Origin of the sequence: Pseudomonas sp. IT-P171 (assembly GCF_949767765.1) — a bacterium.
Classification (GTDB): Bacteria; Pseudomonadota; Gammaproteobacteria; order Pseudomonadales; family Pseudomonadaceae; genus Aquipseudomonas; species Aquipseudomonas fluorescens_B.
In genome coordinates, this window is the sequence record NZ_CATKQN010000008.1 from 1 (window position 1) to 114,674 (window position 114,674).

Sequence of the window (114,674 nt, forward strand, 5' to 3'; positions counted from 1 at the left end):
CTGCTAGCTCCCACAAGGGTTTGTGTTGACCGCATTTTTCGTGAGCAAAAAAAACCGGCCAAAGCCGGTTTTTTTTCATTTCAACGCTCTCAGAACTTGGCGTTCTGCAGGTCATCCAGATAACGCTCGGCATCCAGTGCCGCCATGCAGCCAGCACCCGCCGAGGTGATCGCCTGACGGTAAACGTGGTCAGCCACGTCACCGGCCGCGAAGATCCCTTCGACGTTGGTCGCCGTCGCATTGCCTTCACGACCGCCGTGCACCACCAGGTAGCCATCTTTCAACGTCAGCTGACCTTCGAACAGCGAGGTGTTCGGGGTGTGGCCGATGGCGATGAACACGCCGTCGACTTTCAGCTCGTCGAAGCTGCCGTCGTTGTTTTTCAGGCGAGCACCGGTCACGCCCATGTTGTCGCCCAGGACTTCGTCCAGGTTCGAGTTCAGCTTCAGGATGATCTTGCCTTCGGCAACGCGGGCATTGAGCTTGTCGATCAGGATCTTCTCGGCGCGGAAGGTTTCGCGACGGTGGATCAGGGTCACGGTGCTGGCGATGTTGGCCAGGTACAGCGCCTCTTCGACAGCGGTGTTACCGCCACCGACCACAGCCACTGGCTTGTTGCGATAGAAGAAACCGTCGCAGGTCGCGCAGGCCGAAACGCCTTTGCCCATGAACGCTTCTTCCGATGGCAGGCCCAGGTAGCGAGCGCTGGCGCCGGTGGCGATGATCAGGGCATCGCAGGTGTACGTCGCGCTGTCGCCGGTCAGGGTGTAAGGCTTGGCAGCGAAGTCCACGGCATTGATGTGATCGAAAACGATCTCGGTTTCAAAGCGCTCGGCGTGCTCTTTCATGCGTTCCATCAGCGCCGGGCCGGTCAGGCCGTGGACGTCGCCCGGCCAGTTGTCGACTTCGGTGGTGGTGGTCAGTTGACCGCCGGCTTGCATGCCGGTAATCAGCAGAGGCTTGAGGTTGGCACGGGCGGCATAGACCGCGGCGCTGTAACCGGCAGGGCCGGAACCGAGAATAATCACTCGCGAATGACGGACTTCAGACATGACCTGCTCCTGTTGACCGGCCCGGAACACCTGGCGCGGAACGCCGGGTTGCCGGCGGGAATAAAAAAGGACTGTTGAAAGCACTTGGGGAAGGCTTGAACTCGACAGTCCTGTAAAAAGATTGGGTGCAGCGTATCGAGGGGGCGAAGATTAAGGAAATACGGTTTAACAATCCAGCTCATAGGCGGTCTCTATCCGGTTGCCGTCTATATATAGGCGCCTTTGTTACAGTTGATGTCGATGCTGCGACCGCGCTTTCGCCCGTCAGGCAAAGCCGGTAAGGTCGGCGCGTTTCCCCTCTGCTCGGAGCACGATATGCCCGCCCCTGTTCTGTCCGGCCCGCAATACCTGCGCGAAGGCCTCAAGCTGGTCCTGAGTCCCAGCCTGCGTTTATTCGTGTTGTTGCCGCTGGCAATCAATCTGGTGCTGTTCGTCGGATTGATCTATCTGGCCGGCCATCAATTCAGCCTGTGGGTCGATACGCTGATGCCGTCCCTGCCCGACTGGCTGAGTTTTCTCAGTTACGTGCTCTGGCCGATCTTTGTCGTGCTGGTGGTGTTGATGGTGTTCTTCACCTTCACCATGCTGGCCAACGTTATCGCCGCGCCGTTCAATGGTTTCCTGGCGGAAAAAGTCGAAGTGGTGGTACGCGGCACCGACGACTTCCCCTCTTTCAGCTGGGGCGAACTGATCGCCATGATCCCACGCACCCTGGCTCGGGAAATGCGCAAACTCGGCTACTTCCTGCCGCGGGCGCTCGGGCTGTTCATCCTCTCGTTCATCCCCGTGGTGAACATCATCGCCGCGCCGTTGTGGCTGCTGTTCGGGGTGTGGATGATGGCGATCCAGTACATCGACTACCCGGCGGACAACCACAAGCTGGGCTGGAACGAGATGCTCGCCTGGCTGCGCGAGAAGCGCTGGCAGAGCATGAGTTTTGGCGGCAGTGTTTACCTGGTGCTGCTGATTCCGGTGGTCAACATTCTGATGATGCCGGCGGCGGTGGCGGGGGCGACGTTGTTCTGGGTGCGTGAACGCGGCGCGGAGAATCTGGTGACGCAACGCTGAGCCTGTCACAAATCCATCATCAAAACGCCACAACGACGACATGGCCTCAGCCGACACTGAGGTCATGACGACAGCTCTGCATATCACTCTGATCACCGAAACCTTCCCTCCCGAAATCAATGGCGTGGCCAATACCCTTGGCCGCTTGTGCGACGGTTTGCGCGCGCGCGGGCATCAGGTTGAACTGGTGCGGCCACGGCAGGGTTGCGATCAGCAGTTGGGCAGCGACGATGGGTTGCTGCTGTGCCGGGGCTGGCCGCTGCCGGGGTATCCGGGTTTGCAATGGGGTCAGTCATCGATGCACAAGCTGCTGCGACGCTGGAAGCGTCAGCGCCCGGACGTGCTGTACATCGCCACGGAAGGACCGCTGGGCCTGTCGGCGCTGCGCGCGGCACGGCGCCTGGGGATTTCGGTAGTCAGCGGCTTCCACACTAATTTCCAGCAATACTCCAACCAGTACGGGCTCGGCTTGCTCACCCGCCTGCTGACCCACTACCTGCGCTGGTTTCACAATCGTTCGACGCTGACCCTGGTGCCAAGTATCAGCCAGCGGATGGAACTGGAGCGCCGGCATTTCGAGCGCCTGGCGTTGCTGTCTCGCGGAGTCGACAGCCAGTTGTTTCACCCGACCAAACGCCTGCCATCGCTGCGCGAACAGTGGGGTCTGGGCGAGAAGGATATTGCGCTGATTCACGTAGGGCGTCTGGCGCCGGAAAAAAACCTTGGCTTGCTTAAACGCTGCTTCGACACGCTGGCAGCGACTTATCCACAGCGAAACATGAAACTGATCATCGTCGGCGACGGCCCGCAACGAGCGTCGCTGGAGCAGGAACTGCCCGAAGCGATTTTCTGCGGCTCACAACGCGGCGAAGCCCTGGCCAGCCACTATGCGTCCGGGGATGTTTTTCTGTTTCCGAGCATGACCGAAACCTTCGGCAATGTGGTGCTTGAGGCGTTGGCCTCGGGGCTGGGCGTGGTGGCTTACGATCAAGCGGCGGCGGCGCAGCATATCCGCCACGGCTACAACGGCGTGCTGGCGATGCCGGGGGATGAAGAGGCGTTCAGCGATGCGGCGGCGTGGTTGCTGGAGGAACGCGAAACCTTGCGTTGCATAAGGCTCAATGCGCGCCAGCATGCGAGTCGCCAGGGTTGGGCGGCGATTATCGAGCAGTTTGAAGGGCAGTTGCGGGGGGCTTGTGGGGGGGAGCACGTGGTGCCGAATGCACCGACCTTGCCCTGAGCCTAGGGAGTCATCGCCAGCAGGCTGGCTCCCACAGGGGGTCTGCGGTGTACACAGAACATGTGGGAGCCAGCCTGCTGGCGATGGGGCCTTGCCAGTCGCCGCTTAAACCAAGGTCATCAACGCCTCACGGCTGAACGGCAGGATGTCTTCCTCACGCCCGTCACGCACTTTCTGCGCCCAGTCCGGGTCCACCAGCAGCGCACGCCCTACCGCCACCAGATCAAACTCATCGTTGTTCAAACGCTCCAGCAGTTTCTCCAGGCTGGCCGGCTGCGCGATCTTGTCGGTGTTGACCATGAACTGCAGGAACTCGCCATCCAGGCCGACGCTGCCCACGGTGATGGTCGGCTTGCCGGTCAGTTTGCGCGTCCAGCCCGCCAGGTTCAGTTCAGAACCGTCGAACTCCGGCTCCCAGAAACGGCGCGTCGAGCAGTGGAAAATGTCCACACCCGCGTCGGACAACGGCTTGAGAAATTCACCCAACGCTTCCGGGGTTTGCACCAGACGCGCGGTGTAATCCTGCTGCTTCCACTGGGAGAAACGGAAAATGATCGGGAAACCTTCGCCGACCGCAGCACGCACGGCTTGAATCAGCTCGATGGCGAAGCGCGAACGGTTGGCCAGGCTGCCGCCGTATTCGTCAGTACGCTGGTTGCTGCCTTCCCAGAAGAACTGGTCCACCAGGTAGCCGTGTGCACCGTGGATTTCCACACCGTCCATGCCGATGCTTTGCGCGTCTTTGGCGGCTTGGGCGAACGCGGCGATCACGTCCTGGATGTCCTGTCTGGTCATGCCGTGAACCACAACCTGGCCGTCCTTCAGTTTTTCCGACGGACCGTAACCCGGCACACTCGCGTCCGGCTCGGTGCCGATGCGACGCACGCTACCGACATGCCACAGCTGCGGAACGATCTTGCCGCCTTCGGCGTGCACCGCGTCGACGACTTTCTTCCAGCCGGCCAGCGCGGCCTCACCGTAGAAGTGCGGCACGTTCGGGTAGCCATTGGAGGCCTTGTGGCCGACCGTGGTGCCTTCGGTGATGATCAAGCCAACGCCGGCAGCGGCGCGGCGACGGTAGTACTCGATCACTTTGGAATTGGGCACGCCGCCCGGCGAGAACGAGCGGGTCATCGGGGCCATGACAACGCGGGTCGGCAGTTCAAGGGTGCCGAGGTGGAACGGTTTGAACAGGGCTTTGACGGGCATGGGGCGCTCCACAAAAACGATATCGACGGGATGGAATTTTATGACGGCGATAATATGTGCAGTGGCGAGCGATGCACAGCACTATTGATCTGGGTGATTAAGGGTCAAAAGGCAGAAGCAAAAAGATCGCAGCCTACGGCAGTTCCTACAGAGGAATGCGAACACCTGTAGGAGCTGCCAAAGGTTGCGATCTTTTGATCTTGATTCGCGAAAATCAGCTCAGGGCTTTTTCGATGGCCTGGATGACAGAAGGATCATCCGGCGCCGTACGTGGCGAGAACCGCGCCAGGACACGACCATCCTTGCCCAGCAGGAATTTTTCGAAGTTCCAGGTAATGTCGCCTGGAAACTCGGCGCCTTCACCCGCCAGCAGGCGGTACAGCTGATGACGATCATGGCCGTTGACTTCCAGCTTGCTGGACAACGGAAAGGTCACGCCATAGTTGAGGCTGCAGAATTCCTGGATTTCTTGCTCAGTGCCCGGTTCCTGCCCGGCAAACTGGTTGCACGGCAGGCCCAGCACGCTGAAGCCTTTACCTTTGTATTGCTGGTAAAGGTTTTCCAGTGCCGCGTACTGTGGTGTCAAGCCACATTTGGAGGCGACGTTGACTACCAGCACGACGTTCCCCTTGAAGGGCGCCAGCGGTAGCTCCTGTCCATCCAGGGCTGTCAATTTAAGGTCGTGAAAAGCACTCATGACGAACTCCAGATTCCCGTGTTCTACTCGAAACAGCCACTTGGCGATATCACCAGGGACAGCCGCGGACTAAAAAGGCGCCCTCGGGCGCCTCTCCAGTTCTCTGAGCTTAGCGCAGAAAATCAGTGGTGATGGCCACCTTCGCCATGGACGTGACCATGAGCGATTTCTTCCTGGCTGGCGTCACGGATGTCGATGATCTTGACCTGGAAATTCAGGCGCTGACCGGCCAACGGGTGGTTGCCGTCGACGGTGACATCGTCGCCGTCCAGATCACGAATGGTGACGATCTGCATCTGGCCGTCCGGAGCGGAAGCATGGAACTGCATGCCCACTTCCAGTTCGTCGACGCCTTCGAACATGCTGCGGCTCAGGGTGCTGACCAGTTCGGCAGCGTATTCGCCGTAAGCGTCTTCAGGCTCAACGGCTACGGTCAGCTCGTCGCCGACTGCTTTGCCTTCCAGAGCCTTTTCCAGGCCCGGGATGATGTTGCCTGCACCTTGCAGGTAGACCAGCGGCGCGCCGCCGGCGGAGCTGTCGATGACCTCACCAGCGTCGTTGGTCAGGGTATAGTCGATGGAGACAGCCTTATTGGCGGCGATCAGCATGGGGCGAGACCTTTTGCATAAGAATTTAGAAAGGCCAAGTTTAGCGAAGCAATCGTCCGAAAGCGAACACAACCCGGACAGACGGATCGCAGCGAAAGGCTCGACGGTCACCGGTTTTCATCAGGACGAGGACGGGCATTGGGTGGTCGAACTGTCTTGTGGCCATACCCAGCACCTGCGCCACCAGCCACCCTGGCAATCGCGCGCATGGGTCCTGGACCCTGCGCAACGTATTGAAAAAATAGGCCAGCCCTTTGAATGTGGTTGGTGCGCACAGGGCTCGGTTAGCGATAACCTTGGCGACTGAAATTCGGTAGATCGTCAGCTATAGATGATCACCTTTGTCATGCTCCTCCAGAGAATCCGCATGCAAACTTTTTTTATCGCGCCCACCGATTTTGGTGTGGGTCTGACCTCCATCAGCCTCGGGCTGGTACGTACGCTTGAGCGCGCCGGCCTCAAAGTCGGCTTTTTCAAACCGATCGCCCAGCCCCATCCGGGCGACACCGGGCCTGAACGCTCCACCGAACTGGTGGCGCGCACCCACGGTTTGAAACCGCCTCAGCCATTGGGCCTGGCCCACGTCGAGCGCATGCTCGGCGACGGTCAGCTCGATGAACTGCTCGAAGAAATCATCACGCTCTATCAGCAAGCCGCCATCGGCAAAGACGTGTTGATCGTCGAAGGCATGGTCCCGACCCGCAGCGCCAGTTACGCCGCGCGGGTCAATCTGCATTTGGCCAAGAGCCTGGATGCCGACGTGATCCTGGTCTCGGCGCCGGAAAACGAAGTGCTGACCGAACTCTCCGGCCGCGTGGAATTGCAGGCGCAATTGTTCGGCGGTCCGAAAGACCCGAAAGTCCTCGGCGTGATCCTCAACAAGGTCAAGACCGACGAAAGCATGGACGCCTTCGCCTCGCGCCTGAAGGAGCATTCGCCCTTGCTGCGCAGCGGTGATTTCCGTCTGCTTGGCTGCATCCCGTTCCAGCCGGAACTGAACGCCCCGCGTACCCGCGACGTCGCCGACCTGATGGGCGCGCAAATTCTCAATGCCGGCGATTATGAAACCCGGCGCATGACCAAGATCATCATCTGCGCCCGCACCATGCGCAACACCGTGGAGCTGCTCAAGCCCGGCGTACTCGTGGTAACGCCAGGCGATCGCGACGACATCATCCTCGCCGTCAGCCTCGCGGCCATGAACGGCGTGCCGCTGGCCGGCCTGCTGCTGACCAGCGACACCCTGCCCGACCCGCGCATCATGGACCTGTGCCGTGGCGCGTTGCAGGCCGGTTTGCCGGTGTTGTCGGTGAGCACCGGTTCCTACGAGACCGCCAACCTGTTGAACGGTCTGAACAAGGAAATCCCGATCGACGACCGCGAGCGTGCGGAGATCATCACCGACTTCGTCGCCAGCCACCTGGATGCCAACTGGCTGCACCAGCGTTGCGGCACGCCAAGGGAGATGCGCCTGTCGCCTGCAGTGTTCCGCTACCAGTTGATCCAGCGCGCCCAGGCCGCCAACAAACGCATCGTGTTGCCCGAAGGCAGCGAACCGCTGACCGTGCAAGCGGCCGCGATCTGTCAGGCGCGCGGCATTGCCCGTTGCGTGCTGCTGGCGAAACCGGAAGATGTCGAAGCCGTCGCTCGAGCGCACGATATCGAGCTGCCGCCAGGGCTGGAAATTCTCGACCCGGACCTGATTCGCGAACGCTATGTCGAACCAATGGTTGCCCTGCGCAAAAGCAAAAGCCTCAATGCGCCGATGGCCGAGCAACAACTGGAAGACACCGTGGTGATCGGCACGATGATGCTCGCGCTGGATGAAGTCGACGGCCTCGTGTCCGGCGTCATCCACTCCACCGCCAACACCATTCGCCCTGCCCTGCAGCTGATCAAGACCGCGCCGGGCTGCACCCTGGTGTCGTCGGTGTTCTTCATGCTGTTTCCCGAAGAGGTGCTGGTCTATGGCGACTGCGTGATGAACCCGCATCCGAGCGCCAGCGAGCTGGCCGAGATTGCCCTGCAAAGCGCCGACTCGGCTGCCGCGTTTGGCATCACCCCGCGCGTGGCAATGATCAGTTACTCCAGCGGTGAATCCGCCAGCGGTGAGGAAGTCGAGAAAGTGCGTGAAGCGACATTGCTCGCCCATGAACAACAGCACTCGCTGCTGATCGACGGCCCGTTGCAATACGACGCCGCGGCCAACGAAACCGTCGCCCGGCAACTGGCGCCGAACAGTCAGGTGGCCGGGCGTGCCACGGTGTTCGTGTTCCCCGATCTGAACACCGGCAACACAACGCACAAAGCCGTGCAGCGCAGCGCCGATTGCGTCAGCCTCGGGCCGATGCTGCAAGGCCTGCGCAAACCGGTGAACGACCTGCCGCGCGGCGCGCAAGTCGATGACATCGTGTACACCATCGCGTTGACCGCGATTCAAGCTGCCAACCGACCTCTGGATCTTTAAATGCTGGATTTCCTGCCTGCCGCCGTGCGCGGCGTGATTGCATCGTTGTTGCTGGCGTTGAATACGATTTTGCTCTGCTCGTTTCTGTTCTGCGTGGCGATCTTCAAAATCTTGCCCTTTGCCCTCACCCAGCGTTTCACGCTCTGGTTGATGAGCCATACCCATGAAGCCTGGATCAGTAACAACAAAGCCTGGATGAACCTGGTCTGCCGTACGCGCTGGCACCTTAGTGGCCTTGAAGGTCTGGACTATCAGCACTCGTACCTGATCACCAGCAACCATCAGAGCTGGGTCGACATCATGGTGCTGCAGTACGTGCTCAACCGTCGCATCCAGCCGCTGAAGTTTTTTCTCAAGCAAGAGCTGATCTGGGTGCCGGTGATTGGTCTGGCGTGGTGGACGCTGGGCTTTCCGTTCATGAAACGCTACTCCAAGGCTTACCTGGAAAAGCACCCTGAAAAGAAAGGCAAAGACCTGGAAACCACCCGCAAGACCTGCGCGAAGTTTCGCAACAACCCGGTGGGGATTTTCAATTTCGTTGAAGGCACGCGCTTCACCGAAGGCAAGCATGCCCAGCAGAAATCACCGTTCAAGTATCTGCTCAAGCCCAAGGCCGGTGGCATTGCGTTTGTGCTGGATGCGATGGGTGAGCAGCTGGAGTCGATCGTCAACGTGACCATTCACTATCCGGGCGGGCGGCCTGGGTATTGGGATTTGCTCTGTGGCAACGTGAAAGATGTGGTGGTGCATTTTCAGGAGCTGAAGATTCCGCCGCAGTTTATCGGCAAGAACTATGACCAGGATGGGGAGTATCGCTTGCAGTTTCAGGGGTGGATCAATCAGCTTTGGTTAGACAAGGATGCGTTGCTGGAGCAGATGCATCGCAAATACCCCGATAAACACTGACCTACTGTGGGAGCCAGCCTGCTGGCGATAGCGGGTTCACATTCAGCAGATTTATTGCCTGAATCACCGCAATCGCTAGCAGCTCCCACAGTTGACCGAGTTGAGCCGAATAAAAAAACCCGCCGATGATCACTCATCGGCGGGTTTTTTATTGCGCGGCTGACGCTTAGATCGCGCCACGCTGACGCAGCAGATCCAGCACTTGCTTGACGCTTTCTTCCAGCGACAACGACTGGGTGTCGACCACGAGGTCGGCGTCCAGCGGCACGTCGTACGGGAAGGAATCGCCCGGGATGTTATCCCCGGCCGCCGCGTACAGGCCCTGTGGATCACGCTCGGCACAGACTGTCGGCGAGGCCTGGACGTAGACCGTCAGCAGACGCTCCTTGCCGATCAGGTCCTTGGCCTGCTCGCGACCTTCGGCGCTCGGTGCAACGAAAGCGGCCAGCGTCAGCAAACCGGCTTCGTTGAACTGACGCGCAACGTGCGCGGCACGGCGCCAGTTCTCGGTACGCCCGGCGCGATCCTGTGGCAGACCTTTGTTCAGGTCATGACGCAGGTTCTGGCCATCGAGCACGAATACCGCACGGCCCATGTCGAACAGTTTGCGTTCAACCGCGTAGGCCAAGGTGCTTTTGCCTGCGCCCGACAAACCGCTGAACAACACGGTGGCCGGCTGCTGCCCGAAACGCTGAGCGCGCTCTTCGGTGGCGACGTGTGCCAGTTTGCCGTGGTGCGTGCTGCTGCCATGCGCCAACGGCTGAGCGATGATCATGCCGGCCGCGACGGTGCCGTTGGTCAGACGATCGATGACGATGAATGAACCGGTGGTGCGATTGCTCGCATAACCGTCCAGCGCGATGGCTGCGTCGAGGCTGATCTTGACCCGACCGATCTCGTTCAGTTGCAGCGCACTGGCCGGACCTTCTTCCAGGGTGTTCACGTCCACACGGTTGACGATGCTGGTGATCGAACCCGGCACGTAACTCGTGGCGCGCTTGATGTCGTATTTCTTGCCCGGCAGCATCGGCTCTTCGGCCATCCACACCAGCATGGCGTCGAAGGCGTCGGTCACTTGCGGCAGGTTGTCGGCGTGCACCAGCAAGTCGCCGCGGGAGATGTCGATCTCGTCTTCCATGGTCAGCGTGACAGCCTGGCCTGGACCGGCGTGTTCCAGCTCACCTTCGAAGGTGACGATGGATTTCACGCGGCTGCTCTTGCCCGACGGCAGCACAACGACTTCGTCGCCCTTGTGCACGATGCCGCTGGCCAGGGTGCCGGCGAACCCACGGAAGTTCAGGTTCGGACGGTTGACGTACTGCACCGGGAAACGCAGGTCGGTGTAGTTGCGGTCACTGGCGATCTCGACGGTTTCCAGAATTTCCATCAGCGACTGGCCGGTGTACCACGGCGAGCGCTCGGACTTGTTCACCACGTTGTCGCCCTTCAGCGCCGACATCGGCACGAAGGCCATGGTGGTCGGCTTGAACGCGATGCCTTCGGCGAACTTCAGGTAATCGGCCTTGATCGACTCGAACACGGTTTCGTCGAAGCCGTTGAGGTCCATCTTGTTGATGGCGACCACGATGTGTTTGATGCCGAGCAACGAGGCTATGAAGCTGTGGCGACGGGTCTGGGTCTGCACGCCGTAGCGGGCGTCGACCAGGATGATCGCCAGGTCACAGGTGGACGCACCGGTGGCCATGTTGCGGGTGTACTGCTCATGGCCAGGGGTATCGGCGATGATGAATTTGCGCTTGGCGGTGGAGAAGTAGCGGTAGGCGACATCGATGGTGATGCCCTGCTCACGCTCGGCCTGCAGGCCGTCGACCAGCAACGCCAGGTCGATGTCTTCGCCGGTGGTGCCGACTTTTTTCGAGTCGCGGGTAATGGCTTCCAGGTGATCTTCGTAGATCATCTTGGAGTCGTGCAGCAGGCGCCCGATCAGGGTGCTCTTGCCGTCGTCGACGTTGCCACAAGTCAGAAAGCGCAGCATTTCCTTGCGTTCGTGCTGGCCCAGGTAGGCGAGGATGTCCTCGCTGATCAAATCAGATACGTGCGACATGACAACCCCTTAGAAATAACCCTGACGTTTCTTTTCTTCCATCGAGCCTGCGCCATCGTGGTCGATGACCCGGCCCTGGCGTTCGGAAGTTCGCGTCAGGAGCATTTCCTGAATGATGTCGGTCAGGCTGGTGGCCTCGGACTCGACCGCACCGGTCAACGGGTAGTCACCCAGTGTGCGGAAACGGACTTTCTTCTTGACGATGCGCGCCTTGTCTTCGTCGCTCAGGTGATTGAGCAGGCGTTCGTCGTCGATCATGATCCAGGTGCCATTCATCTCGATGACGTCGCGCTCGGCGGCGAAATACAGTGGCACGATCGGGATGCCTTCGAGGTAGATGTACTGCCAGATGTCCAGTTCGGTCCAGTTCGACAATGGGAAAACGCGGATCGATTCACCCTTGTTGACGTTGCCGTTGTAGACGTTCCACAGCTCTGGACGCTGGTTTTTCGGGTCCCAGCGATGCTTGGTGTCGCGGAAGGAATACACGCGCTCTTTGGCACGGGATTTCTCTTCGTCGCGGCGAGCGCCACCGAACGCGGCGTCGAAGCCGTACTTGTCGAGAGCCTGTTTCAGGCCTTCGGTTTTCATGATGTCGGTGTGCTTGGCACTGCCGTGGGTCAGCGGGTTGATGCCCTGCGCGACGCCATCGGGGTTCACGTGCACCAGCAGGTCAAGGCCGAGCTCTTCGACCATGCGGTCGCGGAACGCGTACATTTCCTTGAACTTCCACCGGGTGTCGACATGCATCACCGGGAACGGCAGCTTGCCCGGGAAGAATGCCTTGCGCGCAAGGTGCAGCATCACGGCGGAGTCTTTACCGACGGAGTACAGCATCACCGGGTTATCGAACTCGGCGGCGACCTCGCGGATGATGTGGATGCTTTCGGCCTCCAGCTGTTTCAGATGCGTCAGTTTGTCGACCATGGCTACTCACGAAAACGATCTTATGGACGGCCAGCGGGCCGTGTTCGAGCGAGGAATCCTAGCACAGCGTCCTCTTCTAATCAGGACGCGAACTAGATCGAAAGGGTATATGAATATACCCCCTCGTTTGGGCGGTCAGGCCCCTGTGGGAGCGAGCCTGCTCGCGATTGCGGTGTTGTATCTGTCACATCAATGTCGCTTGTCATGCAGTCATCGCGAACAGGCTCGCCCCCACATTTGATTTGTGGTGTTAATCAAATCGGATTCGGGCAATCGATGAAAATGTGCTCCAGCGCAAAACGTCGCGCCAGGTAATCGCCCAGCGCCTGCACACCGTAGCGCTCAGTGGCATGGTGCCCGGCAGCGATGAAGCTGATGTCGTTTTCCCGGGCGCTGTGGAAGGTTTGCTCGGACGCTTCACCGCTGAGGTACAGATCGACGCCGGCCAAAACGGCCTGATCGATGTAACCCTGACCACCACCGGTGCACCAGCCAACCCGGCGAATCATCTCGCTGCCTTCGATCAGCAGCGGCTCGCGGCCCATGACTTCCTGCACGCGGCGGGCAAAATCACGCGGTGTCACCGGCTCGTTCAGAGAGCCCACCAGCCCGACAATTTTAAGGTTGTCCGGATCGAGCGGACCTTCGACGGTGATGTCCAGCTGACGCGCGAGCTGCACGTTGTTGCCGACGTCCGGATGCAGGTCCAGTGGCAGATGGTAGGACAACAGGCTGATATCGTGCTTGAGCAGGGTTTTCAACCTACGCTGCTTCATGCCGGTGATGCACGGATTCTCGCCCTTCCAGAAATAACCGTGGTGCACCAGCACCAGATCGGCCTGGGCTTCGACCGCCGCGTCCAGCAACGCCTGACTGGCGGTGACGCCACTGACGATGCGCATCACCTGCGGCCGCCCCTCAACCTGTAACCCGTTGGGGCAATAATCGGCAATCCTTGCACTGTTCAGATAACGGTCGGCTTCTTCGACCAGGGTGCTCAGGGCGACGGCCATAAAAGACTCCTAAATATCCCGTTCAGAGGCGCGCGCGGCCTCGTATAATGCGCGACATTATGGGCGGTCTCATACCACCTGCAACCTTCCAGGACGTGCTTAATGCTCAAAGCGCTGCGTTTTTCCGGCTGGCCGCTGTTGGCCGGCGTGCTTATCGCTCTGTTGATCATCCAGCGTTACCCGCAGTGGGTCGGGCTTCCGAGCCTCGACGTCAACCTGCAGCAAGCCCCGCAAACCACCACGATGCAGCAAGGTCCGGTGTCGTATGCCGATGCGGTCACCATCGCCGCGCCGTCGGTGGTGAACCTGTACACCACCAAGGTCATCAACAAGCCGAACCATCCGCTGTTCGAAGACCCGCAGTTCCGCCGCTTCTTCGGCGACAATGCGCCCAAGCAGAAGCGCATGGAATCGAGCCTCGGCTCCGGCGTGATCATGAGCCCGGAAGGTTATCTGCTGACCAACAACCATGTGACCAGCGGTGCTGACCAGATCGTGGTCGCATTGAAGGACGGCCGTGAAACCCTGGCCCGCGTCATCGGCAGCGACCCGGAAACCGACCTCGCGGTCCTGAAGATCGATCTGAAAAACCTGCCGTCGATCACCGTCGGTCGCTCCGACAACATCCGCATCGGCGACGTGGCCCTGGCCATCGGCAACCCGTTCGGCGTCGGCCAGACCGTAACCATGGGCATCATCAGCGCCACCGGCCGTAACCAGCTGGGCCTGAACAACTACGAAGACTTCATCCAGACCGACGCCGCGATCAACCCCGGCAACTCCGGCGGCGCACTGGTGGACGCCAACGGCAACCTGACCGGCATCAATACCGCGATCTTCTCCAAGTCCGGCGGCTCCCAAGGTATCGGTTTCGCGATCCCGGTGAAGCTGGCGATGGAAGTGATGAAGTCGATCATCGAACACGGCCAGGTGATTCGCGGCTGGCTGGGTATTGAAGTGCAGCCGTTGTCGCAGGAACTGGCGGAGTCGTTTGGTCTGTCGGGGCGTCCGGGCATTGTGGTCGCGGGTATTTTCCGTGACGGTCCGGCGCAGAAGGCCGGTTTGCAATTGGGTGACGTGATTCTGGCCATCGATGGCGAACCGGCGGGCGATGGTCGTCGCTCGATGAATCAGGTCGCACGCATCAAGCCGACCGACAAAGTCACGATTCAGGTGATGCGCAACGGCAAAGAGCTGAAGCTGACGGCGGAAATCGGCTTGCGTCCGCCACCCGCACCCGCGAAGGAAAAAGAAGAGGAATAAGCGCTAGCCCGAGTGATTCGGGCTAACAGCATACATTCTCATTAGACATGTTATATTGTTTCAATATCACTATTGGAACAACATAACATGTCGTCTCGAACAATGGTTTCTGTGGCAGGTCTTGCCTTTGGCCTGCTCGCAGATCCGGTCTTCGCCGAAGACTCCAGCCCGCTCGAACTGGACGCCATCAGCGTCACCTCCGACTATGAATCCCCCACAGGCCCGGTCAAAGGCTACCGCGCCACCCGTTCATCCAGCGCGACTAAAACCGACACGGCCCTTCGCGACATCCCGCAATCCATCAGCGTGATACCCGCCAGCGTGCTCAAGGACCTCGGCAGCAGCAGCGTCGAGCGCGCACTGGACTTTGCCGGCGGCGTGTCGAAGCAGAACAATTTCGGCGGCCTGACGCTTTACGAATACAGCGTGCGAGGCTTCACCACCTCCGAGTTCTACAAGGACGGCTTCAGTGCCAACCGTGGTTACCCGAGCACACCGGACGTGGCCAACATCGAGCGCATCGAAGTGCTCAAAGGTCCGGCCGCCAGCCTTTATGGCCGTGGTGATCCGGGTGGTACGGTCAACATCGTCACCAAGAAACCCCAACCCGAAGCATTCACCACCCTGCAAACCAGCGCTGGCAGTTGGGATCGCTATCGCACCGCCCTCGACGTCAACACGCCGCTGGATGACGACGCCAACGTGCTGTCGCGAATCAACCTGGCCGTTGAGGACAACCACAGCTTCCGCGATCACGTCGACAGCCAGCGAGTGTTTGTCGCGCCCTCCTTCAGTTGGCAACTGAACCCGGACACCAGCCTCTTGGTGGAAAGCGAATTCGTCCGTCACAGCTCCACGTTCGATCGCGGCATCGTCGCGCCGAATAACAAATGGAGTGGCGTGTCCCGTTCGACGTTCCTTGGCGAACCCAATGACGGCAACATCGACAACCACAACAATCTGCTGCAAGCAGCCCTCGAACACCACCTCAATGACAACTGGAAGCTGCGTCTGGCCAGCCATTACAAGGAAGGCAAACTCTGGGGCTACGCTTCCGAAAGTCGCCCGCTGAATGCCGACGGCCACACTGTGAATCGGCGTTATCGCGAGCGCGACACAAACTGGCACGACAGCATCACCCAACTCGAATTGCGCGGTCTGTTCGACCTCGGCAGTTGGCAGCACGAACTGCTGATTGGCAGCGAGTATGAAAACTTCCGCAAGAACGAACGGGTCACGACCATTGCCGGCGGCCCCTACGCTATCGACATTTATCAGCCCGTCTACGGTCAGCCGAAACCTAACGGCAAGCGCTCCGGCACCGACCTCTTTGAACACGTCGAAAGCCGGGCGCTGAACCTGCAGGACCAGATTGTCTTTACCGACAAACTGCGCGGCATGCTCGGTGCACGCTTCGAACATTTCGAGCAAAGCATCGACGATCACAGCCGCGGTGCCACCAGCCGCCAGAGCCACGACGCACTGACCCAACGGGCCGGCCTGCTTTATCAGCTGACACCCGAAGTCGGGCTGTTCGCCAACGCCTCCACCTCGTTCAAGCCGAACAACGGCCTGGACGCTGGCGGCCAATCCTTCGACCCGGAAGAAGGCGTCGGTTACGAAGTCGGGATCAAGAGCGAGCTGTTCGACGACCGCTTGAGCACCACCCTCGCCGCCTTCCATATTGAAAAGAAAAACGTCCTTGCACTTGACCCGGGCACGGACACCAGCCGCGCCATGGGCAAGGCCCGTAGCCAGGGATTCGACCTGCAAGTCACCGGGCAAGTGACCGACGCCGTGCGGGTGATCGGTGCCTTCGCCTACATCGACGCCGAGGTCACCGAGGGCGACAAGGTAATTCCCACCGGCAGCCGAATCCTTGGCGTCGCCAAGCGCAGCGGCAGCCTGCTGGGCGTTTATGAATTTCAGGATGGCCGTTTGCGCGGTTCAGACCTCGGCGCGGCATTCACTTATGTCGGCGATCGCTCGGGTGAAGCCGGCACTGATTTTGAACTGCCGGCTTACCACACCGTTGACCTGCTGGCCCATTACAAGGCCACCGAAACCGTCACCGTGGGCCTGAACCTGAACAACCTTTTCGACGAGAAATACTTCGAGCGCTCTTACAGCAACTACTGGGTCAATCCCGGCGAACCCCGCAACTTCACCGTCAGCCTGACACTCGAACTTTAAAAGGACGTCACCATGCACCCTATCAAACCCATGGCACTGCTCGGCTTGCTCTTCGCCACCGAGGTCTCGGCCCATGGCCTGTGGACCGAAGAACGCCGCGGCAACATCGAAGTGGTTTACGGCCACGGCGCCGAGGACAACGCCTTCAAACCGCAAAAAATCAGCGGCGCCTGGGCGTATGACGCCAGCGGCAAAATGATCCCGGTGACCGTGCAACGACTCGCTGACCACGCACGCCTGCAACCGCTGAAGCCGCCTGCCGTGATGGCGGTGGCGCTGGACAACGGCATGTGGTCGCAAACGGCGGATAAAAAATGGATCAACGAAGGACGCAGCAAAGTACCGGGCGCAATCGAGTCGACCCAGACGTTCAAATACAGTCTGGCTATCTACCAACCGGGGGCGAAATTGCCGTCACTTGATCAGATGAAGCTGCTGATTTTGCCGGAGGTTGATCCGCTGACGGTCGGCCCGGGCAAATCGTTGCCGGTCCGCGTGCTACTGGATGGCAAACCTGTGGCGGGGGTGAAGTTGACGGGCGATTACCGCAGCGCGCCGAATACGTTGAGCACGGAAACCGACGCCCAGGGGCGGGCGCAAGTGTTGGTGCGTAATGAAGGGTTGAATGTGATTGCCGCGCAAGTGGAAGTCCCGGTGAAGGACAGCCCTGACGTGAATAGTCGGGGATTGTTCAGTTCGCTGACGTTCCTGGGCGAGCCACATCACGAGTAAGGCGCCGACTCTGCGGTGAATCTTTCGCTGACAAGCCAGCTCCAGCAGGATTTGTATCGATCACGGGCGTTGTAGTCGATACGATTCTCTGTAGGAGCCAGCTTGCCAGCGAAAGCTAATTACAGGTCGCCGAGCCCATCAATCAGTGCCTGATTCTGTTCCGGCGTGCCGATGGAAATCCGCAGGAACTGGGCAATCCGCTCCTGCTTGAAGTGCCGAACGATAACGCCCTGCTCGCGCAGCTTCGCCGCCAGCCCCGCCGCATCGTGTTGCGGATGACGGGCGAAAATGAAGTTCGCCGCCGACGGCAGCACCTCAAAGCCTTTCCCCTGCAACTGCGAGATCACCCATTCACGGTGTTCGATCACCAGGCGACACGTCTTGTCGAAGTACTCACGATCATCGAACGCTGCCGCAGCACCGACATTCGCCATGCGATCCAGCGGGTATGAGTTGAAGCTGTTCTTGATTCGCTCCAGCGCCTCGATCAAATCCGGATGTCCGACCGCCAGACCTACCCGAAGACCGGCCAGTGAACGGGACTTGGACAAGGTCTGAGTCACCAGCAGATTCGGATAGCGGTCGACCAGACTGATCGCCGTTTCGCCTCCGAAGTCGATGTAAGCCTCGTCCACCACGACCACCGAATCCGGGCTCGCCTTGAGGATCTGCTCAACCGCGTCCAGCGCCAGCAGGCAACCGGTCGGCGCGTTCGGGTTGGGGAAAATGATCCCGCCGTTTGGCTTGGCATAGTCCGCCGGGTTGATCCGGAACTGCGCGTCCAGCGGCACCGCGTCGAACGTGATGCCATACAACCCGCAGTAAACCGGGTAGAAGCTGTAGCTGATGTCCGGGAACAGCAACGGTTTATCGTGTTGCAGCAAACCGTGAAAGATGTGCGCCAGGACTTCATCGGAACCGTTGCCGAGGAACACCTGATTGCCCTGCACGCCGTAATACCGGGCGACTGCTTGCTTGAGCACATCACTATTCGGGTCCGGGTACAGACGCAGGTTGTCATTCAGTTCGGCCTGCATCGCCGCCAAGGCTTTGGGCGACGGGCCGTACGGGTTTTCGTTGGTGTTGAGCTTCACCAGTTTCGTCAGCTTCGGCTGCTCGCCCGGCACGTAAGGCACCAGATTCTTGACGAACGGGCTCCAGAATTTACTCATGCTCAGTTCCCCTGCCCTTGTGGAACGTCTTCGTCAACGATGCGGTATTCGGCGCTGCGGGCGTGGGCGGTCAGCGACTCGCCACGGGCCAGCACGGAAGCAGTCTTGCCCAGTTCGGACGCACCCTGCTCGGAGCAGAAGATGATCGACGAGCGTTTCTGGAAGTCGTACACGCCCAGCGGCGACGAGAAGCGTGCGGTGCCAGAGGTCGGCAGCACGTGGTTCGGGCCGGCGCAGTAGTCGCCCAGGGCCTCGGAGGTGTGACGGCCCATGAAGATCGCGCCCGCGTGACGGATCTGCGGCAACCAGGCTTGCGGGTCTGCCACCGACAACTCCAGGTGCTCCGGTGCAATGCGGTTGGCCACTTCGATCGCCTGGTCCATGTCGCGCACCTTGATCAGTGCACCACGGCCATTAATCGAAGTTTCGATGATCTCGGCACGCTCCATGGTCGGCAGCAGTTTGGCGATGCTGGCAGCGACCTGGTCGAGGAACTCGGCGTCCGGGCTGACCAGAATCGCCTGGGCGTCTTCGTCGTGTTCGGCCTGGGAAAACAGGTCCATGGCGATCCAGTCCGGATCCGTCTTGCCGTCACACACCACAAGGATTTCCGATGGCCCGGCGATCATGTCGATGCCGACCTGGCCAAATACATGGCGCTTGGCGGTGGCGACATAGATGTTGCCCGGGCCGACCACCTTGTCGACCTTCGGCACGCTTTCAGTGCCGTAAGCCAGAGCGGCAACGGCTTGTGCGCCACCGATAGTGAAGACGCGGTCAACGCCGGCGATGCAGGCGGCGGCCAGCACCAGCTCATTGATTTCACCGCGCGGGGTCGGTACGACCATGACCACTTCGGTCACACCGGCAACCTTGGCCGGAATCGCGTTCATCAGCACGGACGACGGGTAAGACGCCTTGCCGCCCGGCACGTACAGACCGGCGCGATCCAGCGGCGTGACCTTTTGGCCGAGCACGGTGCCGTCGGCTTCGGTGTAGCTCCAGGAGTCCTGTTTTTGCTTCTCGTGGTAGCTGCGCACGCGGGTCGCGGCTTTTTCCAGGGCTTCGCGCTGAGGTACGGTGATTCGGGTCAGGGCCAGTTCCAGGCGTTCGCGCGGCAGGATCAGGTCGGCCATCGAGGCGACGTCCAGACCGTCGAACTGCCGGGTGAACTCCACCAGCGCCGCATCGCCACGCTCACGCACGGCTTTGATGATGTCCAGCACCCGCTGATTGACCGAGTCGTCAGACACACTTTCCCAGCTCAGCAGATGATCCAGATGATGCGCGAAATCCGGATCAGCAGCGTTGAGTCGGCGAATTGCAGTCAGTGCGGTCATAGCGAGAGCCTCATAGGAATGGCAAAAACTCAGGCGCCCTAACTTAGCAGTCGTTTCCGCTTGGGCACCTGAGATTCTGGCTATGAGGCGGATAGACGGGCGCGACTCAAAGTCGCGCAGGTGAATCAGCCGCGGTGTCGAGACTCCACTGCCTTGCGCAGGGTGTCGATCAACGCCTGGATACGGGCGTGCTGCATTTTCATCGAAGCTTTGTTGACGATCAGCCGGGAGCTGATGTCGGCAATGAAGTCCTGAGGTTCCAGGCCATTGGCGCGCAGCGTATTGCCAGTGTCGACCACGTCGATGATCTTGTCCGCCAGACCGATCAGCGGCGCCAGTTCCATCGAGCCGTAAAGCTTGATGATGTCGACCTGACGACCCTGTTCGGCGTAATAGCGCTTGGCAACGTTGACGAATTTGGTTGCCACGCGCAGACGGCCCTTGGGCTCGACATCGCCGACACGGCCAGCGGTCATCAGCTTGCAAAGGGCAATGCGCAGGTCCAAAGGCTCGTACAGGCCCTGGCCACCGTATTCCATCAGCACATCTTTACCGGCGACGCCCAGGTCGGCAGCACCATGCTCGACGTAAGTCGGCACGTCGGTGGCGCGCACGATCAGCAGGCGCACATCAGCCTGGGTCGTGGGGATGATCAGCTTGCGGCTCTTGTCCGGATTCTCGGTCGGCACGATGCCCGCTTCAGCCAGAAGCGGCAGGGTGTCGTCAAGGATGCGGCCCTTGGACAGTGCGATGGTCAACATGGGAAACGTCAGTCCTTATCAAGGTACGTGCCCGGTCACAAATGGCGCCGGACACACATCGAGGGCGGAGACCCCCGACTTGAAACGAATTCATCCATGTGGCGCAACAGCTACTGCGCTCTGCTGTAACACCACATGTGGGCACATCCTTATGCCCATGCAGCAAAAAACTAGCCCGGTACGCGACGGATCTTGGCGCCGAGCATCTGCAGTTTCTCTTCGATGCACTCATAACCACGGTCGATGTGGTAGATGCGGTCGATCAGGGTGTCGCCTTCAGCGATCAGCGCCGAGATCACCAGGCTGGCCGATGCACGCAGGTCGGTGGCCATGACTGGCGCGCCTTTCAGCTTCTCGGTGCCGGTGACGATGGCGGTGTTGCCTTCGACCTGGATCTTGGCGCCCATGCGGTGCAGTTCGTACACGTGCATGAAACGGTTTTCGAAGATCGTCTCGATCACGGCACCAGTGCCTTCGGCAATGGCGTTGAGCGAGATGAACTGCGCTTGCATGTCAGTCGGGAACGCCGGGTACGGAGCGGTACGCACGTTGACGGCTTTTGGCCGCTTGCCGTGCATGTTCAGCTCGATCCAGTCTTCGCCGCAGGTGATTTCGGCACCCGACTCGCGGAGTTTTTCCAGGACGGCTTCGAGGATGGTCGGATCCGTGTCCTTGACCTTCACGCGACCGCCGGTCACGGCGGCAGCCACCAGATAGGTGCCGGTTTCGATACGGTCGGGCATCACTTTGTAAGTGGTGGTGTGCAGACGCTCGACGCCATCGATGGTGATGGTGTCGGTGCCGGCGCCAGTGATCTTGGCACCCATGGCGATCAGGAAGTTCGCCAGGTCGACGACTTCAGGCTCGCGTGCGGCGTTGGCCAGAACGCTGCGGCCCTTGGCCAGAGCAGCGGCCATCATGATGTTTTCGGTACCGGTCACGCTGACGGTGTCGAAGAAGAAGTGCGCACCGCGCAGGCCGCCTTCAGGGGCCTTGGCCTTGATGTAGCCGCCTTCGACGTCGATGACCGCGCCCATGGCTTCAAGACCCCGGATGTGCAGGTCCACCGGACGCGAACCGATGGCGCAACCGCCAGGCAGCGCGACTTCGGCTTCACCGAAACGGGCAACCATCGGGCCCAGTACCAGGATCGACGCACGCATGGTTTTCACCAGTTCGTACGGGGCGATCAGGGTCTTGATGGTGCGCGGGTCGATTTCGACGCTGAGTTTCTCGTCGATCACCGGCTCGATGCCCATGCGACCGAACAGTTCGATCATGGTGGTGATGTCATGCAGGTGCGGCAGGTTGGCAACGGTAACCGGGCCATCGCACAGCAAGGTGGCAGCCAGGATCGGCAGGGCAGAGTTCTTCGCCCCGGAAATGCGGATCTCGCCATCAAGACGAGCGCCACCGGTAATAATCAATTTATCCATAAGAATCTCGACGCCCTTGGGCTCAGGTGCGCTCGGCCCAGGCCGCGCTGCTGAAAAATTTCATAGTGACCGCATGGATGCTGCCATCGGTGATCCATGGGTTCAAATGGGCATAGACCTGCTGCTGACGCTTCACCGGGCTCAACGCCGCCAGTTCATCGCTAATCACGTTCAGCTGGAAATTGCAGCCTTCGCCTTCAACTTCCACCTTGGTGTTTGGCAGCTTTCCTTCAAGGAAGCTCTTCACTTCTACGGCCTGCATGCTCAACCTCAATCGGCGCCCTGTGCGCGCGGGTCGGACATCATACAAAAAAGCCCCGCGCCTGCGAACCCCGCGAAGCAGGACTCTGACGGGGGGCTTTCTTATCGATGCGGTTAGGGATGCGCCAACAGCTCGGTCAATTCACTGACCTGAGCAATTTCGCGCATGTCTTCGGGCATTGCACGGATGCTCAGCGGCTTGCCGGCCTCCTGCGCATCACGCATGAAACACAGCAGCAGCGACAAGCCGACACTGCTGGACTTCAACACCGCCGAACAATCCACCACCAAGGCGGCGGCCTTGCTGGCCTTGATCAGCGCCTGGCCCTGCTTGCGCAGGCCCGGGCCGGTGCGGTAGTCGAGCATGCCGCTGAGCATCAGCTCGCCGGATTCGCTCATGCGAATGGCCGATACACTCATTGGGCTTGCTTCTCAGGCGTTTGCTTCTCGCTGGCTTCCTTGGCTTTGGCGACTTCACCGGCCCAACCATTGATGGTCTTGTCCAGGTCGTTGCCATTGCGCTGCATCGCATCGGCGAACTGATCGCGGAACAGCTTGCCGATGTTGATGCCATTGATGATCACGTTGCGCAACTTCCACTCGCCACTGATCTTTTCGAGCGTGTAGGACACAGGATAGATCGCGCCGTTGCTGCCCTTGACCGTCATGCCAACGCTGGTGCGGTCTCCCGACTCATCCTTGGCAGGGTCGACGACGATGCCCTGATTGTTGTACTCGAGCAAGGCGTTGCCATAGAACTGGAACAGGCCCTTCTTGAAGTTTTCTTCAAAGGCCTTCATCTGCGCAGGCGTGGCCTTGCGCGAATACTTGACCGTCATGATGCTCTTGGAAATGCCCTCGGCATCTACCACAGGGCCGACGATGGTATTCAGCGCCGTGTAAAAGTCCTGCGGATCCTGCTTGTACTTCTCTTTGTTGGCTGAAAGATCCGCCAACAACCGGGTCGTGGTGTCCTGTACCAGATCGTGCGCGGAAGGCGCCGCCACGGCGTTAGCCATCAACGGCAGGGCCGCGAGTAATACCAACAGGCCACGTCGCAAGGTAGAGATCATTCAAAAGCTCCTCATTTGGCGTCTTTGCTAACGGTATTGAGCAGGAATTTACCGATCAGGTCCTCGAGCACCAGCGACGACTGGGTGTCATGGATGGTTCCACCATCCTTGAGCAGGCCTTCTTCGCCGCCCACGCTGATACCGATGTATTTCTCGCCCAACAGGCCAGCAGTCAGAATAGATGCAGTGGAGTCAGTCGGCAGGTTATCCACGCGCTTTTCCAATTGCATCGTCACCCGACCGGTGAAACTGTCGCGGTCCAGATCGATCGCCGTGACCTTGCCGATGGTCACACCGGCCATGGTCACTTTAGCTCTGACCGTCAAACCGGCGATATTGTCGAAATAGGCATAAAGTTTATACGTATCGGTGGTTGAGCTCGGGGACAGGCCACTCACCCGCAACGCCAGCAACAGCAAAGCCAGGATGCCAGCCAGCAAGAAAAGGCCGACACCGATTTCCAGGGTGCGGTTTTGCATCAGAAATCTCCAAACATCAAGGCGGTCAGAATAAAGTCCAGGCCGAGTACAGCCAACGAGGCATACACAACGGTCTTGGTAGTGGCACGACTGATCCCCTCGGAGGTGGGCTCGCAGTCATAGCCTTGGAATACGGCGATCCAGGTCACGACAAAGGCGAAGACGATACTTTTGATGATGCCGTTGAGCACATCGTCAGTGAACGTCACGCTGTTCTGCATGTTGGACCAGTAGGAACCTTCATAGACACCCAGCCAGTCGACGGCCACCCAAGAACCGCCCCAGATACCCACCACGCTGAAAATCATCGCCAGCACCGGCAGGGAAATGAAGCCGGCCCACAGGCGCGGGGCAATGATGTACTTGAGCGGGTCGACACCAATCATTTCCAGACTGGACAGCTGCTCGGTGGATTTCATGTTGCCGATTTCAGCCGTCAGGGCCGAACCGGCGCGTCCGGCGAACAGCAATGCGGTGACCACAGGGCCCAGTTCGCGCAGCAAGGTCAGGGCAACCATCTGCCCGACCGCCTGCTCCGAACCGTAGCTGGACAGAATATTGAACCCTTGCAGCGCCAGCACCATGCCGATGAACACCCCGGAGACCACAATGATCACCAGGGACATCACGCCCACCGAATGCAGCTGCTTGATCAGCAGGCCGAAACCGCCGCCGATGCCGCCACGGCCGAGCAAGGCATGGAACAGAAAGATCGCCGAACGGCCGAACACCGCCATCACATCGATGCCGCCGTGACCGAAACGACGTACGCGTTCTAATAGTGAAATCTTGCGCATCAACGCTTCCCCAGAAGATCTGCGCGGTAATCCGTCGCTGGAAAGTGGTATGCGACCGGACCGTCGGGATCGCCGGTCATGAATTGACGAATACGCGGCTCCTGCGAATTCATCAGCTCCTCGGGAGTGCCCTGCCCCAACACTTGCCCATCGCCCACCACATAAATGTAATCGGCAATGCTGGCCGTCTCGGCCAGATCGTGGGAAACCACGATACTGGTGATACCCAGCGCATCGTTGAGCAAACGGATCAGGCGCACCAACACGCCCATCGCGATAGGGTCCTGGCCGACGAAGGGTTCGTCATACATGAGAATCTGCGGATCAAGGGCAATCGCCCGCGCCAGCGCGACACGGCGCTTCATGCCGCCGGACAGCTCGTCAGGCATCAGGTCGATGGCGCCACGCAGGCCCACGGCCTGTAATTTGAGCAGGACGATGTCCCGGATCATTTCTTCCGGAAGCTCGGTATGAACGCGCAGGGGAAAGGCAACGTTCTCGAACACGTCGAGATCGGTAAACAGTGCGCCACTCTGAAACAGCACGCCCATGTGTTTACGCGCATCGAACAAATCACTGCGCGACAGTTTCGGCAGGTTCTGACCGTTGACCCAGACTTCGCCCTTGGTCGGACGCAATTGGGCGCCCATCAAACGCAACAGTGTGGTCTTGCCACACCCGGAAGGCCCCATGATGCCGGTGACCTTGCCGCGCGGAATACGGATATCGACGTTATTGAAAATGCTGCGCGCACCGCGCTTGAAGGTCAGTCCCTTCAGCTCGACCGCGTAGGCGTTATCGGCACTCATCTAAACTCCTTGCGATGCAGCCTCTCACTCGGACGCCTGACTTCCTTGCGAAAGCACATACCTCCCGGGCAGGCCGAACTGGCGGCGAACTATATCACTGCAAAGGCCAAGCGCCCAAGGGCCAAGCCTGGCCTTGTTCAGCAACCTGAGCGGTAAAAAGCTTTATTTAGAGGGATTCGGTAACAGGGAATGTCAAAGCGCGACGAACTTGCGTGAGGGTTTCGATCATTACCGCTATAATCGCCGCCTTTTCATCAGGCTATACGATTTCTGACATGAGCCAATCCAGCGACCTGATTCAATCAGCACAACGCACCATCCGCCTCGAACTGGAAGCCGTACAAGGCTTGCTGCCCCATATCGACGCAGATTTCGTACGCGCTTGCGAGATGATTCTGGCCAGCAAAGGCCGCGTAGTCGTGGTCGGCATGGGCAAATCCGGACATATCGGCAACAAGATTGCCGCTACCCTGGCCAGCACCGGCACCACGGCTTTCTTCGTGCACCCGGCCGAAGCCAGCCACGGCGACATGGGCATGATCACCCGTGACGACATCATCCTGGCCCTGTCGAACTCCGGTTCCACCAATGAAATCGTCACCCTGCTGCCGTTGATCAAACGCCTGGGCATCAAGTTGATCAGCGTGACCGGCAACCCCGACTCTCCGCTGGCCAAGGCCGCCGAAGTCAATCTCAACGTGCATGTCGAACACGAAGCCTGCCCGCTGAACCTGGCGCCGACATCGTCGACCACTGCCGCCCTGGTCATGGGCGACGCCCTGGCCGTTGCGCTGCTCGAAGCCCGCGGCTTTACCGCTGAAGACTTTGCCTTTTCCCACCCTGGTGGCGCGCTGGGCCGACGCCTGCTGTTGAAAGTGGAAAACGTCATGCATGCGGGGCAGGAACTGCCGCAAGTCCAGCGCGGCACACTGCTCAAGGACGCGCTGATGGAAATGACCCGCAAGGGCCTGGGCATGACCGTCATCCTGGAAGCCGACGGCACACTCGCCGGGATCTTCACCGACGGCGATTTGCGTCGCACCCTGGATCGCAGCATCGATATTCACAGCGCGACGATCGACCAGGTCATGACCGCCCACGGCAAGACTGCCCGCGCCGAGATGCTCGCCGCCGAGGCCCTGAAAATCATGGAAGACCATAAAATCAACGCACTGGTCGTGGTCGACAGCGAAGACCGTCCGGTCGGCGCCTTGAACATGCACGACTTGCTGCGTGCGGGAGTAATGTAATGAGCACGGACCTGCTGCAACGCGGCAAACAGATCAAACTGGCCGTCTTCGACGTCGATGGCGTCCTGACCGACGGGCGTTTGTACTTCCTTGAAGACGGCAGCGAATTCAAGACCTTCAACACGCTCGACGGCCAGGGTATCAAGATGTTGATGGCAGCCGGCGTACAGACCGCTATCATCAGCGGCCGCAAGACACCGGTGGTCGAGCGACGGGCAAAGAACCTCGGCATTCCCCACCTGTATCAGGGGCGCGAAGATAAACTGGTGGTGCTGGACGAACTTCTCGCCCAACTCAACCTAAGCTATGAGCAAGTCGCCTACCTCGGTGACGACCTGCCAGACCTGCCGGTGATTCGCCGCGTAGGCCTGGGCATGGCGGTGGCCAATGCCGCCGGCTTCGTGCGTGAACACGCCCATGGCATCACCCAGGCCCGTGGTGGCGAGGGTGCCGCCCGCGAATTCTGCGAATTGATCCTGCGCGCCCAAGGCCGCCTCGATGCGGCCAACGCCGCGTACCTGTGAGCCAACTATGCTGAGCAAGAAATTTCGCAACATCCTGGTGTTCGGTTGCATCGCAGCAATTTTTGCGGCGGTCGGCTACTGGAACATCAGCCCGGAACGCTTCCTCGACCAGCCGGTGGCAAAGGTCGATGAAAGCGCGATCGACTATTACGCACTCAACGCCCACAGCGTGCAGTACCTGCCGGACGGCAAACTGCAGTACGAAATGACGTCGGACAAGGTTGAACACCTGAAGGCGACCGAAGTGACGCTGTTGACCAATCCGGACCTGAACCTGTTCCGCGGCACCCAATTCCCCTGGCACGTCCAGAGCGAACACGGTGAAGTCAATCCGGATGGCACCCAGGTCGAGCTGATCGACTCGGTGCGCATCACCCGTTTCGACGAGAAAAACCGCAAGACCCTGATTACCACCACCCGCATGACAGTGTTCCCGCAGCAGCAATATGCGCAGACCGATCAACCCGTTAGAATCGACGGCGCTGGTGGTGTCTCGACTGGCAAGGGAATGAAAGCGTATTTGAAAGAAAGCAGGATACACCTGCTATCGAACGTAAGAGGACAGTATGAGGCTCGTTAAAACTCTCCCTATTTTGCTCGGTCTGGGCGCAGCACTGGGAAGCGTGAGCGCCTGGGCTCTGCCGAACGATCAACAGCAGCCTATCCGCATTCAGGCCGACGACGCCCAACTGGACGACAAGAATGGCGTTGCCACCTACACCGGCGATGTGATCATTACCCAGGGCTCGATGAAGGTTACCGGCAACAAGGTCACCATCACCCGCACCGCAGCCGGCGACATTGACGTCGTGACTTCGGTGGGCAACCTGGCCTACTTCGAGCAGTTGCAGACCGCTGGCGACACCAAACCAGTTCAGGGCTACGGCGTGACTATCCAGTACCACGCCTCCCAAGACCGCGTCGTGCTGATCGATAAGGCGAAAGTCATCGACAAGGACGGCAACGTTACCCAAGGCGAGAAAATCGTCTACGACACCAATAAAAAGCTCGCCAGCGCCGGCCGTGCCACAGGCACCAACGTGACCGAATCGCGCCCGCGGATCGACATGGTGATCCAGCCGAAAAAGAAAACCGAAGAGCAAAAGGCCCCGTAATGGCAACTCTGAAAGCTCAGCATCTGGCCAAGAGCTACAAGAGCCGCCAGGTCGTGCGCGACGTCAGCCTGTCCATCGACAGCGGTCAGATCGTCGGCCTGCTTGGTCCTAACGGCGCCGGCAAGACCACCTGCTTCTACATGATCGTCGGCCTGGTCCAGGCCGATCAGGGCCGCGTGCTGATCGACGATCTGGACGTCAGCCACCAGCCGATGCACGGTCGTGCGAAGGCCGGTATCGGCTATCTTCCACAAGAAGCGTCGATCTTCCGCAAACTCTCGGTTGCCGACAACATCATGGCAATCCTCGAGACCCGCAAGGAACTCGACAAGGCCGATCGCCGCAAAGAGCTGGAAAGCCTGCTGCAGGAATTCCACATCAGCCACATCCGGGACAACCTCGGCATGAGCCTGTCCGGTGGTGAACGCCGCCGCGTGGAAATCGCCCGTGCACTGGCAACCAACCCGAAATTCATCCTCCTCGACGAACCCTTCGCCGGTGTGGACCCGATTTCGGTGGGCGACATCAAGCAGATCATCTACCACCTCAAGGCCAAGGGCATTGGCGTGCTGATCACCGACCACAACGTCCGTGAGACCCTGGATATCTGCGAAACCGCCTACATCGTCAACGATGGCCAGCTGATCGCCGAAGGTGATTCTGCCACCATCCTGGCCAACGACCTCGTGAAAGAAGTCTATCTGGGCCATGAGTTCCGCCTGTAAGCACCAAGGCGTCTCTGGCTAGTCGCCGAGCGCTTGTCTCGATAAAAAATCAACAATTTTTTATTGTTACAGCGCTCTAGGCAAACGTTGCAGTTTCAGGCATATAATTTGCTTATGTTTGGCGCTCCGGCGCCCTGTAGTGGATGGCGCATGTGCGCCGGCGAATAAGGTGTTAAGCCCCTGCCATGAAACCATCGCTAGTCTTGAGAATGGGCCAGCAGCTGACGATGACACCGCAGCTGCAACAGGCCATCCGCCTGCTCCAATTGTCGACCCTGGACCTGCAACAGGAAATCCAGGAAGCCCTGGAGTCCAATCCGATGCTCGAACGCCAGGAAGAAGGCGACGACTTCGATAACGCCGACCCCTTGGCCGACAAAGCCGAACAGCAACCCAACGCCGATGTTTCAGAGCCCTCCTACCAGGAAACCGCCCCGACGGTGGACAACCTCGATGAGGGCGACTGGAACGAGCGCATTCCCAACGAACTGCCCGTCGACACCGCATGGGAAGACGTCTACCAGACCAGCGCCAGCAGCCTGCCGAGCAACGATGACGACGAGTGGGATTTCACCACCCGCACATCGGCCGGTGAAAGCCTGCAAAGCCATCTCTTGTGGCAATTGAACCTGGCGCCGATGTCCGACACCGATCGTCTGATCGCCGTGACCCTGATCGATTGCATCAACAACCAGGGCTACCTGGACGAAACCCTCGAGGAAATCCTCGAAGCTTTCGATCCGGAACTCGACATCGAACTGGACGAAATCGAAGCCGTCCTGCATCGCATCCAGCAATTCGAGCCGGCCGGCATCGGCGCCCGCAACCTTGGTGAATGCCTGCTGCTGCAATTGCGCCAGCTGCCCGCCAAGACGCCTTGGCTGGCCGAGGCCAAGCGCCTGGTCACCGACTATATCGACTTGCTCGGCAGCCGCGACTACAGCCAGCTGATGCGCCGCATGAAGCTGAAGGAAGACGAACTGCGCCAGGTCATCGAACTGGTACAGAGCCTCAACCCACGCCCTGGCTCGCAGATCGAGTCCAGTGAAGCCGAATACGTGGTCCCCGACGTGATCGTGCGCAAGGACAACGAGCGCTGGCTGGTAGAACTGAATCAGGAATCGGTACCGCGACTGCGGGTCAACGCTCAATACGCCGGTTTCGTGCGTCGCGCCGACACCAGCGCCGACAACACCTTCATGCGCAATCAGTTGCAAGAGGCCCGCTGGTTCATCAAGAGCCTGCAAAGCCGTAACGAAACCCTGATGAAAGTTGCCACCCAGATCGTCGAGCATCAACGCGGCTTTCTGGAATACGGCGACGAAGCGATGAAACCGCTGGTCCTGCATGACATCGCCGAAGCGGTGGGCATGCACGAATCGACGATTTCCCGGGTGACCACGCAAAAATTCATGCATACCCCTCGGGGCATATATGAGCTGAAATACTTTTTCTCCAGCCACGTCAGCACCTCCGAAGGCGGCGAATGCTCGTCCACGGCGATCCGCGCGATCATCAAAAAACTGGTTGCTGCGGAAAATCAGAAAAAGCCGTTGAGTGACAGCAAGATCGCTGGTTTACTGGAGGCACAAGGCATTCAGGTGGCTCGCCGCACCGTCGCCAAGTACCGCGAATCCCTCGGGATCGCGCCTTCGAGCGAACGCAAGCGGTTGATGTAGAGCCACGCCACAGCGTTCCAGTGGTAGATCATCTGATCTACCGCTTTATGCACTGGCAACGAAGGAGAAGCTGTATGCAAGTCAACATCAGTGGACACCAACTGGAAGTGACCGAACCTCTTCGCACCTACATCGGCGAAAAACTCGAACGATTAGAGCGGCATTTCGACAAGATCACCAACGTGCAAGTCACGATGACGGTCGAGAAGCTGAAGCAGAAAATCGAAGCCACGCTGCATATTCCCGGCAATGAAGTGGTCGCAAACGCGGAACATACCGACATGTACGCGGCGATCGACGCGCTGACCGACAAGCTGGATAAACAACTCAAAAAGCATAAGGAAAAGACCCAAAGCCTCCTCCAGGGCGCGACCGGTCGTTAACACTCCCAACCCATGATCCTACTTGAAAGCATCCTGACCCCCGGCCGTTCCCTCGTGAACGTGCCGGGCGGCAGCAAAAAGAAAGCCCTCGAGCAAATTGCCAACCTTATCCATAAAGAAGTGCTGGATCTGGAGATGCAAGATGTCTTCGAGGCTTTGATTGCCCGTGAAAAACTTGGCTCGACCGGTTTTGGTAACGGCATCGCTATCCCCCACTGCCGCCTGAAAGGCTGCACCTCGCCCATCAGTGCCTTGATGCACCTGGATGCCCCCATCGATTTCGACGCCATCGACGGCGCCCCGGTTGACCTGCTGTTCGTTCTGCTGGTCCCGGAAGCGGCTACCGATGCGCACCTTGAATTGCTCCGGCAGATCGCCAGCATGCTTGATCGCAAGGAAGTCCGTGATCGCCTGCGCAGCGCACCGAGCAATGAAGCCTTGTATCAGGTTGTCCTGGACGAGCAAAACAGGCACTAATCATGCGCTTGATCATCGTCAGTGGCCGTTCCGGCTCAGGTAAAAGCACCGCGCTCGATGTTCTCGAGGACAACGGCTATTACTGCATCGACAACCTGCCCGCCGGGTTGCTGCCGGAACTGGCCGAGCGTGCGTTGATTCACACAGAGCTGGCGCAGCCGCTGGTTGCCGTCTCCATCGATGCGCGCAACTTGCCGAGCCACCTGACCCGTTTTCCGGAACTGCTCGCAGAAGTTCGCAGCCGGCATATCCAGTGCGACGTCCTGTACCTGGATGCCGACGAAGAAACCTTGCTCAAGCGTTTTTCGGAAACCCGCCGCCGTCACCCGCTGAGCAGCGCCAATCGCTCGCTGGCCGAGGCGATCAACGATGAAACCAACCTGCTCGGGCCGATTGCCGACCTCGCCGATCTCAAGGTCAATACCACCAACCTGAACCTTTATCAGCTGCGCGATACCATCAAATTGCGCCTGCTGAACCAACCGGAACCCGGCACTGCGTTCCTGGTGGAATCGTTCGGATTCAAGCGCGGCATGCCGGTGGACGCCGATCTGGTGTTCGACGTGCGCTGCCTGCCGAACCCTTATTGGAAGCCGGAGCTACGCGATCAGTCCGGGCTTGACCAGCCGGTTGCCGAGTACCTGGCGGCCCAGCCGGACGTCGAGGAGATGTTCCAGGACATTTCCACTTACCTGCTCAAATGGCTGCCCCGCTTTGCCGCCAGCAACCGTGCTTATGTCACCATTGCCATTGGCTGTACCGGCGGGCATCACCGCTCCGTGTACCTGACCGAACGTCTGGGCCAGGTCCTGCAAAAATCCCTGAAGAACGTCCAGGTCCGCCACCGCGACCTCAGCTAAAGGATTCACATCGCGATGCCTGCTCTGGAAATCGAAATCATCAACAAGCTGGGCCTGCATGCCCGTGCTTCTGCCAAATTCGTCGGCGTGGCCGGTCAGTTCAAGGATTGCACGATCCGGGTCGGACGCACGCCGGAATCCACGGTCGATGGCAAAAGCATCATGGCCATGATGATGCTCGCCGCTGGCAAGGGCACCAAGATCCATCTGAGCACGGAAGGCGAGCAAGAACAGGAAGCACTGGATGCACTGGTCGCGTTGATCAACAACTTCTTCGACGAAGGCGAATAAAAAGATCGCAGCCTTCGGCAGCTCCTACATGTGAATGCAATCTCATGCAGGAGCTGCCGAAGGCTGCGATCTTTTTTCAGGCGAGCGCGGTATCCATCACCATCATCAAACAAAACCCGATCAGCAACCCAAGGCTGGCCAGCTTGTCATGACCATGGCGGCGCGACTCGGGAATGACTTCATGCGTCACCACCAACAACATCGCCCCGGCCGCCAGTGCCAGGCCCAACGGCAAGAGCAACTCGGCCAGGGTCACCAGCCAGGCGCACAACAGCGCAAAGACCGGTTCGACCAATCCTGACGCCGCACCGATCAGGAACGCTTTGACCCGCGACATCCCTGCCCCGGCCAACACCAACGCAATCACCAACCCCTCCGGTACATCCTGCAACGCGATGCCCATGGCCAGGCTGTCGGCGTCGGGCATGCCGCCACCCGCCGAGACACCGACCGCCATGCCTTCAGGAATGTTGTGGGCAATGATGGCAAACACGAACAACCAGATCCGTGGCGGAATGACCGGTCGCTCCAGCGTGCCAACGAGCATTTCCGGCGATGCGCCAGACACCTTTCGATCCACCAGAAACAACCCGAACGCACCCAGCATGATGCCGAAGCTGATCAGGCCGCTCGCCGCCCAAGGCGTCAGCCCCAGGCTTTCAGCCGCAGCAATGCCCGGAACGATCAGCGAAAAAGCTGTCGCCGCGAGCATCACCCCGGCACCGAAGCCGAGCAGTGTATCGCTGACCGCCTGGGGCATGCGCCGAATCACCAGCACCGGTACCGCGCCCAGGGCCGTACCCAATGCGCAGATCGCACCGCCCTGTAAGGCCCGTAGCAGTTTCGGTTCAAGATCCAGCCACGCCAGGCCCTGGGCGACCAACAAGCTCATACCCGCCAGCAGTAACAGCGACCCCAATGCGTAACGAAACATCCGCCCACTTCCGATCGCCAGTGTTTCAGTGCCCATAGTCAGCCCAGGATTGTTTTTATAGAAGACTTAAACCAGTGCAGCCTGATAGCGCGCAGCGACTTCAGGCCAATTGATCACGTTATAAAACGCGTTGATGTATTCCGGGCGACGGTTTTGATATTGCAGGTAATAGGCGTGCTCCCAGACATCCAGGCCGAGGATGGGTGTATTGCCGTTCATCAACGGACTGTCCTGGTTACCGCTGCTTTCCACGACCAGGGTCTTTTGCGGGGTCACACTCAGCCAGGCCCAGCCGCTGCCGAAACGGGTCAGCGCGGCTTTGGTGAACGCTTCCTTGAAACGGTCGAGGCCGCCCAGTTGGTCGTCGATCGCCTTGGCCAGCTCGCCGTCCGGCTGACCGCCGCCGTTGGGCACCATGACTTCCCAGAACAGCGAATGGTTGGCGTGACCACCGCCCTGATTGATCACCGCTGCGCGGAGTTTTTCCGGCAGCTGTTGAACGGCAGCCACCAGTTTTTCCACCGGCCACTCGACAAACTCGGTGCCTTCTAAGGCGGCGTTCAGGTTGTTGATGTAGGTCTGGTGATGCTTGGTGTAGTGGATTTCCATGGTTTGCGCATCGATGTGCGGTTCCAGGGCATCGTAGGCGTACGGCAAGGCAGGCAAGCTAAAAGCCATTTCAATGGACTCCATGAGGTAGAGGCGCAGCGGGCGACGCAGCATCGGTGTGCAGCAAACGATGAGTACGCGGGTATTCGCCGTGCTCGCTGATGAAATTCAGCAGTTCGACGTAGGTTTTACTGCTCTGACGCAGCGCTGCTTCGCGCAATGCGGGCGCCAGCCGCGGGTCCTGCATGGTCTTCAATAGCCGCTGGTGGATGGCGCACAGGTATTCGGCGCTCTCCTCCGGCTGGTTCAGACGCAAATGCAGGTCCGCCAGGTTGTGGTGGGAAATCACGCAGGCCGCCACCGCTTCGTCGGCGTCCGCCCAGCGCTCGAACAACACCTGAGCCAGGGCCAATGCCTGCAGGTAAGCTTCGCGGGCATCCACCAGTTCGCCCAGCATGAAACAGCGGTTTGCCCTTTCGATCGTGCGTTTCCAGTGCTCCATGGTGAGCCTCCAAAGCGGTTGCGGTGATTACACGCCGCCTGCGGTGAGCTTTTCCGGATTGAGCAACTCTTCCAGTTGGCTACGTGTCAGGTCGGTGTGTTCCAGGGCGACATCGATCACCGGCCGGCCTTGCTGATAAGCCTTCTTGGCAATTTCAGCGGCGTTCTGGTAACCAATGATCGGGTTCAGTGCAGTGACCAGAATGGGGTTGCGCGACAGCGCTTCCTTGAGCCGGGCTTCGTTGACCTTGAAGCTGGCGATAGCCTTCTCACCCAGCAGGTGGCTGGCGTTGGCCAGCAACTCGATGCTGCTCAGCAGGTTCTGGGCAATGATCGGCAGCATCACGTTCAGCTCGAAGTTGCCCGACTGGCCAGCGATGGTGATGACCGTGTCATTGCCGATCACTTGGGCAGCGACCATGGCGGTGGCTTCCGGGATCACCGGATTGACCTTGCCGGGCATGATCGACGAGCCCGGCTGCAAGGCTTCGAGCTCGATTTCACCAAGACCGGCCAGCGGGCCGGAGTTCATCCAGCGCAGGTCGTTGGCGATTTTCATCAGCGAAACAGCGGTGGTTTTCAGTTGCCCGGAGAGCGCAACGGCAGTGTCCTGGGAGCCGATCAGTGCGAACAAATCGGGGCCCGGCGTGAATCGCACCTGAGTCAGTTGGGTCAACTGCTGGCTGAAAAGACCGGCGAACTCGGGATGCGCATTAATGCCGGTGCCCACCGCCGTGCCGCCCTGAGCCAGGGATTGCAGACTCGGCAGCAGATCCTGCAGATGACCGATGTTGGCCTTCAGCTGTTGCGCCCAACCGTTGAGCACCTGACTCATGCGCACCGGCATTGCATCCATCAAGTGAGTGCGACCGGTTTTGACGTGGTGGTGAACCTCTTCAGCCTTGTGCTCGATGACCTGCACCAGGCGCACCAGCGCTGGCAGCAGTTGTTCATGCAACGCCAGCGTAGCGCTGACGTGGATGGTGGTCGGGATGATGTCGTTGCTGCTCTGGCCGCAATTGACGTGATCGTTGGGGTTCACCGGCTCGCCGAGCAGACGGCTGGCCAAGGTCGCGATCACTTCGTTGGCGTTCATGTTGGAACTGGTGCCGGAACCGGTCTGGAAAATATCCACCGGGAAGTGCTGCATGAAGTCGCCCTGCAACAAACCCAGTGCCGCGTCGACGATGGCTTTGCCCTGGGATTCGCTGATCTGCTTGAGTTCGACGTTGGCTTGGGCAGCGGCGGCCTTGGCCAGGATCAGTGCGCGGATGAACTGCACCGGCATCGGTTTACCGCTGATCGGGAAGTTCTCCACCGCACGCTGGGTCTGTGCGCCGTAAAGCGCATCCACCGGGACCTGAAGCTCACCCATGCTGTCGCGCTCAATACGAGTCTTGTTCATCAGAAAATCCTTGTACCAGTTCTATGAGAGGAATCGAGGGCTGCAACTCGCAGGTCGCCAGTTGCCAGGTGTAGCTTTGCCAGCGCTTGAGGCGGCACTTGCAGAGGGAGAGGCGTTCGAGTTCGCGCAGCGGGCGCCATGCCTGATCCAGGCAATAGGTCCGCCAGTGCCAGGGCAGCGCAACATCGGCGGCGGTATCGAGCAGCACACGGAAAGACGTTTCGGCGATGGTCCAGGGAGAGGTCGCCGTGCAGCACGCCAGATACCGGCCTTCGGCCAGGTAATGTTCGATCAGGCGAGGCTCGTCGGGATCCATCGCGCAACGGATCTGGCGACTCATCCAGCGCCAGTTTTCGAGGTAGGGCTGTTCGTGCAAGGCAGAACTCATGATCCGGGCTCATTCGGTAATGAGATTTATTATTAGATGATAATGAGAACCAAAACAAGGTCGACCGCACACCGAGTTCATGGTGGGCTTGCCCGCGATGTGACCGTCTGCGTGAACCCAATAAAAAAAGGCGCGCCGCCCAATGGGTGGCGCGCCTTTTTGCCTGGCGGTAAGCGTTAGCTACCGGCGACGGTCATCCGCTCGATCAATACCGACCCCGTGCGAATGTTGCTGCGCAATTCCAGGTCATTACCGACGGCGACGATTTGCTTGAACATGTCGCGCATGTTGCCGGCGATGGTGACTTCCTGGACCGCAAACTGGATTTCGCCGTTTTCGACCCAGTAACCCGCCGCGCCACGGGAATAATCGCCCGTGACCATGTTCAGGCCCTGGCCCATGAGCTCGGTGACCAGCAAGCCACGGCCCATGCGGCGCAGCAAGGCCGCTTGATCTTCATCACCGTGAGTGACGAACAGGTTGTGTACGCCGCCGGCGTTGGCGGTGCTCGGCATGCCGAGTTTGCGACCGGAATAGGTGCCGAGAATGTAGGACACCAACTCGCCTTTTTCGACGAACGGTTTGGCGTAGGTTGCCAAGCCATCGCCGTCAAACGCCGAACTGCCCATGGCGCGCATCAAATGTGGACGTTCATCGATGGTCAGCCATTCCGGGAACAGCTTCTGACCCAGCGTCCCTTCAAGGAACGACGATTTACGATACAGGCTGCCGCCGGAAATCGCCGAGAGGAAACTGCCGAACAAACCACCCGCCAGCTCAGCGGAGAACAGCACCGGCACTTCACAGGTAGGCACCGGACGCGCGCCCAGACGGCTCGCTGCACGTTGCGCGGCACGCTGGCCGATGCTCGCAGGATCCATCAGCAAGTTGCCCTGGCGGTTCACGTCATACCAGTAATCGCGCTGCATCTGGCCATCGGCCTCGGCGATCATCACGCAGCTCAAGCTATGGCGAGTCGAGGCGTAACCACCAATAAAACCGTGGCTGTTGCCGTAAACGCGGCAGCCCTGGTGAGTGCTGAGGGTGGTGCCGTCGGCGTTCTTGATCCGGCTGTCGGTGGCGAATGCCGCCGCCTCACAGCTCAAGGCCATCTCGATGGCTTGCTCCGGTGTGATGTCCCATTGGTGGAACAGATCGAAATCCTGCAGATCCTTGGCCATCAGTGCAGCGTCCGCCAGGCCGGCGGCTTCGTCTTCGGAGGTGTGTTTGGCGATGGCCAGCGCCGCAGCGACGGTTTCGCGAATCGCGTCCGGGCCACTGGCCGAGGTGCTGGCCGAGCCCTTGCGCTGGCCAACATACAAGGTGATGCCAAAGCCCTGATCCCGGTTGAATTCGACGGTTTCGACTTCGCGCTGGCGTACAGAGGTCGACAGGCCCTGCTCCAGGGACACCGCCACTTCACAGGCACTGGCGCCCTGGCGCTTGGCTTCAGCAATGATCTGCTCGACTTGTTCCTGCAGTGCCGGCAACGCTTGTGGGCCGACGCTTTCAACTGCACTCATGCTGTTCTCCACTCAAATTCTGCTTTCGGTAAAGGCCTTCGAGCGACCGGGCCGGACAAGCGGCCCCCGACTGGTTATCATGGCGGCGTTTCTTTGCGGACGGCCACCATGGTTGATTCTTACGACGACTCCCTCGATACGGGAGAAAAAAGCAAATCCCAGGTTAAACGCGAGCTGCATGCTCTGGTTGACCTCGGCGAGCGCCTTACAACGCTCAAGCCTGACTTGCTGGCAAAACTGCCCTTGACCGACGCTATGCGCCGGGCCCTGGCCGATGCGCCCAAGCACACCGCGAATATCGCGCGTAAACGGCACCTTATGTTCATCGGCAAACTGATGCGCGATCAGGACACTGACGCCATTCTGACTTTGCTCGATCAACTCGATGCCTCCACCCGGCAGTACAACGAACGTTTCCACGGGCTGGAGCGCTGGCGCGATCGCTTGATCGCGGGCGACGATGCAGTCCTGGAGAAGTTCGTGCTCGACTACCCTGAGGCTGATCGTCAGCAGTTGCGCTCCCTGATCCGTCAGGCCCAGCACGAACTGGCGACCAACAAGCCACCAGCGTCAAGCCGTAAAATCTTCAAGTACATCCGTGAGCTCGACGAGACTCAACGCGGCCTGCGTTAAGTCCCGTCTCGGGTGAGTCGTTACGCGACTCACCCGACGCTCCATCCCTTACGATCCTGTGCCACCCACAGTGATCGCATCGATTTTCAGCGTTGGCTGGCCGACACCCACCGGCACCGACTGCCCGTCCTTGCCGCACGTGCCCACACCGCTGTCCAGCGACAGATCATTACCGACCATCGACACCTTGCTCATCGCCTCCGGGCCGTTGCCGATCAACGTCGCGCCTTTGACCGGGGCGGTAATCTTGCCGTCTTCGATCAGGTAGGCCTCGCTGGTGGAGAACACGAATTTGCCGCTGGTGATGTCCACCTGACCGCCGCCGAGGTTGGCGCAGTAGATGCCGCGTTTCACCGAGGCAATGATTTCCGCCGGATCGCTTTCGCCCGCCAGCATGTAAGTGTTGGTCATGCGCGGCATCGGCAGGTGCGCGTAGGATTCGCGACGGCCGTTGCCTGTGCGGGCCACGCCCATCAGGCGCGCATTGAGCTTGTCCTGCATGTAGCCTTTGAGCACGCCGTTTTCGATCAGCGTGGTGCACTCGGTCGGCGTGCCTTCGTCGTCGACACTCAGCGAGCCACGGCGACCGGCCAGCGTGCCGTCATCGACGATGGTGCAGAGTTTGGACGCAACCATCTCACCCATACGCCCGCTGTAGGCGGAACTGCCCTTGCGGTTGAAATCACCTTCCAGACCGTGGCCGACCGCTTCGTGCAGCAGCACCCCGGACCAGCCCGATCCCAACACCACCGGCAACGTACCGGCGGGCGCCGGAATGGCCTCAAGGTTGACCAGCGCCTGACGCAGCGCCTCACGGGCGTAGCTCATGGCACGGTCTTCGGCGAGGAAATACCGGTAATCGGTACGACCGCCGCCACCATGACCGCCACGCTCGCGGCGACCGTTCTGCTCAACGATCACGCTGACGTTGAAACGCACCAACGGCCGCACATCCGCCGCCAGGCTGCCGTCGGTCGAAGCGACAAGAATGCGCTCCCAGACACCGGCCATGCTCACGGTCACTTGCTGGATACGCGGATCGAGGGCGCGCGTGGCAACGTCGATACGCTTGAGCAGCTCGACTTTCTCGGCGCGGGTCAGTACTTCCAACGGGTTATCCGGTCCGTACAGCTGGGCGACATCCTGAGTGGTGAACGCCTGCACCGTGCCATTCTGCCCGGCGCGGGAGATCGAACGAGCAGCACGCGCCGCCGCGCCCAGGGCTTCGAGGGTGATCGCATTGCTGTAGGCAAAACCGGTTTTCTCACCCGATTGCGCGCGCACGCCAACACCTTGATCAAGGTTGAAGCTGCCTTCCTTGACGATCCCGTCTTCCAGCGCCCACGACTCGGAAATCTGCCCCTGGAAATACAGGTCGGCGGCATCGATACCTGGGCCGGCCAGATCGCCGAGCACACCTTGCAGGCTCTCGATCGTTACGCCGCCGGGCGCCAGGAGGTGTTCACTGACTGAGGACAACAACTCGCTCATATGCTTTACGCCTTAAATTCATCGTTCTGAGGCAGGTCGCTGCGCGCCCTGCGAGAAAAAGCGCCGGTGACTGGACACCGGCATCCGCGCCTGGATGGACGCCTGTTCGCTGCTATCGCGTTCGGCCAGCAGCACGGCCTCGCCTTGGTCCTGTTGCGCGAGCACTCGCCCCCACGGGTCGATGATCGCGGCATGGCCGAAGGTCTCTCGCGGTCCCGGATGCGTTCCACCCTGGGCCGCCGCGAGCACATAACACTGGGTCTCGATGGCCCGCGCTCGAATCAGCACATCCCAATGCGCCGCGCCGGTCACGGCGGTAAAGGCTGACGGTGCGGTAATCAATTCCGCCCCGGCAGCGCGCAATTCGCTGTACAGCTCCGGGAAGCGCAGGTCGTAACACACCGTCAGGCCGACCCGACCGACGGGCGTGTCGGCGACCACCACGCCACTGCCATAAGCATAGTCATCGGATTCCCGATAACGCCCGCGGTTGTCCGCCACGTCCACGTCAAACAGGTGCAATTTGTCGTAGCGCGCCACCGTCTCGCCCTGATCATTGACCAGTAGCGAGCAGGCATGCACTTTCGCCGTCGGTTGATCCACCGGCGGCAACGGCAAGGTGCCGGCCACTATCCATAACTTGAGGTCGCGAGCGGTCTGTTTCAACCAGGGCAGGATCGGACCTTCGCCCGACGCCTCGGCGCGACCGATGTCAGCGATGTCACGGCGGCCCATGGCGGCGAAATTTTCCGGCAGCACAGCCAGCTTCGCGCCACCGGCTGCCGCTTGTTCGAGCAGCCGACGAGCCTGGGCCAGATTGGCCAGCACATCGCTCTGGCTGACCATTTGAATCACCGCTAACGACATGGCCTTACCCTTATCCGGAATCAACACATACCCGCAGGCGCTGCCGAAGGCTGCGCCTACAGGGGGCTAACGGCCATGCTACTCCATCGGTCCGAAGGATGGCTTTTCAAAAAGGTTTGTCGAAGGTGATTTTCGGCTCTTTCCACGGGCCTTTGACGGTGTATTTCACGCTGGCGAAGCGCGCCACGCGGTCACCGATCAGCTTGTCGATCAGGAACAACGCGCCGCCGATGGCCGGTGCGCCGACGATCAGCGCGGCAATCGGCAGGTTGTTGGTCACCGGCAAGGTCACCAGCAGTTTCGCATCGACCTGATCACCCACCAGATCCAGCGTGCCATTGAGCTCGATATTGCTCGACGGGCCGGTCAACAGAATCGGCTCACGCGTCACGTAAACACCGTTAGTCCCGACCAGCAGGCCTTTGACCCGGTCGTAACTCAAGCCTTTGCCAAACAGATCGGAGAAGTCCAGCCGCAAGCGCCGGCCGATGGAGTTGAAGTTGAGCAGGCCAAACACCCGCAACGCCTGAGCGCCGCCCTCGACTTCAACGAACTGGCCTTTGTTCAGCGACGCATCAAGCGTCCCGGAAAAACGCTTGGTAGCCAGCCAGGCCGGCGAACCGGGCCAGCGACCGTCGACATCCATATGAAATTCTTCACTTGTGACACTGGGCGCAAAGCCCCAGCCTTTCAGCACATCCGCAAGGTTCTTGCCACTGACCCGGCCCTTGTACCAGCTGCTGGATGCACCGGGCGCACCTTCCCAGCCACCGCTGCCCTGCAACAGAATGCCCTTGAGGCCCAGGTCCAGCGCATTGAGCGCGATGCCCTTGGCGGTCGGACGCACTTTCAGCGACCAGCCCCCCACCAGATCCTGCCCCTGGAACAGCTGATTGATGGTGATATCCAGCGCCGGGATTTTTGTCGGATCAACGCTGGCCAGTGGATCCGGCGAGTTTTCATCGGCCAGGACCGTCGGGTCCGGTGCCGGCAAACGCACGTATTGCAGATTGATTGCAATCGGCGCGCCTTTCGCGTCAGGGATAGCAGCGGTGCCCTTGACCTGTTTACTGTCGAGCTGCAAGGCCCACGCCGCCGGTTTACGGTTCAACTGCACCGAAGCCTGGTCGAGGGTGGTACCGATACCGCTGAGTTTGCCGACCTTGAAGTCCGCGCTGCTGAGCAGTTGTTTGGCGCTGCCGCCCGGGTCCTGACCGGCATACTTGTCCACCAGGTCTTTCCAAGGGCCGACATCCAGTTCCGACAACACGCCGCGCACCCGCAGGCCTTTGGCTCCGGGCAACACGGCTTCGCCGCCACCGAGGAACAATTCGCCGCGACCGTCGGCAAAGTTGCCGGGGGGGGCCGCGAATGTGAAACTCGCCAGCTCGCCGTACTTGACCCAGTAACGTCGCTCCTGGCCTTGCAGGGTCATGCGGAACATCGTGTCGCGTCCGACGTCGGCCGCCATGCCGAACGGCGCCGGCAAATCCACCGCCACGCCTTTGAGGTTCGAATTGACCAGCAACTGGCTGTCGGGGCCATCCAGGTTCAGTTGCAACTGATAAGGGATCAGGCCGGACACCGGCAACGGCTGGGTAACGCTCAACCAATCGGTGAGCTTCTTCACCTCGACCTGGCCCGAGGCGTTGACACGGGTCTTGATGTTGCCCGGGCTGCCGTCGGCGAAAATCTGCGCAGTGACCGGTTTGTCAAAGGCGCGAGCGGTGATGTTCTGCCCGCTCAACCCCTTGGTGCTGTCGAAGCGGAAATCGCCCTTCAATTGAGTCAGCTCAAGGGCCGGTTCGGCGAGTTTCAAGCGCGCCTTGGCGGTCTTGAAGTCGACGAGGATAGTGGGCTGCTCGCCTTTGGCCAGCGGAATATCCAGCTTCACCTTACCCTTCAGATCGCCCTCGCCTTCCCATCCGGCGAAGGTGGCAGCGGTGCCGATCGGCGCTTCCTGGAGAATTTTCAGGCCATCGCCCAACCCGCCGGCGAAAGCGCCATCAAGCAGCAGGTGTGGGTTTTGCCCGGCGGATGCGTGGGGAATATTGACGTAGATGTCACTGACTTGTGTGTCCAGCAACTGGCCCTGGCTGGCCAGAATGCGTACGCCGCTGTCTTCGATGAACACATCGCCACTGACCTTGCTGACATGCGGCCAACCCGGCTGGAACGCCAGCTCGGCATCGTGAACCTTGAAGAACAGGCTGATGCTGCGAGCCGTGTCGGCGGCGCCATGATTCAGCGAGCCCTGATACTGGAAGAAGCCCTGGTCGACCGCGCCCTTGAGAATCGCCGTGCGCAGCCATTCGTCCAGTGCCGGACTGAGCACTTCCGGCAGGTACTTGGCGGTGTACTTGCCGTCGCCGTCCACCAGGCCGACCCGCAGGTCCATGTAGTCTTCCTGGGTATGGTCGAAATGCAGGCGGATCAGGAAGTCGCCGGCAATCTTGCCCTCCTCGCCCAGCACTTTCAGGTACGGCGCGATGAGGGTGAAGCCTTCTTTGTCGAGCTTCCAGGTCAGCCGGGCGTTGGCCTGAATGTATTGCCATGGCTTGGCGAAAATCGGGTCCAGGTGCAGGACAAAATCCTTGCTGTCCATGCGCAGTTCGCCGTGACCGAGGTCACCACTGATGCTGCCGCTGACATTTCGCGCCGCTGGCGCGCCGTGATAGGCGTCAAACCCCACCCGATCGAGGTTGGCGGCGAAACTGACCTTGCTGTCGTCGGTGGCGTTGGGCCGGAAGTCGACCAACACGTTGCGCAAACCACCGGTCACCTTGAGCCGCTCCACGGCGGTGGCGACGCCTTCAGGCAATGGCCCCAAGGCATTCAGCAGCGGTGTGAGTGGCGTGAGGTCGAGGCGGTCGGCTTGCAGATGCCAGAGTTCTTCGGTCTTGTCGGTGGCTTGGCTTTGTTTGAGTTGCAGGCGCGATTCCCAGCGGGTCTCGCCGATGTTCATGGACAGCGAGTCCACCGTCACCAGAATGCCTTCGGCACTGCGCTGGAAATAGCTGTTGAGCGCCAGGTTGTTGATCTGGACCGGCTTGCGCTCGGCGTAGGCACCCTTGATCTGCGGCGCGTTCAAGCGGATCGCAGCGCTTTGCAGCGCGCCTTTGCTCCAGTTGACCCAAAGCTCGCCACCGGCCTTGATCTCGGAAAAATTCCATTGCCGGGTCAGGCGCTCGGGTAGCCATTTCGACCAGTCACTTTGCGGCAGGCTTACGTAAGCATCCGCTTCGCCGTCCTGCCACTGGCTGGCGCGAATGCGAGTACGCAGGCTCATGGCCACTGGCTGACCGTCGGGCAGGGTCAGCCGCGCGTCGAGTCGCTGACGGTAGACGCCGGTTTTCAGGTTCAGTCCAACGTAGGTCAAGGTCAGCGGCGGGTGATCCAGCGGCTGCAAGGTGACCTGACTGTCGAGCACCGACAACTGCTGGACCATCTGCATGCGATTGAGCAACTGTTCCGGGTCCAGCGGCTGATCCTGTTGCACCGGCAGGCCTTCCAGCGCCCAATGACCGTCCTCGCCTTCCTTGAAGCTGATCTTCAAACCGTTGAGTTCAAGGTGGGCGATGCGCACTTCACGAGCCAGCAGGCTGGCCCAAAGATCCGGCACCGCACGTACCTGATCCAGGCGCAGGGTGTTGGCGCCCTCGCCGACCATCACGTCGTGGGCCAGCAGAATCGGCGCGAAGCCGTGCCAGTTGCCTTCCAGTTCACCGATGTGCAGCGGCATGCCCAGGGCAGCGCCGGCTTTGGCTTCGACTTCGGCCCGATACTCGGCCACCAGCGGCGTCAGTTCGCGGCCGAGACTGACGTAAAGCGCCATCAGCACCAAAGCCAACGCGCACAGGCCCAGACCCCAGCGGGTCAGTGCGGCCAAAATGCGTGTCAGACGCTCCATGTCAGTTGGCTCCCATGGCAAAAACAGTGCAAAAAGCTGAGGCCAGCCGTTCTAGTGGGGGTGAAACACAGCGATTCAGAGCAGCACCACGTCGTATTGTTCCTGGGAATACATGGTTTCCACCTGGAACCGAATGGTGCGCCCGATAAAACCTTCGAGCTCGGCGACGTTGCCCGACTCTTCATCCAGCAGGCGATCGACGACTTTCTGGTTCGCCAATACACGATAGCCCTCCGCCTGATAGGCGCGCGCCTCGCGGAGAATTTCGCGGAAGATTTCGTAGCAAACGGTTTCCGGCGTCTTGAGCTTGCCGCGCCCCTGGCAGCTGCTGCAGGGTTCGCACAACACCTGCTCGAGACTTTCGCGGGTGCGCTTGCGGGTCATCTGCACCAGGCCCAGCTCGGTGATGCCGATGATGTTGGTCTTGGCGTGATCGCGTTCCAATTGTTTCTCAAGCGTGCGCAGCACCTGACGCTGGTGCTCTTCGTCTTCCATGTCGATGAAGTCGATGATGATGATCCCGCCCAGGTTGCGCAGGCGCAGCTGGCGAGCGATGGCGGTCGCGGCTTCGAGGTTGGTCTTGAAGATGGTTTCTTCGAGATTGCGATGACCGACGAACGCCCCGGTATTGACGTCGATGGTGCTCATGGCTTCCGCCGGGTCCACCACCAGGTAACCGCCAGACTTCAGCGGGACTTTGCGTTCGAGGGCTTTCTGGATTTCGTCTTCGACGCCGTACAGGTCGAAAATCGGCCGTTCACCCGGGTAATGCTCCAGACGATCAGCAATTTCCGGCATCAGTTCGGCGACAAACTGCGTGGTTTTCTGGAACGTTTCCCGGGAGTCGATGCGGATCTTCTCGATCTTCGGGCTCACCAGATCGCGCAAGGTCCGCAGCGCCAGGCCGAGGTCTTCGTAGATCACACTCGGCGCGCTGATGGTTTTGATCTGCTCGTTGATCTGATCCCAGAGCCTGCGCAGGTAGCGGATGTCCATGAGAATTTCATCGGCGCCCGCGCCTTCGGCGGCAGTCCGCAGGATGAAGCCGCCGGCCTCCTTGATGCCTTCTTTGGCCACGCAATCGGTGACCACTTGCTTGAGGCGTTCGCGCTCGGCCTCGTCTTCGATCTTCAGGGAAATACCGACATGCGCGGTGCGCGGCATGTACACCAGATAACGCGAAGGAATCGACAGTTGCGTGGTCAGGCGTGCGCCTTTGGAACCGATCGGGTCCTTGGTGACTTGCACCACCAGGCTCTGGCCTTCGTGAACCAGCGCGCTGATGCTCTCGACCGCAGGGCCTTCGCGCAGGGAAATTTCCGAAGCATGAATGAACGCGGCGCGATCCAGGCCGATGTCGACGAAAGCCGCCTGCATCCCCGGCAATACCCGCACGACTTTGCCTTTATAAATGTTGCCGACGATCCCGCGTTTTTGCGTGCGCTCGACGTGGACCTCTTGCAGGACACCGTTTTCAACCACCGCCACGCGCGATTCCATCGGCGTGATGTTGATCAGGATCTCTTCACTCATGGCAGGGTCTCGTTCAGGCATGTTCACGATAATGGCCGCATCTTGTCAGTACGACGCTCAGCGCGCGTTAAGGGTTTGCCAACAGGGTATGCCGAAATGGCCGAGCAGCTCAGCGGTTTCGCACAGCGGCAGTCCGACCACCGCCGAGTAGCTGCCATTGAGCCCGGCGACAAACACCGCGCCCAGTCCTTGAATGCCATAGCCACCGGCCTTGTCCCGAGGTTCGCCGCTGGCCCAGTAGGCCGCCGCTTCATCGCGGCCGATGGGGCGAAAACATACCAGACTGCGCACAACCCGCGACTCGCAACGCTCACCGTCAAGCACGGCAATGGCGGTCAGCACTTCGTGCTCTTGCCCTGCCAACATCATAAGCATGGCGCACGCATCGGCTTCGTCCACCGGTTTGCCGAGAATTTTCCCGTTCAGCACCACGGCGGTGTCGGCGCCCAGTACGCAGAATGCGGCGTCGGACACGATTGCGCCGCGCCCGGCTTCAGCCTTGCCGCGCGCGAGGCGCTCGACATAGGCCGACGGCGATTCATGATTCAAAGGGGTTTCGTCGATGTCCGCGCTGATGGCGGAGAACGGCACGCCGATCTGCGTGAGCAGTTCACGCCGACGCGGCGAGCCTGAGGCGAGGTACAACCGTTTCATCAAGACATCTCCCTTGTCGAGGTGTGGGCAAATGCCTGAACCGAATTAGTTGATTTTGTAACGTCGACGCAGACCGCGCAAACCGAAGCTGATCCACGGCCAGAGCAATGCGCTGACCAATGCCGGCAAGACCAGCGCCAGCGTTGGCTGACGGTTGCCGGTCAGGGCGCTGAGCCATAGCTGAACGAGCTGCGCGAGCCCGAAGATCACCAGGATCACCAGGCTCTGTTGCCACATCGGAAACATCCGCAGCCGCTGTTGCAGCGACAGCACCAGGAAAGTGATAAGGGTCAGGATCAACGCGTTCTGGCCCAGCAACGTGCCGTAGAGCACATCTTCGGCCAGGCCCAGGCACCATGCGGTGACCATGCCGACTTTCTGCGGCAGGGCCAACGCCCAGAACGCCAGCAGCAAGGCGAGCCAGAGCGGACGGAGGATTTCCATGAATTGCGGCAGCGGCGAAACGCTGAGCAGCATGCCAATGGCGAATGTCAGCCAGACCATCCAGCCGTTTCGGGAGGCGGTAGCACCGACCATTATTCTCTTCCCCCAGGGGTGGCCGGCGCGGAGACAGGCGGTTTGGCAGCAGGCTTCACGACAGCGGGTTGCGTCGCCGGTGGCTTGGCAGCCGGCGTCGTCACGGGCGGCTTGGCGGCGGCGGGATGTGCGGCGGCGGGTTTGGCCGGGGTAGCGGCAGCAGGTTTGGCCGGGGTCGCCGTCGCAGGTGCTGCGGCGGGAACGGCCGGGACTGCAGTGGCAGCCGGGGCAATCACGCCGACAGGCTTGGGCACGGTCGCGGGAATGATTGGCCCGCCGCCCTGCGCATCCAGGCTTTCCTGGGCCTGAGCAGCATCGTTTGCGCGCTCTTCCGGCGTCCGGGTGTCGCTGAACACCAGCAGCAAGTAACGGCTGCGGTTCAGCGCAGCCGTCGGCACGGCGCGGACAATGGCGAACGGCTGGCCGGAATCGTGAATCACTTCCCTGACCGTCGCCACCGGGTAACCCGCCGGGAACCGCTGGCCAAGGCCGGAGCTGACCAGCAGATCGCCTTCCTTGATATCCGCCGTGTCGGCAACGTGACGCAACTCCAGGCGCTCAGGGTTGCCGGTGCCGCTGGCAATCGCCCGCAGACCGTTCCGGTTCACCTGCACCGGAATGCTGTGGGTGGTGTCGGTCAGCAGCAGCACACGGGAGGTGTATGGCATCAACTCGACCACCTGGCCCATCAGGCCGCGGGCATCGAGCACCGGCTGACCGAGGACCACACCGTCGCGCTCACCTTTATTGATGATGATGCGATGGGTGAACGGATTGGGGTCCATGCCGATCAACTCGGCCACTTCGACTTTCTCGTTGACCAGCGCGGAGGAATTGAGCAGCTCGCGCAGCCGAACGTTCTGCTCGGTGAGGGCGGCAAGCTTTTGCATGCGACCCTGCAGCAGCAGGTTTTCGGTTTTGAGTTTTTCGTTTTCGGCGACCAGTTCGGTACGGCTGCCAAACTGGCTGGCCACACCTTGCCATAGCCGCTGCGGCAGGTCGGTGATCCAGTAAGACTGCATCAGCACCAGCGACATCTGGCTACGCACTGGCTTGAGCAGTGTGAAGCGGGCATCGACCACCATCAGCGCGACCGATAGCACGACCAGCACCAACAAGCGCACGCCCAGTGAAGGCCCTTTGGTGAAAAGCGGTTTAATAAGCCGCTCCTCCCAGGCAAATGTTTTGTTTATTCATACGGCAGACCGGCCTGGATACAGACTGACAGAAGGTAAACGCAAACAGGCAGCACTGCAAAGTGCCGCCTGCGCGCTCAACAGCATAGATGCATCGGGCGAGATCACTCGCTCGACAGCAGGTCCATGGTGTGTTTATCCATCATTTCCAATGCACGGCCACCGCCGCGAGCAACGCAGGTCAGCGGGTCTTCGGCAACGATCACCGGCAGACCGGTTTCCTGGGCCAGCAACTTGTCGAGGTCGCGCAGCAAGGCGCCACCACCGGTCAGTACCAGGCCACGCTCGGCGATGTCGGAAGCCAGCTCCGGAGGCGATTGCTCCAGCGCACTTTTCACGGCCTGAACGATGGTGGCCAGCGACTCTTGCAGAGCTTCCAGCACTTCATTGGAGTTCAGGGTGAATGCACGTGGAACGCCTTCGGCCAGGTTACGGCCACGAACGTCGACTTCACGAACTTCGCCGCCCGGGTAGGCCGTACCGATTTCCTGCTTGATGCGCTCGGCGGTGGATTCGCCGATCAGGCTGCCGTAGTTGCGACGCACGTAGGTGATGATCGCTTCGTCGAAGCGGTCGCCGCCAACCCGTACGGATTCGGCATAAACCACACCGTTCAGGGAGATCAGTGCGATTTCAGTGGTACCACCACCGATATCGACGACCATCGAGCCGCGGGCTTCTTCAACCGGCAGGCCGGCACCGATCGCAGCCGCCATCGGCTCTTCGATCAGGAACACTTCACGCGCGCCGGCACCAAGGGCCGATTCACGGATGGCTCGACGCTCAACCTGAGTGGATTTGCATGGAACGCAGATCAGCACACGAGGGCTAGGCTGCAGGAAGCTGTTTTCGTGAACCTTGTTGATAAAGTACTGCAGCATCTTTTCGCAGACGCTGAAATCGGCAATGACGCCGTCCTTCATCGGACGAATGGCCGCGATGTTGCCCGGCGTACGGCCGAGCATGCGCTTGGCCTCGGTGCCGACAGCAACGACACTTTTCTGGTTACCGTGTGTCCGAATAGCCACAACCGATGGCTCATTCAGGACGATGCCGCGCTCGCGCACGTAAATAAGGGTGTTGGCAGTGCCCAGGTCAATGGAAAGATCGCTGGAAAACATGCCACGCAGTTTCTTGAACATGGGAAAGGGACCCTAGGCAACGCGTGGGTAAAAAAAGTGCGGCAAACTCTAACAACGACAGGGATTTTGGGCAAGGCGCCAATATGTTAAATTGGCCGCTTTTCTGTGCACCAACCCCCACAATCGCGGCCTTATGACCGTAGAAATGCGGTAGTGTTCCGACAATCTAACACACGGACGCCGTCCGTTCTGTTTTCCACTGGAGAATCGCAATGGCGCTTGAACGCTCCGACGTGGAAAAAATCGCTCATCTGGCCTGCCTTGGCCTCGATGATGCCGATCTTCCACATATTACTTCGGCCCTGAACAGCATTCTTGGGCTGGTCGACGAAATGCAGGCGGTCAATACCGACGGTATCGAGCCACTGGCCCACCCACTGGAAGCCAGCCAGCGCCTGCGTGCAGACGTCGTGACCGAGACCAATCATCGCGAGGCCTATCAGTCCATCGCACCAGCGGTCGAAAACGGCCTGTACCTGGTTCCGAAAGTCATCGACTAAAGGGAAAGAGCCTGCAATGCATCAATTGACTCTGGCCGAGATCGCCCGCGGACTCGCCGATAAAAAGTTTTCTTCCGAAGAGCTGACCAAAACCCTGCTGGCGCGTATCGCCCAGCTCGACCCTCAGCTCAACAGTTTCATCAGCCTCACCGAAGACCTGGCGCTCCAGCAGGCGAAAGCCGCTGACGCACGCCGGGCCAATGGTGAGAGCGGCGCCCTGCTCGGCGCGCCGATTGCCCATAAAGACCTGTTCTGCACCCAGGGCATCCGCACCAGCTGCGGTTCGAAGATGCTCGACAATTTCAAGGCCCCGTACGACGCCACGGTCGTTGCCAAGCTGGCCGCTGCCGGCGCAGTGACCCTGGGCAAGACCAACATGGACGAATTCGCCATGGGGTCGGCCAACGAGTCGAGCTACTACGGCCCGGTGAAAAACCCGTGGAACCTGGAATACGTTCCGGGCGGTTCGTCCGGCGGTTCCGCTGCGGCGGTCGCGGCGCGCCTGTTGCCGGCGGCTACCGGCACCGATACCGGCGGCTCGATCCGTCAGCCTGCTGCACTGACCAACCTCACCGGCCTGAAACCGACGTACGGTCGCGTTTCGCGCTGGGGCATGATCGCCTACGCCTCCAGCCTCGATCAGGGCGGCCCGCTGGCCCGCACGGCCGAAGACTGCGCAATCCTGCTGCAAGGCATGGCCGGTTTCGATCCGCAGGATTCCACCAGCATCGACGAACCCGTGCCTGACTACAGCGCCAGCCTCAACGGTTCGCTGCAAGGCCTGCGCATCGGCGTGCCGAAGGAATACTTCAGCGCCGGCCTGGACCCGCGTATTGCCGACCTGGTCATGGCCAGTGTCGAAGAGCTGAAGAAGCTCGGCGCCGTGATCAAGGAAATCAGCCTGCCGAACATGCAGCACGCGATTCCTGCGTACTACGTGATCGCCCCGGCTGAAGCGTCTTCCAACCTGTCGCGTTTCGACGGCGTGCGTTTCGGCCATCGCTGCGAAGACCCGAAAAACCTGGAAGACCTGTACAAGCGTTCCCGTGGCGAAGGTTTCGGCGCGGAAGTACAGCGCCGGATCATGGTCGGTGCCTACGCGCTGTCCGCCGGTTACTACGACGCCTACTACCTGAAGGCACAGAAGATTCGTCGCTTGATCAAGAACGACTTCATGGCCGCCTTCAATGAGGTCGACATCATCCTCGGCCCGACCACGCCGAACCCGGCCTGGAAGCTCGGCGCCAAGAACAGCGACCCGGTCGCTGCGTACCTGGAAGACGTCTACACCATCACCGCCAACCTCGCCGGTCTGCCGGGCCTGTCCATGCCTGCAGGTTTTGTCGACGGTCTGCCGGTCGGCGTGCAACTGCTCGCCCCGTATTTCCAGGAAGGCCGCCTGTTGAACGTTGCCCACCAGTATCAGTTGAACACTGACTGGCACACCCGCACCCCAACCGGCTTCTGAGGAGAAACACATGCAATGGGAAGTCGTGATCGGGCTGGAGATTCATACCCAGCTCACCACCCGGTCGAAAATCTTTTCCGGTAGTTCCACCACCTTCGGTTCCGAGCCGAACACCCAGGCCAGCCTGGTTGACCTCGGCATGCCCGGCGTACTGCCGGTGCTGAACCAGGAAGCGGTGCGCATGGCGGTGATGTTCGGTCTGGCGATCGATGCCGAGATCGGCCAGCACAACGTGTTCGCCCGTAAAAACTATTTCTACCCGGACCTGCCGAAGGGCTACCAGATCAGCCAGATGGAATTGCCGATTGTCGGCAAGGGCCACCTGGACATCGCCCTGGAAGACGGCACCGTCAAACGCGTCGGCATCACCCGCGCGCACCTGGAAGAAGACGCCGGTAAAAGCCTGCACGAAGAATTCAGCGGCGCCACCGGCATCGACCTGAACCGCGCCGGCACGCCGCTGCTGGAGATCGTCTCCGAACCCGACATGCGCAGCGCCAAGGAAGCCGTGGCCTACGTCAAGGCGATCCACGCGCTGGTGCGTTACCTGGGCATCTGCGACGGCAACATGGCCGAAGGCTCGCTGCGTTGCGACTGCAACGTGTCGATCCGTCCGAAAGGCCAGGTTGAGTTCGGCACCCGCTGCGAGATCAAGAACGTCAACTCGTTCCGCTTCATCGAGAAGGCGATCAACACCGAAGTACAGCGTCAGATCGAGCTGATCGAAGACGGCGGCAAGGTGATCCAGCAGACTCGCCTGTACGATCCGAACAAGGACGAAACCCGTCCGATGCGCAGCAAAGAGGAAGCCAACGACTACCGTTACTTCCCCGATCCGGACCTGTTGCCGGTGGTCATCGAGGACTCGTTCCTCAATGAAGTGCGTGCGACATTGCCGGAACTGCCACCGCAGAAACGCGAGCGCTTCCAGGAGCAGTTCGGTCTGTCGGTCTACGACGCCAGCGTCCTGGCCACCAGCCGCGAGCAAGCCGACTACTTCGAGAAAGTCGCGAGCATCGGCGGCGACGCCAAACTGGCGGCCAACTGGGTCATGGTTGAACTGGGCAGCCTGTTGAACAAACAGGGCCTGGACATCGATCAGTCGCCGGTTTCGGCCGAGCAACTGGGCGGCATGCTGCTGCGCATCAAGGACAACACCATCTCCGGCAAGATCGCCAAAGTGGTGTTTGAAGCGATGGCCAACGGCGAAGGCAGCGCCGACGAGATCATCGACAAGCGCGGCCTCAAGCAGGTGACCGACACTGGCGCGATCTCGGCGGTGCTGGACGAAATGCTCGCGGCCAACGCCGAGCAGGTCGAGCAATACCGCGCGGCAGACGAAGCCAAACGCGGCAAGATGTTCGGCTTCTTCGTCGGCCAGGCCATGAAAGCCTCCAAAGGCAAGGCCAACCCGCAACAGGTCAACGAACTGCTGAAAAGCAAGCTCGAAGGCTGATGAGAATGGAGCCAGCCGTCAAATCTGGCTCCCCACCTTGTGGGAGCCAGCCTGCTGGCGATAGCGGTCTGACATTGAACATACCCGTGTCTGATACTCCGCGATCGCCAGCAGGCTGGCTCCCACATTTGTTTTCGGGAAACCTTGAATGAAGCGTCTGTTCAGCCTTTGCGCCCTGCTCTCTCTGCTCGCCGGTTGCGCCAGCACCGACGTCGTCGACCCACACGGTTACGACCAGACAGGCGTGGCGTCCTACTACGGCGCCAGACACCAGGGCAAACGCACCGCCAGTGGTGAACGTTTCGACAAGAATTCCCTGACCGCCGCCCATCGCCAACTACCCTTTGGTACGCGGGTGAAGGTCACCAATCTGAAAAACGACAAGTCCTGCGTGGTGCGTATCAATGACCGCGGGCCACACACTCGCGGGCGCCTGATCGACTTGTCTCATGAAGCCGCCGAGCAACTGGGCATGCTCAAAAGCGGCACCGCGCGGGTTCGCGTGCAAGCCCTCGACTGACTGACGGAGCCCCGACCATTTTCGGACTTGCCGACATCCCCCTGCTCAGCATGATTGAACTGCTCAGCGGCCTGATTCTGCTGATCGTCGGCGCCGAGCTGATGGTGCGCGCCGCGGTGCGCCTGGCCGCGCGACTGCATGTGCGACCGCTGATCATTGGCCTGACCATCGTCGCCCTGGGCAGCAGCGCGCCGCAGATGGCGGTCAGCCTGCAAGCCACCCTCGCGCAGAACGCCGACATTGCCGTCGGCAGTGTTATCGGCAGCGGTATCTTCAACATACTCGTCACCCTCGGGCTCTCGGCGCTGATCATCCCGCTGCGGGTCTCGCGGCAACTGGTGCGCCTGGATATTCCGTTGATGATCGGGGCCAGCCTGCTGGTGTTCGTTCTGGCGTGGAATAAAGAACTGACCCGCGTCGATGGCGTGCTGCTGCTGACGGCGCTGGCACTGTATCTGGGCTTGTTGCTGCGACAGTCGCGGCACTCGGTCCGTCCGCAATCGACAACGCATGAAGCCCCGCAGGTGCCTTGGTTGAGCAGCCTGCTGATGATCGTCGCCGGTCTTGCGATGCTGGTGTACGCCGGGCACTTGCTGTTGGGCGCCGCGGTGTCGGTCGCTACGGATCTGGGGCTGTCGGAAAGGATCATCGGCCTGACCATCGTCGCCGTCAGCACTTCGTTGCCGGAACTGGCGACCTCATTGATCGCGGCGTTGCGTGGTCAGCGCGACATCGCCGTCGGCAACGTGGTCGGCAGCAACCTGTTCAACCTGTTGGGCGTACTCGGCGTTACCGCACTGATTGCGCCGTCGCCGCTGTCGGTCTCGCCCAACGCGCTGGATTTCGACTTGCCGGTGATGCTCGGCGTCGCGGTGCTGTGCTTGCCGGTGTTCTATTCCGGCTACCGGGTAACCCGCGCCGAAGGTCTGCTGTTTCTGGGCTTGTACCTGGCGTACGGTCTGCACGTGGTGTCGTTCACCACCGGCATGCCGCTGGCCGGCAGGCTTGAACACCTGATGCTGTTTTTCGTCCTGCCGGCGCTGGTGGCGTTCTTGCTGTTCACGTCGCTGCGCGCCTGGCGTCGCCAACACCACAAGAGAGAATTGCCATGACCGACCATAAAAAGCCCGGCGTTGAAGTCCGCCGCCAAGTGATGGGCGACGCTTTCGTCGACCGCGCGCTGGGCAATGCCACCGAGTTCACCCAGCCGTTGCAGGATTTCGTCAATGAACACGCCTGGGGCAGTGTGTGGAATCGCGAAGGCCTGCCGCTGAAAACCCGCAGCCTGATCACTCTTGCCGCGTTGACCGCGCTGAAATGCCCGCAAGAGTTGAAAGGTCACGTGCGTGGCGCGCTGAACAACGGCTGCACGGTGGAAGAGATTCGCGAGGCACTGCTGCATTGCGCGGTGTATGCGGGCGTGCCGGCGGCGATCGATGCGTTTCGGGCGGCGCAGGAAGTGATTGATAGCTACCAGAAGCCGGAATGAATATTCGAAGGTTGCGGTGAAAGATCTACCGTCATCGCGAGCAGGCTCACTCCCACAGGGGATCTCCTTTGTTGCACAAATTGTGTGAACACCCAAGATCACTGTGGGAGCGAGACCGGCTTGCCGGCGATGAGGCCCGAAAGAACAACCCAAAATCTCAGGGCTAAATCCACCCGCCCCACTGCAGCAGGAAGATCCCGACGTTGGTGGTCACCGCCGCCATCAGCGTGGTGATCACAATGATCGCTGCCGCGAGTTCATGATTACCGTTGGCCTGACGGGCCATGACAAAACTGGCCGCAGCGGTCGGGCTACCGAAGTACAGAAACAGAATCCCCAACTCCGCCCCGCGAAAGCCCCACAACCACGCCCCCAGCGTCGCCAGCACCGGCAGGCCGATCATCTTCACCAGGCTTGAACTCAGCGCCATGCTGCCGCTCTTGCGCATGGCCGCCAGCGACAGCGTGCCGCCGATGCAGATCAACGCCAATGGCAACGTGGTTTGCGCCAGGTACTGGCCGGACGTCTCCAGCCAACCCGGCAAACCGATCTTGAAATACGCAAACGGCGCTGCCGCAAACACGCTGATGATCAAGGGGTTGATCATCACGCTTTTGCAGATGCTCCACGGATCGGACTTGATCACCGGGCTGTAGACCGCCAGCACAATGGTCGAGAGCGTGTTGTAAAACAGGATCACCAGCGCCGCGAGAATCGCCCCGAGGGAAATCCCGTAATCGCCGTACATGCTCGCCGCCAGCGCGAGGCCAATGACGCCGTTGTTGCCGCGAAACGCACCCTGGGTGTAAATCCCCCGGTCCTCACGCGGACACTTCCAGATCGCCCAGCCCCAGGCGATGGCGAAACACACCAGCGTCGCAATCGAGAAATAGATCAGCAGCGCCGGTTGCAGGGCGGCGTGCAGGTCGGCATGCAGGATGCCCAGGAACAGCAACGCCGGCATGGTGACGTTGAACACCAGAGCCGATGCGGTGTGGATGAAATTGTCGTTGATCCAGTCGATGCGCTTGAGCAGCACCCCCAGAAACAGCATGGCAAACACCGGCGCGGTGATGTTCAGGGTTTCGAGGAAAATTGCCAGCATGCCGGGGAGAACCTTGAGGGTGTCGTTAGTTGGCTAATGATAAGCCACCGAGGACGTTGGCGTCTGGTAGATCGCCATCGCCGGCAAGCCGGTCTCGCTCCCACAGGAGATCTTCTTTGTTGCACAAACTGTGTGAACACCGAAGATCACTGTGGGAGCCAGCCTGCTGGCGATGAACGATAACGCGGTATCAGGTGATCGGCGCCGGGTTGAACAGGGTGATGTCGTTATGCAGTTTGTGCTGCTCGGCCCACGTCTGCTTCTTCCCGCTGGCCACGTCCAGGTAGTAGTGAAACAACTCCCACCCGAGGTCCTCGATCGATGCCCGCCCGGTCGCAATCCGCCCAGCATCGATGTCGATCAGGTCAGGCCAGCGCTGCGCCAGTTCAGTCCGGGTCGACACCTTCACCACCGGCGCCATCGCCAGACCATACGGCGTACCGCGCCCGGTGGTGAACACGTGCAGGTTCATTCCTGCCGCCAGTTGCAACGTCCCGCAGACAAAATCACTGGCCGGGGTCGCGCAGAAAATCAGGCCTTTGCGCTTGAAGCGTTCGCCAGGGCCCAGCACCCCGTTGATCGCGCTGCTGCCGGATTTGACGATCGACCCGAGGGACTTCTCGACAATGTTCGACAACCCGCCCTTCTTGTTACCCGGCGTGGTATTGGCGCTGCGGTCCGCTTCGCCCTTGGCCAGGTATCGGTCGTACCAGTCCATTTCCCGTACCAGCTCCTGAGCGACCTCCTCGGTTTCGGCGCGGGAAGTCAGCAGGTAAATCGCATCGCGCACTTCGGTGACTTCGGAAAACATCACCGTCGCGCCCGCACGCAGCAACAGGTCCGAGGCAAACCCCAGCGCCGGGTTCGCGGTAATCCCGGAGAACGCATCGCTACCGCCGCACTGCATGCCGAGGATCAGCTCGGACGCCGGCACGGTTTCCCGGCGACGCTGATCGAGCTTCTTCAGACGGGTCTCGGCCAGCGCCATGATCTGCTCGATCATCTCGGTGAAACCGTGACTCGAATCCTGCAAGCGGTACAACCACGGCTCGCTGAGATCGACCGAACTGTCGTTCTCGTGCATCACCTGCCCGGCCTGCAATTTCTCACAGCCCAGGCTGATGACCAAGGCTTCGCCGCCCAGGTTCGGGTTGCGCGCCAGATTGCGCACGGTGCGAATCGGGATGTACGCGTCGGTGGCGGTGATCGCCACGCCACAGCCGTAGCTGTGGGTCAGCGCCACCACGTCATCGACGTTCGGGTACTTGGGCAGCAATTCATCCTTGATGCGCTTGACCGCGTGATCGAGCACGCCGGTGACGCACTGAACCGTGGTGGTAATCCCCAGAATGTTGCGCGTGCCGACGGTGCCGTCGGCATTGCGATAACCCTCGAACGTAAAACCTTCCAGCGGTGCCTGCGCGGCCGGCACTTCGGTGGACAGCGGCAAACTGTCCAGCGGCGGCGCGGTGGGCATGCGCAGTTGATCTTCCTTGACCCAACTGCCACGAGGAATCGGCTGCAACGCGTAGCCAATGGTCTGGCCGTAGCGAATCACCTGACCGCCCTCGGGAATATCCTCGAGGGTGACTTTATGACTCTGCGGCACGAAGTCCACCGTCACCAGGCCATCGGGAAATTCGGTGCCGGCGGGCACGCCCTGGTCATTGACCACAATCACTACGTTGTCCCGCTCGTGCAGGCGGATGTAGCGCGGCGAGTCGGAGTGTTCAATCAACTGCATGACGCCGCTCCTCAGGAATGCGCTTGAGACAATTTGTTGTTGGTTTCAGGACCGCTGACCGGTGGCTCTTTGAGCACCACACGCTTGATCGGACCAACAATCACCAGGTAGCTGAACACTGCAACCAGTGCGTTGCAACCGACAAACACCAGCGCCCATTTGAACGAACCGGTGGAGCTGATGATGTAGCCAATCACGATGGGAGTGGTGATCGAAGCGATGTTACCGAAGGTGTTGAACAAACCACCGCTGAGACCGGCGATTTGTTTCGGCGAAGTATCGGACACCACCGCCCAGCCCAGCGCCCCCACGCCTTTGCCGAAGAATGCCAGAGCCATGAAGCCGACGACCATCCATTCAACATCGACATAGTTGCAGGCCACGATGCTGCTGGAAACCAGCAAACCGGCAATGATCGGCGCCTTGCGGGCGAAGGTCAGGGAATGGCCCTTGCGCAGCAGGTAATCGGAAATCACCCCGCCGAGCACACCACCGATGAAGCCACAGATCGCCGGCAACGAGGCAATGAAACCGGCCTTGAGGATGGTCATGCCGCGTTCTTGCACCAGGTATACCGGGAACCAGGTCAGGAAGAAGTAGGTGATGCCGTTGATGCAGTATTGGCCGAGGTACACGCCAAGCATCATGCGGTTGGTCAGCAACTGGCGGATGTAGTCCCACTTCGGGCCGTCGCCTTTTTTGCCTTTGCCTTTGTCCTGGTCCATATCGACCATGCCGCCGTTATCGGCGATGTGCTGGAACTCCGCGTCGTTGATCATCGGGTGCTGGCGTGGGCTGTGGATAACCTTGAGCCAGATGCCCGAGAAGATGATGCCAATCACGCCCATGACGATGAACACGTGCTGCCAGCCGAAGCTGTAGACGATCCAGCCCATCAGCGGCGCAAACAACACGGTGGCGAAGTATTGCGCCGAGTTGAAGATCGCCGAAGCGGTGCCGCGTTCAGCCGTCGGAAACCAGGCCGCGACGATGCGGGCGTTGCCGGGGAAGGATGGCGCTTCGGCCAGGCCCACCAGGAAGCGCAGCATGAACAGCGCAACCACCGCCGTGGACATGCCGAACTCGCCGACATAGCCCTGCAGCACGGTGAACAGCGACCAGGTGAAGATGCTCAGCGCATAGATTTTTTTCGAACCAAAACGGTCCAGCAGCCAGCCACCGGGAATTTGCCCGGCCACGTAGGCCCAACCGAATGCAGAGAAGATATAACCGAGAGTGACCGCGTCGATGCCGAGGTCTTTTTGCAGGCTGGAGCCGGCGATAGCGATGGTCGCCCGGTCGGCGTAGTTGATCGTGGTCACCAGAAACAGCATGAGCAGGATCAAATAGCGGACGTGAGTCGGCTTCTGAGTCGATTGCATGTAGATGTACTCCCACTGATTATTTTTATGCGGGTCATAACGATTGTTTTTTGTGGGAGCTGGCCTGCCAGCGATGCGGGCACCTTGGTATGTCCTTCACACCGAGGTGCTGCCATCGCTGGCAGGCCAGCTCCCACAGGTATTGCGTGAATCAGGAACCGATGTAGGAGGTTTTCACGACGGTGTAGAACTCTTGCGCATAGCGACCCTGCTCGCGGGAGCCATAGGATGAACCTTTACGCCCACCGAACGGAACGTGGTAATCCACACCGGCAGTCGGCAGGTTGACCATCACCATCCCGGCCTGGGAGTGGCGCTTGAAGTGGTTGGCGTACTTCAGCGACGTGGTGGCGATGCCCGCCGACAGACCGAATTCGGTGTCGTTGGCCATGGCCAGTGCCGCTTCGTAATCCGCAACGCGAACCACGTTGGCCACCGGGCCAAAGATCTCTTCACGGCTGATGCGCATCGCCGCTTCGCTGTCGGCAAACAGGGTTGGCGCGAGGTAGTAGCCTTCTGTATCGCAAGTCACCAGACCACCGCCACTGACCAGACGCGCACCTTCGGACTGGCCGATGTCGATGTACTTCATGTCCTGTTCAAGCTGAGCCTGGGAAACCACCGGACCGATGTCGGTGCCGGTTTTCAGCGCGTGACCGACCTTGATCGACTTCATGCGCTCGGCCATGGCTTCGACGAATTTGTCGTGGATGCCGGCGGTAACGATGAAGCGGCTGGAAGCGGTGCAACGCTGGCCGGTGGAGTAGAACGCGCTCTGAACCGACAGCTCGACCGCTTGCTTGAGGTCGGCGTCATCGAGAATGATCTGCGGGTTCTTGCCGCCCATTTCCAGCTGAACCTTGGCCTGGCGCGACACGCAGCTGACGGCGATCTGACGACCGACACCGACAGAGCCGGTGAAACTGATGCCGTCGACTTTCGGGCTCTGCACCAACGCATCGCCCACCACACGACCGCTGCCCATCACCAGGTTGAACACGCCGGCCGGGAAGCCTGCGCGAGAGATGATTTCAGCCAGGGCCCAGGCGCAACCCGGGACCAGGTCGGCGGGTTTCAGTACCACGCAGTTGCCGTAGGCCAGGGCCGGGGCGATTTTCCACGCCGGGATGGCGATCGGGAAGTTCCACGGGGTAATCAGGCCAACTACGCCCAATGCTTCACGAGTGACTTCGACGTTGACGCCCGGACGTACCGACGGCAAGTAGTCGCCGGACAGTCGCAGGGTTTCCCCGGCGAAAAACTTGAAGATGTTACCGGCGCGGGTCACTTCGCCGATGGCTTCAGGCAGGGTTTTACCTTCTTCACGGGCGAGCAAAGTGCCGAGCTCTTCGCGGCGAGCGAGGATTTCAGTACCGACCTTGTCCAGTGAATCGTGGCGAGCCTGAATGCCCGACGTCGACCAGGCCGGAAACGCAGCGCGGGCGGCGTCGATGGCGGCGTGGACCTGGGCCAGATCGGCCTTGGCGTAGTTGCCGATGGTATCGGTCAGTTCGGACGGGTTGATGTTGGCGCAGTAATCACTGCCGGCAACCCATTCACCGTTGATGTAGTTATCGAAACGCTTTGCATCTGCCACTGGGGAATCTCCTCACGCAAAAGGCCGCTGATCACTCAGCGGCCTTGTTTAATCGGGTGTGTTACTGCGCACCTTGCTTGTCGATCAACGCGGCGAGCATTTCGTACTCTTCGCCGGTCAGGTCGGTCAGCGGCGCACGCACAGGACCTGCGTCATAGCCGGCAATTTTTGCCCCGGCCTTGACGATACTCACCGCGTAACCGGCTTTGCGGTTACGGATGTCCAGGTACGGCAGGAAGAAGTCGTCGATGATCTTGCCGACGGTGGCGTGATCTTCGCGAGCGATAGCGTGGTAGAAATCCATCGCGGTTTTCGGGATGAAGTTGAACACCGCCGAGGAGTAAACCGGCACGCCCAGTGCCTTATAGGCCGCTGCGTAGACTTCGGCGGTCGGCAAACCACCCAGGTAGCTGAAGCGATCGCCGAGGCGACGACGGATCGACACCATCAACTCGATATCGCCCAGGCCATCTTTGTAGCCGATCAGGTTCGGGCAACGCTCGGCCAGACGTTCCAGCAACGGCGCGGTCAGGCGGCAGACGTTGCGGTTGTAAACCACTACGCCGATCTTCACCGATTTGCACACGGCTTCAACGTGAGCGGCAACGCCGTCCTGGCTGGCTTCGGTCAGGTAGTGCGGCAGCAGCAACAGGCCTTTGGCGCCCAGACGCTCGGCTTCCTGTGCGTACTCGATCGCCTGGCGGGTCGAACCACCCACACCGGCCAGAATCGGCACGCTGGTTTCGCAGGTGTCGACGGCGGTCTTGATGATTTCCGAATATTCGCTGGCCGCCAGAGAGAAGAACTCACCGGTGCCGCCTGCGGCGAACAGAGCCGAAGCGCCGTATGGGGCCAGCCATTCGAGACGCTTGATGTAGCCAGCGCGATGGAAATCGCCCTGAGCATTGAAATCGGTAACCGGGAAAGACAGCAGACCGGAAGAGAGGATGGACTTCAGTTCTTGTGGATTCATTATTCGAACACCCTGGGTAGCACGTTTGTGTGTGAGGAAATCGTTCAGCCTGCGCCGAAGTTGTAGGTCATCGTACAACTTAAAAAACAACCGTCAACTGCATTTCATCGCCGCATCCAAAATTTATGCGTCGGAAAAGTATTTTCTTGACGTAGGAAAGTTCTCCTCTATGCTCTGAATAACTGTATATACATACAGTTAACTTCAAGCATACCGACGACATATCAAGGAGATAGAAATGTCAGGTCTACACACACAAACCCAGGAAAAACCGAAGCCGGTCATCGCAAGTCTGGATGATCTGTTCAACGAGAACGGCATCGCCATTACGGGTAATGACCACCTGCTCCTGCACCTCGACGCCCCTGGCTCCGACACCCATCAACCGTCCACCTCTGCATCCGTCAACGCCTTGAAAGGCAAGCCACAGCTGAGGTTCGAGGGGGGTGAACACACGGCCATCGGTGATAACACGCTGCTACGTTTCGTCAAGGATGCCCCTGCTGTAGTGGCGTCGCAGGTCGAGTTGCACTTGCCGAACGGCTTGGCACTGACCTATGGGCAGATCGTTGCCCTGGGGGGTGATTTCTATGGAATTGCGGATAAACCGGTCAGCGAAGGCGCAACCGCTGCCGACCGGGTCCAGCGTTTTACCGAGGCTTTCAATTCCCTGGCGGTCCTGCCCGCGTCCAACGCCGAGGCGAAGCTGATTCTCGGCGTCATGCAGAAGGAAATCGCCGCAGTCAAACAGGCGATCAAGGATGGCAAGCAGCCCCACGAGGCGTATGACGCCTTGGGTGATACGTTGTCGGAAGAGTGGAACAAAATCACCGGCGGCGGCAGCTTCGTTTCCGCCCTGTACCCACTGGGGCGCTACCTGAAACTGGCCGCCAACAATGCCGATCACTTCGCCGAATGGGCACTGCTGGCCTACATCGCCGGGCACACGGCCGCGTTGCAACAAGCGGTGATCGCCCACAACACAGCTGACGACCAGTCGCTGGAACTGGCCTATGCGCTGAACGCTTTCGCCGATCACTACCTGACCGACCTGTTTTCCGCCGGCCATCTGCGCGTGCCACGCAAACAGTTGGCGGCAGTGGTCACGCCGAGTGATCTGGGCTCGTTGATCACCCGCTTCATGCACGACGAAGACAGCAAGTTCGGCCTCAACGTGCGTAATGGCGATGGCGCTCAATGGCATGCGTATGGCGACAAACGCTACTTCGATGCCATCGACAGCGCCAACCGCCTCCAGGTCAATCAAGCGGTTCAAGTGTCTGCGGATGAGATATTCGCGGCGTACCTCAGCGGCATCGCCCCTTCGCCAGGCAGCTTCGCAGCGTTGAAAAAACTGCCTGATCTGCAAGCGGTGTTGAGCCCGACGGGCAATTTCTCGCCGTTGTTCAAGGTCGAGGGCACCAAGGTGCTGCGGCGCAAGGACGTCAACAACCTGAACGATACCGCCACGGTGGATGACTGGTGGGGCTGGAGCACTTACCTGCTGCTCAAGGACTACAACCCGACTGGCAACGTGGCCTGATAAGGAGATCGATGATGAGCATCAAATTGAAACTGGAACTGGCCTCGGGCCAATCGCTGAAGGGTGCGCCGCTGGAGTTGTTGGCGGATGGCAAGCCGATTGCCAAAGCGGTGGTGGGTGAGTCTGGGGTCGTGGCGTTCGATGCCAGGCCCAAGGCAGCCAAACTGACGGTGCGAGTAGACCGGGGGATTTTGAAAACCGTCTGAAAGATGGTTTGAAGGCTTCTGGCCCCATCGCGGGTTCGCCCGCGATGGCCTTATCTGTGACGCAGCGGCGAAGGCGGATTGACACTGACCATTCATCGAAACTGTTATTTCTTACAGTTTCGAGTCCCCTACCTCCGAGGCTTAATCGGGCAGTCAATCACTGCACAGGCGAAGGCCCCATGAGCACAATCCATCGGTTTAACTTTCCTGCCAAAACCAGACATGCAGCTCAGGAGTTGCCATCAGATTTTGACCTGAATGTGAGTGTGGGCGATATCGTCGCGTTTGAAACACTGCCCGGCCAGTACTGGGAAATCACCCTGAAAATATTCAAGGTTTTGCTGAACGACACAATTGAGTACGTGGATTACAAAACGATCGAGGTGAAAGATCCTTACCTCTAGCCCCGCTGCGCCTCAGCCTCTTCATGGGCATGACGCAACCGCTCGCGGCTGTTGGTCAAATGCAAGCGCATCGCCGCCCGCGCGGCATCGGAATCCTGGCGGGCAATCGCATCGTAGATCTCTTCGTGCTCACGGCTCAGACGGCTCATGTAGTGCTGCTGATCATCATGGGCCAGGCGCGCCGAGTTGAGTCGGGTGCGCGGAATGATGCTGGTGCCGAGGTGGGTCATGATGTCGGTGAAATAGCGGTTGCCGGTCGACAGCGCGATTTGCAGGTGAAACTGAAAGTCCGAGGCCACGGCATCACTGGCGTGGGCCGCGCTTTCGTTCAAGGCGTCCAGCGCGGCGCGCATCAGCGCCAACTGTTCAGGGCTGCGGCGTTGTGCGGCGAGGCCGGCGGATTCCACTTCGAGGCTGATGCGCAATTCCAGAATCGCCAGCACATCACGCAGCGTCACCACGGTGGCCGGGTCGATACGAAAACCGCTCGGGCTCGGCGTATCGAGCACGAAGGTGCCGATGCCGTGGCGGGTTTCCACCTGCCCGGCCGCCTGCAAACGGGAAATCGCTTCGCGCACCACGGTGCGACTGACGCCATGGGCATCCATGATCGCCGACTCGGTGGGCAACTTGTCGCCGCGCTTGAGTTGACCGTCGCGAATCTGCTCGGACAGCACCGTCACCAGTTCCTGTGCGAGGCTGCGGCGCTTGCGTGGAAGGCGTGGTGCATCGATCGGGTTTTCCATGGTGAACGTCTGTCTCGAAAAATTCGGCTGAAACCGCATCATAGCTCAAGGTGGTTGTACGATCACCACCACTCCCTGTGGACGCGAATTGTGGCGAGGGGATTCATCCCCTCACCACAAAAGCCCACACAGAGTCTTGTGGTGTTCATGCGGTCACGGTCTGGTCCACCAGATGGCCATTTTCAATGCGCACATGCCGCGGATGGAAGCGCTTCAGGCTGCTGCGATGCCCGACGCTGACAATGCTCAGCCCCGGAATCTCATCGATCAGTGCCTGATACAGCGACGCCTCATCCTCTTCGTCCATCGCCGAGGTCGCTTCGTCCATGTACAGCCATTGCGGTGCATAAAGCAGCGCGCGGGCAAAGGCCAGGCGTTGCTGTTCACCCGGGGAAAGCATGCGTTGCCAGTGATTCGCTTCATCCAGGCGCGAAACCAGGTGTGGTAAACGGCAGGTTTCCAACACATGAACGTAACGCTCGTGCGGATAGGTCTCGCCAGGCTGTGGATAACTCAACGCCTCGCGCAGCGTGCCAATCGGCAGGTAAGGCTTTTGCGGCAGGAACAGATAGCGCGCCGCCGGCAGACGAATGCTGCCATGGCCCGCAGGCCACAGATGACCCATCGCCCGCAACAGTGTGGACTTGCCACTGCCAGAGCGGCCGCTGAGCATCACGCGCTCGCCCTCCTCCACGGTCATGTCGGCGTTGGTCAGCAGATGACGACCATCAGCAAGGTCGAGGCCCAGGTCATGCACCTTCAATGCATCACCCTGATTCTGCACGTCGATGGCTGGCGCACGCTCTTCATTGTCGGTCATGGCCTGGCGGAAACTCAGCAAACGATCGCAGGTGGCGCGCCACGACGCGAGGTTCTGGTACGCACTGATAAACCAGCTGAAACTCTCCTGCACATTGCCGAACGCCGAACTGATCTGCATCAGCTCTCCGAGCTCGATCTTGCCGGCGAAGTAACGTGGCGCGGCGACCATGAACGGAAAGATGATGGCGGCCTGCTGGTAACCTGCGGTGAAGAACGTCAGACGCTTGGACACCTTCATGATGTCCCAGAAGTTGTGCCAGACCAGCCCGAAGCGGTTGCTCAGGCGACGGTTTTCATTGGGCTCGCCGTTGTACAAGGCGATGCTTTCGGCATTTTCACGGACGCGGACCATGGAGAAACGCAGGTCGGCTTCGAAGCGTTGTTGTCGGTTGTTGAGGCCGATCAAGCGACGGCCGATCAAATGGGTCAGCCAGCTGCCGATCACGGCATACACCAGCACGCACCAGAACATATAGCCGGGAATGGTGAAACCGAACACCTCAATGCTGCCCGAAACGCCCCAAAGGATGATCGAGAACGACACCAGGCTCACAATGTTGCGCAGCAAACCGATGCCCAGTTCCAGGGTGTTCGAGGTGAAGTTGTTGAGGTCTTCGGAAATCCGCTGGTCCGGGTTATCGGTGTAACCGCCCTGCTCCAGCTGGTAGTAGTTCTTGTTGCCGAGCCAGCGGGCAAAATGCTTTTCAGTGAGCCAGGCACGCCAGCGAATGGTCAGCATCTGGGTCAGGTAGAGCCGGTACACAGCGCCGATAATCGCCACCGCGGCAATCCCGCAGAAATATAGAATCAGCCGCCAGAACGCGGCCTCGTCCTTTTGCTGCAGCGCGTTGTAAAAATCCTTGTACCAGGTGTTGAACCACACCGAGATGCCCACGCTGACCAGAGATAACGCAATCACCGCGATCAGCAGCGTCCAGGCCTTGCCCTTCTCTTCACTGCGCCAGTAAGGCGTGATCATCGCCCAGACTTTGCGAAAAAACTGCCCGCGCACAGCATCGTTGACCGCGGAATATTCAGCGTTCTGATTCATGGAAAAGGCTCGATAAAGAAAAGAACACGCACGAACCGATCATAGAGGATCGGTTCGGTCTGTCGCGAGGCGTGGCCGGCATTCGTTCAGCGCAGGTTCAGCGACGAACGGGACGTTTCTGCAGTTTGCGCTGCAGCGTGCGGCGGTGCATGCCCAGGGCGCGGGCAGTGGCGGAGATATTGCCTTCGTGTTCGGTCAACACACGCTGGATGTGTTCCCACTGCAGGCGATCCACCGACATCGGGTTTTCCGGTACCAGGGTGTCGAGGTCGGCGTGCTCGGAGAGCAACGCGGCGAGGACGTCATCGGCATCTGCCGGTTTGCACAGGTAGTTGCATGCACCGCGCTTGATCGCCTCGACGGCGGTGGCAATGCTCGAGTAACCGGTGAGGATCACCACGCGCATGTCCGGGTCGAGTTCGAGCAGTTTGGGCAACAACACCAGGCCCGAATCGCCGTCCATTTTCAGGTCCAGCGCGGCGTAGTCCGGGATGTCGGCCTGGGCGATGGTCAGGCCTTCTTCGGCGGAACCGGCAGTGCTGACGCGAAAACCGCGGCGGGCCATGGCTCGCGCCATCACGCGGGTGAACGTGGCGTCGTCATCTACCAGCAGCAAATGCGGCAGCTCTTCGCCTTCGACTTGGATCTCGTCACTCATGTTCGTCTCCTCGGGCGACACGGGGCAGGCGCAGCTCGGTGAGCGTGCCGCCTTCCTCATGACTGTAGAGTTTCACTGAGCCGCCGGCGCGTGTCACGCTGGCCTTGCTCAAAAACAGGCCCAGGCCGAAACCTTTGCCCTTGGTGGTAAAAAACGGTTTGCCGATCTGTTCGGCAATGGCCAGCGGCACACCGGCGCCGTGGTCGCGAATGCTGATGGTCAAATCCTCGGCATTCCAGTCCAGCGTCACTTGCAGCCCTTCGGGGCAAGCGTCGGCGGCGTTGTTGAGCAGATTCAGCAGCGCCTGGGTCAGGTCAGGCGGCGGCGCCATGCGCGGCACGGTGCCCTGGCCCAGACGCTGGAAGCGGTAGCTGGCTTCCGGGCGCATCAGGTGCCAGCGGTTCAGCGCTTCGTCGAGCCAGTCGGTGACGTCCTGCATTTCCACCGCCAAACGGCGATTGGCCTCCGCCGCCCGAACAAGCTGTTGCAAGGTTTCCTTGCAGAGCTTGACCTGATCCTGCAGTACGCTCAGGTCGTCCTGCAACATCGGGTCATGATGGTCCTGGCGCATTTCCTTGAGCAGCACGCTCATGGTCGCCAGCGGCGTGCCCAGTTCATGGGCGGCACCGGCGGCCTCGGTCGCGACGGCCAGCAATTGCTGATCACGCAGGCCTTCTTCGCGACGGATGGCGCGCAGTTCTTCCTGGCGGCGCAGCTCTTCGGCCATGCGCGCGGCAAAGAACGTGATCACCGCGGCGGCCAGGGCGAAACTCAGCCACATCCCGTAGACCTGCAGGTTTTCCCGGGCAATCGGGAAGGTTTGCAACGGATAGAAACCCGCCAGCAGCAAGGTGTACATCGTCAGCGCAATGCCCGACAGGATCACCGAATAACGCCATGGCAGCGTCACGGCGGCGATCGTCAGCGGCACCAGGTAATAAGAGACGAAAGGGTTGGTCGAGCCCCCGGAGAAATACAGCAAGGCACTGTGGATAAACAGGTCGCAGGCCAGTTGCACGGCGTATTCGAGTTCGGTGACGGGCCATGAGGTGCGCAAGCGGATCGCCGTGAACGCGCACAGCAACATCGAACAACCGAGGGTCGCGGCCAGTTGAAACCAGGGCAGCGGCAGCAAGTCGAGCCAGTAGGCCAGGCCCACGGAACCGGCCTGGGCGGCCAGCACCAAGGTGCGGATGAACGTCAGCCGCCAGAGATTCTGACGAGTCGCGGAAGTGATTTGAACGGGGGCGAGCATGAGCTCTCCTGATGAGCGCTCCAGGCGGATCGCACGGAGTATAACCAAGCACGGGGGCTGACAGGCAAAAGTGCGGCAAACGGCCACAGGCGCCAACGAGTTTCCCATGTGGCGAGGGAGCCTGCTCCCGCTGGACTGCGCAGCAGTTCCAAAACCTGCCACCGCGATTCAACAGTCAAACCGCGTCAGCCGATTTGCGACTGCTGCGCAGCCGAGCGGGAGCAAGCTCCCTCGCCACAAAAGTCCTTCAGTGGATCACCGGTCCATCTGTATAGAAGTTGTAACTGTGCGAACCGGATCATTAAAGCTAGAGTCTGATGGTTTCACGCAGGCTCGGACCCAACCCCTGCGCATCGCCCAAGGAGTTTTCATGCACACTTTCCGCCGCAGCGCCGCCCTCCTCGCCCTCAGCGTTGGCACCATCGCCAGCCTCCCGGCCCTGGCTGCCGACGAGCTGCATTACAACCAGATATCCCTGCGCGCCGAAGTCAGTCAGGAAGTCGCCCGCGACCTGATGATCGTGACCCTCTACACCGAAGAACAAAACACCGACCCGGCCAAACTCGCCGCGGACGTCAGCACCACCATGAACAAGGCGCTGGCCCAGGCCAAGCAAGTCAAGGACATCACCCTGCGCCAGGGCAGCCGCAACAGCTACCCGATCTACGACACCAAGGGCCAGAAAATCACCGGCTGGCGTGAGCGTGCGGAACTGCGCCTGGAAAGCTCCGACTTCGCTGCGCTGTCGAAGCTGACCGGCGAACTGCTGACCGACCTGAAAATGGGCGGCATGGACTTCGCCATCGCCACGCCAACCCGCAAGGCCAGCGAAGATGCACTGCTGAAAGATGCTGTAACAGCCTTCAAAGCCCGCGCGCAACTGGCCACCGATGCACTGGGCGGCAAGGGTTACAAAATCGTCAACCTGAACCTCAACAGCAACGGTTACCCACAACCGTACATGCGCGGCCCGATGATGATGAAAGCCGCCAGCATGGACGCCGCACCGGTGACCCCGGAAGTCGAGGCCGGCACCAGCCAGGTCAGCATGACGGCGGACGGGGTGGTTGAAGTGTTGCTGCCTTGATTCGATAACCCGTACAAAAAAAACGGCGATCACCGAAGTGATCGCCGTTTTTTATTGCCTGACAAAAGGCAGCGGTGGAACTGCCTGATATGTGGCGATCGCACCGCCGCCATCGCTGGCAGGCCAGCTCCCACAGGATTCCGGTACATCCACAAGAACAGGCCGGCTGGCAGGCCGCCATCGCTGGCAAAACAGCTCCCACAGGATCCCGGTACATCCACAAGAACATGCCGGCTGGCAGGCCGCCATCGCTGGCAAAACAGCTCCCACAAGATTCCGGTACATCCGCAAGAACAGGCCGGCTATCAGGCCGCCATCGCGGGCAAAACAGCTCCCACAGGATTCCGGTACATCCACAAGAACAGGCCGGCTGGCAGCCCGCCATCGCTGGCAGGCCAGCTCCCACAGGATTCCGGTACATCCACAAGAACAGGCCGGCTGGCAGGCCGCCATCGCTGGCAGGCCAGCTCCCACAGGATTCCGGTACATCCGCAAGAACAGGCCGGCTGGCAGGCCGCCATCGCTGGCAGGCCAGCTCCCACAGGATCCCGGTACATCCGCAAGAACAGGCCGGCTGGCAGGCCGCCATCGCTGGCAGGCCAGCTCCCACAGGATCCCGGTACATCCGCAAGAACAGGCCGGCTGGCAGGCCGCCATCGCTGGCAGGCCAGCTCCCACAGGATCCCGGTACATCCGCAAGAACAGGTCGGCTGTCAGGCCGCCATCCCACGCAATGAATCAGCGCCCCCCACCCACCAAACCACGAGGCCGAGCGTTAGCTCGCCTTGCGCTCTTGATCTTGATCCACCCGCCCCTTCGGGAGGCTGAGTGGAGGTGTTCATCCGGGGAGTGGCGCGCAGCGCCGTTCGACGCAGTCGAACACGCTGCATGTAGGTCGTCGCGAAGCAGACCGGAGGGCCGTGTCCCCGGATGAATACCGGAGCGAAGGAACGCCGAGCCTCAGCGAGGGGCCGGACGCTCGGGGCGAGCCTTTTTTTGCTTACTTTTTTTTGGCGTTTGAAAAAAAAGTGAGTCGCCGTAAGGGCGAAACCGCCAGCCGCCGTTACCGCAGAAATGGATATGTACTCAATCAGCCAGAACCTGGTCGGCTACCAGGCCGCCAAGATAAAGATCACTGCAAACCACCAAGGTGTCCACTGACAAACAGCAACGAGCCAAACTGGGGGTATAAATAAGTAACACCGCGCTCCAACCGGGTGCGCCAGACACCACGATCGCCCCCTGCCAGTGCATGGTTTGCACCGAAAAAACCCTGCGCAAACGGTCAAATGCGCACGAATTTACACATATGCGACATTAAGGTACGTTCGTGCCACTGTTTAACGCCTGTGGTCGCTCAGGATCTTGCATTGGGTATGGCCCCTGCATAAGTATCCGCAGGCACGGCTCACGAGGTCGTCCTCTAATTCCAAAAATGACAACAAATCATGAGGCCAACATGCTTAAACACGCGGTCATTCCGTTTTTAGTCGGCGCCAGCTTGTTAGCTGCCGCACCTTTCGCCCAAGCGGCGACTAACCTGGTGTTTTGCTCCGAAGGGAGCCCGGCCGGTTTTGATCCTGGTCAGTACACCACCGGAACCGACTTCGACGCCTCTGCAGAAACCATGTTCAACCGCCTGACTCAGTTCGAGCGCGGCGGCACCGCCGTTATTCCTGGTCTGGCGACCAAATGGGACATCTCCGATGACGGCCTGACGTACACCTTCCACCTGCGTGAAGGCGTCAAGTTCCACACCACCCCGTACTTCAAGCCGACTCGCGAGTTCAACGCCGACGACGTGCTGTTCACCTTTAATCGCATGATTAACAAGGATGACCCGTTCCGTAAGGCGTACCCGACCGAATTCCCGTACTTCACCGACATGGGGATGGACACCAACATCACCAAGATCGATAAAGTCGACGACCACACCGTCAAGTTCACCCTCAAAGAAGTGGACGCTGCGTTCATCCAGAACATGGCCATGAGTTTCGCTTCGGTACAGTCCGCCGAGTACGCCGCTCAACTGTTGAAAGAAGGCAAAGCCGCCGACATCAACCAGAAGCCAGTCGGCACTGGCCCGTTCGTGTTCAAGAGCTACCAGAAAGACTCCAACATCCGCTACACCGGGAACAAGGACTACTGGAAGCCTGACGACGTCAAGATCGACAACCTGATCTTCGCCATCACCACCGACCCGTCGGTGCGTATCCAGAAGCTGAAGAAGGGCGAGTGCCAGATCACTCTGTTCCCGCGTCCGGCTGACCTGAAGGCGCTGAAAGAAGACAAGAGCCTGAAGGTGCCTGACCAGGCTGGTTTCAACCTGGGTTACATCGCCTACAACGTGATGGACAAGATCAAGGGCAGCGATCAGCCGAACCCGATGGCCCAACTGAAAGTGCGTCAAGCGCTGGACATGGCCGTCAACAAGCAGCAGATCATTGATTCCGTTTACCAGGGTGCAGGTCAACTGGCCGTCAACGCCATGCCGCCGACCCAGTGGTCTTACGACACCACCATCAAGGATGCGCCGTACAACCCTGAGAAAGCCAAGGAGCTGCTCAAGGAAGCCGGCGTCAAGGAAGGCACCGAGATCAACCTGTGGGCGATGCCGGTGCAGCGTCCTTACAACCCGAACGCCAAGCTGATGGCAGAAATGCTGCAGTCCGACTGGGCCAAGATCGGCATCAAAGCCAAGATCGTGACCTACGAGTGGGGCGAGTACATCAAGCGCTCCAAAGGCGGTGAAAACGGCGCGATGCTGATTGGCTGGAGCGGCGACAACGGTGACCCGGACAACTGGCTGAACGTGCTGTTCGGCTGCGATTCGCTGCAGGGCAACAACTTCTCCAAGTGGTGCGACAAGAAGTTCGACGGCATCGTCAAGGAAGCCAAGCGCACGACCGACCAGGCCAAGCGCACCGAACTGTACAAGCAGGCGCAACACGTCCTCAAAGACGCTGTTCCGATGACACCTATCGCTCACTCGACGGTGTTCCAACCCATGCGCAACGAAGTGCGGGATTTCAAGATCAGCCCATTCGGCTTGAACTCCTTCTACGGCGTTAGCGTCAGCAAATAAGATCTGGCAACGGCGACGTTTTTGACGTCGCCGTTGCTTTATCTACCGAGAAAGCAGGAAAACACCTACATCCAATTCTGCCGAGTACTACAGCGGCGGGGTCGGACGCGTTGCCCTTTCCTACGAGTCTTTAGGACTCTTCGCATTTACTGCCAGACCCACGGTTCATACCGTCGGGATCTGACCAGCTTATGCGTGGGCTTTCGGTTTTTGCTGCACGTCATGGCTTGAGATCAATGATGCCTCCACGTCCCGGATGGGACCGCGGTGCATTGAAAACACTTAGAGAAAGAGAAAAGGGAGCGTCATGCGCCATACCTTGGTTTTATCCGCATTGCTGGGCACCGGCCTGCTGGCCGCCACTCCCATCAGCCAGGCCGCCAACAACAGCCTGGTGTTCTGCTCCGAAGGCAGCCCGGCTGGCTTCGACACCGCGCAGTACACGACCGCGACCGATAACGATGCCGCCGAGCCGTTGTACAACCGACTGGCAGAATTCGAAAAAGGCGCCACCAACGTCGTACCAGGCCTGGCAACAAGCTGGGATATTTCCGAGGACGGCCTCAAGTACACTTTCCACCTGCGCGAAGGGGTGAAATTTCACACGACCAAGTACTTCACGCCGACCCGTGACTTCAACGCCGACGACGTGCTGTTCACCTTCAATCGCATGCTCGATCCGCAGCAACCTTTCCGTAAGGCTTATCCAACCGAATTCCCGTACTTCAACGGGATGAGCCTGAACAAGAACATCGCCAAGGTCGAGAAGACCGGGCCGCTGACCGTGGTCATGACGCTCAACAGCGTGGACGCCGCGTTCATCCAGAACATCGCCATGAGCTTCGCCGCCATCCTGTCCGCCGAGTACGCCGACAAGCTGCTCGCCGAAGGCAAGCCGAGCGACATCAACCAGAAGCCGATCGGCACCGGGCCGTTCGTGTTCAAGAGCTACCAGAAAGATTCCAATATCCGTTACAGCGGCAACAAGCAGTACTGGGACCCGAGCCGGGTCAAGCTCGACAACCTGATTTTCGCCATCAACACCGACGCCTCGGTGCGCGTGCAGAAGCTCAAGGCCAACGAGTGCCAGATCACCTTGCACCCGCGCCCTGCCGACGTTGAAGCGTTGAAGAACGACGCCAAGCTCAAACTCATCGAGAAGCCCGGTTTCAACCTCGGCTACATCGCCTACAACGTGCGCCACAAGCCGTTCGACCAGCTCGAAGTGCGTCAGGCCCTGGACATGGCGGTGAACAAACAAGGCATTCTCAACGCGGTGTACCAAGGCGCCGGGCAACTTGCGCAAAACGCCATGCCGCCGACCCAATGGTCCTACGACGAGACCATCAAGGACGCCGCCTACAACCCGGAAAAAGCCAAGGAACTGCTCAAGGCTGCCGGCGTGAAAGAAGGCACCGAAATCACTTTATGGGCGATGCCGGTTCAGCGCCCGTACAACCCGAACGCCAAGTTGATGGCCGAGATGCTCCAGGCTGACTGGGGGAAAATCGGTCTCAAAGTGAAGATCGTCAGCTACGAATGGGGCGAGTACATCAAGCGCACCAAGAATGGCGAGCACGACGTCAGCCTGATTGGCTGGACCGGTGACAACGGGGACCCGGACAACTGGCTCGGCACGCTTTACAGCTGCGACGCCATTGGCGGCAACAACTACTCCCAATGGTGTGATCCGGCTTACGACAAGCTGATCAAGCAGGCCAAGGTCGTCACCGATCGTGACCAGCGCACCGTGCTCTACAAACAGGCCCAGCAGTTGCTCAAGCAGCAAGTGCCGATCACGCCTGTCGCCCACTCGACGGTCAACCAGCCGTTAAGCGCCAAAGTCGAAGGATTCAAGGTGAGTCCATTCGGCCGCAACGTGTTCTCGGGCGTCAGTATCGACCAATAACCGATTAGCCAAAACGCTGGGGGCGGATTCCGCCCTCGCGCAAGCGTATTGCCGCAATTTGCCTTTAAGGCCTGAAGCAAACGTTTGCGATGCCCTGCATGAGTTCCAAAACCAATAGTCGGATCACCCAAAAAGACCGACATTAAAAAAAGAAAGTAAGGAGCTTCACCCATGAAACTGAGCAGCACCGCGTTATTAGCCCTGGCCATCAGCAGCGTCACCGCCACGGCGTACGCAGAATCCCAGAGCCAGGACTTCGTTCCAACCCAACTGGCAAGCACCAACGCACAGTCGGAAGCCAAGGGCTTCATTGATGGTCAAAGCCTGTCGGGCAGCACCCGTAACTGGTACGCCAACGAAGATAAACAGCGAGGCGCTACCTACAAGTACGAGCGCCACGGCGAAACCCTGAACGGCACGCGCCGTATCAACTGGGTTCAGGGCACCATCCTGAATTACACCTCGGGTTTCACCCAAGGCACCGTGGGTTTCAGCACCGAAGTCGCTGCTTACAATGCCATTGCACTGGATCGTAGCCGCGAAGACATCAAGGGCGGTTCCAACCGTACCCTGGCTCACACCAACGGCGACGCGGTGGATCAGTGGAGCAAACTGGGCCTGGCCAACGTCAAGGCGCGTATCTCCAACACCACCCTGACCGCTGGTCGCCAGAACTTCAGCAGCCCGATCGTCGACGTCATCGGCAACCGTCCGCTGCCTTCGAGCTTTGAAGGTGTGGCCATTCACAGCGAAGAGTTCGACAACCTGTCGTTCGACCTCGGCACCTTCGACCGCGTATCGCCTCGTACCGAACAGAGCCTGACCAAATTCACGTCCGAGTACTCGGCAAATGGCGCTGAAACCGACCACGTAAACACCGCAGGTCTGAACTATCAGCCGCTGAAAAGCCTGAAAACCAGCCTGTACGCGAGCAACGTAGAAGATTTCTGGAACCAGTACTACTTTGGCGCCACTCACGAACTGGGGGACAGCTCGATCCTGAGCCTGACCACCGGCCTGAACTATTACAAAACCGTCGACGAAGGCAAAAAGTTGATGGGTGAGATCGACAACGACACTTACTCGCTGTCGTTGGGACTGACTCACCTCGCCCACAGCCTGACGTTCTCTTATCAGGAAGTGAACGGTAACGAGTACTTCGACTACCTGCATGAAACCAACGGCATTTACCTGGCCAACTCCCTGCTGTCCGACTTCAACGGCCCGAACGAGAAGTCCTTCCAGATCGCCTACGGCCTGAACATGGCCGAATACGGCGTGCCGGGGCTGAAGTTCAACATCTACCAGGCTCGCGGCTGGGGCATCGACGGTACGCACTACACCGGTACCGCCTACGACGTACGTAAAATGGACGGTGAGAACCACTATGAATACGGCATCGGTACGTCGTACGCCGTACAAAGCGGTCCGCTCAAGGCCACCACAGTCCGCGCTACCTACACCACCCACCGCGCCAGCGATAACCAGGCTGACGGTAGCATCAACGAGTTCCGTCTCGTGACCACCATCCCGTTCAAAATTTTGTAAAAAGCGCCAGCCGACGGCTGACTCATGATGAGTCGGCCGTTCGGTTTCTTCCTGTTCAACCGATTGCAGAGGGTTCTTGATGAAAATGCTTCCCCTACGTGCGGCCATCGCTGCCGCGTTGCTGAGTGTTGCCGTTGGCGTCTCGGCCAAACCCCTGGTGGTTTGCACCGAAGCCAGTCCGGAAGGCTTCGACATGGTCCAGTACACGACTGCAGTCACAGCCGATGCGGTGGCCGAAACCATCTTCAACCGCCTGGCGGACTTCAAGCCCGGCACCACGGAAGTGATTCCGGCGCTGGCCGAGTCCTGGGATATCAGCGAGGACGGCCTGACCTACACCTTCCACCTGCGCAAAGGCGTCAAGTTTCACACCACCGACTACTTCAAGCCGACCCGCGACATGAACGCCGACGACGTGGTCTGGAGCTTCCAGCGTCAGCTGGACCCGAATCACCCGTGGCACAAGCTGTCGAGCGTGGGCTTCCCGTACTTTGAAAGCATGGGCTTCAAGGAACTGCTCAAAAGCGTCGAGAAGATCGACGACAACACCGTCACCTTCACCTTGACCCGCCGCGAAGCGCCATTCCTGGCCGACATCGCCATGGCCTTCTCCTCTATCTATTCCGCCGAGTACGCCGACCAGCTGCTCAAGGCGAACAAGACCGGCGACCTGAACAACAAACCGGTCGGCACCGGCCCGTTCATTTTCCAGCGTTACGCGAAGGACGCGCAGGTTCGCTTCAAGGCCAACCCGGACTACTTCCGTGGCAAGCCGCCGGCGGATTCGTTGATCCTGGCCATCGCCACCGACAACAACGTGCGCCTGCAAAAACTCAAGGCCAACGAGTGCCAGGTGGCGCTGTATCCGAAGCCGGATGACATCCCGAGCATCAAGAAAGACGCCAAACTGAAGGTTGACGAGCTGAACGCGATGACCGTTTCGTACATCGCCATGAACACCACGCACAAATACATGAGTGATGTGCGCGTGCGTAAAGCCATCGACATTGCCTTCGACAAAGAGGCTTATGTCAACGCGCTGTTTGGCAAAGGCAATGCGACCGTGGCGGTCAACCCGTTCCCGGATACGCTGCTGGGCTACAACCACAGCCTGAAAAATCCGGCCCGTGACCTGGACAAGGCCCGCGCCCTGCTCAAGGAAGCCGGCGTACCGGAAGGCACCACCTTCACCCTGTTCACCCGCAACGGCGGCGGTCCAACCAACCCGAACCCGATGCTCGGCGCGCAGATGATGCAGGCCGACCTGGCCAAGGTCGGTATCAAGATCGACATCCGCGTGATGGAATGGGGCGAAATGCTCAAGCGCGCGAAAAACGGCGAGCACGATATGGTTTCCGCCGGATGGGCGGGCGACAACGGCGACCCGGATAACTTCCTGACGCCTATGCTCAGTTGCGAAGCCGCGAAGAACGGCGAAAACTATGCGCGCTGGTGCAATGACAAGTTCCAGGCACTGATCGACCAGGCCCGGGAAAAAACCGATCCGGCCGAGCGGGCAGCGCTGTACGAACAGGCTCAGGTTATTTTTAACCAGGACCAGCCATGGATCAGCATGGCGCACACTAGAATGTTCACCGCAATGCGCAACAACGTAGAGGGCTATCACATTAGCCCCCTCACCACTAATAACTTCGCCACCACCCAGGTGAAGTAGATAAGAAAACTCCCGGTGTCCCTGACTCCAGGGACACCAGGCACGCCTAACCGGCTGATGAGGTACACCACAAGATGTTTAGTTTTATTGCCCGCCGATTGGGGTTATTGATCCCCACGTTCTTCGGCATCACCTTGCTGACTTTCGCGTTGATTCGCATGATTCCAGGCGACCCCGTGGAAGTAATGATGGGCGAACGTCGAGTCGACCCCGAAATGCATGCTCAGGCAATGGAACGCCTAGGTCTGAACAAACCGCTGTATGCCCAATACCTGGATTACATTGGCAAACTGGCCCACGGCGATCTCGGCGAATCCCTGCGTACCCGGGAAAGCGTCTGGAGCGAATTCACTTCCCTATTCCCCGCGACCCTGGAACTGTCCATGGCCGCCCTGTTGTTCGCCGGCATCCTGGGCCTGTTGGCCGGGGTGATCGCGGCACTCAAGCGAGGATCCCTGTTCGACCATGGGGTGATGGGCATCTCCCTGGCGGGATATTCGATGCCGATCTTCTGGTGGGGCCTGATCCTGATCATGTTCTTCTCGGTGTCCCTGGGCTGGACCCCGGTGTCCGGGCGGATCGACCTGCTCTATGACATCGAGCCGCGCACCGGTTTCATGCTCATCGACACGCTGCTGGCCGATGACGTCGGTGCGTTCTTCGATGCCTTGCATCACCTGATCCTGCCGGCCATCGTGCTCGGCACCATTCCGCTGGCGGTTATTGCGCGGATGACCCGTTCGTCGATGCTCGAAGTGCTGCGTGAGGACTACATCCGTACCGCCCGCGCCAAAGGCCTGTCGCCGTCGCGCGTGGTGTTCGTGCACGGCCTGCGCAACGCGCTGATTCCGGTGCTGACCGTGGTCGGCCTGCAAGTCGGCACATTGCTGGCCGGTGCGGTCCTGACCGAAACCATCTTCTCGTGGCCCGGCATCGGAAAATGGCTGATCGAAGCCATTGGCGCACGGGACTATCCCGTGGTGCAGAACGGCATCCTGTTAATCGCCTGCCTGGTGATTCTGGTCAACTTCGTGGTGGACATCCTCTACGGCTTTGCCAACCCACGCATCCGTCATCAGCGCTGAGATCATCATGACCATGACCACTCCAATTCCAGCGGTAGCAGTCGATCAAAGCCTGCTGTATCCGTCCCCGTACAAAGAATTCTGGCAGGCGTTTTCCAAGAACAAAGGCGCCGTTGCCGGCCTGATGTTCATGCTGCTGGTGATTTTCTGCGCAATCTTCGCGCCGTGGGTTGCCCCGCATAACCCGAGCGAGCAATACCGCGACTTCCTGCTGACCCCGCCGTCCTGGCTGGAAGGCGGGCAGATCCAGTTCCTGCTCGGCACCGATGAACTGGGTCGCGATCTGCTGTCGCGACTGATCAACGGTTCGCGCCTGTCCCTGCTCATCGGCTTGTCGTCGGTGGTGATGTCGCTGATTCCGGGCATCCTCCTGGGTCTGTTCGCCGGGTTCTTCCCGCGCGTGCTCGGCCCGACCATCATGCGTCTGATGGACATCATGCTGGCCCTGCCGTCCCTGCTGCTGGCCGTGGCGATTGTCGCCATCCTCGGCCCTGGCCTGATCAACACCATTATTGCCATCGCCGTGGTTTCGTTGCCGTCCTATGTTCGTCTGACCCGCGCCGCGGTGATGGGCGAATTGAACCGCGACTACGTGACCGCCGCGCGCCTGGCGGGTGCCGGTCTGCCACGCCTGATGTTCGTCACCGTGTTGCCTAACTGCATGGCACCACTGATTGTTCAGGCGACCCTGAGCTTCTCCTCGGCGATTCTCGATGCCGCGGCACTGGGCTTCCTCGGCCTTGGCGTACAACCGCCAACCCCTGAGTGGGGCACCATGCTGGCTTCGGCTCGCGACTACATCGAACGCGCCTGGTGGGTCGTCAGTCTGCCTGGTTTGACCATTTTGCTCAGCGTGCTGGCAATCAACTTGATGGGCGACGGCCTGCGCGATGCGCTGGACCCGAAACTCAAGAACGCCGCCTGAGGAGATTCAAATGTCACTGTTAGAAATCAAGAATCTCAACGTTCGCTTCGGCGACAAGAACGCCGTTCCGGTGGTCGACGGGCTCGACATTTCCGTGGACAAGGGTGAAGTGCTGGCCATCGTTGGCGAGTCGGGCTCCGGTAAATCCGTGACCATGATGGCGCTGATGGGCCTGATCGAGCACCCGGGGATCGTCACCGCCGACGCCCTGAATTTCGACGGCAAGAACATGCTCAAGCTCAGCAACCGTCAGCGTCGGCAAATTGTCGGCAAAGACCTGGCCATGGTCTTCCAGGACCCGATGACCGCGCTGAACCCGAGCTACACCGTCGGCTTCCAGATCGAAGAAGTGCTGCGCCTGCATCTGAAGATGTCCGGCAAGCAAGCCCGCGCCCGCGCCATCGAACTGCTGGAAAAAGTTGAAATCCCGGGCGCCGCCAGCCGTATGGATGCTTACCCGCATCAATTGTCCGGCGGTATGAGCCAGCGTGTGGCGATCGCCATGGCAATTGCCGGCGAACCGAAACTGCTGATCGCCGACGAACCGACCACCGCCCTCGACGTAACGATTCAGGCGCAGATCATGGACCTGCTGCTGGCGTTGCAGAAAGAGCAGAACATGGGCCTGGTGCTGATCACTCACGACCTCGCGGTCGTGGCCGAAACCGCTCAGCGCGTGTGCGTGATGTACGCCGGCCAGGCGGTTGAAGTCGGTCAGGTGCCGCAGCTGTTCGACATTCCGGCGCACCCGTACAGCGAAGCGCTGCTCAAGGCGATTCCGGAACACAGCCTCGGCGCCACGCGCCTGGCCACGCTGCCAGGCATCGTCCCCGGTCGTTATGACCGTCCGCAAGGTTGCCTGCTGTCGCCGCGCTGCCCGTATGTGCAGGACAACTGCCGTGCGCAACGTCCGACCCTTGACCCGAAAAGCAACAGCCTTGCCCGCTGCTTCTACCCGCTGAACCAGGAGGTGGCGTAATGGCCGTCGTACTTACCGCTCGCGACCTCACCCGTCACTACGAAGTGTCCCGTGGCCTGTTCAAGGGTCATGCGACCGTACGCGCCCTGAACGGTGTGTCGTTCGAACTGGAAGCCGGCAAGACACTGGCCGTCGTAGGCGAATCGGGTTGCGGCAAATCCACCCTGGCCCGGGCCCTGACGCTGATCGAAGAGCCCTCTTCCGGCTCGTTGAAAATCGCCGGGCAGGAAGTCGCCGGTGCTGACAAGGCTCAACGCAAGCAACTGCGCAAAGACGTGCAGATGGTGTTCCAAAGCCCATACGCCTCGTTGAACCCTCGGCAGAAAGTCGGCGATCAACTGGCTGAACCGCTGTTGATCAACACCAGCCTGAGCGCAACCGAACGTCGCGAGAAAGTGCAGGCGATGATGAAGCAGGTGGGTTTGCGCCCTGAGCATTATCAGCGTTATCCACACATGTTCTCCGGTGGTCAGCGCCAGCGGATCGCCCTCGCTCGCGCGATGATGCTGCAGCCAAAAGTGCTGGTGGCGGACGAACCAACCTCGGCGCTGGACGTGTCGATCCAGGCGCAGGTGCTGAACCTGTTCATGGATCTGCAGCAGGAGTTCAACACGGCGTACGTGTTCATCTCCCACAACCTCGCGGTGGTGCAACACGTTGCCGATGACGTGATGGTGATGTACCTCGGCCGCCCGGTGGAAATGGGCCCGAAGAACGACATCTACGAACGCCCGTTGCACCCGTACACCCAGGCGCTGCTGTCGGCCACCCCGACCATTCACCCGGACCCCAACAAGCCGAAAATCAAGATCGTCGGCGAGTTGCCCAACCCGTTGAACCCGCCGTCGGGTTGCGCTTTCCACAAGCGCTGCCCGTACGCAACCGACCGCTGCAAAACCGAAGAGCCAGCCTTGCGCCCTCTCGATAACCGCCAGGTGGCGTGCCACTACGCCGAGCAGTTCCTCGACGGCGCGGCATAACGGGCGAAGAAAAACCTGTGGGAGCGGGCTTGCTCGCTGCCACAGGGGACACCCGGCCTGTTCAAAAACCCCTTCTGCCCTGGCTGCGCATCAGGCAGGGCAGAAGGGGTTTTCTTTTGCCTGCTACTTAAGCCCCTTCATCTTCATCGGTATCGGCATCCGGATCCTCGGTGGTCGAATCGTCATCATCCGCACTGCCGCCCTGGCCTTGATCGCCGGGCTCCGACTCGGACGCGGCGATCATCAGCCCGGAGTGCGCCACCTGCCCGCTCGACGCTTGCTCATCATGAGACGAACATTCCGCCCACGCCGCTGACATGCCAACCGACAGCAGGACCAAAACCTTCAGCAACAACACAATGCGTTGAAAAATGCTCATGACCGATTCCATCCTTTACAGGTGAAACGTTGAAGCCCGACGGCACTGAGAGACATTCGGTTCCGATGGGGCGGGTTCTCCAGATAGGACTCTGACGATGCGCGGGAAATGCCATGAATGGGGAGACTGGTTTGGAATAATGTTTATACCCAAACCCACCAACAACGCTGATCCCTGTGGGAGCCAGCCTGCTGGCGATAGCGGAGTGACATTCAACACATTGATTGAATGAAAAAATGCCATCGCCAGCAGGCTGGCTCCCACCGTTGACCGCGTCAGGTATGAAAAAGCCCCGGTGCTTTCGCGACCGGGGCTTTTTATTGTTTCAACTCAGCGCTTAGTGATGCTCACGCGTCGCACGGAATTTCACATCCGGCCAGCGCTCTTCCATCAACGCCAAATTGACCCGGGTCGGGGCCAGGTAAGTCAGGTGACCACCGCCGTCAACCGCGAGGTTTTCCACGGCCTTGACCTGGAACTCCTCGAACTTCTTCTTATCGTCGCAATCGATCCAGCGTGCGGAATACACGGTGATCGGCTCGTAGGAGCACTCGACCTTGTATTCCTCTTTCAAGCGACTGGCGACCACATCGAACTGCAGCACACCGACGGCGCCGAGGATGATGTCGTTGCTGCGCTCGGGGAAGAACACCTGGGTGGCGCCTTCTTCGGCCAATTGCTGCAAGCCTTGACGCAGTTGCTTGGATTTCAGCGGGTCACGCAGGCGCACGCGACGGAACAGTTCCGGAGCGAAGTGCGGGATACCGGTGAAGCCCAGGACTTCGCCTTCGGTGAAGGTGTCGCCAATCTGGATGGTGCCGTGGTTGTGCAGGCCGATGATGTCGCCGGCAAACGCCTCTTCCAGTTGCTCACGCTCGGAAGAGAAGAACGTCAGGGCATCGCCGATGCGCACATCCTTGCCGGTGCGCACGTGGCGCATCTTCATGCCCTTCTCGTATTTGCCGGAGCAGATACGCATGAAGGCGATACGGTCGCGGTGTTTCGGGTCCATGTTCGCCTGGATCTTGAACACGAAGCCGGTGAATTTCTCTTCGACCGGTTCCACGGTGCGCTCGTTGGCGACACGGGCCAGCGGTTTCGGCGCCCAGTCGACCACGGCGTCGAGCACATGATCGACACCGAAGTTGCCCAGCGCAGTACCGAAGAACACCGGTGTCAGTTGGCCGTCGAGGAATTCCTGCTGATTGAATTCGTGGCAGGCGCCCTGCACCAGCTCCAGCTGATCGACGAAGCGATCGTATTCATCACCCAGATGCGCGCGGGCTTCGTCGGAGTCGAGCTTCTCGATGATTTTCACATCGGTACGCTCGTGACCGTGACCGGCGGTGTACACGATGATGTAGTCATCGGCGAGGTGATAAACGCCCTTGAAGTCGCGGTAGCAACCGATCGGCCAGGTGATCGGCGCCGCCTTGATCTTCAGGACCGCTTCGATTTCGTCGAGCAGTTCGATCGGGTCGCGGATGTCACGGTCGAGTTTGTTGATGAAGCTGACAATCGGCGTATCACGCAGACGGCAGACGTCCATCAGCGCGATGGTCCGTGGCTCTACACCCTTACCACCGTCGAGAACCATCAACGCCGAGTCGACCGCCGTCAGGGTGCGGTAGGTGTCTTCGGAGAAGTCTTCGTGGCCCGGGGTGTCGAGCAGGTTGATCATGTGATCGCGATACGGGAACTGCATGACCGACGTGGTAATCGAGATACCACGCTGCTTTTCCATTTCCATCCAGTCTGAGGTGGCATGGCGGTCGGACTTGCGAGACTTCACCGTGCCGGCAACCGCAATCGCCTTGCCCATCAGCAAGAGCTTCTCGGTGATGGTGGTCTTACCGGCATCGGGGTGGGAAATAATGGCGAAAGTGCGGCGTTTCGCGACTTCGGCGGCCTGTTTGGTCATGGGAAATCGCCTGGCGGTGATTCAAAAAAGGGCGGCGAGTATAGCGCAAACAGACCTTGGCAGACCACCGCTCGGCCCGCCACACGGATCTTTGTAGGAGCGTGTTGTGGCATCGCGCGAGGACGTGCCAGGGCATTAAGGGTGGCAATCTGCTGTTAAATATGGAACCTTTTAAAAGGTAGAGACGTCCACTCCCCTGTTACAGCTCTCGTAGCAGGGTTTGAAGAACCTGCAAGTTAGCCTGACGAGGCTGCGCTTATGGCTCGATCTCATGCGGTTGCATCAGCATGAAGAGCTGCTTCTCGCGAACGTTGATAATCCCGGCAGCCAGGAATGGCATTGCCACTCGGGACTGCGTTCGCCGACAAAGAAAAAAAGGAGTCCGCCTGTGGCTATTCGCTATGGCAAGGGGCTGACAGGAGGTGCGGTTGTCGTCGCCCTTCTGGCCCTGCTGGTCCACTGGATTGGCATCAACACGATCGAACATTACCGCGACGATTTGTTGTTTTACCTGCAAGCTCACCTGATTCTCGTCCTCGTTTCCATGCTGGCCGCCCTCGTTGTGGGCATCCCCGCCGGTATCTTCCTCAGCCGCCCGACCATGGTGGGCCGCGCTGAACGCTTCATGCAGATCTTCAACATCGGCAACACCGTGCCGCCTCTCGCCGTACTCGCCATCGCCCTGGGTATCCTCGGCATCGGCAGCGGCCCCGCGATCTTCGCCCTGTTCCTCGCCTCGTTGTTGCCGATCGTGCGCAACACCTATGAAGGCCTGAAAAACGTCCAGGGTTCACTCAAGGAAGCGGCCGTCGGCATCGGCATGACGCCGACTCAAGTGCTGTGGCGGGTCGAACTGCCGAACGCCGTGCCGATCATCATCGGCGGTGTGCGTGTGGCGCTGGCAATTAACGTCGGTACCGCGCCACTGGCGTTCCTGATCGGTGCCAACAGCCTGGGCAGCCTGATTTTCCCCGGCATTGCCCTGAACAATCAGCCGCAACTGCTGCTCGGCGCGGCCTGCACCGCCCTGCTGGCCTTGCTGCTCGACGGTCTGGTGACACTCGCCAGCCGCCTCTGGCTCGAACGCGGCTTGCGCCCGTCTTAAGCCTCGGCAAAGGAACTGACATGAAAAAAATATGCTTATTTATAGGCTGCGCCCTGCTGTTCGCAGGATTTGCCCAAGCCGCTGAAAAACCCGTGATCCGCATCGGCGCCCGGGTGTTCACCGAGCAAACCCTGCTCGCGGAAATCACCGCCCAATACCTGCGCACCAAGGGTTATGACACCCAGGTGACCGGTGGATTGGGCAGCAATCTGGCCCGCAGCGCCCACGAAAGTGGTCAGCTGGATTTGATGTGGGAATACACCGGTGTGTCGTTGGTGGCTTACAACCATGTCACCGAAAAACTCGACAGCGCTCAGTCCTACGCCAAGGTGAAAGAACTCGACGCGAAAAAAGGCCTGATCTGGCTCACTCCGTCGAAATTCAGCAACACCTACGCCCTGGCCCTGCCGGAAAAAACCGCGAAGGCCTACCCGCAGATCAACACCATCAGCGAGCTGAACACGGTGCTGCAGGCTGAGGCGAAGACTAATCACCTGGTCGCGCTGGACACCGAGTTCGCCAACCGCTCCGACGGCCTGGACGGCATGGTCGACCTTTACGGCATGAACCTGACCCGCAAAAACATCCGGCAGATGGATGCCGGGCTGGTCTACACCGCCCTGCGCAATGGCCAGGTATTTGCCGGCCTGGTCTACACCACCGACGGTCGCCTGAACGCCTTCAAGCTCAAGCTGCTCGAAGACGACAAGCACTACTTCCCGGACTACACCGCCGCGCCGGTGGTGCGTCAGGCTTACCTCGATGCCCACCCGAAACTCGCGGAGGAGATCAAGCCACTGGCCGAGCTGTTCGATGACGACACCATGCGTGCGTTGAACGCACGGGTCGATGTCGATCACGAAAGCCCTTCATCCGTTGCCGCCGATTTCCTGCGCCAGCATCCACTCAACTAAGGAGGAAAAGCCATGGAATTTCTCAACGCCTTTTCCCATCTCGACTGGCCGCTGGTACTGCACCTGACCTGGCAGCACATCACCCTGGTCGGCATCGCCGTAACATTGGCGATTCTGGTCGGCGTGCCGCTGGGCATTCTGATGACGCGCTTCCCGACGCTCGCCGGCCCCTTGCAAGCCAGCGCCACGGTGCTGCTGACCGTGCCGTCGATTGCACTGTTCGGTCTGCTGCTGCCGTTTTACTCGAAATTCGGCCAGGGCCTGGGTCCGATGCCGGCGATCACCGCGGTGTTTCTGTACTCGCTGCTGCCGATCATGCGTAACACCTACCTCGCCCTGACCGGCGTTGAACCGGGTATTCGCGAAGCCGCGCGCGGCATCGGCATGACTTTCGGCCAGCGCCTGCGCATGGTCGAACTGCCGATTGCCGTGCCGGTGATCCTAGCCGGTGTACGCACCGCCGTGGTCATGAACATCGGTGTCATGACCATCGCCGCGACCATCGGCGCCGGTGGCCTCGGTGTACTCATTCTCGCTTCCATCAGCCGCAGCGACATGTCGATGCTGATCGTCGGCGCCGTGCTGGTCAGTCTCCTGGCCATCTTCGCCGACCTGCTTCTGCAATGGCTGCAACGCACGCTGACTCCAAAAGGACTCCTGAAATGATCGAACTTCAAAACCTCAGCAAGACCTTCCAAAGCAACGGCAAAGATGTGAAAGCCGTGGACTCGGTGAGCCTGACCGTCAATGAAGGCGAGATCTGTGTGTTCCTCGGGCCATCGGGCTGCGGCAAAAGCACCACGTTGAAGATGATCAACCGCCTGATCAAACCGACCTCGGGCAAGATCCTGATCAACGGCGAAGACACCACCGACCTCGACGAAGTGACCCTGCGTCGCAACATCGGTTATGTGATCCAGCAGATCGGCCTGTTCCCGAACATGACCATCGAGGAAAACATCACCATCGTTCCGCGCCTGCTGGGCTGGGACAAACAGAAATGCCACGACCGCGCCCGCGAGTTGATGAGCATGATCAAGCTGGAGCCCAAGCAATATCTGACGCGCTACCCGCGGGAACTGTCCGGCGGCCAACAGCAGCGGATCGGGGTGATTCGCGCACTGGCGGCGGATGCACCGCTGTTGCTGATGGACGAACCGTTCGGCGCGGTCGACCCGATCAACCGCGAGATGATCCAGAACGAATTCTTCGAAATGCAGCGCGCGCTGAACAAGACCGTGATCATGGTCAGCCACGACATCGACGAGGCGATCAAACTGGGCGACAAGATTGCAATCTTCCGCGCCGGCAAACTGCTGCAGATCGACCACCCCGACACTTTGCTTGCGCACCCGGCAGACGACTTTGTCAGCAACTTCGTCGGCCAGGACAGCACGCTCAAGCGTCTGTTGCTGGTGAAGGCTGAAGACGCGGCGGACAACGCGCCGTCGGTCAGTCCGGAAACCTCGGTGACCGAAGCACTGGAATTGATGGACGAACTGGACCGTCGTTACGTGGTGGTCACCGATGGTGAGAACAAGGCGCTCGGTTATGTACGACGTCGCGACCTGCACCGTCAGACCGGCACTTGCGCGCAATACCTGCGTGAGTTCAATGCCACCGCGGCGTACGACGAGCATTTGCGCATCCTGCTGTCGCGGATGTACGAGTTCAATCGCTCGTGGTTGCCGGTGATGGATGCCGAGCGGGTGTTCCTCGGGGAAGTGACTCAGGAATCGATTGCCGAGTATTTGAGCTCGGGCAAATCCCGTGGGGGCAAGACCAGCATTGTTTCGCCAGCCGAGACTGCTGTCGCCTGACCGACCCTGTGGCGAGGGAGCTTGCTCCCGTTCGGCTGCGAAGCAGCCGTAAATCAGGCAATGCGGTCCTTCTGAAGAACTGCATTGCCTGAATCCGGGACCGCTTCGCGGCCCAGCGGGAGCAAGCTCCCTCGCCACAAAGGCGATGTAAATCCCTCCAGAATTCCTCATTCGGGGAACATCACACTGTCATGCAGGTCGGTTACATCAGTAACTGTCCGGGACCGCACGACGGAAGTGTGCAAAAACGCGACATTTTTTGTTGATCTCAAGCCCCTCACGCCCTAAAGTTCGCGCCGAACGTCCATGCTGGAAACGATCCATCCGGCTCAAGTACTGACGACGAGACAGCAAGGCCAAGGGCAGCACCGCCTCCCGTGGCCTTTTTGCTTTCGGCGACATGCCTTGGGAAGTAGGCGAACCAAAGTGGGGATACGGAGGACGTTCATTTGCGCCCATTGATAATTTCAGTTTGCCAGTAGGAGTTCCCAGCATGTCGATCAACGTCGAAGACTATTTCGCGCGCGATACCTTCCAGAAAATGAAGGCCTTCGCCGACAAACAAGAAACCCCGTTCGTGGTGATCGACACCGCGATGATCAGCCAGGCCTATGACGACCTGCGCGCCGGTTTCGAATTCGCCAAGGTCTACTACGCGGTCAAGGCCAACCCGGCCGTCGAAATCATCGACCTGCTCAAAGAGAAAGGCTCGAACTTCGACATCGCTTCGATCTACGAGCTCGACAAAGTGATGAACCAGGGCGTCGGCCCGGATCGCATCAGCTATGGCAACACCATCAAGAAATCCAAGGACATTCGCTACTTCTACGAGAAGGGCGTGCGTCTGTATGCCACCGACTCCGAAGCCGACCTGCGCAACATCGCCAAGGCGGCACCGGGTTCGAAAGTCTACGTGCGCATCCTCACCGAAGGCTCGACCACCGCTGACTGGCCGTTGTCGCGCAAATTCGGCTGCCAGACCGACATGGCCATGGACCTGCTGATCCTCGCTCGCGACCTGGGCCTGGTGCCTTACGGCATCTCGTTCCACGTCGGTTCGCAACAGCGCGACATCAGCGTCTGGGACGCTGCGATCGCCAAGGTCAAAGTGATCTTCGAGCGTCTGAAAGAAGAAGACGGCATCCACCTCAAACTGATCAACATGGGCGGCGGCTTCCCGGCCAACTACATCACCCGCACCAACAGCCTGGAAACCTACGCCGAAGAAATCATCCGTTTCCTCAAGGAAGACTTCGGTGATGACCTGCCGGAAATCATCCTGGAGCCGGGCCGTTCGCTGATCGCCAACGCCGGCATCCTGGTCAGCGAAGTGGTACTGGTGGCGCGTAAATCCCGTACCGCCGTCGAGCGCTGGGTGTACACGGACGTGGGCAAGTTCTCCGGCCTGATCGAAACCATGGACGAAGCCATCAAGTTCCCGATCTGGACCGAGAAGAAAGGCGAAGTGGAAGAAGTGGTCATCGCCGGCCCGACCTGCGACAGCGCCGACATCATGTACGAGAACTACAAATACGGCCTGCCGCTGAACCTGGCGATCGGTGATCGTTTGTACTGGCTGTCGACCGGTGCGTACACCACCAGTTACAGCGCGGTTGAATTCAACGGCTTTCCGCCGCTGAAGTCGTTCTACGTGTAAAACGCTGCACGCAGAAATCAAAAAGCCCATGACGAGTCATGGGCTTTTTTGTAACAGACACTCCGGGCGGTCGGAGCGACTGTTATCGGTCTTATCTCACATGCCAAAGACGAAGGATGTAGAGCGTTGAGCCTTGAATCTCATACCGCATTTCGTAATGGCCGACCAAAAGTCGTCGCACATCTCGCGGTACAAACTCGTCAACCCGTTCTCCGATCCGCGGATTGCTGAGTAAAGCTGTAGGAGCCTGAGTGAGAGATTGCACGGTGCGGGCTGCAGCAGGACGATTGACCACTGCAAGAAAATCAAAAAGTCGGGCGAGGTCCGATAACGCCTTGCTCGTCCACTTCAACTCCATCAGTACGGGACCGGCAGCGGCTTATCAGTATCCAAACTTTCTGCCCAGGCCTGGACAGACTGATGATCAATCACTCGTCCGGCGTCAACATCTGCCATTGCCTCTCGAGTAAGCCGGCTGCGCGCCTCTTCATGATCAACCCAGTCGGCAAGCGCTTGCTTCACGATCCAGCCCCGTGAACGCTCCATCTTCGCAGCCATCTGATCGACTTTATCAGCCAGTTCCAAGGGGACATGGGCCGTCAGCACTTTGGTAGCAGCCATGATTTCGTCTCCAGGAAGCCATTGATGAGATTTGATTAGTTTCCAATCATAGTGATTTAAACCAGCTCAACACCCCCTGGCACGGACCGCCCATCGCTCATCTGAACGACGCGCTGAAGATAGAGAGCCGCCATTTCACGAATGTGCGGATTCACAGCGCTCAACAACGTCTGACTCGCCACCCGCAGGAAATTCAAATTCCCCCCGGCCAATGCCTTGCGCAACCAGACCAGCGCCTCTTCGACGTTGCCCTCATCCGCCAGCACCGCGGCATAACTGAACTGCCCACGAAAATCCCCACCCGTCGCCGAACGCCGATACCAATCGACAGCGCCGACCGGATCCGCTGGGCAAACCCGCCCTTCTTCAAGATAACGTCCCAGCAGGTTCATCGACTTCGCATGGCCAAGTTCTGCCGCGCGACGGTAGAGTGCCAGCGCTTGCAGCTGATCCTCGATCACCCCTCGCCCTGTCGCCAGCAGATTGGCGTAGTTGTACATCGCCCAATCCAGTCCGGCTTCGGCGCCGACGCGATAATGCTGGGCGGCGACCGAGGCATCCGCCACGCAACCCCAGCCGTGTTCGTGGCAGCGACCGAGCATGTTGCGCGCCATCAGATGCCCGCGCTGCGCGGCGATCCCGAACCAGCGCACGGCCAAAGGCTGGTCCTGTTCGATCCCCTGCCCGTCCAGCAGAATCTGGCCGAGCAAAGCCTGGGCATCGAGAACCCCTTCGCGGGCAGCGATCAGGATCGCCTGAGCAGCACGCGCCGGACTTTCATTGAGCATGGCTTTGAGTTGATCGCCGTCGAGCACTTCTTCGCGGCGCAATTGATAACTCATACATCGACCCAGCGACGCAACAGGTTGTGGTACGTGCCCGTGAGTCGGATCAGCGATGGGTGATCCGGCATGTCCTGCGTCAGCTGCTGGATCGCCCCGTCCATTTCGAACAGCAGCGCGCGCTGGCTGTCTTCGCGGACCAGGCTTTGGGTCCAGAAGAATGAGGCATAGCGAGTGCCACGGGTGACGGCATTGACCTTGTGCAGGCTGGTGCCGGGATACAGGACCATGTCACCGGCAGGCAGCTTCACGCGCTGGGTGCCAAAGGTGTCCTGGATGTCCAGTTCACCGCCGTCGTAATCCTCCGGCTCGCTGAAGAACAGCGTGGCCGACAGGTCGGTGCGCACACGCTCGATGCTGCCTTTGGGCTGACGCACGGCGTTGTCGATATGAAAATCGAAACTGCCCCCGGCCGTGTAACAGTTCAGCAACGGAGGAAAAACCTTGTGCGGCAGTGCCGCGGACATGAACAGTGGATTCTTCCACAACCGCTCCAGCATCGCCGCGCCGACTTCCTTGGCCAGCGGATGACCTTCCGGCAGTTGCAGATTGTGTTTCGCCTTGGCCGACTGGTAGCCGGCAGTGATTTTGCCGTCGGCCCAATCCGCCTGTTCCAGAGCCTCGCGGATGCGCTGCACCTCTTCTTTAGCGAACACGCCGGGGATGTGCAGCAGCATGGGAATACACCTGATGACAAAGAGGCGCCAATGGTATTGATTCTTATTGGCGCTGTAAAACCCCCGAGACGAATGAAACAGAAAAAACCGTAAAGGAAAATTGTAAAGAATGTAAATTCAGTGCGAATAGTAACGTTTCGCAATTGATACATAGACGCGTCTACCCTATATTCCGCGGCCTCAAATCCTTGGGGAGGGGAATTCACATGTCACGCCAACAACCACAATCACCGGTCAGTTCACCGCGTTTACTCGCTTCTGCAATTGGCGTGGCGATCACCGCCGGCTCCGCGGGCCACATGGTTTTCGCGGCTGAAAAAACCGACGAAAAAGCACCGGGCAATGTGATTTCCCTGGGCGCTACCGACATCACCGGCGAAGCTCAGGACGACACCTCCTACAAGACCGATACGTCGGCCAACAAGAAATACACCGCACCGCTGCGCGAGACGCCGAAAAGCGTCACCGTGATTCCGCAGCAAGTGATCCGCGACACGGGCGCCACCAGCCTGGTCGACGCTTTGCGCACCACACCGGGCATCACCTTCGGTGCTGGCGAAGGCGGCAACCCGGCGGGCGACCGTCCGATCATTCGTGGCTTCAACGCTGAAAGCGACACCTTCGTGGACGGCATGCGCGACCCGGCGTCCCAGAGCCGCGAAATCTTCAACGTTGAGTCGATCGAAGTCAGCAAAGGCCCGGGGTCGGCCTTCACCGGCGCCGGCTCCACCGGTGGCAGCCTGAACCTGGTGAGCAAGACCGCCAAACTGGGCAGCTTCTACAACGGCGGCTTCACCTGGGGCTCGGATCAGACCAAGCGCACCACACTCGACCTGAACCAGCAGATGACCGATACCTCGGCCTTGCGCCTGAACCTGATGAAACACGAAGCCAATGTCGCGGGCCGTGACACCGTCGACGTCAGCCGCTGGGGTGTGGCACCGACGTTCGCTTTCGGCCTGGGCACCGATACCCGCGTGACCCTCGGTTACTACCACGTCGAAACCGATGACATGCCGGACTACGGTATTCCGCTGACCCTGAACCCGGCCCGCAGCAAGTACAACGTCGACAAGCCGGTGCATGTCGATCGCGACAATTTCTACGGCATCACCAATCGCGACTATCGCGAAACCACCAATGACAGCGGCACCTTCAAGATCGAGCACGATCTGAATGAAGACCTGACCGTGTCCAACAGCTTCCGCATGTCCCGCTCGACGCTGGACTACATCGTCACCAACCCGGACGACAGCAAGGGCAACGTCGCCAGGGGCAGCGTGTACCGTGGCACCAAGAACCGTAACTCGACGTCCAGCGGCTGGATCAACCAGACCGACCTGAGCGCCAGGTTCGACACCGGCGCCATCGAACACAGCCTGGTCACCGGTGTCGAGTTTTCTTATCAGGACACCCACAACCGCCCGTATATCCTGACGTCGGCCGCCAGCGGCACGACGTGCAACCCAGCACTCTTGCGCTCCGGCGACTGCACCAGCCTGCAAAATCCGACGCCTGGGGATAACTGGAACGGACGGATCACCGACAGCACGGCGTTCACCGATACCGACACCAAGACTGCCGCCGCCTATGTGTTCGACACGCTGAAGTTCAACGAGCAGTGGTCCCTGAACCTGGGCCTGCGTTATGACAACTACAAGACCGAATCCAGCGGTTACAGCACCGGTGGTCGTGGATCGGTAGCGGGCAATTTCTCCCGGGAGAACACCAGCGACCTGGTGAACTACCAGATTGGTGTGGTCTATAACCCATTGCCGAACGGCAGCATTTACGCGGCCTACTCGACCTCCAGCAACCCGGCCGGCGAAACCAGCGGCAACGGCAGCCTGGAACTGGCCGCCAACAACAGCGACCTCGACCCGGAAAAGAACCGCAACTACGAGATCGGCACCAAGTGGGACTTCTTCGGTGATGACCTGTCGTTGACCGCAGCGCTGTTCCGCACCGAGAAAACCAACGCCCGCATCGACGATCCGGATGGCGCCACCACGCAAGTGCTGGACGGCGAACAGCAGGTCAACGGCCTGGAACTGACCTACACCGGCAAGCTGACCCGTCACTGGAAGGTCTACGGCGGCTACACCTACATGGAAAGCGAAGTGGTCAAAACCACCCTCGCCGCCGATGAAGGCAACCATATGCCGAGCACCCCGCGGAACAACTTCACCCTGTGGTCGACCTATGACGTGATACCGGAAAAGTTGACCATCGGTGCAGGTGCCACATTCGTTGATTCGCAATTCGGCAACATCGCCAACTCGGTGGAGATTCCTTCCTACTGGCGCTACGACGCGATGGCCAGCTACCGCCTGACCAAAAACGTCGACCTGCAACTCAACGTACAGAACCTGACCGACAAGCGTTACTTCGACCAGGTATTCCAGACGCACTACGCCCACGTGGCGGCGGGTCGTACCGCCCTGCTGAGCGCCAACTTCCACTTCTGATGGAAGCGTGAGGTCAAAGCCCCGTTCATCCACATGAACGGGGCTTTTGTGCGTAAAAAAGAATGCTTCTCGACAGCCCACGGCATAATGCGCGCCGTGATGACAATTTTCGAACGGACAAGGCGAGCAACGTGTTGAAGAAAACCCTGTTCCAGTTGCACTGGTTTTTCGGTATCAGTGCCGGGCTGGTCCTGGCCCTCATGGGCATCACCGGGGCGACAGTGTCGTTTGAGGATGAAATCCTGCGCGCACTGAACCCGTCGGTGTTGCAGGTCGAGAAACAGGTCGCCGGCGTGCTGCCGCCCGCTGAGCTGGTGGAAAAAATCGAAGGCGCCTCAGGCAAGAAAGTCGCGATGATCTGGGTCGACACCGACAGCGGCAACGCCGCACGGGTGTCCTTTACCCCGCCACCGGGCGAGCGTCGCGGCGAGATGCGCTACTTCGATCCCTATACCGCCGAGTTCATGGGCAACGCCATCGGCCAGGATTTCTTCGGCCTGATGCTGCAACTGCACCGCTTCCTCGCCATGGGCGATACCGGTCGACAAATCACCGGCGCCTGCACGCTGATCCTGGTGTTTTTCTGCCTGTCCGGCCTTTACCTGCGCTGGCCGCGCCAGTGGAAAAGCTGGCGCGGCTGGCTGACCCTCGACTGGAAGAAAAAGGGCCGCAGCTTCAACTGGGATTTGCACTCGGTGGCCGGCACCTGGTGCCTGGTGTTTTACCTCCTGGCGGCACTGACCGGGTTGTCCTGGTCCTACGAGTGGTACAACAAAGGCCTGACCCGATTGCTGTCCGACTCACCGCAGAACGAGCGGGTTCGCAATCGTGGTCCTGCGCCTGATGGCCCGGCACCGACCGCCGATTACGCCGCGATGTGGAGCAGCATCTACAGCGCTGCCGGTCCGACACTGAGCGCCTACAACATCCGCATGCCGCCCGTGGCCGGACAACCGGCGACCGTGTTTTACCTGTTGGACTCCTCGCCGCACGACCGCGCGCTGAACCAGATCACCCTCGATCCGGCCACCGGCCTCGTCAAACGCCACGACCGCTACAGCGACAAAAGCTTCAAGGCGCAGCTACTGACCAGCCTCTACGCGCTGCACGTCGGCAGTTACTTCGGGATTGTCGGCCGGATCGTCCTGACACTCAGCGCGCTGACCATGCCGCTGTTTTTCATCACCGGCTGGTTGCTGTACCTCGATCGTCGACGCAAGAAAAAGCAGATCAAGGACGCCCGCAAGGGCCTTGAACAACCGGACAGCGATGCCCCGGCGTGGCTGATCGGTTTCGCCAGCCAGAGCGGGTTTGCCGAGCAACTGGCGTGGCAGACCGCCGGGCAACTGCAAGCGGCAGGCTTGCCGGTGAAGGTTCAGCCGCTGGCCACTGTCAGCGAGCAGGATCTGCGTGATTCCAGTAACGCGCTGTTCGTAGTCAGTACCTTCGGTGACGGCGAAGCGCCGGACAGCGCTCGCGGTTTCGAACGCAAGGTACTGGGCCGCGCGTTGAGCCTGGAGAGCCTGAATTACGCGGTGCTCGGACTCGGTGATCGCCAGTACCAACACTTCTGCGGTTTCGCTCGCCGCTTGCACACCTGGCTCGGCGAGCACGGCGGCAAGCACCTGTTCGCGCCCGTGGAAGTCGATTGCGGCGACCCTTACGCCTTGCGTCACTGGCAGCAACAACTCGGCCTGCTGACCGGACAGGCGCCCGTGGACACCTGGCAAGCACCGAGCTACGACAACTGGACGCTCACCCGCCGCGAATTGATGAACCCGGACAGCAACGGTTCGCCGGTGTACTTGCTGGGCCTCACCGCCCCGACCACCAGCAGCTGGCTGGCCGGTGACCTGGTGGAAGTGTTGCCCCGCAACTGCCCGTGGGCGATCGAGCATTTCCTCGATGGTCTTGGGATCGATGGGCGGGCGGCGGTGGTGTTTGATGGCTTGTCGCAATCGCTGGAACAAGCACTCGCCACTCGCCAATTACCTTCGAACCGCACCCACCTAGTCGGCCTGCACGCGCAAGCACTGGTGGACGCGCTGGTGCCGTTGGCCATGCGCGAATACTCCATCGCCTCGATTGCCGCCGACGGCGTGCTGGAACTGATCGTGCGCCAGGAGGTGCATTCCGACGGCAGCCTGGGCGTCGGTTCCGGATGGCTGACCGAACACGCGCCGGTGGGCAGCACCCTCAGTCTGCGGGTACGGCGCAACAGCGGTTTCCATCTGCCGGTCGAACCGGTGCCGATGATACTGCTGGGCAACGGCACCGGCCTGGCCGGGCTGCGCAGTTTGCTCAAGGCGCGGATTGCCGATGGGCAGACTCGCCATTGGCTGCTGTTTGGCGAGCGCAATCGCGAGCATGACTACCTGTGCCGTGCCGAGCTGGAAGAGTGGTTGATTTCCGGGGACATCGAGCGTCTGGACCTGGCGTTTTCGCGGGATCAGGCTGAAAAGATCTACGTGCAGGATCGCTTGCGTGAATCGGCCAATCTGCTCAAGCAATGGCTGGCCGACGGCGCCGTGATTTACATCTGCGGCAGCTTGCAGGGCATGGCTTCAGGGGTGGATCACGTGCTCAACGAAGTGCTGGGGATTGAAGAGGTCGACCGCCTGATCGAGCAAGGTCGCTATCGCCGAGACGTTTACTGACCTACCACAATTAAATGTGGGAGCGGGCTTGCTCGCGAAGGCTGACTAACATTCAACATCTGTGTTGCCTGCTAAACCGCTTTCGCGAGCAAGCCCGCTCCCACATCGATCGATGCCAGTCGGATAATTCTCACACCGGCTGCAATTTCTGCTCAAACACCGCCACCCCATCCAGATCCCGCAACACCACACTCATCGCCCCCGTCGCGCCCTCGATATTCACCTCGCCAAAAAACTGAAACCCGGCAAACGGCGAGGTGTTCTGTGCCGGCGGTGCCTTCTCGAACACCACTTCAGGACCGAAGGTTTTATCCAGCGGGTTAGGCCCGAAACTCCCCGCATTCAAAGGCCCGGCGACAAACTCCCAGAACGGTTCGAAATCCTGAAACGCCGCCCGATCCGGGTGGTAATGATGTGCCGCGCAGTAATGCACATCCGCCGTGAGGAACACGAAATTGCGCACCTGTTGCGCCCGCAGAAAACCTAGCAATTCAGCGATTTCCAACTCTCGCCCCTGGGCCGGTCCCGGATCGCCATTGGCCACCGCTTCCCAGCGCGCCACGCCGGGGCTGATTTCGCCATCGGGCACGCCGAGACCGATCGGCATGTCGGCGGCGATGACTTTCCACTGGGCGCTGGAGGCCTTCAATTCACGCTTGAGCCAGTCCAGTTGCTCACGTCCGAGAAAGGGTTTGGCGGCCCCCAGATTGTTGTCATTGGCTTCGCGATAGCTGCGCATATCGAGCACAAACACATCGAGCATCGGCCCATAACTGATTTGGCGATAGATCCGCCCGCCACCGTCGGCGCTCTGCAACCGCATCGGTGCATATTCCAGCCAGGCCTGGCGCGCGCGCCCCACCAGGCTGTGGATATCCTTGCTCTTGTAGCGCTCGTCCAGTTGCTTGCCCGGCGACCAGTTGTTCACCACTTCGTGGTCGTCCCACTGCCAGATCTGCGGCACTTCGGCGTTGAAGCGACGGACGTTTTCGTCCATCAGGTTGTAACGGTAATTGCCGCGATACTCATCGAGGGTTTCGGCGACTTTGCTCTTGGCCTCGCTGGTGATGTTGCGCCACACGCGACCGCTTTCCGTGGTCAGCTGCGCGGGCACCGGACCGTCGGCGTAGATGGTGTCGCCGCTGTGGATAAAGAAGTCCGGCAGGCGCAGGCGCATGGCTTCGTAGATGCGCATGCCGCCGATCTCCGGGTTGATGCCGAACCCCTGGCCGACGGTGTCGCCGCTCCAGACGAAACGGATGTCGCGCCGGGTCTGCGGCACGCTGCGCAGGTGACCGAACCAGGGTTCGCTGGTGACACCGCTCTGGGCGTCTTCGAAGTGCACGCGATAGAAAATCGCCTGATCGGCAGGCAGACCGGTGAGCTCCACACGCGCGGTGAAATCGCTGCGGGCATCAGCCAGTGGCGAGACAAAACGCCGAGGGTTGGTGAACAGACTCCGCGTGTCCCATTCCACCACCATCCGCGCCGCACGATCGCTGCGGCTCCAGACCATCGCCCGGTCACCCAGCACGTCGCCGGACTGCACGCCATCGGTGAGTTGCGGCCGGTCCTTGACCGACGCAATCACCGCCGGTGCAAGGCTGGGCATCAACAGCCCGGCGCCGACCGCTTGCATGACACGACGGCGACCGAGGTTGAATTCGCTCATGGTGTTCTCCCTGAAAAAGGAAAACTAAAACACGCCTGCATGACCCACGGATGACACGGCTCCTACAAGGCCTGCATCGTTCTCCCACACGGGCGGAAATGATCATCGCGAGGCACACAACTTTTCAAGACGTTTCCTACAACGTATCTTGTTGCCGCGTTTCGGGATCGACTCCATAGTTCGGGCTCGCGGAAAACACCGCGAACGACCTTGGCCGGTCGGTGCAGGAACGCTACAGCGTAACAACACCTCCTCAGGTACTTCGTGCCTGAGGCGTTGTTTTATGGCGGCTGTGCGTGGGACACCTTCGGGTGTGCCGGTTCCTGTACCCGGTCGGCCAACCCGCGTATGGCTGCCACCCTCGTTTGGCCGCGAGTGGTGGTAGCTCCAATTACAGGAGTTACATCATGTTCCAAGTCATGCCGCGTTACCTCCCGATCGACACCTACGACGCCGAAACACCGGTGCTCTTCGTCAACACCCACAAAGAACTCAGCGAACTCACCGCCTGCGCCATGCATCGTTTCACCGTGGTTCGCGATCTGGCAGACACGTTCACCAGCCTGAATCTGAAAAACATTTCCGATTGTGATCTGACGCGGATCACCCGCGCCGTGCATCTGCTGATGCGAGAGGGCTGTGCGGTGCTGGATGTGGTTCAGGCGCGGGCGTTGCAGCGGGAGAATGAGTACAAAACCCCGGCTTGATGGTGTTGCCACTGACGCCATCGCGGGCAAGCCCGCAGGTTAAGGCGTTTGCCACAAATCTTGTGTACGAAAGAGATCACTGTGGGAGCGGGTTTGCCCGCGATGACGGACTCGCATTCAACATTTATGTTGGCTGAAAGACCGCTTTCGCGAGCAAGCCTGGCTCCTGCAGGTTTGCGTCAGGCGCTGACGGGTTCTACCGCCAGCTCAGCAACTTCCGGCCGCTTGACCACCGCATACACCACCGCCGTCAGCAAACTCCCGGCGACAATTGCCAGCAAATACAGCAACGCATGGTTGATCGCATTCGGAATCGCCAACACAAACAATCCCCCGTGCGGCGCCATCAGTTTGCAGCCGAAATACATCGACAGTGCGCCCGTCAGCGCACCACCGGCAATGCTCGCCGGAATCACCCGCAGCGGGTCCTTGGCGGCAAACGGAATCGCCCCTTCGGAGATAAAGCACAGCCCCAGCACCAGTGCCGCTTTCCCGGCCTCGCGCTCAGTCTGGGCGAACTTGCGTCGGGCAATGAACGTGGCGATGCCCAGGCCAATCGGCGGCACCATCCCGGCGGCCATCGTCGCCGCCATCGGTGCATAACTTTGCGACGCCAGCAGCCCCACCGAAAACGCATAGGCCGCCTTGTTGATCGGCCCACCGAGGTCGACGCACATCATGCTGCCCAGCAATACGCCGAGCAGAATAGCGTTGGTGGTGCCCATGCTGTCGAGGAAATGCGTGAGCCCCGCGAGCATCCCGGCCACCGGTTTGCCGACCACGTAGATCATCACCAACCCGGTGAACAGACTCGCCAGCAACGGGATGATCAGGATCGGTTTCAGCGCCTCAAGGCTTTGTGGCAAACGCGCATACCGATTGATCGCCTGCGCCGCGTAACCGGCGATGAAACCGGCAATGATCCCGCCGATGAAACCGGCGCCCAACGTGCTCGCCAGCAGACCACCGATCATCCCCGGCGCAAGCCCCGGGCGGTCGGCAATCGAGTAGGCGATGTAACCCGCCAGCAATGGCACCATCAGTTTGAACGCGGTCTCGCCGCCAATCTGCATCAGGGCGGCGGCGAGTGTGCCTTCCTCCTTGAAGGCGGTAATGCCGAAGACGAACGACAACGCGATCATCAGACCGCCCGCCACCACCATCGGCAGCATGAACGACACGCCGGTCAGCAGGTGTTTGTAGACGCCGGTCTTCTCCTTTTTGACCGGGCCGTTGGCGCCGGTCGCGGCGCTTTCCTGTTTGCCTTCGGCCAGCGCTTTGTTCAGCGTCGCTTCGGCCTGCTTCAAGGCGATGCCCGTGCCGCAACGGTAGATTTTCTTGCCGGCAAAACGCTCGGTCGCGACTTCGATATCGCAGGCCAGCAGCACCACGTCGGCGTCGGCAATTGCCGTCGCGCTCAACGGATTGCGTGCACCGACCGAGCCTTGTGTTTCGATCTGCAGGTCGTAGCCCAAACGTTTCGCCGCTTGCTGCAAGGCTTCAGCGGCCATGAAGGTATGAGCAACGCCGGTCGGGCACGCGGTGATCGCGACCAGCCGGGGGGCGTTTTTCGTGACAGCTACAGGTTCGGCGACCGCTGCAGGTGCGACGTAAACCTCAGCTTCTTCGGCACCACGACGCAGCACGGCTTCGACATCTTGCAGGGCGTGCGCCGGGGTACTCTGGAACACGCGTTTGCCGACGAATCGCGACATGTCCACCGGCGTGCTGGTCACCAGCAATACCCACTCGGCTGCCTCGATCGTTGCCGCCGACAATTGGCGTTCAGGGTGCGCGACATCGTTGACTTCGACACTGGTGCTCCAGCCCTGACGCTGGGATGCCGCATCGAGCAAACGGGCGCACAGCACGCTGGTGACCATGCCGTTGGGGCAAGCCGTAACAATGGCTAACTTCATGACAAACCCTCTTATTGTTCTGTCAGGGGACGCACGCGCACACCCTGTTCAAGCCGCGCCAATTGCGCCGCATCACCGATGCCGAAACCGATCTGGGTCACCGCCATCGCGGCAATCGCCGTGGCGGTGCGCAGGGTCTGTTCCGGTGTGTCGGCGCTGAGCAGACCGTGGAGCATGCCGGCCAACAGCGAATCACCCGCCCCGACCGTGCTGGCGACGCTAACCTTGGGTGGCGTGGCATGCATCGCCGAACCGACACTGAACCAGTTCACGCCATCGGCGCCGTGGGAAATCACCACGTGCTCGATGCCTTGCGCATGCAAGCGGCTCGCTGCCTCGGCTTGAGCCGCGACCGACACCACTTCGCAGCCGAGCACTTCGGCCAGTTCTTCGGTGTTGGGTTTGATCAGCCACGGGCCGGCCTTGAGCGCCGCGCGCAACGCTTCGCCACTGGTGTCCAGGGCGACGTTCAAACCAAGATTCTTCAAGCGCACAATCAGCGCCTGCAACCACTCGGGACTGATGCCCTGAGGCAGGCTGCCGGCAACGACGACGGCATCATGACCCGGCGCAATCTGATCGAGGCGATCCAGCAACGCCTGCTGCGCCGCTGCACTCACCAAGGGGCCGGGGCCGTTGATGTCGGTGATGCGCCCGTCGTGTTCCGCCAGTTTGATATTGCTGCGGGTTTCGCCGGGGACGCGGATAAACGCGTCGACAAAACCGCGTTTGGCAAACAGGGTTTCGAACGCCTGAAGATTGTCTTCGCCGAGAAAACCGCAGACGGTGAGCGAATGCCCAAGGTCCGCCAGCACCTGCGCCACGTTCACGCCTTTACCGGCGGCGTGGGTGTGCATCTCGTCGCTGCGATTGACCTGGCCGGGTTCAAGGCACGGCAACTGCACCGTCAGGTCCAGCGCCGGGTTGAGGGTCAGGGTCAGGATTTTGGCCATTACAGGGCCTCCACTAATGCGCGCACTTCATTGGCGCTGCCCACGGCCAGGGCCTGTCGGGCAAGGGTTTGAGTCTGGGTCAGACTGAGTTCGCGAATGCGCGCCTTGACCTCGGCAATGCTGCGGCCCGACACGCTCAACTCGTCCACGCCGAGACCGACCAGCACCGGCACCGCCAGCGGATCGGCCGCCAGCTCGCCGCACACGCCGACCCATTTGCCATGGGCATGGGCCGCGCGCACGGTGATGTCGATCAGTTGCAACACCGCCGGGTGCAAGCCGTCAGCCTGGGCCGACAAGGTCGGATGACCACGGTCGATGGCCAGGGTGTATTGCGTGAGGTCGTTGGTGCCGACGCTGAAGAAGTCGACTTCCTTGGCCAGCACCGGCGCCAGCAGTGCAGCCGATGGCACCTCGATCATGATCCCCAGTTGCAGGTCCGCCACCGGGATTTCCAGACGTAGCCGTTCGGTCATGTCCCGCGCCTGCCGCCACTCGTCAACGCTGCCGACCATCGGGAACATGATGCGCAGCGGGCGGTTGTCAGCAGCCCGCAGCAGGGCGCGCAATTGCGCTTCCATGATGTGCGGACGCTGCAAGGTCAGGCGAATGCCGCGCACGCCGAGGAAGGGGTTCTCTTCCTTGGCGATCGGCCAATACGGCAGCGGTTTGTCGCCGCCGACGTCGAGGGTGCGCACCACCAGGGGTCGACCGGCGAGGCCATCGAGCACGCGACGGTATTCGACTTCCTGGGTCGCTTCGTCCGGCGCTTGCGAGTGGGCCATGAAAATCAGTTCGGTACGCAGCAGGCCAATGCCTTCAGCACCCTGCTCCACTGCGCTGGTGACGCCGGCGCTTTCACCGATGTTGGCGAACACTTCCACCGCGTGACCATCGGTAGTCAGTGCCGGTTGATGACGCTGTTCGGCCGCCGCTTTCAAGCGTTGCTCGCGGGTGTCACGCTCTTCGGTGGCGCGCTGCAAGGTCGCCGCATCGGCATCGACATGCAAACGACCGCGCTGGCCGTCGAGCAGCAACGGCGTGCCCGGTGCCAGCAGCAACACCGCCGCCCCTGCGCCGACCAACGCCGGAATACCGAGCGCACGGGCGACGATGGCGCTGTGCGCAGTGGCGCCGCCCCGGGCGGTGAGAATGCCGGCGACGCGGGTAGGATCGAGACGCGCCACGTCGGAAGGACCGACTTCATCCATCACCAGAATGTACGGCTGATCAGGTTCACTCGGGGTTTCGACGCCGCTCAGTTGCGCCAGCACGCGTCGGCCGATATCGCGCAAATCTGCCGCGCGCTCGGCGAGCAACGCATCCTGCAGCGCTTCCTGTTGTGTCGCCGCCGCTTCGATCACGGCCATCCACGCCGCTTCAGCGCTTTCGCCCTGCTTGAGACGAGTCTCGACTTCATCGGTCAATTCCGGGTCGTCGAGCATTTCCTGGTGGGTGATGAAGATTTCGCGAATGGCTTTGGATTTGCTGCGCTCGATCAACCCTTCGATGTCGCGACGCACATCTGCCAGCGCTTGCTTGAGGCGCTCGCGCTCAAGGGCGGCAGACTCACCGCGCAACGGGTATTCGATGGTTTGCAGCACTTGAATGTGTGCCGGGCCAATGGCAATGCCCGGTGCTGCCGGTATGGCTTGAACCACGCTGCCGGACGCCGGGGCGAGCAACACTTCGGCCACATCCGCGACGACTTCGCGCTGTTGGCTCACCACCGGCAATGGCTCGACTTCTTCACCGAGGCCTTCTTCGATCGCGGCCAGCAAGGCTGGCAAGGCGTCGGCGGCAATGCTTGGCTCGGCGACAAATTCGAGTACCTGGCCGCGACGGGCGCCGAGGCTGAGCAACTTGCTCAAGCTCTTCACCGACACGGCGCTGTCCTGTCCCTCGACGAGCCGGACGCGAATCTCGCCTTCAAAACTCTTCGCCAGTTGCGCAAGGATTTTCGCCGGGCGCGCGTGCAAGCCGTGGGCGTTGGCCAGTGCAATGCGCGCGCTCGGCCAGTCCGCCGGCAACTCGCCGCCGAGCACTTCGAGGACTTTACGACTACTGGTGGCGCGGCCCAGTTCATGGCCACGGCCTTCGATCAGCAGCGCGCAAAGGCGTTCGAGCAAGGCCTGATGCGCCTCGCCGAGGCTGGCCAGGCAGAACAGACCACTCAGTGGCTGACCGAGATAACGCATCGGTTTGTCCGGGGTGACGAAGGCCAGGCCCGGACGCTTGACCGTCTGTTCGCTGTGCAACCACCACAGGCCATCGCCGAGTGGCAGCGCTTCGACCTGTTGCAACACGGCGGAGAAACCATTGCTCACACAATCTGCCTGACGCAGCAAACGGGCACCGCGCCAGACCAGTTCTTCGAAGTCATCGGCCGACACACCCAGGCCGATCATCTGTGCATCCAGCGCCAGCTCCTGCGGCGCGCCTTGCAGCAGTTTCAGCAAGGCTTCGGCAGAGCTGGCGCGACGCAGGGCCTGGCCCAGATCGGTCTCGCCAAGGGCGCGGGTCAGCAGTTGCAGGAGCCGCAAGTGTTCATCGGATTTGGCGGCGATGCCGATCGCCAGGTAAACGATCTGGCCGTCGCCCCAATCCACGCCGTCGGGAAACTGCATCAGCCGCACACCGGTGGAAAACACCTGGTCGCGGGTTTCCGGCGTACCGTGGGGGATGGCAATACCTTGGCCGAGAAAGGTCGAGCCCTGGGCTTCGCGTGCTTGCAAACCGGCGAGATAACCTTCGGCCACAAGACCATCGGTGACCAGATGCCGAGCCAGTAACTGCAACGCTGCGGACTTGTCCACGGCCGACTGGCCCATGGAAATCTGCTCTATGGTGAGCTCGAGCATGCTTTCTCCTTTTTGGCACCTTGAGGTGCCAGGTATTGTTTTGAATGAGTCAGCTTAGGCGCTTAATCATCACTTTTGGCGGTTTCACGGCAGAACCGGCCAAATGCACCTGAAACGTAGAAAATACGCTTGCTGAAACGTTTAATCTAGAATGATTGGCACGTTACTCGATTATGTCCCATCCTTGAAGCCCAACTTGTCGGATTGGCTGCGACAATAGTTGCCTGCCCGAATCGGGTAGGATTGGCGAAAATGTCGGCCGACAAACAAGGAAAACCCGAGTTGAAACTCAGTGATATCGCCCAGCTGGCTGGTGTGTCCGTGACCACCGCCAGTTATGTCATCAATGGCAAGGCCGAACAGCAACGCATCAGCAGCGCCACCGTCGAGCGCGTGCGCGCGGTCGTCGAGCAACATGGCTTCACGCCCAACCCCCAGGCGGCCGGGCTGCGCAGTCGGCACACCCGCACGTTGGGCTTCATTTTGCCGGACCTGGAAAACCCCAGCTACGCACGCATCGCCAAACTGTTGGAACAAGGTGCCCGGGCCCGCGGTTATCAGTTGCTGATCGCCAGCTCCGACGACGCGCCGGACAGCGAACGGCAATTGCTGCAACTGTTCCGCGCCCGTCGTTGCGACGCGTTGATCGTCGCCAGCTGCCTGCCGACCGGTGACGACAGTTACCGTCAGTTGCAGGCCAAGGGTGTCCCGATCATCGCCATTGACCGGGTCATGGAGCCTGAGCATTTCTGCTCGGTGATCAGCGATGATCGCGAAGCCAGCCTGCAACTGACACGCAGCCTGCTCGACCCGTTGCCCAAGCAGATCGCCCTGATCGGCGCACGCCCCGAACTGAGCATCAGCCAGGAGCGGGCGGCCGGGTTCAAGGAAGCGCTGGCCGGGTTCAAAGGCGAGATCCTGATCGAACACGGCGAATCCTTCAGCCGCGAGTGCGGCAAACAGTTGATGGAAGACATGATCCAGCGCCTGGGCCATCTGCCGGACGCGTTGGTGACCACGTCCTACGTGTTGCTTCAGGGCGTGTTCGACGCACTGCACGACTTCCCGTTGAAAACCCGTCCGCTGCGCCTCGGCACGTTCGGTGACACGCAGTTGCTGGACTTCCTGCCGCTGCCGGTCAACGCCATGGCCCAGCAGCACCAGTTGATCGCCGACAAAGCGCTGCAACTGGCCCTCGCCGCCATCGAGCAATCCGATTACCAGCCCGGCGTGCAAGCCATCGCGCGGACCTTCAAGCAGCGTATTCGCCAGGACTGAACCGTGGAGCTGATCGACACCCACACGCATCTGGATTTTCCGGATTTCGACGAGGATCGTCAGGCGCTGCTCGCCGAGAGCCGCGCCCTCGGTGTGCGACGGATCGTGGTGCTGGGGGTTTATCAGGCCAATTGGCAGCGCGTCTGGGATTTGGTGCTGAGCGATCCCGATCTGCATGCGGCGTTCGGTTTGCACCCCGTGTATCTGGAGGATCATCGCCCCGACGATTTGCACGAGCTGGGCGACTGGCTGACGCGTTTAGCCGGTCACCGCCAATTGTGTGCGGTGGGCGAAATCGGCCTGGATTACTTCATCGAAACCCTCGATCGCCAGCGCCAGCAGGCGCTGTTCGACGCGCAATTGCAACTGGCGGCGGACTTCAATCTGCCGGCGCTGATTCATGTGCGACGCAGCCATGCGGCGGTGATTGCCACGCTCAAACGCTTCAAGTTGAAACGCGCGGGCATCATTCACGCCTTCGCCGGCAGCAAGGAAGAGGCCCGCGAGTACATCAAGCTCGGTTTCAAACTGGGTCTTGGCGGCGCGGCGACCTGGCCGCAGGCCTTGCGCATGCACCGCGTCCTCGCCGAGTTGCCGCTGGAGTCAGTGGTGCTGGAAACCGACTCACCGGACATGGCGCCCGCCATGTTTCCCGGTCAACGCAACAGCCCGGCGCATTTGCCGGCGATCTGTGCGGCGCTGGCTGAAATCATGGCGATCAGTCCGGAACAACTGGCCACCGCGAGCACGAACAATGCCTGTGAGTTGTTTAACTTTCTCTAGACCCGGAACGCGCTGATCAGCTGTTTAAGCTCCACCACCTGAGCCGACAACGCCCGACTGGCGTTCTCGGTCTGGTGCGCGCCTTCGGCGGTGCGCTCGCCGGCTCGGTTGATCTCGACGATGTTCTGGTCGATGTCGTGCGCCACGGCGGTCTGTTGTTCCACGGCAGCGGCGATCTGCTGGTTCTGATCGACGATCATTCCCACCGCCCCAAGGATATTTTCCAGCGCCTGCTGGACCTTTTCCGACTGCCCCACCGTGCCATTGGCCATTTGATGGCTGGTGCCCATGGCTTTCACCGCCGCGCCGACACCGCTGTGCAGCTTGGCAATCATTTGCTCGATTTCTTCAGTGGATTGTTGGGTGCGTTTGGCCAGGGTCCGGACCTCGTCCGCCACCACCGCGAAGCCACGCCCCTGCTCGCCCGCCCTCGCCGCCTCGATGGCAGCGTTGAGCGCCAGCAGGTTGGTCTGCTCGGCGATGCTCTTGATCACCTCCAGCACCCGACTGATGGACTGGCTGTCGCTGGCCAGTTGATTGATCACCAGCACCGATTGATCGATCTCGCTGGCCAGTGCGGCAATGCTGCCCTGTTGCGATTCCACCAGACCGCGACCGCTGACCGTCTCGTCGTTGACACTGTGCGCACTGCTGACCGCCGCCGCCGCACTACGAGCCACCTCCAGTGACGTGGCCGACATCTGATTCATGGCCGTGGCGACCTGTTCGATCTGTGTGCGCTGCCCCGCAACGGCCTGGTTACTCTGGGCCGACACATTCTCGACCTGACCGGCCTGACGCTCGACTTCACCGACGGTGTGGCCCACACGCTCGATCAGGTCATGGATTTTCTTCACGGTGCCGTTGAACACCTCGCCCAACTCGCCCAGCTCGTCACGGCTGTTGGCGTTGAAGGTCACGGTCATGTCACCGGCTGCCACCTTGTCCATCATCGCCCCAAGACGCTTGAGGGTGGTGCGGGTCGAGGCGTAGAAACCGCCATAGAGGTAGAAGATCAACACAAACACCACCGACAACGCGACGGCCTGCAAGACCATGTGCGTGCGGTTCTGAGTCAGCCGCTGCTGCAACTGGGTGTCGAGGAATTTCAGAGTGGCTTCGTTGAGTTGATAAGTCTGGTCCATCAGGCCGGTGACCTGATCATAAAAGGCCTGCCAAGGCGCATCGAGGGTGTCGGCCATTACCACTTGTTCTTCGAACAGTTCACTGGCTTTTTTCAGCGTTGCCTTACTGCTCTCGGCCTGGGCGGCCAGGGTTTCACTCGCCGCTTTGCTTGAGCCCAGCGCGTCGTGCAATTTCAGGCCGTATTCGGCCTGGAGTTTTTCGATCTGCGCCAGCAACTCATCGAAACGGGTGCTCGAAGACGAGTTGAGGAACCCTTGCCCCAGCGAGTAGGAGCCCATCGCACGGCCATCGCCCAAGGTCTGGGTCACGGGCGGCGTGACGTTGGTAATGAGCTCGGTAAGCTGACGCATGTCGCTCTGGCTGTCGCGGCTCAACCCTGCCTGGCTGGCAATGATCTGGCTGAAAATCTGCGCATTGCCAAGCAATTTGCCGATCAACGCACTTTTGCTTTGCAGGGAGTTTTCTGCTTGCTGGGCCTTGAACGCGGCGAGCATTTCATCGCGTTTGCTATCGAAAACCGTGATTTGTTCCGGATCGGTGGTCATCGCCGCAAGTCCTTCCAGGCGGGCCAGAACGCTTTGCTCCAACGCACTGATCTTGGGTTCGACACCCGCTGCCTTGCCGGACTGGCCCAGGATGACGTTGATCTGCACCAGGTTGTTCAGGGTTTCCAGATCCCGTCGCAAGGTCAGGCTGCTGCCCAGCAGGTCGAGGCTCTGCAGTTCGACCCGGGTGCCCTGGAATTCACGATAGGAATCGCGCACCAGGTAAAAGTTGGTCACCAGCATCGGCACCAGGAACAGCACGCTGATCAGGCTGAACTTCATGCCGAAGCTCAGGCGATTCATTAGCGCGACGGCGGGATAGAGCAAGCTCTTCACTGGAAGTCTCCCTTTGCATTCTTATTTTTATTGGCAGGCACAGACAGGCAGCAGATAGCCACTATTCAGTGCTATCTCTGTATAGCTTAAATCGGCTGGGGGGTTTGTAACTTAAGGTTAACGGGAGGGAACCAGGTCTGTCTGAAGGAATGCCGGGGGGCGCTTCGCACCCCAGCGGGAGCAAGCGCCCTCGCCACAGAGGAATGGATGTCGGAATTACGGAAGGACCGTCCACAGGGCAAAACCGGCGTACCAGAGCACCGCCGCTCGCAGCAGCAACTCCCAGATCCGGTCGAGACTGTTGATGCCGTCCGGGCCGACCACCGGCGCGGGAATTTCACCGGCCACCAGCCCGACCTTCTCGATCAACCGGGCGGCGCTGATGTTCCAGTTCAGCAGTTCGTGCAGCATCACCCGGCTGACCGCGACAAAGTTACCGACCAACGCGAAGCTGGCCGCCAGCAGACGCACCGGCACCCAATCGAACGCGTGGCGCAATTGTGCGGCGCGCTCGACGACTGCGAGGTTCTGCCCGTGTTCTTCGGCAAGTGCCAGCAGTCGGTAGCTCAACGCCGCCACCGGGCCCAACAGGAAATACCAGAAAATCACCGCAAAAAAGCTCTGGTAGGCCTCCCAGAGCAAATGACCTTCCACCCGTTCCAGCAGTTGCTCGCCGCTGTCGGCGCAGATATCCAGGTCGCGCTTTGCCACGTGAGCGGCGGCCTGCAGGTCTTCCCGGCGCCAGGCATCGCGAAACGGCCCGAGACCGGCCAGCAGATCGCCCCGACCCAGGCTGTAAATGACCACCAGCAAATGCACCGGCAACGCCAACAGACCGTAAGCCACCGGCTCCAGAACCACCAGTAACAGGCCCAGCAACGCCACTGGCAGCAACACCAGAATCACCAATATCAACCATGGACGGTTGGCCAGACGCGGGCTGGCTTCAAGCTTGTGCAGCTCGCGTACCCAGCCGCCGTCACGTTGAATCCGATGGCGCAGGGCCGAGAATTTTTCGATCCATACCGCCAACAGCAACACCAGAAAACTCATTCTTGTTCCTCTTTAGCCAGGGCCGCGCGGTAACGCGCCCAATCGAACGCCGGCCCCGGATCGGTCTTGCGCCCCGGCGCGATGTCGCTATGTCCGCAGATGCGCTGCGTGGTGATGGCCGTGAAAGTGCTTTGCAGCTGCAAGGTCAGGGCCGTCAACGACGCATATTGAGCGTCGGTGAACGGCAGATCATCCGTGCCTTCGAGCTCGATGCCCACGGAAAAATCGTTACAGGTGTCCCGGCCATCGAAACATGACACGCCGGCATGCCAGGCGCGCTCGAGACACGAGACAAACTGAGTGACAGTACCGTTACGCTCAATCAGAAAGTGCGCGGACACCCGCAGGTCAGCGATCCCTTCAAAATAGGGATGCTCTGTGACATCCAGCCGGTTCTGGAAAAACTCCTGCACCTTGCCGGTGGCGAACTGCGCCGGCGGCAGACTGATGTTGTGGATCACCAGCAGGGAAATTTCGCCCGTGGGGCGCGCATTGAAGTTGGGTGAAGGGCAGACATTCACGCCCTGACACCAACCGCTCGCGGGGTCCAACTGCATACAGGTTCCTTCAACGTCGACTGTGTTGGCGCCCAGTATGCCGCGATAGCCCCCTGGCGCGCGATCACTTGCCGCGATTGAGACGCCGCAGGTTGCCGATGACCGACTCCAGCGCCCGGTCGAAGAGCAAGGTGTCGTCCAGGATTCGCACCGCACCCCGGCGAAAATCCAGGGCCAGGCCGGTACGGCTGCGTTCCAGTACTTTCATCCCGGTGCGGTCGACGAAAATGTAGTTGCCCGTGGCCTCGATGATCGCAGCCAGCTTGCAGCGCAGGTTGTGATCTTCCTCCTCCTGAAACTCGACCCAGCAGCCCACGCGCAGTTGATCGACCTGAATCAGCCCCGCATCATCCGTCGACAAACGTGCGGAGGTCGACGCCACCGCCCCTTCGTCAGCGGTGCGCAGTACGATTTCTTCCTGCACTTGCACCATCACCGGCGCATCGGCTTCCCGGGTGGATGCCGGAGTCTGATCCGGGCGCTCGAACAGCTGAACGTGCAGGCTTTCCAGCTCACTGAAAAACTCGCCGGTGGCGAACGGATCGAACGCCGAACTGTTCAACCCGTCACGCAGGGACTTGAGCAACCCCGGCACCAGCGCCAACAGGCGCAGGCTGGCGTCAGGTTCGTCATGCCGCTGCACGCTCCAGACCAGCTGTTCCATGGTTTGCACATCGGCTTGCCATTCGGCCGACTGATCGCCGTGCTTGAGGCAGGTCAGCAACAGCACCTGGCTCCAGGCCTCCTGGACAAACGCCACCACCCGCTGCGGCAGAACCTTGCCCATCAGCACCTGGTTCAGCGCCCGTTCGACACGCTGACGGGCCATTTCGGTTTTGGCGCGACCTTCTTCAGCGTCGCGGGTGCGTTGTTCCAGCAGCTCGCTGCGACGACGTTCATCGCTGGTGAACGCGAGAAAATCCGCCAACAGTTCGGAAAAAATAGCTGGATCGTCGACAAAATCGTTCAACAAGCGCTGAACCACTTGCTCGATACGCAAGTACAGACTGTCGCGCTGATAGTCATCGCATTCCCCCCACCCCATGGCGGCAGCGGCGATTTCGTTGAGCAGACGGCGTGCCGGATGACTACTGCGACTGAAGAAACTCTTGTCGAGCACCGCCACTTTGAGCATCGGGATCTGCAAGCGGCTGATCAGCGCCTTGAGAGAATCCGGCAGGTTGCGATCATCGAGGATGCATTCGAACAGCATGGCGATCAGGTTGATCACGTCTTCATCAGCCACACCAACAACGCGCGACTTGCCGCTTTTGACGCTGACCCGGGTCAGCAGCTGTTCAAGCTGGTTGCGCAGGTCGAAATCGTCCTGGGCAGCAGGCGCCGGCACGTATTGCTGCAAATGCGAGAGCAGGCGCAGCAGGTCGCGGGTAGAAATCGGCTGCGCCGTGGCGCTGACTTCCAGTGTCGGCGCGACACTGCCGCGCACGTGAAACAGCAGTTCCTGCAGTGCCGCGAAAACCTCCTGCACGCCATCGTCGATCTGCATGCTACCGGCGTGGATACCGGCTTCAGCGGGCTCGGAGTGGACACTGGCCTCCGCCCGATCGGTCGCACGCCGCGCCGGCGCGGGCTTGAGGTCGGGCAATATGCCGGTGGCGATCAGCAGTTGATTGGCTTCGGTGTAGAGCTGGTCGGTGTCGCTGAGCACATAGCGCTCGAAGAGTTTCAGGATGATCAGCTTGACCTTGATCTCCACCCCCAGATTACGCCCGGCCTCCATGAAATATTCACACAGCATCGCCGGGCCCAACGGGTTGTGCTGAGCCACCAGCTTCTTGCCCAGCAACATGCTGAGCCGAGCGGTCAGTTGATCGAGACCGAAACCGTCACGGCTCAGCACCTTGTTGACCATGGCCTCCACCGCCACGCTGCGTTCCAAGTCATCGCCGGACTGCGCAGCCAGCGTGTCGAAGACCAGTGCCCTGGGCAAGGCTGGCTTGGTAGTGTCGTTCCGGGTGAGCCCGACAAAGGCCTCAAGGAATTGCTCCAGAAAAACCCGCTCGATACTTTTGCGCTTGAGGCGCAAGTCGCGCATGGCTTCGAAATAGAGGTTCTGCTCGACGTCGTCGCGGGCGCGGTCAGCCATTTCGAACAGCGTGTCGTCGGCGTTATCGAACAGTTCCTGCAAACCATGCCTGAGCTGTAGCGCGGCCTTGTCGCGAACCTGAAGCAGAATCACAGGCACACGGGCGAGCGGCGAAGGTGTCGCCTGATCGGTAGCCGCCTTGTGCAAAGGCACTACATTCCCGTCGTTGTGCATCCTGGCCTCCTGAAACGGTGATGCGTCGGTAGATCGGTGCGCCGGACTCACACCCGCGCTCAACGGTGGACACTGCCCATCCGCTGTCATTCAATAATTCGGGACACAAAGTACGTCAAAGCTATGACGTCAAAGGAAAGGCGCATTATCTTGCAAAAGATGTCCCGTGTGCCAGCGGACTCTGGGCCTCTTATTGAAATAGACGTTCCGGATAGACCGCCGCTTAGCGCCAATGGCTCGGGTAAATCGACCAAATACAGGTTTCAGAGCGACCGGAAGGTCTCTCACGCCTTGGGTTGCTCTGCGCCATGGCCCTATAATCGGGCCACTTTGTTTGTGGAGTCCGTTATGCCGAATCTACGTCTCGCCGATCTGACCGCCGAAATCGAAGCCAACGTGCGCCGTGCGTTGCGTGAAGACATCGGCAGCGGCGACATCACCGCGCAGCTGATCCCGGCCGAACGCCTGGCCAAAGCCACCATCATCACCCGTGACGCCGCGGTCATCGCCGGCACCGCCTGGGTCGATGCCGTGTTCCGGCAACTGGACCCGCGAGTGGCCGTGCACTGGCAGGTGCGCGATGGCGAACGGGTGAAACCCAATCAGGCGCTGTTCCACCTCGAAGGCCCCGCGCGCTCGCTGCTCACAGGCGAACGCTGCGCACTGAATTTCCTGCAATTGCTGTCCGGCGTGGCCACACGCGCGCAATACCTGGCGGATTTCGTTGGCCAGACGCAGGTGAAGCTGCTCGATACCCGTAAAACCCTGCCGGGGCTGCGTCTGGCACAGAAGTATGCCGTGACCTGCGGCGGCTGCCACAACCACCGCATCGGCTTGTACGACGCGTTCCTGATCAAGGAAAACCACATCGCCGCCTGCGGGGGCATCCCTGAAGCGATCAACGCCGCGCACAAGATTGCCCCGGGCAAACCGGTGGAGATCGAAGTGGAAAGCCTGGCAGAGCTGAAGGAGGCCTTGGCCGCCGGTGCCGATATCATCATGCTCGACGAGTTGAGCCTGGATGACATGCGCGAAGCCGTGCGCCTGAATGGCGGCAAGGCAAAACTGGAGGCCAGCGGCGGTATCAACGAAAGCACGTTGCTGCCGATCGCCGAAACAGGGGTGGATTACATTT

Annotated in this window: 102 protein-coding genes and 1 pseudogene (1 of these 103 running past the window's edge); 48 read left to right on the top strand and 55 right to left on the bottom strand. The window is 60.2% G+C overall.

Translation table 11 applies throughout. The features are described from left to right. Positions 1-89 precede the first annotated feature (89 nt). Positions 90-1,052 carry a thioredoxin-disulfide reductase gene (trxB, locus tag ACM6I5_RS06505; protein ID WP_017336566.1) on the bottom strand — a complete coding sequence of 321 codons (963 nt, stop codon included), beginning with the start codon at positions 1,050-1,052 and terminating at the stop codon, positions 90-92. Between the two features lie 315 nt (positions 1,053-1,367). Between trxB and cysZ the strand changes: the two genes are divergently transcribed. Beyond that, a complete protein-coding gene (gene cysZ / locus ACM6I5_RS06510) occupies positions 1,368-2,120 on the top strand; it encodes a sulfate transporter CysZ (protein ID WP_017336565.1) in 753 nt (250 codons plus the stop codon). Between the two features lie 40 nt (positions 2,121-2,160). Further along, positions 2,161-3,360 (top strand): glycosyltransferase family 4 protein, encoded by a 1,200-nt coding sequence (locus ACM6I5_RS06515; RefSeq protein ID WP_414883437.1) that lies wholly within the window; start codon positions 2,161-2,163, stop codon positions 3,358-3,360. A 105-nt stretch (positions 3,361-3,465) separates the two neighbouring features. Here ACM6I5_RS06515 and ACM6I5_RS06520 read toward each other — a convergent pair whose 3' ends face one another. The 3 genes from ACM6I5_RS06520 to ACM6I5_RS06530 form a co-directional block, all read right to left on the bottom strand. Beyond that, the gene (locus tag ACM6I5_RS06520) at positions 3,466-4,569 is read right to left on the bottom strand and encodes an NADH:flavin oxidoreductase (protein WP_017336563.1); all 1,104 of its coding nucleotides are present in this window, start codon (positions 4,567-4,569) and stop codon (positions 3,466-3,468) included. A 214-nt stretch (positions 4,570-4,783) separates the two neighbouring features. Beyond that, a complete protein-coding gene (locus tag ACM6I5_RS06525) occupies positions 4,784-5,266 on the bottom strand; it encodes a glutathione peroxidase (RefSeq protein WP_017336562.1) in 483 nt (160 codons plus the stop codon). 122 nt (positions 5,267-5,388) lie between these two features. Next, positions 5,389-5,874 (bottom strand): FKBP-type peptidyl-prolyl cis-trans isomerase, encoded by a 486-nt coding sequence (locus tag ACM6I5_RS06530; protein ID WP_007901600.1) that lies wholly within the window; start codon positions 5,872-5,874, stop codon positions 5,389-5,391. Between ACM6I5_RS06530 and ACM6I5_RS06535 the strand changes: the two genes are divergently transcribed. The 3 genes from ACM6I5_RS06535 to ACM6I5_RS06545 are packed head-to-tail and all read left to right on the top strand — an operon-like array spanning position 5,843 to position 9,247. Next, positions 5,843-6,181 (top strand): DUF3565 domain-containing protein, encoded by a 339-nt coding sequence (locus ACM6I5_RS06535; RefSeq protein ID WP_414879375.1) that lies wholly within the window; start codon positions 5,843-5,845, stop codon positions 6,179-6,181. The genes ACM6I5_RS06530 and ACM6I5_RS06535 overlap by 32 nt on opposite strands. A gap of 60 nt (positions 6,182-6,241) precedes the next feature. Next, on the top strand, positions 6,242-8,341 hold the full coding sequence (gene pta / locus ACM6I5_RS06540; protein WP_017336560.1) for a phosphate acetyltransferase: 2,100 nt from the start codon (positions 6,242-6,244) through the stop codon (positions 8,339-8,341). After that, positions 8,342-9,247 (top strand): acyltransferase, encoded by a 906-nt coding sequence (locus tag ACM6I5_RS06545; protein WP_017336559.1) that lies wholly within the window; start codon positions 8,342-8,344, stop codon positions 9,245-9,247. 166 nt (positions 9,248-9,413) lie between these two features. On the opposite strand, the gene cysN is transcribed toward ACM6I5_RS06545, so the two are convergent. The 3 genes from cysN to ACM6I5_RS06560 form a co-directional block, all read right to left on the bottom strand. Then, positions 9,414-11,312 (bottom strand): sulfate adenylyltransferase subunit CysN, encoded by a 1,899-nt coding sequence (cysN, locus tag ACM6I5_RS06550; protein WP_017336558.1) that lies wholly within the window; start codon positions 11,310-11,312, stop codon positions 9,414-9,416. A gap of 9 nt (positions 11,313-11,321) precedes the next feature. Beyond that, a complete protein-coding gene (cysD, locus tag ACM6I5_RS06555) occupies positions 11,322-12,239 on the bottom strand; it encodes a sulfate adenylyltransferase subunit CysD (protein ID WP_010463281.1) in 918 nt (305 codons plus the stop codon). A 254-nt stretch (positions 12,240-12,493) separates the two neighbouring features. After that, positions 12,494-13,252, bottom strand: coding sequence for a Nif3-like dinuclear metal center hexameric protein (locus ACM6I5_RS06560; protein ID WP_017336557.1), 759 nt, complete (start codon positions 13,250-13,252; stop codon positions 12,494-12,496). Positions 13,253-13,354: 102 nt separating this feature from the next. Here ACM6I5_RS06560 and algW point away from each other — a divergent pair, with 102 nt between their 5' ends. From algW to ACM6I5_RS06575, 3 genes are all read left to right on the top strand, one after another. Further along, the gene (gene algW / locus ACM6I5_RS06565) at positions 13,355-14,515 is read left to right on the top strand and encodes a Do family serine endopeptidase AlgW (RefSeq protein WP_017336556.1); all 1,161 of its coding nucleotides are present in this window, start codon (positions 13,355-13,357) and stop codon (positions 14,513-14,515) included. An 87-nt stretch (positions 14,516-14,602) separates the two neighbouring features. Then, positions 14,603-16,708 (top strand): TonB-dependent siderophore receptor, encoded by a 2,106-nt coding sequence (locus ACM6I5_RS06570; RefSeq protein WP_414883438.1) that lies wholly within the window; start codon positions 14,603-14,605, stop codon positions 16,706-16,708. Positions 16,709-16,720: 12 nt separating this feature from the next. Continuing rightward, positions 16,721-17,440, top strand: a complete 720-nt coding sequence (locus ACM6I5_RS06575) for a DUF4198 domain-containing protein (RefSeq protein WP_017336554.1) — start codon at positions 16,721-16,723, stop codon at positions 17,438-17,440. Between the two features lie 119 nt (positions 17,441-17,559). Here ACM6I5_RS06575 and hisC read toward each other — a convergent pair whose 3' ends face one another. The 10 genes from hisC to ACM6I5_RS06625 form a co-directional block, all read right to left on the bottom strand. Continuing rightward, entirely contained in the window at positions 17,560-18,612 is a 1,053-nt protein-coding gene (gene hisC / locus ACM6I5_RS06580) for a histidinol-phosphate transaminase (protein ID WP_017336553.1), read from the bottom strand. 2 nt (positions 18,613-18,614) lie between these two features. Further along, a complete protein-coding gene (gene hisD / locus ACM6I5_RS06585) occupies positions 18,615-19,952 on the bottom strand; it encodes a histidinol dehydrogenase (RefSeq protein WP_414883439.1) in 1,338 nt (445 codons plus the stop codon). A 125-nt stretch (positions 19,953-20,077) separates the two neighbouring features. Then, positions 20,078-20,713 carry an ATP phosphoribosyltransferase gene (hisG, locus tag ACM6I5_RS06590; protein ID WP_007901570.1) on the bottom strand — a complete coding sequence of 212 codons (636 nt, stop codon included), beginning with the start codon at positions 20,711-20,713 and terminating at the stop codon, positions 20,078-20,080. Positions 20,714-20,883: 170 nt separating this feature from the next. Further along, positions 20,884-22,149 carry a UDP-N-acetylglucosamine 1-carboxyvinyltransferase gene (gene murA / locus ACM6I5_RS06595; protein ID WP_017336551.1) on the bottom strand — a complete coding sequence of 422 codons (1,266 nt, stop codon included), beginning with the start codon at positions 22,147-22,149 and terminating at the stop codon, positions 20,884-20,886. A 22-nt stretch (positions 22,150-22,171) separates the two neighbouring features. Further along, positions 22,172-22,411 (bottom strand): BolA family protein, encoded by a 240-nt coding sequence (locus tag ACM6I5_RS06600; RefSeq protein ID WP_007901566.1) that lies wholly within the window; start codon positions 22,409-22,411, stop codon positions 22,172-22,174. A 113-nt stretch (positions 22,412-22,524) separates the two neighbouring features. Beyond that, positions 22,525-22,830, bottom strand: a complete 306-nt coding sequence (locus ACM6I5_RS06605) for a lipid asymmetry maintenance protein MlaB (RefSeq protein WP_017336550.1) — start codon at positions 22,828-22,830, stop codon at positions 22,525-22,527. Beyond that, positions 22,827-23,483, bottom strand: coding sequence for a phospholipid-binding protein MlaC (locus ACM6I5_RS06610; RefSeq protein WP_017336549.1), 657 nt, complete (start codon positions 23,481-23,483; stop codon positions 22,827-22,829). Before ACM6I5_RS06610 ends, ACM6I5_RS06605 begins: the two co-directional genes overlap by 4 nt. A gap of 11 nt (positions 23,484-23,494) precedes the next feature. Further along, positions 23,495-23,962 carry an outer membrane lipid asymmetry maintenance protein MlaD gene (mlaD, locus tag ACM6I5_RS06615; protein ID WP_017336548.1) on the bottom strand — a complete coding sequence of 156 codons (468 nt, stop codon included), beginning with the start codon at positions 23,960-23,962 and terminating at the stop codon, positions 23,495-23,497. Further along, positions 23,962-24,759: a lipid asymmetry maintenance ABC transporter permease subunit MlaE gene (gene mlaE / locus ACM6I5_RS06620; protein ID WP_017336547.1), complete on the bottom strand. Its 798-nt coding sequence runs from the start codon at positions 24,757-24,759 to the stop codon at positions 23,962-23,964. The genes mlaD and mlaE overlap by 1 nt, the downstream gene beginning before the upstream one ends. Further along, positions 24,759-25,568 (bottom strand): ATP-binding cassette domain-containing protein, encoded by an 810-nt coding sequence (locus ACM6I5_RS06625; RefSeq protein ID WP_017336546.1) that lies wholly within the window; start codon positions 25,566-25,568, stop codon positions 24,759-24,761. The genes mlaE and ACM6I5_RS06625 overlap by 1 nt, the downstream gene beginning before the upstream one ends. Positions 25,569-25,843: 275 nt before the next feature. On the opposite strand from ACM6I5_RS06625, the gene ACM6I5_RS06630 reads away from it, so the two are divergent. The 10 genes from ACM6I5_RS06630 (at position 25,844) to ACM6I5_RS06675 (ending at position 32,872) form a co-directional block, all read left to right on the top strand. Beyond that, entirely contained in the window at positions 25,844-26,818 is a 975-nt protein-coding gene (locus ACM6I5_RS06630; protein ID WP_017336545.1) for a KpsF/GutQ family sugar-phosphate isomerase, read from the top strand. Continuing rightward, a complete protein-coding gene (locus ACM6I5_RS06635) occupies positions 26,818-27,342 on the top strand; it encodes a KdsC family phosphatase (protein WP_017336544.1) in 525 nt (174 codons plus the stop codon). The genes ACM6I5_RS06630 and ACM6I5_RS06635 overlap by 1 nt, the downstream gene beginning before the upstream one ends. Before the next feature lie 7 nt (positions 27,343-27,349). Then, entirely contained in the window at positions 27,350-27,922 is a 573-nt protein-coding gene (gene lptC, locus ACM6I5_RS06640) for an LPS export ABC transporter periplasmic protein LptC (protein WP_017336543.1), read from the top strand. Beyond that, positions 27,909-28,457 carry a lipopolysaccharide transport periplasmic protein LptA gene (lptA, locus tag ACM6I5_RS06645; RefSeq protein WP_017336542.1) on the top strand — a complete coding sequence of 183 codons (549 nt, stop codon included), beginning with the start codon at positions 27,909-27,911 and terminating at the stop codon, positions 28,455-28,457. The genes lptC and lptA overlap by 14 nt, the downstream gene beginning before the upstream one ends. Further along, the gene (gene lptB, locus ACM6I5_RS06650; protein ID WP_017336541.1) at positions 28,457-29,182 is read left to right on the top strand and encodes an LPS export ABC transporter ATP-binding protein; all 726 of its coding nucleotides are present in this window, start codon (positions 28,457-28,459) and stop codon (positions 29,180-29,182) included. The genes lptA and lptB overlap by 1 nt, the downstream gene beginning before the upstream one ends. 185 nt (positions 29,183-29,367) lie before the next feature. Beyond that, positions 29,368-30,861 (top strand): RNA polymerase factor sigma-54, encoded by a 1,494-nt coding sequence (locus ACM6I5_RS06655; protein WP_017336540.1) that lies wholly within the window; start codon positions 29,368-29,370, stop codon positions 30,859-30,861. Positions 30,862-30,935: 74 nt separating this feature from the next. Continuing rightward, positions 30,936-31,244, top strand: coding sequence for a ribosome hibernation-promoting factor, HPF/YfiA family (gene hpf, locus ACM6I5_RS06660; protein ID WP_007941242.1), 309 nt, complete (start codon positions 30,936-30,938; stop codon positions 31,242-31,244). Between the two features lie 12 nt (positions 31,245-31,256). Further along, on the top strand, positions 31,257-31,721 hold the full coding sequence (gene ptsN, locus ACM6I5_RS06665) for a PTS IIA-like nitrogen regulatory protein PtsN (protein ID WP_017336539.1): 465 nt from the start codon (positions 31,257-31,259) through the stop codon (positions 31,719-31,721). Positions 31,722-31,723: 2 nt separating this feature from the next. Next, positions 31,724-32,581, top strand: coding sequence for an RNase adapter RapZ (gene rapZ / locus ACM6I5_RS06670; protein WP_017336538.1), 858 nt, complete (start codon positions 31,724-31,726; stop codon positions 32,579-32,581). 15 nt (positions 32,582-32,596) lie between these two features. Beyond that, on the top strand, positions 32,597-32,872 hold the full coding sequence (locus ACM6I5_RS06675) for an HPr family phosphocarrier protein (RefSeq protein ID WP_017336537.1): 276 nt from the start codon (positions 32,597-32,599) through the stop codon (positions 32,870-32,872). Positions 32,873-32,948: 76 nt separating this feature from the next. Here the strand turns inward: ACM6I5_RS06675 and ACM6I5_RS06680 are convergent, their stop codons facing one another. The 6 genes from ACM6I5_RS06680 to pmbA all read right to left on the bottom strand — a co-directional run bounded on the left by ACM6I5_RS06680 (position 32,949) and on the right by pmbA (position 38,232). Next, on the bottom strand, positions 32,949-33,842 hold the full coding sequence (locus tag ACM6I5_RS06680) for a ZIP family metal transporter (RefSeq protein ID WP_414883440.1): 894 nt from the start codon (positions 33,840-33,842) through the stop codon (positions 32,949-32,951). 30 nt (positions 33,843-33,872) lie between these two features. Continuing rightward, positions 33,873-34,484 carry a superoxide dismutase gene (locus ACM6I5_RS06685; RefSeq protein WP_414883441.1) on the bottom strand — a complete coding sequence of 204 codons (612 nt, stop codon included), beginning with the start codon at positions 34,482-34,484 and terminating at the stop codon, positions 33,873-33,875. A gap of 1 nt (position 34,485) precedes the next feature. Continuing rightward, positions 34,486-34,917: a hypothetical protein gene (locus ACM6I5_RS06690; protein WP_017336534.1), complete on the bottom strand. Its 432-nt coding sequence runs from the start codon at positions 34,915-34,917 to the stop codon at positions 34,486-34,488. A 27-nt stretch (positions 34,918-34,944) separates the two neighbouring features. After that, positions 34,945-36,321, bottom strand: a complete 1,377-nt coding sequence (locus ACM6I5_RS06695) for a class II fumarate hydratase (protein ID WP_017336533.1) — start codon at positions 36,319-36,321, stop codon at positions 34,945-34,947. Then, on the bottom strand, positions 36,302-36,709 hold the full coding sequence (locus tag ACM6I5_RS06700) for a FagA protein (protein WP_414879364.1): 408 nt from the start codon (positions 36,707-36,709) through the stop codon (positions 36,302-36,304). The genes ACM6I5_RS06695 and ACM6I5_RS06700 overlap by 20 nt, the downstream gene beginning before the upstream one ends. 176 nt (positions 36,710-36,885) lie before the next feature. Then, complete coding sequence (pmbA, locus tag ACM6I5_RS06705) at positions 36,886-38,232, bottom strand: metalloprotease PmbA (RefSeq protein WP_414879363.1); 1,347 nt, start codon at positions 38,230-38,232, stop codon at positions 36,886-36,888. Between the two features lie 108 nt (positions 38,233-38,340). Here pmbA and yjgA point away from each other — a divergent pair, with 108 nt between their 5' ends. After that, positions 38,341-38,865 carry a ribosome biogenesis factor YjgA gene (gene yjgA, locus ACM6I5_RS06710; RefSeq protein WP_007901505.1) on the top strand — a complete coding sequence of 175 codons (525 nt, stop codon included), beginning with the start codon at positions 38,341-38,343 and terminating at the stop codon, positions 38,863-38,865. Positions 38,866-38,913: 48 nt separating this feature from the next. Here the strand turns inward: yjgA and tldD are convergent, their stop codons facing one another. The 8 genes from tldD to mreB all read right to left on the bottom strand — a co-directional run bounded on the left by tldD (position 38,914) and on the right by mreB (position 50,195). Beyond that, positions 38,914-40,356, bottom strand: coding sequence for a metalloprotease TldD (tldD, locus tag ACM6I5_RS06715; RefSeq protein ID WP_017336530.1), 1,443 nt, complete (start codon positions 40,354-40,356; stop codon positions 38,914-38,916). An 18-nt stretch (positions 40,357-40,374) separates the two neighbouring features. Then, positions 40,375-41,223, bottom strand: a complete 849-nt coding sequence (locus ACM6I5_RS06720; protein ID WP_414883442.1) for a carbon-nitrogen hydrolase family protein — start codon at positions 41,221-41,223, stop codon at positions 40,375-40,377. Between the two features lie 106 nt (positions 41,224-41,329). After that, positions 41,330-45,133 (bottom strand): YhdP family protein, encoded by a 3,804-nt coding sequence (locus ACM6I5_RS06725; RefSeq protein WP_414883443.1) that lies wholly within the window; start codon positions 45,131-45,133, stop codon positions 41,330-41,332. Between the two features lie 75 nt (positions 45,134-45,208). Further along, a complete protein-coding gene (gene rng / locus ACM6I5_RS06730) occupies positions 45,209-46,666 on the bottom strand; it encodes a ribonuclease G (protein ID WP_008008603.1) in 1,458 nt (485 codons plus the stop codon). Between the two features lie 57 nt (positions 46,667-46,723). After that, positions 46,724-47,320, bottom strand: a complete 597-nt coding sequence (locus tag ACM6I5_RS06735; protein ID WP_414883444.1) for a Maf family protein — start codon at positions 47,318-47,320, stop codon at positions 46,724-46,726. Between the two features lie 45 nt (positions 47,321-47,365). Next, a complete protein-coding gene (gene mreD, locus ACM6I5_RS06740; protein WP_017336526.1) occupies positions 47,366-47,857 on the bottom strand; it encodes a rod shape-determining protein MreD in 492 nt (163 codons plus the stop codon). Beyond that, positions 47,857-49,017: a rod shape-determining protein MreC gene (gene mreC, locus ACM6I5_RS06745; RefSeq protein WP_080995109.1), complete on the bottom strand. Its 1,161-nt coding sequence runs from the start codon at positions 49,015-49,017 to the stop codon at positions 47,857-47,859. Before mreC ends, mreD begins: the two co-directional genes overlap by 1 nt. A 140-nt stretch (positions 49,018-49,157) precedes the next feature. Continuing rightward, positions 49,158-50,195, bottom strand: coding sequence for a rod shape-determining protein MreB (mreB, locus tag ACM6I5_RS06750; protein WP_002555108.1), 1,038 nt, complete (start codon positions 50,193-50,195; stop codon positions 49,158-49,160). Between the two features lie 212 nt (positions 50,196-50,407). Between mreB and gatC the strand changes: the two genes are divergently transcribed. From gatC to ACM6I5_RS06780, 6 genes are all read left to right on the top strand, one after another. Further along, positions 50,408-50,695 (top strand): Asp-tRNA(Asn)/Glu-tRNA(Gln) amidotransferase subunit GatC, encoded by a 288-nt coding sequence (gene gatC / locus ACM6I5_RS06755; RefSeq protein ID WP_007941222.1) that lies wholly within the window; start codon positions 50,408-50,410, stop codon positions 50,693-50,695. Between the two features lie 16 nt (positions 50,696-50,711). Further along, positions 50,712-52,163: an Asp-tRNA(Asn)/Glu-tRNA(Gln) amidotransferase subunit GatA gene (gene gatA / locus ACM6I5_RS06760; RefSeq protein WP_017336524.1), complete on the top strand. Its 1,452-nt coding sequence runs from the start codon at positions 50,712-50,714 to the stop codon at positions 52,161-52,163. 10 nt (positions 52,164-52,173) lie between these two features. Further along, positions 52,174-53,619, top strand: a complete 1,446-nt coding sequence (gatB, locus tag ACM6I5_RS06765; protein ID WP_017336523.1) for an Asp-tRNA(Asn)/Glu-tRNA(Gln) amidotransferase subunit GatB — start codon at positions 52,174-52,176, stop codon at positions 53,617-53,619. Between the two features lie 148 nt (positions 53,620-53,767). Next, on the top strand, positions 53,768-54,139 hold the full coding sequence (locus ACM6I5_RS06770) for a septal ring lytic transglycosylase RlpA family protein (RefSeq protein WP_017336522.1): 372 nt from the start codon (positions 53,768-53,770) through the stop codon (positions 54,137-54,139). A 50-nt stretch (positions 54,140-54,189) separates the two neighbouring features. Further along, a complete protein-coding gene (locus tag ACM6I5_RS06775; protein ID WP_414883445.1) occupies positions 54,190-55,251 on the top strand; it encodes a calcium/sodium antiporter in 1,062 nt (353 codons plus the stop codon). Next, entirely contained in the window at positions 55,248-55,628 is a 381-nt protein-coding gene (locus ACM6I5_RS06780) for a carboxymuconolactone decarboxylase family protein (RefSeq protein ID WP_017336520.1), read from the top strand. Before ACM6I5_RS06775 ends, ACM6I5_RS06780 begins: the two co-directional genes overlap by 4 nt. 163 nt (positions 55,629-55,791) lie before the next feature. Here ACM6I5_RS06780 and ACM6I5_RS06785 read toward each other — a convergent pair whose 3' ends face one another. The 5 genes from ACM6I5_RS06785 to kdgD all read right to left on the bottom strand — a co-directional run bounded on the left by ACM6I5_RS06785 (position 55,792) and on the right by kdgD (position 62,429). Then, entirely contained in the window at positions 55,792-56,733 is a 942-nt protein-coding gene (locus tag ACM6I5_RS06785; RefSeq protein ID WP_414883446.1) for an AEC family transporter, read from the bottom strand. A gap of 190 nt (positions 56,734-56,923) precedes the next feature. Then, positions 56,924-58,477, bottom strand: coding sequence for a galactarate dehydratase (garD, locus tag ACM6I5_RS06790; protein WP_017336518.1), 1,554 nt, complete (start codon positions 58,475-58,477; stop codon positions 56,924-56,926). An 11-nt stretch (positions 58,478-58,488) separates the two neighbouring features. Beyond that, complete coding sequence (locus ACM6I5_RS06795) at positions 58,489-59,859, bottom strand: MFS transporter (RefSeq protein ID WP_017336517.1); 1,371 nt, start codon at positions 59,857-59,859, stop codon at positions 58,489-58,491. Positions 59,860-60,010: 151 nt separating this feature from the next. Then, positions 60,011-61,456 carry an aldehyde dehydrogenase family protein gene (locus tag ACM6I5_RS06800; RefSeq protein ID WP_414879355.1) on the bottom strand — a complete coding sequence of 482 codons (1,446 nt, stop codon included), beginning with the start codon at positions 61,454-61,456 and terminating at the stop codon, positions 60,011-60,013. Positions 61,457-61,517: 61 nt separating this feature from the next. Continuing rightward, positions 61,518-62,429, bottom strand: coding sequence for a 5-dehydro-4-deoxyglucarate dehydratase (gene kdgD / locus ACM6I5_RS06805; RefSeq protein WP_017336515.1), 912 nt, complete (start codon positions 62,427-62,429; stop codon positions 61,518-61,520). 238 nt (positions 62,430-62,667) lie between these two features. On the opposite strand from kdgD, the gene ACM6I5_RS06810 reads away from it, so the two are divergent. The 3 genes from ACM6I5_RS06810 (at position 62,668) to ACM6I5_RS06820 (ending at position 64,582) form a co-directional block, all read left to right on the top strand. Then, complete coding sequence (locus tag ACM6I5_RS06810) at positions 62,668-63,972, top strand: phospholipase (protein WP_414883447.1); 1,305 nt, start codon at positions 62,668-62,670, stop codon at positions 63,970-63,972. 14 nt (positions 63,973-63,986) lie between these two features. After that, a complete protein-coding gene (locus tag ACM6I5_RS06815) occupies positions 63,987-64,178 on the top strand; it encodes a hypothetical protein (RefSeq protein ID WP_414883448.1) in 192 nt (63 codons plus the stop codon). Between the two features lie 179 nt (positions 64,179-64,357). After that, entirely contained in the window at positions 64,358-64,582 is a 225-nt protein-coding gene (locus ACM6I5_RS06820) for a hypothetical protein (protein ID WP_253436305.1), read from the top strand. Here ACM6I5_RS06820 and ACM6I5_RS06825 read toward each other — a convergent pair. The 4 genes from ACM6I5_RS06825 to ACM6I5_RS06840 all read right to left on the bottom strand — a co-directional run bounded on the left by ACM6I5_RS06825 (position 64,579) and on the right by ACM6I5_RS06840 (position 69,114). Next, positions 64,579-65,328: a FadR/GntR family transcriptional regulator gene (locus tag ACM6I5_RS06825; RefSeq protein ID WP_414883449.1), complete on the bottom strand. Its 750-nt coding sequence runs from the start codon at positions 65,326-65,328 to the stop codon at positions 64,579-64,581. The two genes, ACM6I5_RS06820 and ACM6I5_RS06825, sit on opposite strands and share 4 nt — an antisense overlap. A gap of 145 nt (positions 65,329-65,473) precedes the next feature. After that, positions 65,474-67,201: an ABC transporter ATP-binding protein/permease gene (locus tag ACM6I5_RS06830; protein ID WP_017336512.1), complete on the bottom strand. Its 1,728-nt coding sequence runs from the start codon at positions 67,199-67,201 to the stop codon at positions 65,474-65,476. A 97-nt stretch (positions 67,202-67,298) separates the two neighbouring features. Further along, a complete protein-coding gene (locus tag ACM6I5_RS06835) occupies positions 67,299-67,859 on the bottom strand; it encodes a response regulator transcription factor (RefSeq protein ID WP_017336511.1) in 561 nt (186 codons plus the stop codon). After that, a complete protein-coding gene (locus ACM6I5_RS06840) occupies positions 67,852-69,114 on the bottom strand; it encodes an ATP-binding protein (protein ID WP_017336510.1) in 1,263 nt (420 codons plus the stop codon). The genes ACM6I5_RS06835 and ACM6I5_RS06840 overlap by 8 nt, the downstream gene beginning before the upstream one ends. A gap of 370 nt (positions 69,115-69,484) precedes the next feature. Between ACM6I5_RS06840 and ACM6I5_RS06845 the strand changes: the two genes are divergently transcribed. The 9 genes from ACM6I5_RS06845 (at position 69,485) to ACM6I5_RS06885 (ending at position 82,387) form a co-directional block, all read left to right on the top strand. Beyond that, on the top strand, positions 69,485-70,201 hold the full coding sequence (locus ACM6I5_RS06845) for an SIMPL domain-containing protein (RefSeq protein WP_017336509.1): 717 nt from the start codon (positions 69,485-69,487) through the stop codon (positions 70,199-70,201). 1,459 nt (positions 70,202-71,660) lie between these two features. Next, positions 71,661-73,286 carry an ABC transporter substrate-binding protein gene (locus ACM6I5_RS06850; protein WP_052909686.1) on the top strand — a complete coding sequence of 542 codons (1,626 nt, stop codon included), beginning with the start codon at positions 71,661-71,663 and terminating at the stop codon, positions 73,284-73,286. 307 nt (positions 73,287-73,593) lie between these two features. Continuing rightward, the gene (locus ACM6I5_RS06855; RefSeq protein WP_414883450.1) at positions 73,594-75,195 is read left to right on the top strand and encodes an ABC transporter substrate-binding protein; all 1,602 of its coding nucleotides are present in this window, start codon (positions 73,594-73,596) and stop codon (positions 75,193-75,195) included. A gap of 171 nt (positions 75,196-75,366) precedes the next feature. Then, positions 75,367-76,743 (top strand): OprD family porin, encoded by a 1,377-nt coding sequence (locus ACM6I5_RS06860; RefSeq protein ID WP_017336507.1) that lies wholly within the window; start codon positions 75,367-75,369, stop codon positions 76,741-76,743. Between the two features lie 79 nt (positions 76,744-76,822). Next, a complete protein-coding gene (locus tag ACM6I5_RS06865; RefSeq protein ID WP_414879351.1) occupies positions 76,823-78,418 on the top strand; it encodes an ABC transporter substrate-binding protein in 1,596 nt (531 codons plus the stop codon). 74 nt (positions 78,419-78,492) lie between these two features. Continuing rightward, positions 78,493-79,503 carry an ABC transporter permease subunit gene (locus tag ACM6I5_RS06870; protein WP_017336505.1) on the top strand — a complete coding sequence of 337 codons (1,011 nt, stop codon included), beginning with the start codon at positions 78,493-78,495 and terminating at the stop codon, positions 79,501-79,503. A gap of 13 nt (positions 79,504-79,516) precedes the next feature. After that, the gene (locus ACM6I5_RS06875; RefSeq protein ID WP_031318385.1) at positions 79,517-80,428 is read left to right on the top strand and encodes an ABC transporter permease subunit; all 912 of its coding nucleotides are present in this window, start codon (positions 79,517-79,519) and stop codon (positions 80,426-80,428) included. Positions 80,429-80,438: 10 nt separating this feature from the next. Further along, positions 80,439-81,407: an ABC transporter ATP-binding protein gene (locus ACM6I5_RS06880; RefSeq protein WP_017336503.1), complete on the top strand. Its 969-nt coding sequence runs from the start codon at positions 80,439-80,441 to the stop codon at positions 81,405-81,407. Then, complete coding sequence (locus ACM6I5_RS06885; RefSeq protein ID WP_017336502.1) at positions 81,407-82,387, top strand: peptide ABC transporter ATP-binding protein; 981 nt, start codon at positions 81,407-81,409, stop codon at positions 82,385-82,387. The genes ACM6I5_RS06880 and ACM6I5_RS06885 overlap by 1 nt, the downstream gene beginning before the upstream one ends. Positions 82,388-82,514: 127 nt before the next feature. On the opposite strand, the gene ACM6I5_RS06890 is transcribed toward ACM6I5_RS06885, so the two are convergent. Together ACM6I5_RS06890 and ACM6I5_RS06895 are read right to left on the bottom strand one after the other, a co-directional pair. Continuing rightward, positions 82,515-82,766, bottom strand: a complete 252-nt coding sequence (locus ACM6I5_RS06890; protein ID WP_414883451.1) for a hypothetical protein — start codon at positions 82,764-82,766, stop codon at positions 82,515-82,517. Between the two features lie 337 nt (positions 82,767-83,103). Then, positions 83,104-84,687 carry a peptide chain release factor 3 gene (locus ACM6I5_RS06895; protein WP_017336500.1) on the bottom strand — a complete coding sequence of 528 codons (1,584 nt, stop codon included), beginning with the start codon at positions 84,685-84,687 and terminating at the stop codon, positions 83,104-83,106. Positions 84,688-85,075: 388 nt separating this feature from the next. Between ACM6I5_RS06895 and ACM6I5_RS06900 the strand changes: the two genes are divergently transcribed. The 5 genes from ACM6I5_RS06900 to ACM6I5_RS06920 all read left to right on the top strand — a co-directional run bounded on the left by ACM6I5_RS06900 (position 85,076) and on the right by ACM6I5_RS06920 (position 90,183). Beyond that, complete coding sequence (locus ACM6I5_RS06900) at positions 85,076-85,792, top strand: ABC transporter permease (protein ID WP_017336499.1); 717 nt, start codon at positions 85,076-85,078, stop codon at positions 85,790-85,792. Positions 85,793-85,812: 20 nt separating this feature from the next. After that, a complete protein-coding gene (locus tag ACM6I5_RS06905) occupies positions 85,813-86,706 on the top strand; it encodes a glycine betaine ABC transporter substrate-binding protein (protein ID WP_017336498.1) in 894 nt (297 codons plus the stop codon). A 12-nt stretch (positions 86,707-86,718) separates the two neighbouring features. Then, complete coding sequence (locus ACM6I5_RS06910) at positions 86,719-87,372, top strand: ABC transporter permease (protein WP_007942812.1); 654 nt, start codon at positions 86,719-86,721, stop codon at positions 87,370-87,372. Further along, the gene (locus ACM6I5_RS06915; protein ID WP_017336497.1) at positions 87,369-88,526 is read left to right on the top strand and encodes a betaine/proline/choline family ABC transporter ATP-binding protein; all 1,158 of its coding nucleotides are present in this window, start codon (positions 87,369-87,371) and stop codon (positions 88,524-88,526) included. Before ACM6I5_RS06910 ends, ACM6I5_RS06915 begins: the two co-directional genes overlap by 4 nt. 493 nt (positions 88,527-89,019) lie before the next feature. Beyond that, positions 89,020-90,183 carry a type III PLP-dependent enzyme gene (locus tag ACM6I5_RS06920; RefSeq protein WP_008024420.1) on the top strand — a complete coding sequence of 388 codons (1,164 nt, stop codon included), beginning with the start codon at positions 89,020-89,022 and terminating at the stop codon, positions 90,181-90,183. A 91-nt stretch (positions 90,184-90,274) separates the two neighbouring features. Here ACM6I5_RS06920 and ACM6I5_RS06925 read toward each other — a convergent pair whose 3' ends face one another. From ACM6I5_RS06925 to ACM6I5_RS06940, 4 genes are read right to left on the bottom strand one after another with little or no spacing between them, the layout of a single operon-like run. Further along, a complete protein-coding gene (locus ACM6I5_RS06925) occupies positions 90,275-90,541 on the bottom strand; it encodes a type II toxin-antitoxin system RelE/ParE family toxin (protein ID WP_080995108.1) in 267 nt (88 codons plus the stop codon). Beyond that, positions 90,541-90,804 carry a CopG family ribbon-helix-helix protein gene (locus ACM6I5_RS06930; protein ID WP_017336496.1) on the bottom strand — a complete coding sequence of 88 codons (264 nt, stop codon included), beginning with the start codon at positions 90,802-90,804 and terminating at the stop codon, positions 90,541-90,543. Before ACM6I5_RS06930 ends, ACM6I5_RS06925 begins: the two co-directional genes overlap by 1 nt. Before the next feature lie 56 nt (positions 90,805-90,860). Further along, positions 90,861-91,646, bottom strand: a complete 786-nt coding sequence (locus ACM6I5_RS06935; protein WP_414883452.1) for a tetratricopeptide repeat protein — start codon at positions 91,644-91,646, stop codon at positions 90,861-90,863. Then, positions 91,643-92,323 carry a Fe2+-dependent dioxygenase gene (locus tag ACM6I5_RS06940; RefSeq protein ID WP_017336494.1) on the bottom strand — a complete coding sequence of 227 codons (681 nt, stop codon included), beginning with the start codon at positions 92,321-92,323 and terminating at the stop codon, positions 91,643-91,645. The genes ACM6I5_RS06935 and ACM6I5_RS06940 overlap by 4 nt, the downstream gene beginning before the upstream one ends. Positions 92,324-92,529: 206 nt before the next feature. Between ACM6I5_RS06940 and ACM6I5_RS06945 the strand changes: the two genes are divergently transcribed. Beyond that, positions 92,530-94,791, top strand: coding sequence for a TonB-dependent receptor (locus tag ACM6I5_RS06945; protein WP_017336493.1), 2,262 nt, complete (start codon positions 92,530-92,532; stop codon positions 94,789-94,791). A gap of 131 nt (positions 94,792-94,922) precedes the next feature. Beyond that, positions 94,923-97,448: a PepSY domain-containing protein gene (locus ACM6I5_RS06950; RefSeq protein ID WP_414883453.1), complete on the top strand. Its 2,526-nt coding sequence runs from the start codon at positions 94,923-94,925 to the stop codon at positions 97,446-97,448. Positions 97,449-97,578: 130 nt separating this feature from the next. Here ACM6I5_RS06950 and ACM6I5_RS06955 read toward each other — a convergent pair whose 3' ends face one another. After that, the gene (locus ACM6I5_RS06955) at positions 97,579-99,120 is read right to left on the bottom strand and encodes an alkaline phosphatase D family protein (protein WP_414879344.1); all 1,542 of its coding nucleotides are present in this window, start codon (positions 99,118-99,120) and stop codon (positions 97,579-97,581) included. 407 nt (positions 99,121-99,527) lie between these two features. Here ACM6I5_RS06955 and ACM6I5_RS06960 point away from each other — a divergent pair, with 407 nt between their 5' ends. Continuing rightward, positions 99,528-99,827 (top strand): hypothetical protein, encoded by a 300-nt coding sequence (locus tag ACM6I5_RS06960; protein WP_017336490.1) that lies wholly within the window; start codon positions 99,528-99,530, stop codon positions 99,825-99,827. A gap of 179 nt (positions 99,828-100,006) precedes the next feature. Here ACM6I5_RS06960 and ACM6I5_RS06965 read toward each other — a convergent pair whose 3' ends face one another. The 3 genes from ACM6I5_RS06965 to ptsP are packed head-to-tail and all read right to left on the bottom strand — an operon-like array spanning position 100,007 to position 105,560. Next, on the bottom strand, positions 100,007-101,746 hold the full coding sequence (locus ACM6I5_RS06965) for a PTS fructose-like transporter subunit IIB (protein WP_414883454.1): 1,740 nt from the start codon (positions 101,744-101,746) through the stop codon (positions 100,007-100,009). Positions 101,747-101,757: 11 nt separating this feature from the next. After that, the gene (gene pfkB, locus ACM6I5_RS06970) at positions 101,758-102,699 is read right to left on the bottom strand and encodes a 1-phosphofructokinase (protein WP_414883455.1); all 942 of its coding nucleotides are present in this window, start codon (positions 102,697-102,699) and stop codon (positions 101,758-101,760) included. Continuing rightward, complete coding sequence (gene ptsP / locus ACM6I5_RS06975; RefSeq protein WP_414883456.1) at positions 102,699-105,560, bottom strand: phosphoenolpyruvate--protein phosphotransferase; 2,862 nt, start codon at positions 105,558-105,560, stop codon at positions 102,699-102,701. Before ptsP ends, pfkB begins: the two co-directional genes overlap by 1 nt. A 282-nt stretch (positions 105,561-105,842) precedes the next feature. Here ptsP and cra point away from each other — a divergent pair, with 282 nt between their 5' ends. Then, a complete protein-coding gene (gene cra / locus ACM6I5_RS06980; RefSeq protein WP_031318379.1) occupies positions 105,843-106,838 on the top strand; it encodes a catabolite repressor/activator in 996 nt (331 codons plus the stop codon). 3 nt (positions 106,839-106,841) lie between these two features. Beyond that, positions 106,842-107,621: a TatD family hydrolase gene (locus ACM6I5_RS06985; protein WP_414883457.1), complete on the top strand. Its 780-nt coding sequence runs from the start codon at positions 106,842-106,844 to the stop codon at positions 107,619-107,621. On the opposite strand, the gene ACM6I5_RS06990 is transcribed toward ACM6I5_RS06985, so the two are convergent. From ACM6I5_RS06990 to ACM6I5_RS07010, 5 genes and pseudogenes are all read right to left on the bottom strand, one after another. Beyond that, positions 107,618-108,547 carry a methyl-accepting chemotaxis protein gene (locus ACM6I5_RS06990; RefSeq protein WP_414883466.1) on the bottom strand — a complete coding sequence of 310 codons (930 nt, stop codon included), beginning with the start codon at positions 108,545-108,547 and terminating at the stop codon, positions 107,618-107,620. The genes ACM6I5_RS06985 and ACM6I5_RS06990 overlap by 4 nt on opposite strands. Then, positions 108,524-109,615 (bottom strand): annotated as a pseudogene (locus ACM6I5_RS06995) (methyl-accepting chemotaxis protein); the annotation flags it as partial. The pseudogene ACM6I5_RS06995 and the gene ACM6I5_RS06990, both read right to left, overlap by 24 nt. A 249-nt stretch (positions 109,616-109,864) precedes the next feature. Then, positions 109,865-110,701: a regulatory signaling modulator protein AmpE gene (gene ampE / locus ACM6I5_RS07000; protein ID WP_017336483.1), complete on the bottom strand. Its 837-nt coding sequence runs from the start codon at positions 110,699-110,701 to the stop codon at positions 109,865-109,867. After that, complete coding sequence (gene ampD / locus ACM6I5_RS07005) at positions 110,698-111,258, bottom strand: 1,6-anhydro-N-acetylmuramyl-L-alanine amidase AmpD (protein ID WP_017336482.1); 561 nt, start codon at positions 111,256-111,258, stop codon at positions 110,698-110,700. The genes ampE and ampD overlap by 4 nt, the downstream gene beginning before the upstream one ends. Before the next feature lie 64 nt (positions 111,259-111,322). Beyond that, positions 111,323-113,539, bottom strand: coding sequence for a DUF1631 domain-containing protein (locus ACM6I5_RS07010; protein WP_414883458.1), 2,217 nt, complete (start codon positions 113,537-113,539; stop codon positions 111,323-111,325). Between the two features lie 348 nt (positions 113,540-113,887). On the opposite strand from ACM6I5_RS07010, the gene nadC reads away from it, so the two are divergent. After that, positions 113,888-114,674, top strand: the 5' portion of a protein-coding gene (gene nadC / locus ACM6I5_RS07015; protein ID WP_052909685.1) for a carboxylating nicotinate-nucleotide diphosphorylase. It continues 62 nt past the right edge of the window; 787 of the gene's 849 nt are visible here — the first part of the coding sequence; it begins with the start codon at positions 113,888-113,890; the stop codon falls past the right edge of the window.

Bases quoted from the DNA above. Each gene is read 5' to 3' on its own strand.
- trxB (WP_017336566.1), bottom strand. From the start codon at position 1,052: ATGTCTGAAGTCCGTCATTCGCGAGTGATTATTCTCGGTTCCGGCCCT.
- cysZ (WP_017336565.1), top strand. From the start codon at position 1,368: ATGCCCGCCCCTGTTCTGTCCGGCCCGCAATACCTGCGCGAAGGCCTC.
- ACM6I5_RS06515 (WP_414883437.1), top strand. From the start codon at position 2,161: ATGGCCTCAGCCGACACTGAGGTCATGACGACAGCTCTGCATATCACT.
- ACM6I5_RS06520 (WP_017336563.1), bottom strand. From the start codon at position 4,569: ATGCCCGTCAAAGCCCTGTTCAAACCGTTCCACCTCGGCACCCTTGAA.
- ACM6I5_RS06525 (WP_017336562.1), bottom strand. From the start codon at position 5,266: ATGAGTGCTTTTCACGACCTTAAATTGACAGCCCTGGATGGACAGGAG.
- ACM6I5_RS06535 (WP_414879375.1), top strand. From the start codon at position 5,843: ATGGAGACAGCCTTATTGGCGGCGATCAGCATGGGGCGAGACCTTTTG.
- ACM6I5_RS06530 (WP_007901600.1), bottom strand. From the start codon at position 5,874: ATGCTGATCGCCGCCAATAAGGCTGTCTCCATCGACTATACCCTGACC.
- pta (WP_017336560.1), top strand. From the start codon at position 6,242: ATGCAAACTTTTTTTATCGCGCCCACCGATTTTGGTGTGGGTCTGACC.
- ACM6I5_RS06545 (WP_017336559.1), top strand. From the start codon at position 8,342: ATGCTGGATTTCCTGCCTGCCGCCGTGCGCGGCGTGATTGCATCGTTG.
- cysN (WP_017336558.1), bottom strand. From the start codon at position 11,312: ATGTCGCACGTATCTGATTTGATCAGCGAGGACATCCTCGCCTACCTG.
- cysD (WP_010463281.1), bottom strand. From the start codon at position 12,239: ATGGTCGACAAACTGACGCATCTGAAACAGCTGGAGGCCGAAAGCATC.
- ACM6I5_RS06560 (WP_017336557.1), bottom strand. From the start codon at position 13,252: ATGGCCGTCGCCCTGAGCACCCTGGTCGAAGAAGCCGACCGTTATCTG.
- algW (WP_017336556.1), top strand. From the start codon at position 13,355: ATGCTCAAAGCGCTGCGTTTTTCCGGCTGGCCGCTGTTGGCCGGCGTG.
- ACM6I5_RS06570 (WP_414883438.1), top strand. From the start codon at position 14,603: ATGTCGTCTCGAACAATGGTTTCTGTGGCAGGTCTTGCCTTTGGCCTG.
- ACM6I5_RS06575 (WP_017336554.1), top strand. From the start codon at position 16,721: ATGCACCCTATCAAACCCATGGCACTGCTCGGCTTGCTCTTCGCCACC.
- hisC (WP_017336553.1), bottom strand. From the start codon at position 18,612: ATGAGTAAATTCTGGAGCCCGTTCGTCAAGAATCTGGTGCCTTACGTG.
- hisD (WP_414883439.1), bottom strand. From the start codon at position 19,952: ATGACCGCACTGACTGCAATTCGCCGACTCAACGCTGCTGATCCGGAT.
- hisG (WP_007901570.1), bottom strand. From the start codon at position 20,713: ATGTTGACCATCGCACTGTCCAAGGGCCGCATCCTTGACGACACCCTG.
- murA (WP_017336551.1), bottom strand. From the start codon at position 22,149: ATGGATAAATTGATTATTACCGGTGGCGCTCGTCTTGATGGCGAGATC.
- ACM6I5_RS06600 (WP_007901566.1), bottom strand. From the start codon at position 22,411: ATGCAGGCCGTAGAAGTGAAGAGCTTCCTTGAAGGAAAGCTGCCAAAC.
- ACM6I5_RS06605 (WP_017336550.1), bottom strand. From the start codon at position 22,830: ATGAGTGTATCGGCCATTCGCATGAGCGAATCCGGCGAGCTGATGCTC.
- ACM6I5_RS06610 (WP_017336549.1), bottom strand. From the start codon at position 23,483: ATGATCTCTACCTTGCGACGTGGCCTGTTGGTATTACTCGCGGCCCTG.
- mlaD (WP_017336548.1), bottom strand. From the start codon at position 23,962: ATGCAAAACCGCACCCTGGAAATCGGTGTCGGCCTTTTCTTGCTGGCT.
- mlaE (WP_017336547.1), bottom strand. From the start codon at position 24,759: ATGCGCAAGATTTCACTATTAGAACGCGTACGTCGTTTCGGTCACGGC.
- ACM6I5_RS06625 (WP_017336546.1), bottom strand. From the start codon at position 25,568: ATGAGTGCCGATAACGCCTACGCGGTCGAGCTGAAGGGACTGACCTTC.
- ACM6I5_RS06630 (WP_017336545.1), top strand. From the start codon at position 25,844: ATGAGCCAATCCAGCGACCTGATTCAATCAGCACAACGCACCATCCGC.
- ACM6I5_RS06635 (WP_017336544.1), top strand. From the start codon at position 26,818: ATGAGCACGGACCTGCTGCAACGCGGCAAACAGATCAAACTGGCCGTC.
- lptC (WP_017336543.1), top strand. From the start codon at position 27,350: ATGCTGAGCAAGAAATTTCGCAACATCCTGGTGTTCGGTTGCATCGCA.
- lptA (WP_017336542.1), top strand. From the start codon at position 27,909: ATGAGGCTCGTTAAAACTCTCCCTATTTTGCTCGGTCTGGGCGCAGCA.
- lptB (WP_017336541.1), top strand. From the start codon at position 28,457: ATGGCAACTCTGAAAGCTCAGCATCTGGCCAAGAGCTACAAGAGCCGC.
- ACM6I5_RS06655 (WP_017336540.1), top strand. From the start codon at position 29,368: ATGAAACCATCGCTAGTCTTGAGAATGGGCCAGCAGCTGACGATGACA.
- hpf (WP_007941242.1), top strand. From the start codon at position 30,936: ATGCAAGTCAACATCAGTGGACACCAACTGGAAGTGACCGAACCTCTT.
- ptsN (WP_017336539.1), top strand. From the start codon at position 31,257: ATGATCCTACTTGAAAGCATCCTGACCCCCGGCCGTTCCCTCGTGAAC.
- rapZ (WP_017336538.1), top strand. From the start codon at position 31,724: ATGCGCTTGATCATCGTCAGTGGCCGTTCCGGCTCAGGTAAAAGCACC.
- ACM6I5_RS06675 (WP_017336537.1), top strand. From the start codon at position 32,597: ATGCCTGCTCTGGAAATCGAAATCATCAACAAGCTGGGCCTGCATGCC.
- ACM6I5_RS06680 (WP_414883440.1), bottom strand. From the start codon at position 33,842: ATGGGCACTGAAACACTGGCGATCGGAAGTGGGCGGATGTTTCGTTAC.
- ACM6I5_RS06685 (WP_414883441.1), bottom strand. From the start codon at position 34,484: ATGGCTTTTAGCTTGCCTGCCTTGCCGTACGCCTACGATGCCCTGGAA.
- ACM6I5_RS06690 (WP_017336534.1), bottom strand. From the start codon at position 34,917: ATGGAGCACTGGAAACGCACGATCGAAAGGGCAAACCGCTGTTTCATG.
- ACM6I5_RS06695 (WP_017336533.1), bottom strand. From the start codon at position 36,321: ATGAACAAGACTCGTATTGAGCGCGACAGCATGGGTGAGCTTCAGGTC.
- ACM6I5_RS06700 (WP_414879364.1), bottom strand. From the start codon at position 36,709: ATGAGTTCTGCCTTGCACGAACAGCCCTACCTCGAAAACTGGCGCTGG.
- pmbA (WP_414879363.1), bottom strand. From the start codon at position 38,232: ATGAGTGCAGTTGAAAGCGTCGGCCCACAAGCGTTGCCGGCACTGCAG.
- yjgA (WP_007901505.1), top strand. From the start codon at position 38,341: ATGGTTGATTCTTACGACGACTCCCTCGATACGGGAGAAAAAAGCAAA.
- tldD (WP_017336530.1), bottom strand. From the start codon at position 40,356: ATGAGCGAGTTGTTGTCCTCAGTCAGTGAACACCTCCTGGCGCCCGGC.
- ACM6I5_RS06720 (WP_414883442.1), bottom strand. From the start codon at position 41,223: ATGTCGTTAGCGGTGATTCAAATGGTCAGCCAGAGCGATGTGCTGGCC.
- ACM6I5_RS06725 (WP_414883443.1), bottom strand. From the start codon at position 45,133: ATGGAGCGTCTGACACGCATTTTGGCCGCACTGACCCGCTGGGGTCTG.
- rng (WP_008008603.1), bottom strand. From the start codon at position 46,666: ATGAGTGAAGAGATCCTGATCAACATCACGCCGATGGAATCGCGCGTG.
- ACM6I5_RS06735 (WP_414883444.1), bottom strand. From the start codon at position 47,320: ATGAAACGGTTGTACCTCGCCTCAGGCTCGCCGCGTCGGCGTGAACTG.
- mreD (WP_017336526.1), bottom strand. From the start codon at position 47,857: ATGGTCGGTGCTACCGCCTCCCGAAACGGCTGGATGGTCTGGCTGACA.
- mreB (WP_002555108.1), bottom strand. From the start codon at position 50,195: ATGTTCAAGAAACTGCGTGGCATGTTTTCCAGCGATCTTTCCATTGAC.
- gatC (WP_007941222.1), top strand. From the start codon at position 50,408: ATGGCGCTTGAACGCTCCGACGTGGAAAAAATCGCTCATCTGGCCTGC.
- gatA (WP_017336524.1), top strand. From the start codon at position 50,712: ATGCATCAATTGACTCTGGCCGAGATCGCCCGCGGACTCGCCGATAAA.
- gatB (WP_017336523.1), top strand. From the start codon at position 52,174: ATGCAATGGGAAGTCGTGATCGGGCTGGAGATTCATACCCAGCTCACC.
- ACM6I5_RS06770 (WP_017336522.1), top strand. From the start codon at position 53,768: ATGAAGCGTCTGTTCAGCCTTTGCGCCCTGCTCTCTCTGCTCGCCGGT.
- ACM6I5_RS06775 (WP_414883445.1), top strand. From the start codon at position 54,190: ATGATTGAACTGCTCAGCGGCCTGATTCTGCTGATCGTCGGCGCCGAG.
- ACM6I5_RS06780 (WP_017336520.1), top strand. From the start codon at position 55,248: ATGACCGACCATAAAAAGCCCGGCGTTGAAGTCCGCCGCCAAGTGATG.
- ACM6I5_RS06785 (WP_414883446.1), bottom strand. From the start codon at position 56,733: ATGCTGGCAATTTTCCTCGAAACCCTGAACATCACCGCGCCGGTGTTT.
- garD (WP_017336518.1), bottom strand. From the start codon at position 58,477: ATGCAGTTGATTGAACACTCCGACTCGCCGCGCTACATCCGCCTGCAC.
- ACM6I5_RS06795 (WP_017336517.1), bottom strand. From the start codon at position 59,859: ATGCAATCGACTCAGAAGCCGACTCACGTCCGCTATTTGATCCTGCTC.
- kdgD (WP_017336515.1), bottom strand. From the start codon at position 62,429: ATGAATCCACAAGAACTGAAGTCCATCCTCTCTTCCGGTCTGCTGTCT.
- ACM6I5_RS06810 (WP_414883447.1), top strand. From the start codon at position 62,668: ATGTCAGGTCTACACACACAAACCCAGGAAAAACCGAAGCCGGTCATC.
- ACM6I5_RS06815 (WP_414883448.1), top strand. From the start codon at position 63,987: ATGAGCATCAAATTGAAACTGGAACTGGCCTCGGGCCAATCGCTGAAG.
- ACM6I5_RS06820 (WP_253436305.1), top strand. From the start codon at position 64,358: ATGAGCACAATCCATCGGTTTAACTTTCCTGCCAAAACCAGACATGCA.
- ACM6I5_RS06825 (WP_414883449.1), bottom strand. From the start codon at position 65,328: ATGGAAAACCCGATCGATGCACCACGCCTTCCACGCAAGCGCCGCAGC.
- ACM6I5_RS06830 (WP_017336512.1), bottom strand. From the start codon at position 67,201: ATGAATCAGAACGCTGAATATTCCGCGGTCAACGATGCTGTGCGCGGG.
- ACM6I5_RS06835 (WP_017336511.1), bottom strand. From the start codon at position 67,859: ATGAGTGACGAGATCCAAGTCGAAGGCGAAGAGCTGCCGCATTTGCTG.
- ACM6I5_RS06840 (WP_017336510.1), bottom strand. From the start codon at position 69,114: ATGCTCGCCCCCGTTCAAATCACTTCCGCGACTCGTCAGAATCTCTGG.
- ACM6I5_RS06845 (WP_017336509.1), top strand. From the start codon at position 69,485: ATGCACACTTTCCGCCGCAGCGCCGCCCTCCTCGCCCTCAGCGTTGGC.
- ACM6I5_RS06850 (WP_052909686.1), top strand. From the start codon at position 71,661: ATGCTTAAACACGCGGTCATTCCGTTTTTAGTCGGCGCCAGCTTGTTA.
- ACM6I5_RS06855 (WP_414883450.1), top strand. From the start codon at position 73,594: ATGCGCCATACCTTGGTTTTATCCGCATTGCTGGGCACCGGCCTGCTG.
- ACM6I5_RS06860 (WP_017336507.1), top strand. From the start codon at position 75,367: ATGAAACTGAGCAGCACCGCGTTATTAGCCCTGGCCATCAGCAGCGTC.
- ACM6I5_RS06865 (WP_414879351.1), top strand. From the start codon at position 76,823: ATGAAAATGCTTCCCCTACGTGCGGCCATCGCTGCCGCGTTGCTGAGT.
- ACM6I5_RS06870 (WP_017336505.1), top strand. From the start codon at position 78,493: ATGTTTAGTTTTATTGCCCGCCGATTGGGGTTATTGATCCCCACGTTC.
- ACM6I5_RS06875 (WP_031318385.1), top strand. From the start codon at position 79,517: ATGACCACTCCAATTCCAGCGGTAGCAGTCGATCAAAGCCTGCTGTAT.
- ACM6I5_RS06880 (WP_017336503.1), top strand. From the start codon at position 80,439: ATGTCACTGTTAGAAATCAAGAATCTCAACGTTCGCTTCGGCGACAAG.
- ACM6I5_RS06885 (WP_017336502.1), top strand. From the start codon at position 81,407: ATGGCCGTCGTACTTACCGCTCGCGACCTCACCCGTCACTACGAAGTG.
- ACM6I5_RS06890 (WP_414883451.1), bottom strand. From the start codon at position 82,766: ATGAGCATTTTTCAACGCATTGTGTTGTTGCTGAAGGTTTTGGTCCTG.
- ACM6I5_RS06895 (WP_017336500.1), bottom strand. From the start codon at position 84,687: ATGACCAAACAGGCCGCCGAAGTCGCGAAACGCCGCACTTTCGCCATT.
- ACM6I5_RS06905 (WP_017336498.1), top strand. From the start codon at position 85,813: ATGAAAAAAATATGCTTATTTATAGGCTGCGCCCTGCTGTTCGCAGGA.
- ACM6I5_RS06910 (WP_007942812.1), top strand. From the start codon at position 86,719: ATGGAATTTCTCAACGCCTTTTCCCATCTCGACTGGCCGCTGGTACTG.
- ACM6I5_RS06915 (WP_017336497.1), top strand. From the start codon at position 87,369: ATGATCGAACTTCAAAACCTCAGCAAGACCTTCCAAAGCAACGGCAAA.
- ACM6I5_RS06920 (WP_008024420.1), top strand. From the start codon at position 89,020: ATGTCGATCAACGTCGAAGACTATTTCGCGCGCGATACCTTCCAGAAA.
- ACM6I5_RS06925 (WP_080995108.1), bottom strand. From the start codon at position 90,541: ATGGAGTTGAAGTGGACGAGCAAGGCGTTATCGGACCTCGCCCGACTT.
- ACM6I5_RS06930 (WP_017336496.1), bottom strand. From the start codon at position 90,804: ATGGCTGCTACCAAAGTGCTGACGGCCCATGTCCCCTTGGAACTGGCT.
- ACM6I5_RS06935 (WP_414883452.1), bottom strand. From the start codon at position 91,646: ATGAGTTATCAATTGCGCCGCGAAGAAGTGCTCGACGGCGATCAACTC.
- ACM6I5_RS06940 (WP_017336494.1), bottom strand. From the start codon at position 92,323: ATGCTGCTGCACATCCCCGGCGTGTTCGCTAAAGAAGAGGTGCAGCGC.
- ACM6I5_RS06945 (WP_017336493.1), top strand. From the start codon at position 92,530: ATGTCACGCCAACAACCACAATCACCGGTCAGTTCACCGCGTTTACTC.
- ACM6I5_RS06955 (WP_414879344.1), bottom strand. From the start codon at position 99,120: ATGAGCGAATTCAACCTCGGTCGCCGTCGTGTCATGCAAGCGGTCGGC.
- ACM6I5_RS06960 (WP_017336490.1), top strand. From the start codon at position 99,528: ATGTTCCAAGTCATGCCGCGTTACCTCCCGATCGACACCTACGACGCC.
- ACM6I5_RS06965 (WP_414883454.1), bottom strand. From the start codon at position 101,746: ATGAAGTTAGCCATTGTTACGGCTTGCCCCAACGGCATGGTCACCAGC.
- pfkB (WP_414883455.1), bottom strand. From the start codon at position 102,699: ATGGCCAAAATCCTGACCCTGACCCTCAACCCGGCGCTGGACCTGACG.
- ptsP (WP_414883456.1), bottom strand. From the start codon at position 105,560: ATGCTCGAGCTCACCATAGAGCAGATTTCCATGGGCCAGTCGGCCGTG.
- ACM6I5_RS06990 (WP_414883466.1), bottom strand. From the start codon at position 108,547: ATGACCGTGACCTTCAACGCCAACAGCCGTGACGAGCTGGGCGAGTTG.
- ampE (WP_017336483.1), bottom strand. From the start codon at position 110,701: ATGAGTTTTCTGGTGTTGCTGTTGGCGGTATGGATCGAAAAATTCTCG.
- ampD (WP_017336482.1), bottom strand. From the start codon at position 111,258: ATGCAGTTGGACCCCGCGAGCGGTTGGTGTCAGGGCGTGAATGTCTGC.
- ACM6I5_RS07010 (WP_414883458.1), bottom strand. From the start codon at position 113,539: ATGCACAACGACGGGAATGTAGTGCCTTTGCACAAGGCGGCTACCGAT.